Source organism: Sphingomonas sp. CROZ-RG-20F-R02-07 (genome assembly GCF_022662335.1).
Lineage (GTDB): Bacteria > Pseudomonadota > Alphaproteobacteria > Sphingomonadales > Sphingomonadaceae > Sphingomonas.
Window position 1 is genome coordinate 1 of the sequence record NZ_JAKNQJ010000006.1, and the last position, 111812, is coordinate 111812.

Genomic DNA, 111812 nt, shown 5'->3' on the forward strand with positions numbered 1-111812 from the left:
CTGGAGCGGGCGAAGGGATTCGAACCCTCGACCCCAACCTTGGCAAGGTTGTGCTCTACCCCTGAGCTACGCCCGCTCTGGCGTCACGAACCGGCGGACCGGCTGGGTGAGGCGCGCTCTTAGCGTGGGGGTTCGGGGACGGCAACCCCTTGTCGTCACAATTCGCGCTTGGCGAATCCAGCATAAGAACATTACAAGAACATCGATGCGCGACTCGTCCGCCCTGATCGCCCGGTTGCGGCGTGTTGCCGCTGGCACCGGGCCCGCGCAAGCCGATCCGCGGCCGATGGATGCGTGGCTGGCGGGCGGGCTGCATCCAGCGCAGCTTCACGAGATCCATGCCGCCGAGGCGAACGACGGCGCGGCGGTGGCGGGGTTCGCGGTGGCGCTGGCGCTCGCCGCGGGCGCAACGCCCTTGTTGTGGCTGCGCACGCGCGCCGCTGAACGCCAGGGCGGCCGGCTGCACGCGACCGGCTTGTTCGAAATGGGCCTGTCGCCCCATGCGCTGGTGCTGGCGGTGGTGGAGGACGAGGCGGCGCTGCTGCGCGCCGCCGCCGATGGCGCGCGCTGCGCCGGGCTTGGCACGCTGCTGGTGGAGGCATGGGGTCCCGCGCCGGGCCTCGACCTGACCGCGACGCGGCGGCTGATGCTGGCGGCGGAGGCCTCGGGCGTGGCGGTGCTGGTGCTGCGCGTGGGCGCCGGAGGGGGCGCGAGTGCGGCGGCGAGTCGCTGGTCGGTGTCGGCCAGCCCCTCGGCGGCGCTGGAGGCCGATGCGCCGGGCCGGCCGGCCTTCGACGTGGAATGTGTGCGCCGGCGCGGCGGCCCGGCCGGGCAGCGCTGGTGCGTGGAGTGGAACCGTGACGACCGATGCTTCGATCCCGCGCCGCTATCTGGCGCTCGTCTTCCCCTGGCTCCCCGTGGAGCGGCTGCGCAACACCCGCGCGCACCTGTTCGCCGGACGGGATGAGGCGCCGCTGGCCTTCACCCATGCCGTCTCCGGCGGGATCCGGCTGGCCGCGCTCGATCGCAGCGCGGTGCAGGCGGGGCTGACCGTGGGGCTGACGCTGGCCGACGCGCGCGCGCGCGTCCCCGAGCTGGAGGTGTTCCCGCACGATCCGCATGCCGATCTCGACTGGCTGGAACGGCTGGCGGACGGGTGCATCCGCTACACCCCGCTGGTGGCGCTCGATCCGCCCGACGCGCTGGTGCTCGACATCGCCGGTTGCATCCACGCCTTCGATGGCGAGCGGCGGCTGGCGGCGGATGCGGAGGCGCGCATGGCGCGGCGCGGGGTGGCCGTGCGCCATGCGTTCGGCGACGGCCCCGCCGCCGCGCTGGCGCTTGCCCGCCATGCCGGCGCGCCCGCGCCCGACGAGCGCGGCGCGATCCGGCGGCTGCCGGTGGTGGCGCTGGGGCTGGATGACGAGGCCACCACCGCGCTGGTGCGCGCCGGGCTGAAGACGGTGGGCGACGTGATGGCGCGGCCGATGGCGGGGCTGGCCGCGCGATTCGGCGCCGAGGCGGCGACCGCGGTGCGCCGGCTGAGCGGCGAGGCGAAGATGGCGATCAGCCCGCGCCGCGTCGCGCCGCCGATCGGGGTGGAGCGCCGGTTCGCCGAGCCGATCGGCCGCACGGATTATGCGCTGGACGTGCTGGGCGAACTGGTCGGCGAGGCCGCGGTGCTGCTCGAACGGCGCCGCCAGGGCGGTCGCCGCTGGGAAGCGCGGCTCTACCGCGCCGATGGCCAGGTGCAGCGGCTGCGAATCGAGACGGGCGCGCCGACGCGGGACGCCGCGGTGCTGCTGCGGCTGTTCCGCGAGCGGATCGACGGGCTGGCCGATCCGCTCGATCCGGGCTTCGGCTACGACCTCATCCGCCTCGACGTCGCCCTGGCCGAGGCGCTCGACGCGAGCCAGTTGAAGCTGGAGGGCGGCACCGCGGAGGGGGGCGAGCGGGGCGACAAGGGCGCCCGGGGCGAGCGCGGCGACGTCACCGCGCTGGTCGACCGCCTCACCACCCGGCTCGGGCGCGGCCAGGTGCGCCGTTTCGCGCCGCGCGCCAGCCATATTCCCGAACAGGCCGAGCTGATGCTGCCCGCCGCCGATCCGGTCGCGAGTGGCGCGGCGCCCACCGCCTGGCCCGAGCCGCAGGCGGGCGAGCCCCCGCTGCGGCCGATCTACCTCTTCGATCCGCCGCAGCCGATCGAGGCGGTGATGGCCGAGGTGCCCGACGGGCCGCCGCACCGCTTCCGCTGGCGGCGCAACCTGCACGAGGTGGCGCGCGCCGAGGGGCCCGAGCGGATCGCGGGGGAATGGTGGCGCGTCCATGATCGCGCCATCCCGACGCGCGATTATTTCCGCATCGAGGATCAGCGCGGCCGCCGCTTCTGGATCTTCCGCCACGGCCTTTACAGCGAGGCGGAACATCCGCGCTGGTATGTCCACGGGCTGTTCGCGTGATTCGCGGTGACCGGTCTCACGAGACGCGAAGACGGGATGCTCGCGCGGAGGCGCGAAGGACGTCGAGAGGCTGCGAACGGGGCGGCCTTCCGGCACGATCATCGGCAGTCCATCAGAGTTCGATGATGGGGCCACGACGGGGCTGCGGGCGCAACGCCTCCGCGTCCTCCGCCTCTCCGCGCGCGCATCTCTTTGCGGCTTCGCGTGAACCCCGATGACCGACGAACCCGCCTTTGCCGAGCTGGTGGCGGCGACGAACTTCTCGTTCCTGGATGGCGCGTCGCACGCCACCGACATGGTGGCGCGCGCCGTCGAACTGGGTCTGGCCGGGATCGGGATCGCCGACCGCAACACCGTCGCCGGCGTGGTGCGCGCGCATCAGGCGCTCAAGAAGGCGCGCGCCGGGCTGCTGGGCGCCAGGCTGCCGCCGCTCGCCTTCCGGCTGGCAGTGGGCGCGCGCCTCGTCTTCGCCGACGGCACCCCCGACATCGTCGCCTATCCGGCGACGCGCTTCGGCTGGGGCCGGCTCACCCGGCTGCTCACGCTCGGCAACCGGCGCGCGGAAAAGGGCGATTGTATCCTCGGCTTTGCGGATTTGTTTCGCCACGCCGAGGATCTGCTGCTGGTGGCGATGCCCGAGAGCACCGATCGAGGGGCGCGCGTCCGCGCGGTCGCCGCCAACGACGGCGCCGGCCCCCCGCCCCTGCCCCCGCTTCGCGACGGCACCCCGGCCACGCGCCTGGCGGAAACGCTCGCGCGGCTGCGGCAAGCCGCGCCCGGCCGCGTGTGGCTGGCCGCGACCATGCCGCATGCGGGGGGCGATCGGCGCCGCCTCGCCCGGCTGGGTGCGGTGGCGGACGAGGCCGGGGTGCCGCTGCTCGCGACGGTCGACGCGCTTTACGCCTATGCCGAGGACCGGCCGCTCCACGACATCGTCACCTGCATCCGCGAGGGCACGACGATCCAGGGCGCGGGGCGCCGGCTGGCCGCGAACGGCGAGCGGCACTTGAAGGACGCCGCCGAAATCGCGCGGCTGTTCCGCGACCGGCCCGATGCCGTCGCGCAAAGCACCGGGCTGGCCGCGCGCATCGGCTTCGATCTCGATCAATTGCGCTACGAATATCCGCACGAGCCCGTGCCGTCCGGCTGGGATCCGCAGGACTGGCTCGAACATATCGTCTGGCAGACCGCGCTGGAGCGCTTCGACGACATGGTGCCCGAAAAGATGCGCGCGCTGCTGTTCGAGGAGTTCCACCTCATCCGTGATCGCAAGTACGCCTATTATTTCCTCACCGTCCATGACGTGGTGCGGTTCGCGCGCGCGCAGAAGCCCCCGATCCTGTGCCAGGGGCGCGGGTCGGCGGCCAATTCGGTGGTGTGTTTCCTGCTGGGCGTCACCTCGGTCGATCCGATGAAATACGATCTGCTCTTCTCGCGCTTCGTATCGGCGGAGCGCGACGAGCCGCCCGATATCGACGTGGATTTCGAACATGAGCGGCGCGAGGAGGTGATGCAGTATATCTATCGCCGCTATGGCCGCCACCGCGCGGCGATCGCGGCGACCGTGATCCATTATCGCGCGCGCAGCACCGTGCGCGAGGTCGGCCACGCGCTGGGGCTGACCGACGACGTGACGCAGCGGCTGACGAGCACCGTATGGGGCAGCTTCTCGCGCCGGTTCGAGGAACAACGCTTCGCGCAGGCGGGCTATGACGTCGCCAATCCCGAGATCGCGCGGCTGCGGATGCTGGTCGATCGGCTGATCGAATTTCCGCGCCATCTCTCCCAGCATGTCGGCGGGTTCGTCCTCACCCAGAACCGGCTCGACGAGACCGTGCCGATCCACAACGGCGCGATGAAGGACCGGACGTTCATCGAATGGGACAAGGACGATATCGACGCGCTCGGCCTGATGAAGGTCGATATCCTCGCGCTCGGCATGCTGACGTGCATCCGCAAGAGCTTCGACCTGATGCGTCAGCACGGGCTCGGCGATCACGCGCTCGACACGATCGCCGTCGCCGAACATCCCGCCGTGTACGACATGCTATGCAAGGGCGACAGTATCGGCGTGTTCCAGGTGGAGAGCCGTGCGCAGATCAACATGCTGCCGCGCCTCAAGCCCCGCAAGCTCTACGATCTGGTGGTGCAGGTCGCGATCGTGCGGCCGGGGCCGATCGAGGGCGACATGGTCCATCCCTATCTGCGCCGCCGTTCGGGCAAGGAGCCGGTGGAGTTCCCCTCGCCCGATCCGCGCTTCGGGCCGCCCGACGAGCTGCGCCAATTGCTGCGCTTCACCTATGGCGTGCCGCTGTTCCAGGAACAGGCGATGAAGCTGGCGATCGTCGCCGCCGGCTTTACGCCGGACGAGGCCAACCAGCTCCGCAAGGCGATGGCGACGTTTCGCCATGTCGGCGGGATGGAGAACTTCCAGGCCAAGCTCGTCGGCGGCATGGTCCGGCGCGGCTACACCGCCGAATTCGCCGAACGCTGCTTCAAGCAGATCGAGGGCTTCGGCTCCTATGGCTTTCCCGAAAGCCATGCGCTGAGCTTCGCGCGGCTCGTCTATGTCTCCGCCTGGATCAAATGCTTCCACCCCGCGGTGTTCGGCTGTGCGATCCTCAATTCGCAGCCGATGGGCTTCTACGCGCCCGCGCAACTGGTGCGCGATGCGCGCGAGCACGGCGTGGAGGTGCGGCCGGTGGACGTGAACGCAAGCCGGTGGGACAACCTCTTGGAGGACGATCCGCTCGCCATCAGGCTCGGCTTTCGCCAGGTCGAGGGCTTCCGCACGGACTGGGCGACCGCGATCGTCGCCCATGCGCCCTATGCCACGATCGAACAGCTCGCCGTGCACGTGCCCGAACGCGCGCTGCGGCTGCTGGCGGATGCGGATTCGTTCCGCTCGATCGGGCAGGATCGGCGCCAGGCCTTGTGGGAGGTGCGGCGCACCCCGCCGCGGCAACTCGCGCTGTTCGCCGCGGCGCAAGCGCCCGAACTCGCGCACGAAGCCGATCCGCCCCTGCCGCCGATGCCGCTCAGCGAACAGGTCGCCACCGATTACCAGACGACACGACTGTCGCTGAAGGAACATCCCATGACGTTCCTGCGCCCGCTCTTCGCCGCCGAGGGGATCCTGTCGAGTGCGCAGGCGAACGAAACGAAGGACGGTTGCCGGGCGCGAGTCGCCGGGATCGTCCTCGTCCGCCAGCGGCCGGGCAAGGGCAACGCGATCTTCGTGACGATCGAGGACGAGACCGGGATCACCAACGGCCTGATCTGGGCGCGCGATTTCGAGGCGAACCGGCGCGCGGTGATGGCCTCGCGCCTCATGGTGCTGGAGGGCACGATCCAGCGCAGCGACGAGGGCGTCACGCATCTGATGACCGTCCGCGTGCAGGATCGCAGCGCCGAGCTGGCGCGGCTGTCGAACGACCGTGCGCTGGAGCCGCCGATCGCGCCCGCCGATGCGGTGCTCAAGCCCGTCCCTACGCGCTCGCGCGACCCGCGCCACGGTCATCCGCGCGACGTGCGCGTCCTGCCCAGATCACGGGACTTCCATTAACCGTGCCGCCGCCCCAGATAGGGCGCGCCGAACAACGGGAGCATCACTTGGCCACGCTTGGAATGTCACCTGCCCAGAAGGACGCGGTCGAGGCGTTTCGCCGCGACGTCGTCGAACCGTCGATGGCCGCGCTGGTCGTCATCGATTTCTGGGCGGAATGGTGCGGGCCGTGCAAGGCGCTGACGCCGCTCCTCGAAAAGGTCTGCGCCGATTATGCCGACAAGGGCGTCGTGCTGGCGAAGGTCGATACCGATAAGAACCAGTTCATCGCCGCGCAATTCCAGATCAAGTCGATCCCGACGGTCTATGCGATGTTCCAGGGGCAGCTCGTCGCCGATCTGACGAGCGCGCGGACCGAATCACAGCTCCGCACGATGCTCGACCAGATCCTGAAGCAATTGCCGATCCCCTCTGCAGCAGCCGACACCGCCGCCGAGATCGAGCCGCTGATCGCGATGGGCGAAGAGGTGCTCGCGGGCGGCGATTTCGAGCGCGCGCTGTCGATCTTCCGCCAGGTTGCTGAAATCGCGCCCGACAGCCCGCAGGTCCATTCGGGCTTCGTCCGCGCGCTCGTCGCGGGCGGCGAGCTGGACGAGGCGGAGGCCTGGCTCGGCGAGCTCGATCCCGCCATCGCCGCCGATCCGGCGATCGAACGCGCGCGCGCCGCGCTCGATCTGGCGAAGAGCGCCGCACCGGTGGACGACCTGTCGGGCCTCGCCGCCGAAGTCGCGGCCCATCCCGACGATCTCGATGCGCGCTTCCGTCTGGCGGGCGGGCAGATGGCCGCAGGCGACCGCGACGCGGCGGCCGATTCGCTGCTCGTGATCATCGCCCGGGATCGCGACTGGAACGACGGCGCGGCGCGCGCGCAACTGCTGAAACTGTTCGACGTCGTGGGGCTGATGGACCCCTGGGTGTCGGCGCAGCGCCGCCGCCTCTCCGCGATCCTCTTTGGATGACCACGCGGCTGTCGATCTTTCCGCTGCCGGGCGCGCTGCTGTTTCCCGGCATGCACCTGCCGCTGCACATCTTCGAGCCGCGCTACCGCGCCATGATCTCGGATGCGATGGCGCGCGACCGGCGGATCGGCATGGTCCAACCGCGGCCCACCGCGGTGGCCAAGGGCTCGGTCCCGCCGCTGTTCGACCTGGGCTGTGTCGGGCGGATCGCCGAGGTGGAGGCGATGGACGATGGCCGCTACAATGTGATCCTGGAGGGCGTCGCGCTGTTCCGCATCGTCCGCGAGCTCGATGTGACCACCGCCTTTCGGCAGGTGGAGGCCGACTTGCTGCCGGTCGGCGCCGACGAGACGCTGTCGCTCGGCATGCGCGCCTCGCTGGAAATGGAATCGCGCCGGTTCGCCGAGGCGCAGGGCTATGCGGTCGATTGGGATTCGGTCGCGCGGCTGGACGACGAGGCGCTGGTCAACGGCATCGCGCAGATCGCGCCGTTCGATTCGGCAGCCAAACAGGCGCTGCTCGAGGCCGAGGGGATCGAGGCGCGCGCCGAGCTGATCGTCCAGCTCATGCAGTTCTTCGGCCGCCACGACGGCGAAGATCGGGTGACGCTGCAATGATCGACGCGTGGCTGCTCGAACGCCTCGTCTGCCCGGTGACGCGCACGCCTTTGCGCTATGACGAAGCGGCGCAGGAACTGGTGTCGGACGCCGCGGGGCTCGCCTATCCGGTGCGCGACGGCGTTCCCGTCATGCTGGTCGAGGAAGCGCGGCGCCTCTGATCGCTGGCCGGTGCGCGGTTCGAAGGAGAGGTTTACGCGGAGGCGCAAAGGGCGCGGAGCGAAAGACGGTCGCGGGAGCAGCTCTTGAAGCTTGACCCATCCGTTCGTGCCGAGCTTGTCGAAGCACGCTTTCCGCAATCGAAATCCGCACGCGGAACAGGCCCTTCGACAAGCTCAGGGCGAACGGTGGCGAGCGGGATCCTCATGATTTCCGTCGCCAGGCGTAAAACACGCCTGCGCTGCCACACGCGAATCATCTCTGCGCCCTCCGCGCCTCCGCGTGAACTCCCCCTTAGATCGCCAGCCCCTGCAGCAGCCGCGGCAGATCGCCGCTTTCGCCGCGCGCCTCGGCCATGAAGCGGTTCTTGAGCGGCGGGATCGCGTTCACTGCCGAGATGCCGAACCGCCGCACCGCGCTCGCCGTCCGCCCGCGCACACCGAACAGCCGGGTGAGCGTGTCGGTCGCCGCCGCCACCATGAAGGTATCGAGCCCGCGCCAGCGCTGGTAGCGCGCGAGCAAGGCCGCATCGCCCAGGTCGAGCCCGGTGCGCTTGCCCTCGACCAGCACTTCGGCGAGCGTCGCCACGTCGCGAAAGCCAAGGTTAAGCCCCTGCCCCGCGATCGGATGGATGCCGTGCGCCGCGTCGCCCACCAGAGCGAGTCGTTCGTCCACGATCCGTGCCGCATGATGGAAGCCGAGCGGATAGCTCGCGCGCGGGCTCGCCCCCGACAGAGCGCCGAGAAAGCCGCCCATCCGCTTTTCCGCCTCGGCCAGGAAGCCGCGATCCCCGAGCTTCATCATGCCGGCCGCGTCCCTCGCATCCACCGTCCACACGATCGCGGAGCGGTGCCCTGCGGCATCGTCGGGCAGCGGCAGCAGCGCGAAGGGGCCGGCGGGATAGAAGATCTCGAACGCGGTCTCTTCATGGGGGTGCTCGTGATGGAACGCGCCGACGATCGCGGCGTGGTCGTAGGACCAGCGCGCGACCGCGATCCCCGCCGCCTCGCGCGTGGGCGAATGGCGCCCCTCGGCCGCGATCAGCAACGGCGCACGCACGACATCGCCCGAATCGAGCGTGGCCGTTACGCCCGCGGCGCCGCGATCGACCGCCACCGCGCGCGTCGTCATCCGCAGGTCGATCCCCGGCGCCGCGGCCGCGGCCTCGTGCAGCGTGCGCCGCAACAGCCGATTCTCGTACATCACCCCCAGCGCGCCATCGCCCGCATCGGGTTCGAAATCGAGCGCACCGGGCTCCAGCCCGTCACTCACCCGGATTGCGCGGATCGGGCAGCCTTTCCCCTCCAGCCGCGCGCCGACCCCGATCGCCTCCAGCATTCGCCCGCTGGCGCTCGCCACCGCCGACGCACGGCCGTCGAAGCCCGGCGCCAGCGTGACCTCGGGATCGGCGGGATCGATCACGGTCGCAGTCAGGCCGCTCGCATCGAGCGCCAGAGCGAGCGTCGCGCCGACCAGGCCGCCGCCGAGGATGATGACATCTGTGTCCATCCGGCCGCTCTACGCGCGCAATGCCGCGCTGCCAACGCTCGCCGCCTTGACGCCGGGCGGATGGCCGGCGATGATCGTAGCTCATAGCAGGAACGGGATCAGGATCATGGCCAGCCGCGCGCAGCCAGCCTTGTGGCGCGAGACGGTGAAGGCGGGTGCGGTGCGCAGCGGCGCGCTCATCACCGCCTGCGCGCTGTTCGCCGGCGTGCTGGCGATGGTGGCCGCGCTTGCCAGCTATCATGCGAGCGATCCGGCGATCAACACCGCGGCGGGCGGTCCCTTTGCCAACTGGCTGGGCGCGCCCGGCGCCTGGTTCGCCGATCTGGCGCTGACATTGTTCGGCCCCGCGGTCGCGCTGATCCTGCCGGTGGCGCCGATCATCGGCATGCGGCTGTGGCGCGAACAGCCCGCCGGCCATTGGGGCCGCATGCTGGGCGGCGCGGCGATCGGCGTGGCGCTGATGGGCTGCACGCTCGCCTTCGTCTCGAACGGCGCGGTGCTGGCGCTGCCCGCGGGCTGGGGCGGTGCGATCGGGCTGGCCGCGGTGAGCGGCGTCGACGCGGCGCTCGCGCTCACCAACCGGCCCGAGGTGGCGCTCTGGGGCGCACGCGCCGCCGGGCTGCTGGCGGGGATCGCCGGGGTGGTCGTCTGGGCGCGCAGCCTAGAGATCGATTTCGCCGAACATGGCCGCCGCCTGCGCCGGTCGCGCGGCGGATCGGGTGGCGGCGAAGTGGCGCCGATCGACGATTTCGACGCGCCGCTCGAACTGCAGCGCAAGCCGGTGACGCCGCGCGCCGTGGCCGAGCCCGATCCGCGCCCCGCCCCGGTGATCGCCGACCGCCAGCTGGCGCCCTCCGCCGCGCGGCCCAGGGCGCAGAGCCAGCTCGACCTGCGCGACAATTTCACGCTGCCCCCGCTCGACCTGCTGACCCCCGCACCGCCCTCGCCCAAGGGCACGATCGACAAGGCGTCGCTGGAACGCAACGCCCGCCTGCTCGAGAACGTGCTCGACGATTTCAAGGTGCACGGCGCGATCACCGAGGTGCGCCCCGGCCCCGTCGTCACGATGTACGAGCTGGAGCCCGCGCCCGGCATCAAGGCGAGCCGCGTGATCGCGCTGGCCGACGACATCGCGCGCAACATGTCCGCCATCTCGGCGCGGGTCGCGGTGATCCCCGGGCGCAACGTCATCGGCATCGAACTGCCCAATCTGAAGCGCGAGGCGGTGTCGCTGCACGAACTCGTCGGCAGCGAGGCGTTCGACGACCAGCAGGCGCAACTGCCGATCATCCTGGGCAAGAACATCGCGGGCGATTCGGTGATCGCCGATCTGGCGCCGATGCCGCATCTGCTCGTCGCGGGCACGACCGGATCGGGCAAGTCGGTCGGCCTCAACAGCATGATCCTGTCGCTGCTCTACAAGCTGACGCCCGCGCAGTGCCGGATGATCATGATCGATCCCAAGATGCTCGAACTGAGCATGTATGACGACATCCCGCACCTGCTCAGCCCCGTCGTCACCGATCCGGCCAAGGCGGTGCGCGCGCTGAAATGGGCGGTCGAGCAGATGGAGGACCGCTACCGGCAGATGTCGTCGGTCGGCGTGCGCAGCCTCGCCAGCTTCAACGACAAGGTGCGCGGCGCCAAGGCCAAGGGCCAGCCGCTCGGTCGCAAGGTGCAGACCGGCTACCATCCCGATACCGGCCAGCCGGTCTATGAGGAGGAAAAGCTCGAATATGACGTGCTGCCGCAGATCGTGGTGATCGTCGACGAGTTGGCCGACCTGATGATGACCGCGGGCAAGGAGGTGGAATTCCTGATCCAGCGGCTGGCGCAAAAGGCGCGCGCGGCGGGCATCCACCTCATCATGGCGACGCAGCGCCCATCGGTCGACGTCATTACCGGCGTCATCAAGGCCAATCTGCCGACGCGGATCAGCTTCCACGTCACCTCCAAGATCGATTCGCGCACGATCTTGGGCGAACAGGGCGCCGAACAGCTCCTCGGCAAGGGCGACATGCTCTACATGCCGGGCGGCAAGGGCATCGTGCGCGTCCACGGCCCCTTCGTCAGCGACGACGAGGTGCGCGCCGTCGCAGATCACTGGCGCGCGCAGGGCCAGCCCGACTATATCTCGTCGGTCACCGAGGAGCCCGAGGAAAGCTTCGCGCTCGACGGCGCGCCCACCGGCGAGGATTCGGCGGAGGACCAGCAATATCGCAGCGCGATCCAGCTCGTCTGCGAATCGCAAAAGGCCTCCACCTCCTGGCTCCAGCGCCAGCTTCGCATCGGCTACAACTCCGCCGCGCGGCTGATCGAGCGAATGGAAAAGGACGGCATAGTCGGCCGTCCCGATCATGTCGGCCGCCGCGAGGTGCTGCGCGATACCGAAGGCCATGCGATCTGACGGGGTGGGCAGGATGACGATCTCCCGATACGGGTGGGGTGCCGCGCTTCTCGCGCTGATGCTGGGGGCGAGCCCCGCGATCGCCGCCGATCCCGATGCCGCACCGCAGGCCGCCACGCCCGGCAAGGTTGCCACCACACAGGGCGATACCCAGCACCGTGCGCCGACCGGGGCCGGGCGCGCCGACAGCGACCTGTCACCGAGTGCGCTGACCGCCGATACGCGCCGCACCCCACCGCCGGGGCTGATCGGCGACTGGCACGCAATCCGCACCGCGTTGGCGAAGCGCGGCATCGGCGTCACCGCACGCTATGCGTCCGAAAGCGCGTATAATGTGAGCGGGGGCGACAAGCACCAGCTCGACGAGACCGGCCAGTTCGACGCGGGCGTGCTGCTCGATCTGGACAAGGTGGCGGGGCTGAAGGGCGGCGCGTTCCAGGGCACCGTGACCTGGCGGCGCGGACGCGATCTGGGCGCCGATGCCGGTCTGGGCGTGCTGCAGCAGGTGCAGGAGGTCTATGGCCGCGGCCAGACCGTGCGCGTGACTCAATTATGGTACGAGCAGCGGCTCGGCCGGCAGGTCGAGGTGAAGATCGGCCGCACCAATCCGGGCGAGGATTTCGCCGCCTTTTCCTGCCATTTCGAAAATCTGAGCTTCTGCGGCGCGCAGCCGGGCAACCTCGTCGGCGATTATTGGTACAATTGGCCCGTGAGCCAATGGGGCGCGCGGCTGCGCGTCGATCTGGGCGATCACGCCTATGTCCAGGGCGCGGCCTATGAGGTCAATCCGCGGAACCTCGATCGCGCCTTCGTGATCGGCTATTTTCACGGCGCGACGGGCGTGCTGCTGCCGCTGGAATTCGGCACGACGCGCGAACGCGGCGGCCATGTCGGCACCTACAAGATCGGCGGCTGGGTGAGCACCGCGCGCGGCGCCGACGTGTATCTCGACGTGAATCGCCAGCCGCTGGCGGTCACCGGGCTGGAGCCGCTCCAGCACAGCGCCCGTTACGGCATCTATCTGAACGTGCAGCAGCAGATCACCGGCACCGTGAAGGACGGCAAGGCATTCAAGGGGCTGAGCGCGTTCCTCAACGTCACCCAGGCCGATCGCGCCACCAGCGTGACCGACAATCAGGTGGCGCTGGGGCTCTTCTACAAGGGGCTGGTGCCCTGGGTGCCGGGCGACGTCCTGGGGCTCGCGCTCGCGCGGACCAACGTCAACGGGCGCGTGGCGGACGGCGAGCGGATCGATCCGACGCGGCCTGCGGTGCAGGGCGCCGAATATGCGGCCGAGGTCTATTACAGCCTTCATCCGCTCGACTGGCTCGAGCTGCGCCCCAATCTCCAGCTCGTCCACAATCCCGGCGGGGTGAGCCGCCGCACCGATGTCGGCATCCTCGGCATGAAGGCGGCGGTGACTCTGTAACGGTTCACCCGTGGCGTGGGCTCGCCGGTTCACTCCCTATTCAATCCGCCGGTGACAATTCCGGCGCCAAGGAGAAATCGCATGTTCCGCCCGTCGCTCGTCCCCATGGCGCTCGCCCCCCTGGTGCTCGTCGCCGCGCCGCTCGCCGCGCAGGCGACGGGCGATCTGGCGACTGTCCAGCGCCACCTCCAGGGCATCGCCAGCATGACCGCGGACTTCAGCCAGACCGATCGCGACGGCAAGGTGCTGACGGGCCAGTTGACGCTGAAGACGCCGGGCAAATTGCGCTTCCAATATGAAAAGGGCGTGCCGCTGCTGATCGTGGCGGAGGGCGGCGCGCTCACCTTCATCGATTATTCGGTGAAGCAGGTGCAGCGCTGGCCGATCAAGAATTCGCCGCTGGGCGTGCTGCTCGACCCCAGCCGCGACATCACGCGCTATGCCAAAATCGTGCCCGGCTATGATCCGCGCGTGCTGTCGGTCGAGGCGAACGATCCCAAACATCCCGAATATGGCCGCATCACCCTGGTCTTCGCGCAGAATAGCACCGGCCCGGCCGGGCTGACGCTTCAGGGCTGGGTGGCGCTCGACAGCCAGGGCAATCGCACCACGATTCGGCTGACGAATCAGCATTATGGCGTGCCGGTGAGCGACGGGACGTTCCGCTGGAACGACCCGCGGAAAACGGGCGGGCGAAACTGAACGATTTGCCGCACGCCATTCATCGCGGCGACAGGTTGCGGGGCCTAGACGGGCGTTGCGGATGTGAGGCGGATCGGGATTTCCCCCCTGTTACCCGGTCGGTGCACATCTCGCCTGCGTGACGAACGCTGAGTCGGCCCTCGTTCCATGCCCCCGGAACGAGGGCCTTTCTGCGCAGGGCGCATGCGCAAGCAGCCCGAGCCCGGCCGGCCTCGCCAACGGCGAGGTCCGAAGACGCGGCTTCGCCGCAGTGCTACCGCTCTCTCAACCGGGATGACGAACCCCATGATTCGTCCTACATCGCCGGCGACATGAAGATCGTATCCTGGAACATCAATTCGGTGCGTTTTCGCATCGGTATCGTCGAACAGTTTCTGCGCGCCGCCGATCCCGACATCCTGTGCCTGCAGGAGACCAAGGTGATCGACGGTGATTTCCCGATCGAGGCGTTTCGCGCGCTCGGCTATCGCCACGTCATGCTGCACGGCCAGCGGATGCACCACGGCGTCGCGATCGTCTCGCGCGTGCCCATCGTCGCGGACGACCGGCTCGACTGGCAGGCCAACAGCGAGGCGCGGCACATCGGCGTGCGGCTGCCGAACGGCGTGCGACTGGAAAACGTCTATGTGCCAGCCGGCGGCGACGTGCCCGACCGCGAGGCCAATCCGAAATTCGGCCAGAAGCTCGATTTCCTGGAACGCATGACGCGCTGGTCCGAATCGCTCGACGGGCCCACCATCCTGACGGGCGATTTCAACGTCGCGCCCCTCGAATCCGACGTGTGGAGCCACCGCCAGTTGCTCGATGTCGTCAGCCACACGCCGATCGAGGTGGACGCGCTCGGGCGGTTGCAGGCGGCGGGCGACTGGGTAGATCTGGGCCGCCATTTCCACCCCGCGCCGGCCCGGCTGCACACTTGGTGGAGCTACCGCGCGAAGGACTGGGCGGCGTCGGACCGGGGGCGCCGGCTCGATCATATGTGGGCGCGCGGTACCGCCGCGACGCAGGCGCGCGCGCACAGCGTGTTCGAGGATTGCCGCAACTGGCTGAAGCCCTCCGACCATATCCCGATCATGACCGAGTTCGCCTTTTGAGCGCCCCCCGCGCCGCCGCCCGCGCGGTGGATGCGCTGCGGCGCGGCTGGCCGGTGGGCGTGGGGCCGCTCGTGCTGCTCGCGGTGGAGACGGCGGATCCCGATCGCCTGGCCGCGTTCGATCCCGAAGCCGCCGCCGATCTGCTGATCTCGGCCGGACGCGCGACCACGCTGGGGCTCGCCAACCAGCGCGCCGCTGCCGATCCCGACTCGCCGGTGCAGGTGGAGCGCGCGCCGTGGATCGACCTTGCCGCCGCCACCGCGGTCGCCGATCCGCAATTCGATCTCTCGATGCCGATGAAGGGGCCGTTCCGCGCGGTTCCGCTCGCCGACCGGACGGCGGCGGCCGCCGCGCTCCGCCTCGCGCGGATCGCCGGCCTGCTGCCCGCCTTTTTCGTCGGCGGGCGCGATCCCGAAGTCGCGATCGCGCCCGCCGATATCGACGCGCACGAGGATGCCGGCCGCCTGCGGATCGCGACGCGCGCGCGCCTACCCGTGGCGGGCGCCGAGGATACCGAGATCGTCGCGTTTCGCGGCGATGGCGGCGCGGACGAGCATATCGCGCTGCTGATCGGGCGGCCCGACGGCCAACCGCCGCTGGTGCGGCTGCACAGCGAATGCCTGACGGGTGACGTGCTCGGCAGCCTCAAATGCGATTGCGGCCCGCAGCTTCATGCCGCCATCCGCGCGATCGAGGCGAGCGGCTGGGGCATCCTGCTCTATCTGCGCCAGGAAGGACGCGGGATCGGCCTGGTCAACAAATTGCGCGCCTATTACCTCCAGGATCAAGGGTTCGACACGGTGGATGCCAACACCCGGCTGGGCTTCGCGATCGATTCGCGCGATTTCGGCGTGGCGGCGCGCATGCTCCTGCTGCTCGCCCAGCCGCGCGTGCGGCTGATGACCAACAACCCCGCTAAGGTGGAGGGGCTGGAGGCAGCCGGCGTCCGCGTGATCGAGCGCGTGCCGCACCGGCTGCCGCCCAATCCGCACAACGAGCGTTATCTCGCCACCAAACGCGACCGGACGGGCCATCAGCTCTAGCCCGCTAATCGTCGTGTTCGGCGCCGCGGTGCGCCGCGACGGCACCCCCAGCCCGGCGCTGCGCCGCCGCATCGCCTTTGCCGCAGGTGCCGCTGCGCAGGATCCGCAGGCGCTGCTGTTCTGCTCGGGCGCCAAGGGCCGGTTTGGCCCGTCCGAAGCCCGCGTCATGGCGGATATGCTGTCGGCGAGCGTCGCGCCCGAACGGCTGTATCGGGACGAAGCGAGCGTGGACACGCTCCAGACCGTCGCCGCGGCCACCGATTTCGCACGCGCCCGCGGGATCGACCAGTGCATCGCCTGCACCGATCGTTATCATCAGCCGCGCGTCGTGATGCTGTTCGCGCTGTTCGGCATGCGCGCGACGCCGATCCTGTTCCCGCGCACCGAGACGCCCGGCAACCGCCCATGGCTGCGCATGCATCTGCGCGAGGCGGCGGCCATCCCCTATGATCTCGTCGCCGGCGGCTGGGCGGCGTGGCGGATCAGGCGATCGCGGCGGCGACCGCGCTGAAATCGTTGGCGATGACGTCGGCGCCGAGCGCCTTCAGCCGAGCGCCATGGCCTGCACCGCAATGCGTGCCCGCGCACAGCCCGATCACGAACGCGCCGGAGGCCACCGCGCCGGTAACGCCCACCGGCGAATCCTCGATGATCGCGCAATCCGCGATATCGGCGCCCAGCATCCGCGCGCCATAATGATAGAGATCGGGCGCGGGTTTGCCCCGCGCGACATGCTCGCGCCCGCTATAGATGTGCGGGCCGAACGCGCCGTGCAGGCCGAGATGATCGAGATGGTGCGCGATCCAACGGGTGGTGCTCGACGACACGATCGCGCGCGGCAGCGACGGCGGCAGCGATTCGACGAAGGCGATCGCGCCCTTCACCGCATCCAGCCCTTCGGCCATCACCCGTGCATCCTCCGCTGCGCGCGCCTCGGCGAAGCCCGGGGGCAGCGGCGCGTCGATCCAAGCCTCGATCGCGCCGGTGAAGGCCATGCCTGAGAGCCCCATGAAATTCGCCATCGACTGTTCGGGCGTGGTCGGATGACCCGCCGCGGTGAGCCATTCGGCGATCTGGCGGTTGCCCGCATATTCGCTTTCGATCAGCACGCCGTCGAAATCGAAGAGCAGGGCGGCGAAGCGCACCGGGATGGTCATGCCTCCCGCACCCCGAAGAGCGCGCTACCGACTCGGACGTGAGTCGCGCCGATCGTCACCGCGGTCGGATAATCGCCCGACATGCCCATGCTGAGCTGCGCCAGGCCATGGTCTCGCGCCAACTTGGCGAGCAGCGCGAAATAGGGCGCTGGCTCGACATCGGCGGGCGGCAGGCACATCAGCCCTGCCACCGGCAGCCCCACCTCCCGCGCCTGGGCGAGCAGGGCGGGCAGATCGGCGATCGCGCAGCCGCCCTTTTGCGGTTCCTCGCCGATATTCACCTGGACGAAACAGTCCGGCCGCCGGCCTGCAGCGTCCATCGCGCGGCCGAGTGCGGCGACGAGCGACGGACGATCGACCGCGTGGATGGCGTCGAACAGCGCGACCGCCTCGTCCGCCTTGTTCGACTGGAGCTGCCCGATCAGATGGAGCGTCACGCCCGCATAACGCGCGCGCAGCGCCGGCCATTTCGCCGCCGCCTCCGCCACGCGATTTTCGCCGAACGCGCGCTGCCCGGCGTCGAGCAGCGGCACGATCGCCTCCGCCGGGTGAGTCTTGGAGACCGCGATCAGCGTGACCGAAGCGGCGGGGCGGTCGGCCAGGGCGGCGGCGTGCGCTATGGCGGCGCGCACGTCCTCCAGGCGTTGGATGGTGTCGTCGGAGATCATCGCCGCGCTATAGGAGGCGCCGTGCGCGATCGATACCCTTGGCTGATGACCGACGAGCGGATGGGGAATCGGCTCTGGGCCGCGCTCCGCGCGTTGCCGCCCGGATCGGGCGTCGTGTTCCGCCACCATGGGACGCCCGCCGCCGAACGCCGCCGACTTCATGCCCGCGTCCGCCGAATCGCGCTGGCGCGGCGGCTGGTGCTCGTGGTCGCCGGATCGGTGCCGCTGGCGGGCGACGGCATCCATGGCGCGCGTGTCGGGCGCGGCCTGCGCACATGGCCCGCGCATGACCGGCGTGAGGCGATCGCGGGGGTTCGCGCGGGCGCCGACCTGCTCTTCGTCTCGCCCGTCCATGCGACCCGCTCGCATCCCGGCGCGCGGGCGATCGGGCCGATGCGCGCGGCGCGGATCGGCGCTGGGCTCGGCATACCCGTGATCGCGCTGGGCGGCATGGACGCGCAGCGCTGGGGGCGAATCGCGGCGCTGGGATTTCAGGGCTGGGCGGCGATCGACGCGCTGCACCCTAGGCCGGATCAGAAGCGGAAGGCGGTGCCCAGATAGACGGCTTGGCTGTCACGCCGATCGTCGGTCACCTGCGCCAGCCGCTCGCGATTGGTGCGATAGCGCACGCCCGCCGTCACCGCGAGATTGCGGGTCAGCGCGTAGGAGCTGCTGAGATCGACCGAATAGCTCGGCATGTCGGTCAGGAGCTGCGGCGTTCCGGCGATCGGCCGATCGGCCGCCGCCTTCACCCGGCTGCTGAAGCGCGAGGCGGTGTAGCTGAGCGCCAGATCGGCGCTGTCGCGGCTGCCGGGCGTGCTCGCCAGGTCGACATGCGCGACGTCGCCGGTGACCGCGAACCGCTTCCAGCCGACCGCCGCGCCCAGATTATAGGCGACCGGCGCGAGCCCGACCGTCGGCGCCGCCGCGGTCGCGGCCAGGCGCGTGCCGTCGAACGCGCGACTGCTGTTGCGCGCGCGCACCGCCACAGTCACCGCACGGCCGCCACGCCTTGTATCGGCGGGGGTGAACCGGAAGTCGCTCGTATCGAGGCCGCCCCGCGCGAACACCGCCGCGAGCCGCGGATCGGCGGCGGCGGGCGTGAACCCCGCGATGCTGAGCGCGGGCATCGCCGGGCGGCGAACCGGGCGCGCCATCTGTTCGGATGCGCCGAAGGCCGGCGCGACGAGAGCGCCCATGGCGACGAGCGCCACGGCAGCAATTCCCGACATCACGCGCCTGTTCTTCACGTCGACCCCCGGCGGTGTATTCCGCCCTATGTGCCGAACGCGCCTATCACGCTTTGATCCCCTGCAACCAGCATCGGTAATGGATTCTGTCGGAGTGTTGCAAAAGCCCCACAGGCTCGAGCCCTGCTCGTCTTGCTCTCGTCTTTGCCCCGTCCGGCACGTCCGCCCTCGTGCTTGCGGGCGCGCGGCCCCGGCTGTAGAGCCGGAACGATCCCTCTTCATGCCAGGATGATGCCCATGTTCCGCCCGTTGCGTATCGCGTTGATGGCGCTCACCGCCCTGCCGCTCGTCGCCTGTTCGCACCATGTGCGCCCCAAGACCGAGATGTCGCCGTCCAAGATCACGACGATCGGCGTGAACAGCTATCTGTGGCGCGCGAGCCTCGACACGCTGAAGTTCATGCCGCTGGTTCAGACCGATTCCAATGGTGGCGTGATCGTCACCGATTGGTACGTCAACCCGCAGGCGCCGGCCGAGCGCATCAAGCTGACCGTCTCGATCCTCGATCAGGATCTGCGCGCCGATGCGCTGTCGGTCGCGGCGCTGCGCCAGGTGAACCAGAACGGCCAGTGGGTCGCGGCGCCCGTGCGCGCCGCCACGGTGCAGAAGCTGGAAGACATCATCCTGACGCACGCCCGCGATCTGCGCCGCGCCTCGATCCAGGGCTGAGGATTTGCCCATGGCGTCGCGCTTCAACGCGCTGAAGGCGGACGCGGCCTGGCAGAGGGTCTGGGACGAGCGCCAGACCTTCGCCGCGGACGATTCGTCCGCAAAGCCGCGCAGCTATGTGCTCGAGATGTTCCCCTATCCCTCGGGGAAGATCCATATGGGGCACGTCCGCAACTACACGATGGGCGACGTGCTGGCGCGCTATCGGCGGATGCGCGGCATGGAGGTGCTTCATCCCATGGGATGGGACGCGTTCGGCATGCCCGCCGAAAACGCCGCCATGGAAAAGGGCGTCCATCCCGGCAACTGGACGCGCGCCAACATCGCGGCGATGAAGGCGCAGTTGAAGCGGCTCGGCTTCGCGCTCGACTGGAGCCGTGAACTCGCCACCTGCGAGCCCGATTATTACGGCCACGAACAGGCGCTGTTCCTCGACCTGTTCGCGGCGGGCCTGGTCTATCGCAAGGAATCGGCGGTCAATTGGGACCCGGTCGACATGACCGTGCTCGCCAACGAACAGGTGATCGACGGCCGCGGCTGGCGATCGGGTGCGCTCGTCGAGCGGCGCAAGCTGTCGCAATGGTTCCTGAAGATCACCGACTTCGCGGACGAACTGCTCGACGGCCTGGGCGCGCTCGAACATTGGCCCGACAAGGTCAAGCTGATGCAGGAAAACTGGATCGGCCGGAGCCAGGGCCTGCAATTCCGCTTCGCGCTGTCGGACGGCGGCACCGTCGAGGTGTTTACCACCCGGCCCGACACGATGTTCGGTTCGAGCTTCGTCGCGGTCGCCGCCGATCACCCGATCGCGCGCCATCTGGCCGAAACCAATGCCGAGGCAGCCGACTTCATCGCCTTGTGCAAGCGCGGCGGCACCACCGCGGCCGAGATGGACACGCAGGAAAAGCTCGGCTTCGACACCGGGCTCACCGCCACGCATCCGCTCGATCCGAACTGGCGCCTGCCCGTCTACATCGCCAATTTCGTGCTGATGGAGTATGGCACCGGCGCGGTGTTCGGCGTGCCCGCGCACGACCAGCGCGATCTGGATTTCGCGCGCAAATATAGCCTGCCAGTCAAGCGCGTCGTGTCCGAGGGTGCCGACGACGCGCCCGTGTTCGTGGGCGACGCCGCCTATACCGGCCCCGGCCGCCTCGTGAACTCGCATTTCCTCGACGGCATGGACATCGCCGACGCCAAGCGCGCGGTGATCGCGCGGGCGGAGGGCGAAGGCTGGGGCACGGGCACTACCGTCTATCGTTTGCGCGACTGGGGGGTGAGCCGCCAGCGTTACTGGGGCACGCCGATCCCGATCATCCACTGCGCCGCCTGCGGTGCGCTGCCGGTGCCGAAGGACCAGTTGCCGATTGTCCTGCCCGAGGATGTGAGCTTCGCGGTCCCCGGCAACCCGCTCGATCGTCACCCGAGCTGGAAGCACGTCGCCTGCCCGTCCTGCGGCGGCGCGGCGGTGCGCGAGACCGACACGCTCGATACGTTCGTCGATTCGTCCTGGTATTTCATCCGCTTTGCCAGCCAGCCCGACGCCCGGCCGTTTGATCGCGCCGGTGCCGAGCGATGGCTGCCGGTGAACCAGTATATCGGCGGCGTCGAGCATGCGATCCTCCACCTGCTCTACGCTCGTTTCTGGACGCGCGCGCTGAAGCATATCGGGCTGCTCGACATTGCCGAGCCGTTCGCCGGCCTGTTCACGCAGGGGATGGTGACACACGAGACGTACAAATCGGCGGACGGCCGCTGGCTCGCCCCCGAACAGGTTCGCGACGGCACCGAGATCGAGACGGGCGCGCCGATCATGGTGGGCCGCGTCGAGAAGATGTCGAAATCCAAGAAGAACACGGTCGATCCCGAACCGATCGTCGATCAATATGGCGCGGACGCGGTGCGCTGGTTCATGCTCTCCGATTCCCCGCCCGAGCGCGATCTTCCTTGGAGCGAGGCGGGGATCGAGGGCGCGTGGCGCTTCGTCCAACGGCTGTGGCGGCTGGTGGCGCAGGAGGCGGAACCCACAGGGGGCGAGGATATCGCGCTGCGCAAGCTCGCGCACCGCACGACCAACGATATTGGCAACGATATCGATGCGCTGCAGTTCAACAAGGCGGTCGCGCGGCTCTACACGCTGGCCACCGCGATCGAGAAGGCCCCGCCCTCGCGCGACCGCACCGATGCGGCGCACACGCTGCTGCTGCTGGTCGCGCCGATGACGCCGCATGTCGCCGAAGAGGCCTGGGCTACCATGGGCCATGCCGGGCTGATCGCCGACGCCGTCTGGCCGGTGGTCGATCCGGCGATGCTGGTCGATGACGAAGTGACGATTGCGGTGCAGATGAACGGCAAGCTTCGCGACACGCTTGTCTTTCCCAAGGGCGCCCCGCGTACCGAGATCGAAGCCGCCGCGCTTGCCTCGGACAAGATCATACGCCTGCTCGAAGGCCGTGCTCCCAAAAAGGTGATCGTCGTGCCCGATCGACTCGTGAACATCGTCGCATGAGGCGGCTGGCGATCCTGCTCGCGCTGGCGCTGCCCGGCTGTGGGCTTCATCCGCTTTATGCGGGCGGCGGTTCGGGCTCGGTCGCGACCGCGCTCGATGCCGTGCAGGTCGCGCCGATCGAGGGCAAGTCGGGCTATCTCATGTCCAACGCGCTGCGCGATCGGCTGCCGGAGAACGGTACGCCGCGTTATCGGCTCGACGTGCGCCTGAATGACGAGATCAAGGGACTGGGCGTTCGCCAGGACGACAGCGTGACGCGAGAACGGCGGACGCTCCGTGCGCGCTTCCAGCTCGTGAACCTGGCGGACGGCACCGTGCTGCTCGACGCGACCGCCGGGTCGGATGCTGGGATCGACGTGGTGGGTTCGGAATATGCCACCATCGCCGCGGAAAACACCGCGCTGGAGCGGCTCGCGGGGATCGTCGCCGATCAGATCGTCTCGCGCGTGGCGCTCTATGCGCAGCGGCGGACGGCCAAACCGACGCCGTGAAGGCGAACGCCAGCCAGATCCGAGCCGCGCTCGACCGCCCCCGCGCCGAGATCCGCCTTTATCTGCTTCACGGGCCCGACGATGCAGGCGCCGCCGATCTCGCCGCGCGATTGAGCAAGGCGATGGGGGCCGGGGCCGAGCGGATCGACTTGGACGGGCCAATGCTGCGCGCCGACCCCGCCCGGCTGGCGGACGAAGCCGCGGCGTTGTCGCTCTTCGGCGATGCCCGGTTCGTGCGCGTGACGCCGGTGGGAGAAGAGGCGTTCGATGCGTTTGCCGCGCTGCTGACCGCCGATCGGGCGGGCAACCCGGTCGTCGCGATCGCGCCCGCGATCAAAGCGAGCGGCAAGCTGGTGAAGCTGGCGATCGACTCGCCGTATGCGCTCGCCTTCGCCTGTTACGCGCCGAGCGCGATGGAAGCCGAGCAGATCGTCGTCGCGCTCGCCCGCGAGCATGGTCTGCGGATCGCCAGCGGCACTGCCCACAAGATCGCCGAAGCGAGCGGCGGCGACCGTGCGATCATCGCGCGCGAGATCGAGAAGTTCGCGCTCTACCTCGATGCGGCACCCGATCGCCCCGCCGATCTGGACGATGCCGCGTTCGATGCGGTCGGCGCGGACTTGGGAGATTCGGAGGCCACGCGCGCGGTCGATGCGCTGATCGACGGACGCGCCGCCGATCTCGGGCATGAACTGGTGCTGCTGGGCGATGCCGGCACCTCGCCCATTCCCTGGTTGCGGCAGATCGGCCGTCGCCTGATCGCGCTCGCCGAGATGCGCGCCGCGATCGATCGCGGCGAAAACGCCGACGCGGTGATGAAGCGGCACCGGGTGTTCTACAAGGAGGAAGCCAGCACCGCGCGCGCGCTGCGCCGCTGGTCCGCCCCCTTGCTGGCCCGCGCCCTGGCCCGCGTGCGCGAGGCCGAACGCGCGGTAATGGCGCCCGGCAATGCCGGCACCGTGCTCGCGGAATCGGTGATTGTGGAGATCGCGCGCGCCATGGGCCGACGCGGCTAGATCGTGTCTCCGGTCAGCCGCTGGCAGACCATGTCGAGCTGATCCAGCGTCGAATAGCCGAGCGTCAGCGTGCCGCCCTTGTCCGAATGGCTGATGCGCACGTTCAATCCCAGTAGATCGGCGAGCTGGTGTTCGAGCGCCTGGATATCGGCATCGGGCCCCGCCGGCCGACTTGCGCCGCCCTTCCCTTCGTCCGCGGCCCTCGGGCCCCGCGACGGCTTGGCTGCCCGCGTAAGCTTCTCGGTTTCTCGCACCGACAATTGCCGCGCAATGACCTGATCGGCCAAGCCTTCCACATCGCGCGCGCCGAGCAATGCGCGCGCATGCCCCATCGACAACGCGCCATCGACGACATGCGTCTGCACGGCGGCGGGCAGTTCGAGCAGACGAAGCAGATTGGCGACATGGCTGCGCGACTTGTGGACGATCTTGGCCAGCGCCTCTTGCGTATGGCCGTAATCACCCGCCAGCCGCTGATAGGCCTGTGCCTCTTCGATCGCGTTCAGATCCTGGCGCTGGATGTTCTCGATCAGTGCGATCTCGAGCGTTTCGGCGTCGTTGAACTCGCGGATGACGACGGGCACTTCGTGCAAATGCGCACGCTGCGCCGCACGCCAACGCCGCTCGCCCGCCACGATCTGATAGTCATGGCCGTGCGGCCGGACGACGATCGGCTGGATCAGCCCGCGCGACGCGATCGAAGCGGCGAGTTCGTCGAGCAACGCCTCGTCAAATTTGCGGCGCGGCTGATCGGGATGTGGCGACAGCGAACTGACGGGCAGCATCCTCACGCCGGGCATCGGCGCGGCGCCCGGCTCGACCGGCTGTTCACGCGCGATCTCACCCAGCAGCGCGTTGAGGCCCCTGCCGAGCCCCGCCGGTCGCCCGCGACGATCGCTCATGCCGCTTCCGCCGATTCGGGCAGCCGCGCGATCAGCTCCCGGGCGAGCGCGATATAGGCTTCCGATCCCGAACAGCGATGATCGTAGATCAATGCGGGCAACCCATGGCTCGGTGCCTCCGACAGGCGGACGTTGCGCGGGATCACGGTTTCGAACACGACGCGGCCGAGCACCGCGCGCACATCGGTGGACACCTGTTCGGTGAGCCGGTTGCGCCGATCATACATCGTCAACGCGACGCCCAGAATTGACAACCCGGGATTGAACCGCGCGCGAATCCGCTCGACGGTCGACAGGAGTTGCGACAGGCCTTCAAGCGCGAAGAACTCGCACTGGAGCGGCACGAGCAGCGAATCTGCCGCGACCATCGCGTTGATCGTGAGCAAGCCGAGCGATGGCGGGCAGTCGACCAGGATGATGTCCCAACGGCGGCTCGATCCCTTTACCGCGCGATCGAGCCGGTGGGTGCGCGCATCGAACTCCACCAGCTCGATTTCGGCGCCGGACAGATCGACCGTGGCCGGCACCAGATCGAGTCGCGGCACGCGCGTCGCGATCACCGTGTCGTCGAGCGTGACGTTGCCGACCAGCAGGTCATAGCTGGAACGCGTCCGCTGCGACTGACCGATGCCGAGGCCGGTGGATGCGTTGCCCTGCGGATCGAGATCGATCAGCAGCACATGCATCCCCGTTGCGGACAAAGCGGTGGCGAGGTTGATCGCGCTGGTGGTCTTGCCCACACCGCCTTTCTGATTGGCCACGGCGATGCAGGTCGTCATGCGCCCGCTCCGTCGATGACAAGGATGCGCGATTCAGGATCGGTGATGCTGTGTTCCACGTGAAACATGGTGCCCCTGTTCTGCAAGCTGGCGAGCTCGGCGGGATCGATCCGGCCGCGCGGCAGCAGCCACCGCGTCGCCGGTGTGACGCACCGCTTCGCCGCGTGCAAAAGATTTTCGACGGATGCCACCGCCCGCGCCGAAATGATCGCGGCCGGCCGATCTGTGACGGTCTCCACCTTGGCGGCAACGACCGTGACGTGCTTCAAGCCCAGCGCTGCGGCGCAGGATTCAAGGAACTCCGCACGCCGCCGTCGGGGTTCGACCAGCAGGATAGGCGCTGAACGGACGAGCGCGACGATCATGCCGGGAAATCCACCGCCGGTGCCGATGTCGATCCACAGCCCCGAACGCTCCTCGGCATGTGGCAGCAACTGGAGCGAATCGACGACGTGCCGGCTCCAGATCGTCTCGATCGTCGATGGCGCGATCAGGTTCTGCGCCGCGTTTTCCGTCACCACCATCGCCGCGAATTCAGCAACCCGAGCCGCCGCATTGTTACCGATCATGGTGACGGCCAGGCCGCGCGCTTCGGCCTCGGTCATGCAGCAGCTCGCCGGCTGTGCAGTAGAACGGCAGATAGGGCCGCCGGGGTCACGCCACGCACCCGCGACGCTTCCGCAAGCGAGGCCGGACGCGCGGCCGATAGACGCGCGATCATCTCGGTGGACAATCCGGCGATCGCCTCAAACCGGAGATCGGCCGGCAAAGCGATTCGTTCATCGCTCCGCAGCCGCGCGATCTCGTCCGCCTGGCGGTCGAGATACGGCGCATAGCGTGCGTCTTCGATCATCTCTGCGACGACGGCATCGCCCAAAGCCGGCGGACAATCGAGCAATTGATCGAGCCGTACGCCTTCGAAGCGGAGCCAGTCGAAGATGCTACGCCGCGCGCCGTCCTGCCCGACAGACGCTCCGCGTGCGGAGACCTCAGAGGCCGTCATCGGAGTATCGAGCAATTGCCGAAGCGCGGCACGCTCCTGCGCACACTCGCCTTGATGACGCCGCCGGGCTTCGGAGAGGCAGCCGGCATCGCTCGCGATCGGTCCCAGCCGGGTCTCTGCGTTGTCGGCACGCAATGCCAGCCGATATTCGGCGCGCGCCGTCAACATGCGGTAGGGCTCGGTCACGCCTTGCAGGACCAGATCGTCGATCATCACCCCGATATAGCTGGATGCGCGATCGAGTTGGACGGGCGCCAGATCGCACGCATGGGCGGCGGCGTTCAAACCGGCGACGAGCCCCTGCCCCGCCGCTTCCTCATAGCCTGTCGTCCCATTGATCTGCCCCGCGCAGAACACCCCTGGCAGCACGGCAAGGGCCAGCCGGCGATCGAGTGCGCGCGGATCGACATAATCATATTCCACGGCATAACCCGGCATGGTGATCGCGGCACACCCCAGTCCCGCGATGCTGGCGAGCATCGCCTGCTGCACGTCCGTGGGAAGGGATGTCGAAAGCCCGTTCGGATAGACGGTCGTATCATCGAGCCCCTCAGGCTCGAGGAAGATCTGGTGGCCGTCGCGATCGCCGAACCGGTGCACCTTATCCTCGATCGAGGGGCAATAGCGCGGACCCTGCGCATCAATCGCGCCGGTGAAGAGCGGCGACCTGTCCAGGGCCTCCCGGATGATCGCGTGGGTTTCGGGCGTTGTACGCGCGATCGCGCACGCGATCTGCGGCAGAGGACGCCTCTGCGTCATGGGCGACATGGTCCAGGGGTCGGCGTCCGAGGGCTGTTCCGCGAGCCGCCCCCAGTCGATCGTCCGTCCATCAAGCCGCGGCGGGGTGCCGGTCTTCAGCCGCCCCATCGGCAGATTCAGTTCGCGCAACTGCGCGGCGAGCCGGGTGGCAGCGCGTTCCCCGATCCGTCCGCCGACATCGCGCTCGTGGCCGCGGAACAGCCGGCCGCAAAGGAAGGTGCCGGTCGCCAAGATGACGGCACGTGCTTCAATGTCAGGACCATCGGCAAGCCGGACGCCAGCCACATTGCCATGGCGAAGCAGCAGCGCGATGACATCGGCGGCGATGATCGTCAGCTTTGGCTCGCACGCGAGCGCCTGTTGGATCGCTTGGGCATAGCGGCGACGGTCTGCCTGGATGCGCGGCCCCTGAACCGCCGCGCCCTTGCTCCGATTGAGCATGCGGTAGTGAATCGCGGCTTGGTCCGCCGCGCGCCCGATGAGGCCGTCGAATGCATCCACCTCGCGGACGATGTGCCCCTTACCAAGGCCGCCGATTGCCGGGTTGCACGACATAGCGCCGATCTGCGCGACGTCGAACGACAGCAAAGCCGTACGTGCGCCCCGCCGCGCAGCGGCCGCAGCCGCTTCGGTACCGGCATGGCCACCGCCGATGACGATCACGTCGAACGAAGTTTGGGTCATTCCACAGCCCTACGACCCGCGCCGGAGATCGTCAAAATTGTTCCACGTGGAACGTCGTCACTTCCCGATACAGAAGCGTCCGAACAGCGCGTCGAGCATCGTTTCCGTGGCATCGTCGCCTACCAAGCCTGCCAAAGGCACCCGCGCACGCCGCAGATGCTCCGCCACGATCAACGGATCGCGCGTGGTGATGGTCTCGAGCTCCGCTGCCGCCGCTTGGCATAATTGCTGCTGGTGACGCTTGAGCGGCAATGCATCAAGAGCCGGCAACACATGTCGGGCGCGATCCTCGATCGCCTCCCACAATGTCGTGAGCGATTGTGGATCATGCTCAGACACGACCAGATGCTGTCCTGTTTGCGGCACACCCCGCCCCGGCAGATCGGCCCGCGCATGCAGCCACAACGCATCCGCGCGCGGTGGCGGATCGTCGGCGAGCCACAGGAGGATGTCCGCAGCACCGATCGCTTCTCCGGCGCGCACCACACCGATCTGCTCGACCACGTCTTCGGTCCGGTCGGTAAGCCCGGCAGTGTCGGTCACCAGATACGCTATCCCCTGCCGTACCACGGGCGCATCGATCCGGTCGCGGGTGGTGCCCGAGATGGATGAGACGATCGCCGCGTCGCGTTCGATCAGCCGGTTGAGCAAGGTCGATTTGCCGCTGTTGGGCGGCCCGCCGATGACGACGCTAATTCCGTCACGCAACCGGTCCACAGCGGGGGCCGCAGCGACCACGGCGATCGTCGCTGCAAGCGCATGCGCCTCCGCTACGATGTCCGCCAAGGCGTCGGCATCATCCCCGACATCCGCTTCATCCGCAAAATCCAGCGACGCCTCGACCCGTGCCGCCAGACCCGACAGGTCAGCCATCCAGCCACGTATGGCGCGGCTCACCTGCCCTTCCGCGGCCATCAATGCCGATCGCCGCTGCGTCTCGGTTTCGGCCTCGAGCAGATCGGCCAAACCCTCTGCCTCCGCCAGATCGATCCGGCCGTGAACCAGTGCACGGCGGGTGAACTCGCCTGGCTCGGCCCGCCGCAGGCCGGGCATCGCTGCCAGCGCCGTCTCCACCGCTGCGATCACCGCCCGTCCGCCATGGCAGTGAAGCTCGACCAGATCCTCGCCGGTGACGCTGCCCCCCGCCCCGAACGCCAGCACGAGGCCGTGGTCGAGCGTGCCGCCCGATGCGTCGCGCAGCCGCCGCATGCCGGCCCGGCGATCCACCGGCAGCGTGCCCGCGATCGCACGTCCGGCGTCCATCGCGCGCGCGCCGCTGATCCGGATGACGGCGATCGCCGCCGGGGGACGGCCGCTCGAAACCGCGAAGATCGTATCCACGGGGTCAGCCGCCCGCCTGACCCTCGAACATACGCCGCCACATCGCCATGCCGGCATCGCCCATCGGCGCCCAGCCGCGCATCATCGCTTCGATTGCCTCGGGCTTGATCCCGGATTGCATCGCGTCGCCGATCATCGCGATATAGCGTTCGTGAAGCGGCGTGAGATCGGGCAGCCCCATCGCGCGGCGTGCCTCTTCCGGGGTGCAGTCGAGGTCGATCGTGATCTTCATCGCGCGGTCTCCGGCAGCTCAGAACAGGGTCAGGATGCCGACATGCGGGTCGGTCATACCGTCATAAATCATCTTGCCCGCGACATAGAGGATCACGGCCAGCCCGATATAGGCGATCCAGCGATAGCGTTCGATATAGCGCGCGATCAGATTGGCCGCGATCCCCATCAGCGCGACCGACAGCAGCAGCCCGACGATCAGAATGCCCGGATGCGCCCGAGCCGCGCCTGCCACCGCCAGCACATTGTCGAGGCTCATCGACACGTCGGCAATCGCCACGGACCACGCGGCGGCGATGAAGCTCTTGGCGGGGCGGACGTCGGCGGTGGTTTCGGGATGCGCCTGGGCGTGGCGCAATTCGCGCCACATCTTCCACGCCACCCACAGCAGCAGGATGCCGCCGGCGAAGATCAGCCCGATCATCCCCAGCAACCAGCTCACCCCGAGTGCAAAGACGATGCGCAGCACGAGCGCGGCGAGGATGCCGATCAGGATCACACGCTTGCGCTCCGCGACCGGCAGTCCCGCGGCGAGCGCGCCCACGACGATCGCATTGTCGCCCGCCAGGACGACGTCGATCATCAGCACCTGCACGAAAGCGGCCAGCGCGGACGGGCTGCCGATGTTCGCAAAATCGGCGACAATGTGCTGCCAGATCAGCGCGGGCGAGCCCGGCCCGGTGGCGGCAGCAGCGAGAAGGGAGATGACCATGGCCGCCATGTAGCCGTTCGGCGGCTTGCCGCAAAGACTATGACGGTTTCGTCATGTTGCGGGTGGTGAGGCGTGGCAGGGTGCAGACCAAGCCTGCACCGGTGGGTCGGGTCTGAAGACCGCCGGCCGCATGCGGCTATTGATTCATGCTGTCGAAGAAATCCTCGTTGGTCTTGGAATTCTTCATCTTGTCGAGGAGGAACTCCATGGAGTCGATCGTGCCCATTTGCATGAGGATGCGGCGCAGTACCCACATCTTGGACAGCTTCTCCTTGGGCACCAGCAGCTCTTCCTTGCGCGTGCCCGATTTGCCCACGTCGAGCGCGGGGAAGATACGCTTGTCGGCCACCTTGCGGTCGAGCACGATCTCGGAATTGCCCGTGCCCTTGAACTCCTCGAAGATTACCTCGTCCATCCGGCTGCCCGTGTCGATCAGCGCGGTGGCGATGATCGAGAGCGAGCCGCCCTCCTCGATGTTGCGCGCCGCGCCGAAGAAGCGCTTGGGCCGCTGGAGCGCGTTGGCATCGACGCCGCCGGTCAGCACCTTGCCGGACGACGGCACCACGGTGTTGTAGGCACGACCGAGGCGGGTGATGCTGTCGAGCAGGATCACGACGTCCTTCTTGTGCTCGACCAGGCGCTTGGCCTTTTCGATCACCATTTCGGCCACCTGGACGTGGCGCTGCGCGGGTTCGTCGAAGGTGGAGCTGACCACCTCGCCCTTCACGCTGCGCTGCATGTCGGTCACTTCCTCGGGCCGCTCGTCGATGAGCAGCACGATGAGGAAGACTTCGGGATGGTTGTCGGTGATCGCCTTGGCGATGTTCTGCAGCATCACCGTCTTGCCGACGCGCGGGGGTGCCACGATCAGCGTGCGCTGGCCCTTGCCCTGCGGCGAGACGATGTCGATCACGCGTGCCGACTTGTCCTTCACGGTAGGGTCGGCGGGATCGAGCGTCAGCTTGGATTCGGGATAGAGCGGCGTCAGATTGTCGAAGTTGACGCGGTGGCGCACCGCATCGGGATCGTCGAAATTGACGCTGGTGAGCTTGGTCAGCGCGAAATAGCGTTCGCCGTCCTTGGGCCCGCGGATCTCGCCCTCAACCGTGTCGCCGGTGCGGAGCCCGTGCTTACGCACCTGGTTGGGCGAGATGTAGATGTCGTCCGGTCCGGCGAGGTAATTCGCCTCGGGGCTGCGCAGGAAGCCGAAGCCGTCCTGCATGACCTCGATCGTGCCAAGGCCCATGATCTGGTCGCCATTCTCGGCCTGCACCTTCAGGATCGCGAACAGCAGGTCCTGCTTGCGGAGCGTGGACGCACTCTCGACGCCCAACTCCTCGGCCATGCTCACCAGTTCGGCGGGCTTCTTCTTCTTCAGGTCTTTGAGATGCATGGGGAGTGTCCGCGAAAGGTCGGCAGAAAGGTGCGTCGTTCGGCGAAATCTTCGCGGCGAGGACGATGCTGGAGATCACGCATGGAAAGCACGGCAGGACGCCGGTTTTTACGCCGAACGGGAATTAGGCCCGGCCCACCTCCAAGTCAAGCGGCCCTCAAAAGGGGCGGACGATCACCAGGATGACGATCAGCGTTACCGCGAGCGCGGGCACCTCGTTCATCATCCGCAGCGCCTTGCCCGTCATCGTCGGGCGGCCGCCCGCGAGCTTGCGCGCATAGCCCACCGCCCAGCCATGATAGCCCGACAGCAGCAGCACGATCAGCAGCTTGGCGTGAAGCCAGCCGAGCCCGGGCTGCCCGGCGAACAGGCCGAGATTGGCGGCGAGCATCAACCCCAGCACCCACACCGCGATCAGCGCGGGCGTCAGGATGATGTGGCGGATCTTTCCCTCGCGCTCGACCCAGGCCGCGGCCTCGGCCGCGTCGCCGCGGGCCAGCGCCTCCTGATGATAGACGAGATAGCGCGGCATCATGAACAGCCCCGCCATCCAGAAGATCACGAAGATCAGATGCGCCGCCTTCACCCAGTCATAGGAAGCGCCCAGCCAGCCGATCATGCCGTCCTCCGTATCCGTGCGAGCGCCTGCTCGACATGCGCGATCGGCGTATCCTGCTGGATGCCGTGGCCCAAGTTGAAAACATGGGGCCGCTCCGCAAAAGCGCCCAGCACGCGGTCGATCGCTGCGTCGAGCGTCGCGCCGCCGGCGATCAGCGCCAGCGGATCGAGATTGCCCTGCACCGGCAATCCCGGCGGCAGCGCGGCATGTGCCCAGGCGGGATCGACCGTCTCGTCCAGCCCGATCGCCGTCGCGGCCGTCTCGCGCGCATAGGCCGGCAGCTTGCCCCCCGCGCCTTTCGGAAAGGCGATCACCGGTATGCCGGGGCACCGCGCCGCCAGCGCCGCCACGATCCGCCCGGTGGGCGCGATCACCCAGCGTTCGAACTGCATCGGCGAGAGGCTGCCAGCCCAACTGTCGAACAGCTGGACCGCCTCGACGCCGGCTTCGATCTGGCGGGCGAGATATTCGATGGTCAGATCGGCAATGGCATCGATGATCGCGCCGAACGCCGCCGGATCGCGATGCGCGAACCGCCGCGTCTCGGCCTGGTCGCGGCTGCCATGCCCCGCCACCATATAGGTGGCGACCGTCCAGGGGGAGCCGGCAAAGCCCAGGAAGGCGGTCTGTAAGGGCAGCAGCGCCGCGACCCGCGCCACCGTCGCATAGACCGGCTCGAGCCGGTCGGCATGGCTCTGGAGCGCCGCCAGCGCATGATCGACCAGCGGGGGCTCCAGCCGGGGACCCTCGCCCACCCCAAAGCTCAGATCCTGCCCCAGCGCCCATGGCACCATCAGGATGTCGGAGAACAGGATCGCGCCGTCGAAGCCGAAGCGCCGGATCGGCTGCATGGTCACTTCGGCAGCGGCCTCGGGATCGGTGGCAAGCGCGAGAAAGCCGCCCTTCTCCGCCCGTAGTGCACGATATTCGGGAAGATAGCGCCCCGCCTGACGCATGAACCATACCGGCGGCACCAAAGGCTTGTCACCCTTCAGCGTGGCGAGCAGCGGTTTGTCGAAAGCCCGATCGGTCAGCGCGAAAGCCCTTCTATCACTATAAGAGATTCTAAAAAGAGGATGTTGCAGTAGTTGCACAGTGGGTAGCGGGGGTTAGGCGTTCGTCCCCGAAATGCCAACAGCTTGACCGTGGCGCGCCCGCGCGAACGCGCCGATTCGGATCGCACCGTCCCCGTTATCCACAGGCTGTGCGCCAAAGCGGCGCCTGTGCGCGGCGATGTGGATAAGCCCGCGGTTTTCCACGGCATCCCGGTGGCTTGGACGATCGTGCGAGTTGCGCTAGCGTTCGTCCCCATGTTGTCCACAGTTCCGTTCCGGCGCCCGTGACGGTCCGGCTCCATCTTCACCTGCTCTCCGATTCCACCGGCGAGACGCTGGAGAACATCGCCAAAGCCGCGCTGGCGCAATATGACGATGTCGAGACGGTGCGGCATTTCTGGCCGATGGTGCGCACCGAGACGCATCTGGAGCGCATCTTGGAAGAGATCGCGCAGAATCCGGGGCTGGTGATCTTCACGCTGGTGAACGCGGGGAGCCGGCGGATCCTGGAACAGCGCTGTGCGAGCCTCGGCCTTCCGGTGGTCGCCCCGCTCGATCCTGTGAACGATGCGCTGTCGGGGCTGCTGGGGCAGCAAGCCAAGGCGCGGCCGGGGCGCCAGCACGTCCTGGATGCCGCCTATTTCGCCCGCGTCGACGCCATCCAGTTCACGATCGCGCATGACGACGGCATCGCGCACGAGGATTGGGAAGAGGCCGATATCGTGCTTGCGGGCGTGTCGCGCTCGTCCAAGACGCCCACGTCCATCTATCTGGCGAACCGCGGCTATAAAACGGCCAACATCCCGGTCGTGGTCGAAAGCCCGCCGCCCGCCGCGCTCTATACGCTCAGGAACCCGCTGGTCGTGGGGCTTACCACCAGCGCGGACCGGCTGATCCAGGTCCGGCGCAACCGGCTGCTCTCGCTCAACCAGGCACCCGAAACGGCCTATGTGAACGAGGATGCGGTGCAGAAGGAGCTGATGTTCGCGCGGCGCCTGTTCGCCGACCATGGCTGGCCGGTGATCGACGTGACGCGCCGTTCGATCGAGGAGACCGCCGCGGCGATCATCGCGCTGTGCAACGAACGCCGTGGCACGCCGGGCATCGTCGCGGAATGACCGAAACGCTGATCCTCGCCTCGCAAAGCGCGTCGCGGCGCGCGATGCTGACGGCGGCGGGCGTATCGTTCGAGGCGGTCGCAGCGGGCGTCGACGAGGACGCGGCCAAGGCGGCGCTCGCGCATCTCTCGCCACGCGACCTGGCGGATGCGCTCGCCGAGCTGAAGGCGGTGAAGATCTCGCAGCGTCACCCGCAGCCGCTGGTGCTCGGCAGCGATTCAGTGGTGGCGCTCGCCGACGGCAGCCTGCTCGACAAGCCCGAAAGCCGCGAACAGGCCGCCGAGCATCTCCGCCGTATGAGCGGCGCGCGCCACGAATTGTGGAGCGGTGCCGTGATCGCGCAAGGGGGCCGCGCCGTCTGGCGTCACGTGGAGGCGGCGCGGATGCACGTCCGCCCCTTGAGCGACGCGTTCATCGCCGCCTATCTTGACCGGGAATGGCCCGCGATCGCCGGATGCGTGGGTTGCTACCGGATCGAGGGTCCGGGCGCGCAGCTCTTCGACCGGATCGAGGGCAGCCAGTTCACCGTGCTCGGCCTGCCGCTGCTGCCCGTGCTCGGCTATCTGCGCGTCCGCGGGATGATGCCGGCGTGAACCGGATGGTCCGATACCGTGCGCCGCCGGTCGATCCCGTTGCGACGTCCCTTTCCCCAAGCGGAACCCGTTCATGAGCCAGCCTTATGCCGAGGTGATCGGCGATCCCGTCGCGCACAGCAAATCGCCGATGATCCACGGTTTCTGGCTGAAGGCGCTGGGGATCGACGCTGATTACCGCGCGACTCGCGTGGCGCCCGAGGATCTGGGCGCGTGGCTGGCCGCTCGGCGCGCCGATCCGGCATGGCGCGGGTGCAACGTCACCGTGCCGCACAAGCTGGCCGCGCTCGATCATGTCGGCGATCCGGGCGACGTGCGCGGCACGATCGGGGCGATCAACACCGTATTCCGCGGACAGGACGGCGCGCTGATCGGCACCAACACCGATGCCGGCGGCTTCTACGCGCCGATCGCCGATCGCGATCTGGCGGGTAAGGCGGTCACGGTGATCGGCGCCGGTGGTGCGGCGCGCGCGATCCTGTTCGCGCTGTCGCGGATTGGCGTGGGCCGCGTGACCCTGCTCAACCGCAATCCGCTGAAGGGCGCGGCACTGCTGGCCGCCTTCGGGTTGAAGGGGCAGGCGCTGCCGCTCACCGCCGCGCTTCCGCCATGTGCCTTGCTCGTCAACGCGACGACGCTGGGCATGACGGGCCAGCCGCCGCTCGCGATCGACCTGACCCCCCTGCCCGACGATGCGCTGGTCTATGACATCGTCTATGCGCCGCTCGAGACGCCGTTGCTGGCCGCCGCGCATGCGCGCGGGCTGGAGACGGTCGACGGGCTGGAGATGCTGGTGGGCCAGGCCTCGCTCGCCTTCGAGATCCTGTTCGGTGCGGCGCCCCCGCGCGAGCGCGACGACGCGTTGCGCGCGCTGCTGGTCGCATGATCGCGCTGGGCCTCACCGGTTCGATCGGAATGGGCAAATCGACTGTCGCCGCGATGTTCGCCGACGAGGGCGTGCCGGTATTCGATGCGGACGCCACGGTGCGCCGGTTGCAGCGTCCGCGCGGCCGGCTGTTGCCCGCGATCGAGGCGCGCTTTCCCGGATCGACCGGGCGCCGCGGCGTCGATCGCGACGCACTCGGCGCGCTGGTGTTCGGCAACGAGATGGCGATCCGCGCGCTGGAGGCGATCGTCCATCCCGCCGTGGCAGAGGAGCGGGCGCTGTTCCGCACCACGCATCGCGGCGCGCCGCTGCTGCTGTTCGACGTGCCGCTGCTCTACGAAACCGGCGGCGATTCGGCGATGGACGTGGTGGCGGTCGTGACGGCGGCGCCGTCGGTGCAGCGCCAGCGCGTGCTCGCGCGTCCCGGCATGACGCCCGCCAAGCTCCACGCGATTCTGGCACGCCAGCTTCCCGATGCCGAAAAACAGGCGCGCGCCCGTTTCGTGATCCGCACCGACGTGCCGCTCAACCACACGCGCGACGCCGTGCGCGACGTCATCGCTTGCCTCGTCGGCAAGGCGGCGCGATAACCGCCCGATGCGCGAGATCGTCTTCGATACCGAAACCACGGGTCTGAGCTTTCCCGGTGGCGACCGGATGGTGGAGATCGGCTGCGTCGAGCTCGTCCACCGCGTGGAGACCGGCGTCACCTTCCACGCTTATTATCACCCCGAGCGCGACATGCCGCAGGAGGCATTCGCGGTCCACGGCCTGTCGGCGGCATTCCTGGCGGACAAGCCGCGCTTCCACGAGGCGGTGGACGACCTGATCGCCTTTCTGGGCGATGCGCCGCTGATCGCGCACAATGCGGGGTTCGATTTCGCCTTTCTCAACGGCGAGCTGACGCGGTGTCGGCGCGATCCGGTCTGCCACCGGACGCGGATGGTCGATACGCTGCAGATCGCGCGGCAACGGCATCCGGGCGCCAAGCACACGCTCGACGCGCTATGCTCGCGCTATGGGATCGATCGCAGCCACCGCGTGCTGCACGGCGCGCTGCTCGATGCGCAGCTTCTGGCGCAGGTCTATGTCGAGTTGCTCGGCGGGCGGCAGATCGGGCTGGGCCTCGTCTCGGACGCACCCGCCGCGGCGGCGGGCCCGGTCGCGTCCACGACGCCCCGGGTGGTGCGCCCGCCACGGATTTTCGCCGCGTCCGAGGGAGAACTTGCCGCCCATGCGGCGTTCATGAAACGGATCGACGATCCGATATGGGGGGCCGCGGCGTCCGGATGACGCCTTCTGCGGACTCAACAGGGCCGCGGACATCGAATGGAGAAGAGAATGGATATCCGGATTTCTGGTCATCAGGTCGCCATTGGCGATGCGCTCAAGAGCCATGTCGAGGACCGACTTCAGGGTATCGCCGACAAATATTTCGCCCGGGCCATCTCGGCGGAGGTCACCTTCGGCAAGGGGCCGCACGATAACGGTTTTACCTGCGATATCGTCGCGCATGTGATGAAGGGCCTGGTGCTGAAAGGCCGGCACGACGCACAGGAAGCGCATCCCGCCTTCGAGGGCGTCGCCGACAAGATCGAGAAGCAGTTGCGCCGCTACATGCGCCGCCTGAAGGATCGTCACGCGGGCGAAGCGGTCGAGATGGCCGAGGCCAACGGCTATGACAATGCCGGCTACACGCTGTTCCAGGAGCCGGCCGGCGAGGAGGATGTCGGCGATGCGCCGCTGATCGTCGCCGAGACGCGGGTCGACGTGCCCGATGCAAGCGTCTCCGACGCGGTGATGATGCTCGATCTGCGCAACACCGCCGCACTGCTGTTCAAGAATGCCGGAACGGGCGCGTACAACATGGTCTATCGCCGCGGCGACGGCACCATCGGCTGGGTGGAGCCGCAGCGCGCCGCCTGACCTGGGATCCCCGGCAACATGGGATAGGGAGCTGCGGCTTTCGTCGGCACGCGGTTGGCGCTATGGCGCCCACCGCGTGCCACCGCATGCCGGAAACCACGATGCTCGATTTCAGCGATCTGCTTCGCCCCGAGGCGATCCTCACCGGCGTGTCGGTCGCCAACAAGAAAGCGCTGTTCCAGCAGCTGGGCGGGGCGGCGGCGGGGATCGTCGCTTGCGATGCGAAGACGATCGCGGACCGGCTGGGCGAGCGCGAGAAGCTGGGCTCGACGGGCTTCGGCGGCGGCGTGGCGATCCCGCATGCCAAGCTTCCCGGATTGCCCGCGGTGACCGGCGTCTTCGCGCGCCTGGCGCAGGGCATCGAGTTCCAGGCGGTGGATGCGCTGCCCGTCGATCTCGTCTTCATGCTGCTGTCGCCGACCGAGGCGGGGGCCGATCATCTGAAGGCGCTCGCGCGGATCTCGCGACGAATGCGCGACCGGGCGTTCCTTGCCAAGCTGCGCGGCGCCGGATCGCGCGATGCGCTCTACGCGCTGTTCACCGCGGACGAGGCGCGCGACGCTGCCTGATCCCTTGCCATCCGGCGCGGGCGAGGACGCGCATTTCCGCGCGCTCGAACGGCTCTATGCCGCCGCGCCGATCAACCGCCTGTTCGAATCGATCCTGGAAATTCCGGCGCGGGGCGTGGCGCGGATCCGCTTCACGATCGACGAGCGCCATTTCCACGCCGGCGGCGCCGCGCACGGCACCAGCTATTTCAAGATGCTCGACGATGCCGCCTTCTATGCGGCCAACAGCCTGGTGACCGACCGGTTCCTGCTGACCACCGCGTTCAATCTCCATTTCACCCGTCCGCTGCGCGCCGGGCCGGTGGTCGCCGAGGGGCGCTGGATCAGCGGCCAGCGCCGCGTGTTCGTGGCGGATGCCCGGCTGATCGACGCCACCGGCGAAGAGGCGGCGCGCGGCACCGGCACCTTCATGAAGTCGCGGATCGCGCTCGCCGGGCTCAGCGGCTATGGCAGCCGGTGAACGATCGGCTGCCCACCGGTCTGGTCGTCGGCGCCCTGCTGCGCCGGGCCAACGACGCCGGCGGGATCGGCGTCGTGCTGGCCAGGGGCGATGCGCAGGCGGGCGGGCTGCTCGTGTGCATCGTCGATCGGGCGGGCGCGACGCGCGTGCTGGAACGGGGGGCAGGACCAGCCGGCGAGCCCGCGCTGATCGAGTCGAACCGGTCGGAGGATCCCCAATCCTATTGGCAGCGGCGGCGCGGGCGCGACCCCGATCTGTGGGTGATCGAACTGGACGTCCCGTCGGCAGAACGGTTCGCCGCTGAAACGATGCTGTAACATTGACTCGAAAAGTTCCCCCGGCAAAGTCGGCTCATCGCAAATGGCGTTGTGCCGCTTCGGGTGCGATCCGGAACGGTTACGCAGTCGGGGGGATGCCCGGACGACCATCCTGATGGTCGGGTCCGTGGTCCAACCGCATAACAATTCGAGTGAATGACGATTTTGCAGCGCGCCGCGACCTTCGCGGTGATGACCTTTTCGCTTGCCGGGCTCGTGATGAGCACCCCCGGTAAAGCCACCGAGATCGATCGTGGCGCCATGGGCACCGCCATCATGGGCTCCACTGCCCTGATCGATTCGACGACCCAGGCGCTGTTCCGCGTCACGCCGCCCGCCCCGGCCGCGATCCCCGTTCTTCCCGCTGCCCCCGCCCAGGCCGATCCGGTTCAGCCCGTCGATGCGCCCAAGCCGCAGCCCGCCACCTTCGACAGCCTCGATGCCGCGGTCGCCGCGCAGGACACCAGCAGCGACGACGATGCCCGCTGCCTCGCCGGCGCGGTCTATTTCGAATCCAAGGGCGAGCCGCTCTCGGGCCAGCTCGCCGTCGCGCAGGTCATCATCAACCGCGCCAAGTCGGGCCGCTTCCCCACCTCCGTATGCTCGGTCGTGACGCAGCGCGGCCAGTTCTCGTTCGTGCACGCCGGGATCATCCCGTCGATCGACTCGTCGCGCGCCGCCTATCGCACCGCGCTAGCGGTCGCCAAGGTGGCGTTGCGCGCGGCTTGGGACAGCCCCGCGCCCGACGCGCTGTTCTTCCACGCGCGCAGCGTCTCGGCATCGGCCCGGATGACCAAGGTCGCCGCGATCGGCAACCACATCTTCTATCGCTGATCGTCCGGCGGGATCGCCGGTCGGATGGAGCCGTCGACGCGGTCGGCCCCTTGGCGGCGTTCGCATGATGTTCTAATCGGGCGGACATGATCGCGCCCTCCGCCGCCTGTCTGGACCATCCCGAGTCTTCGCTCTGCGCCGCGGATGTATGCCGCGGCGTGACGCGGATGCTGTTCCGCCACGATCTGATCGCCATTCCCGAAGTGCCGCTGGAAGGGGGGCGCCGTGCCGATCTGATGGCGATCGACGCGCGCGGGCAATTGGTGATCGTCGAGATCAAGGTCTCCCGCGCCGACCTGCTCGGCGACGGCAAATGGCCCGATTACCTCGCGCATTGCGACCGTTATTATTGGGCGGTGCCGGCCGGCTTCGATGCCACGCCGCTCGACGGCGCCGCGTTCCTGCCCGAGCGGACCGGCGTGATCGTCGCCGACCGCTATGACGCGGCAATCGTCCGCGAGGCGCACACGCTGCCGCTCGCCGCGCATGCCCGCAAACGGGGCACCCTGGCCTTTGCCCGTCGCGCGGCGCGACGGTTGGTGACGCTGGCCGATCCCGAGGCGGCGGTGCTGCCGCTCGCCTAGGATGTCATGGTATTCCATGCTCCGTTCGCCCTGAGCCTGTCGAAGGGCCTGTCACGGATGCGATGGCTCCGTCGCGGAACGCGTGCTTCGACAAGCTCAGCGCGAACGGATGAAAAACCGGATCGACCGATATGCATCCCGCTTCGGCGGTCAGAATTTCGGCCCGGCCACCGCGCGTTTGGCGGTCTTCGGCGTTTCGGCGAAGATCTTGGCGATCGGCAGGTTGCGCTGATCCTGCGTGGCATAATCGCGCGCGGACAGCCCGGCGAGCGAGTCGCGCTGGTCGGGATCGCCCCCGGCCGCCAGCAGCGCGCGCACCATCGCCAGGTCGCGGCGCTGCACCGCGCGGATCAGCGGCGTCTCGCCACCGGCATTGCCGAGGTTCGGATTGGCCTTGGCCTTGGCGAGCACCGGGATCATGTCCGTCTCGCCCTCGGTCACCGCCAGCAGCAGCGGCGTGTTGCCCTTGCCGTCGCGCAGATTGGGGTCCGCGCCCATCTGCAGCAGATAATTGAGATACGCCATGTCGCCGCGCTTGATGACGATGGCCAGCGCGCCGTCGCCGCTCGTCACGTCGCGCGCGTTGACGATCGTGCTGCCGGGCTTGGACAAGGCCTGGATCACCTCGTCGTTCTTGCCGTCCTTCACCGCCTGGAGGAATTTATAGCCCTGCGACTGCGAAAGCTGCGCAGACGCCGGAACGGCGGCGGCGAACAGGGCGGGCGCGATCAGCAGGGCGGCGGTGAGCGATGGACGCGGCATGGTGGCTTCCTGGCGAGAACGGACGGGATGACTTGCGCCGTGGTTGCTATCAGATCAAGGCTGCCTACGTCATGAACATGTCCCGAATGTATCCGCTGATGGCGCTTGCACTGGCAGGTTGCGGTTCGCGCGCGGCCGAGCCTCCGGCGCATGCACCGCTGGCCGGCGCCGCGATCGGCGGCCCGTTCGCGCTCACCGACCAGAATGGCCGCACCGTCACCGACCGGGACTTCGCCGGGCGCTACCGGATCATGTATTTCGGCTACACCTTCTGCCCCGATGTCTGCCCCGTCGACATGCAGCATATCGGCGCGGCGATGCGCCTGCTGGAGACGAGCGATCCGAAGCTCGCGGCGCGGATCGTACCCGTCTTCGTCAGCGTGGATCCGGCGCGCGATACGCCGGCGGTGCTGAAGGCGTTCGTCGGCGCCTTCTCGCCGCGCATCGTCGGCTTGACCGGCAGCGCGCCGGCGATCGCCAAGGTGGCGAAGGAATATGGCGTCTATTATGCCAAGGGCGATCCCGCGCCCGGCGGCGGTTACATGGTCAATCACAGCCGCGTCGCCTTTCTGATGGATCCTTCCGGCAAACCGCTGGTGCTCCTGCCCAGCGAACAGGATCCCCAGGCGATCGTCGCCGAGATCGAGCGTTGGGCGCACTGATGGACCGGTTCTGGGAACGCCCGATCGAGACGCTGGACCGCGGCCAGTGGGAGGCCCTGTGCGACGGATGCGGCAAATGCTGCATCCACAAGCTGGAGGACGAGGAGACGGGCGAGCTCGTGCCCACCAATGTCGCATGCCGGCTGCTCGATCGGCGCAGCGGCCAATGTTCCGATTACCGCAACCGGCGTGCCTATGTGCCCGAATGCGTGCGGCTGACGATGGGCAATGTGCGCGGGATCGACTGGTTGCCCTCGACCTGCGCCTATCGGCTGCGTGCGGCAGGCGATCCGCTGCCGGGCTGGCATTATCTCGTGTGCGGCGACCGCGAGGCGGTGCACCGCGCCGGGCAGTCGGTGCGCGGCTGGACGGTCAGCGAGGACGATGTCGGCGAGGATCTGGAGGATTTCGTCGTCGACCGCATCCTGTGAGCGGCGGATCGGCGGTGATCGAGGGGCTAGAGGTCGTTCGCCACGCGCGCGCACGGCGGACACGGCTGTCGATCGATCCGGCCAGTGGGCGCGTGCGGCTGACGCTGCCGCCGCGTGCCGCGCTAAAGCCCGCGCTCGCCTGGGCGGAGGGCAAGGTGGAATGGGTGGCGGAGCAGCGCGCGCGGCTGCCGCCCGCGCAGCCGATCGTGCCGGGCATGACGATGACGGTGGCGGACGCGCCGATCCGGCTCGACTGGCAGGACGGCGCGCGCCGCACCTTGTTGCGTGACGGCGACCGGCTCTGCGCGCAGGGGCCGGTGGAGACGCTGCCGCGACGCGTCCATGCGTGGCTCGCCCGGATCGCGCTCGACCTGCTAACGCGCGAAACCGCCGAATATGCGGCCAAGGCGGGCGTCACCGTAGCGAAGGTCGCGGTGGGCGATGCGCGCGGGCGGTGGGGCAGTTGCGCGTCGAGCGGCACGATCCGCTATAGCTGGCGGCTGATCCTGGCGCCCGGCTGGGTCCGCCGCGCCACCGTCGCGCACGAGGTCGCGCACCGGGTACACATGAACCACGGCGCGGCGTTCCACGCGCTCGTCGCCGATCTCTATGGCGAGGATCCGACGCCTGCACGCGCATGGCTGCGCGCGCATGGCGCCGCGCTTCACGGGTTCGGCCGGTCGTCCTGAGGCGCCCGCTCGCGCGGGGCGGGCGGCGCGGTGCGGCGGGGATCGCGGCCGGTCACGCGGTCGATCCAGTCCTGGTTGAGCTCCTGGCGCGGCGGCGCGGAATCGGCATCGTCGCTGGGCGCCGGCGCGCGCGGGTCGGGTGCGGGGCCGTCGTCGGCGGGCTGGGCGGGTGCGGTCTGCACGGGGTTGCCGTCGGCATCCACTGCCATGCCGTTGTCGGGCTGGCCGAAATAGGCGTCTTCCTCGTTGCCGAGCTGCCATTCGGGCATCGTCACCTGAGTCTCGAACTGTTCGATCGGCCGGTTGGCGGTGGCGGGCTTCATGAAGGCGGCGAACGCGTGGGCGGGCGCGGTGCCGCCGTGTAACCCCGCGATCGGCCGGGCATCGTCGCGGCCCATCCAGACGCCGGTGGTCAGGCCGCTGGAGAATCCCAGGAACCAGCCGTCCTTGTTCGACGTGGTCGTGCCCGTCTTTCCCGCGACCGGGCGGCCGATCTGCGCCTGGCGGCCGGTGCCGGTGTTCACCGCGGTCTGCAGCAGGTCGGTCATCTCGGCGGCGACATAGGGCGCGACGAGCACATGGCTGCGATCCACTTCGTGCGTGTAGATCGTCTGGCCGTTCGCAGTCACGCGGGTGATGCCATAGGGCGTCACCGCGATCCCGTTCGACGCCACGCTGGCGAACGCGCGCGTCATGTCGATCAGCCGCACGTCCGAGGTGCCGAGTACCATCGAGGGATGCGTGTTGACGGGCGTGGTGATGCCGAACCGGCGCGCCATGTCGGCCACGGTCGAAAAGCCCACCTCCTGCCCGAGCTTCGCCGCGACGGTGTTGAGCGAATAGGCAAAGGCGGTGCGTAGCGAGACCGGGCCGCTATTGTGCCGCGAATCGTTGCGCGGACTCCACCCGTCGATCGTGACGGGTTCGTCGACGATCGTGTCGGCGGGCTTGTGCCCCGCCTCCAGCGCGGCGAGATAGACGAACAGCTTGAACGCCGATCCCGGCTGGCGGACGGCCTGAGTCGCGCGGTTGTAGATCGACGACACATAGTCGGTGCCGCCGACCATCGCGCGCACCGCGCCGTCGCGATCGAGGCTGACGAGCGCGCCCTGCGCGCCAGCGGGCACGTTCTGCTGGACGGCGGCATCGCCCATCCGCTGCATCGCAGGGTCGAGCGTCGTCCACACCTCCAGCGGCGCGGTCGTTTCATCGATCAGCGTGTCGAGCTGCGGCAGCGCCCAATCGGTGAAATAGCGCACGCTGTTCTGCTTGGCCTCGGGCGCGAGCTTCAGGCCCTGCGGATCGGCGGCCTCTGCCTCGCTCGCGCTGATATAGCCGTTGCGCTCCATCTGCGCGATCACGACGCCCGCGCGGCCGACCGCCGCGGTAGCATCCGCAGTGGGCGAATAATTGGAGGGCGCCTTCACCAGCCCGGCGATCACCGCGGCCTCGGCCAGGCTTAGCTGGTCGGCGCCATGGCCGAAGAATTTGCGGCTCGCGGCGTCGATGCCGTACGCGCCGCCGCCATAATAGACCTTGTTCAGATAGAGTTCGAGGATCTGGTCCTTGCTGAACTTGCGTTCGAGCGCGAGCGCCAGGATCCATTCGCGGAACTTGCGGCCGAACTTCTTCTGGCTGGAGAGGAACACGTTGCGCGCGAGCTGCTGCGTGATCGTCGAGCCGCCCTGCACCCAATGGCCGCGCTGGAACCGCACCTCGACCGAACGGGCCACGCCGATCGGATCGACGCCGATATGCGAACGGAAGCGGCGATCCTCGACCGCCACCGTCGCGTCGCGCATCACCTGCGGGATCCGGTCATAGGGAATCCACTCGCCGAAGCTCGGGCCGAGCGACACGAGCACGCTGCCATCGGCGGCATGGACGCGGATCATCTGGCCGTTGGGCGAGGATTTCAGCTCGTCGAAGCTCGGCAATTGCTCGCGCGCGACATACACCGCGATGGCGAGGCCGATCGCGGCCATGACCGCCAGACCGACAACGACCTGCACCAGCCGGACGAAGCGGCGGCGCCAGGGGGAACGAGGGGTACGCGCACGGGCCATTTGCCATGCGCGGTTACGCGTTAAGCGCGGCGCCTACAAGCGGTCACGCAGTGGCGGTGCCCGGCGCCCGCGCGCGAAATTCGAGCGCGATCGAATTCATGCAATAGCGAAGCCCGGTAGGCGGCGGCCCGTCGGGAAAGACATGGCCGAGATGGCTGTCGCAGCGCGCGCAGCGCGTTTCGGTGCGAGTCATGCCGTGGCTGGTGTCGCTATGGTCGCTCACCGCATCGGGGCGGATCGGCCGGGTGAAGCTCGGCCAGCCCGAGCCCGAATCGAACTTGTCCGCGCTCTCGAACAGATCGTTCGCGCAGGCCGCACACCGATAGAGGCCGGGCAGCTTGTTGTCGGTCAGCACGCCGGCGAAGGCCCGCTCCGTGCCCGCCTCGCGCAGCACATGATATTGGGCGGGCGTCAGTTTCCTGCGCCACTCGGCTTCAGAGAGATTGAGCTGGTCCATGACGCCCATGTTCGTGCGTGGGCCGGATCGGGTCAAGCCGCTACGGCGCGATCCGGGTCAGCTTTGCCATGATCTGGATCAGGTCCGGCCCCGCCAGGCCCGTCGCCAGCGGCGCGAACCGGCTTTCCATGACGCGGCGGACGAGGCCGGCCACGCCGATCGGCCGCGCGAGCCGCCGCGCAAACCCATGTTGCCACGCCGCCGCCCCGGCGGCCCCGCCGTCGCGATAGGCGGCGGCGGCGGCGATGCCGCTGGCGATCGCGATCCCCATGCCCTCGCCCGCGAGCGACGGGATCACCCCCGCCTGATCGCCCAGCCGGAACAGCCCCGCCGAGCCGCCGCGTTCGCGCCAACCATAGGGGACGTTGGCGATCGCATCGATCCGCGCGCCATCGTCCGCGAACGCGATCCGCTCGCCCAGCGCGGGATGCGCGCGCGAGAGTTCGGCGAGCAGCCCCCGCGGATCGCCCGCCGCGCGCAACCGCGAGCGGTGGACGGCCATGCACAGATTGGCGGCGCCATCCTCCTGAAGCGCGATGCCGGCATAGCCGCGGTCGAACAGGTGAAGCTCGACCGCATCGCCCACCATCCGTGCCAGGGCCGGATGCGGCGCGAGCCGGATGCGTAGCCCGAGCGTGGGATCGTCGCCGCGCGCCGTCTCGGGGCGGGCCAGCCCGCGGACATCGTGTTTGCCGCTGGCGAGGAACAGCGCGTCGGCGGCGATCGTGGCGCCGTCCGCGGTGCGCGTGCCATCGGCGTCGATCGCGCGCACCTCCACGCCGCGTTCCACTGCCGCCCCCTCGGCGACGGCGGCGGCGAGCATCACGGTATCGAGGCGGCGGCGCGACACCGAGAGCCCGGGTTGCGGCAGCGCGGCTTCGCGGACGCGCGATCCGGCGAACAGCCGCACCCGGCCGACGCGCACCGGGTTGAGTGTATCGGCCGCGATCCCGAGCCGTTCGAGCGATTCCAGCGTCCGCCAACTGAGAAAGCCGCCGCACAGCGCATCGCCCGTCTCGCGCGCCCGCTCGACGAGCAGATGCGGCAGGCGCGCGCGCGCCAGGCCGATCGCGGTCGCCGCGCCCGCGGGCCCGCCGCCGACGATCAGCGCCGGCGTTCGACGCACAGCCGGAACGGAAAGGCGCGGAACACGCGGGCGTCGGCAATCCCCGCCTCGGCTAGGATCGGCGCCCATTCGGCGGGCCGATAGGAGCGCGCGATCGACAGCGTGCCGTCGTGGCGGACGATCGGGTGCCAGCGCGCGAGCGTCGCCAGCAGGGGAAAGCCGCGATGCGCGAAGCCATGGCGGTGGAGATCGTTGACGAACCATCCGGCCGTCGCATGCGCCTCCATGAAGCGGAGGAACGCGACGAGCTGCGCATGGCTCATATGATGCGCGACGAGGCTGCTGACGATCGCATCCCAACGCTCGCCGCCCAGCGCGGCATAATCGCCGGTCAGGTAGCGGATCGGCAGATCGGCCGGGGTATGCGCGCGCGCCGCGGCCTCGCTGCGCGGATTGAGGTCGATGCCGACCAGCTCCGCCGCGATCCCGCGCCGCTGCGCCCAATGCGCGATCCGCCGCAGCATGTCGCCGTCGCCAAACCCCACGTCCAGCAGGCGCAGCCGCTTCGTCCGGATCGCGCGCGCCAGGAACGCGAGCGTCGGCCGCGCGGCCAGCGTCGCACGGTTCACCTTCGCCAGATCGCCGACCACCGCGGCATAGGTGCCGGCGTCGAGATCGTCGGCGTCCATCAGCTCTTCGGCCTCGGCCCGCACGCGCAGGCTCATGCGGCGCTCTGGAAGGCGAAGCCCTCGGCCGCGAGCCCGGGACCGAAGGCGAGCGCCACGCCGTTTTCCACGCGCGGCCCGGCCAGCAGCCGCTCGAGCACGAACATCAGCGTCGCCGACGACATGTTGCCGTTCGCCGCCAGCACCGCGCGCGAGTCGTCGAGCGCGTCGGGGGCCAGATGAAGCGCATTCTCCACCGCATCAAGGATCGAGCGCCCGCCGGCATGGACCGCCCAGCCGTCGATCGTCGCGGGTGCGCGGCCCCCCGTCGCGGCGGCGGCGAATTCCGGCTCGGCGAGTGCTTCGGCGATCCGGCCCGGCACCGCGCCCGAGAGGTGCATGGCGAAGCCGGTATCGGTGATCGCCCAGCGGATCAGCTCCGCCGAATCGGGCAGGGTGGTCGCGAACGGCGTGTCGAGCGCGAAGCCGGCGGGATCGGCGGTGACGAGCCCGGCCGCGGCGCCGTCGCCGAACTGGAGCATCGCCAGCAGCGGCTCGATCGCGTGCGCATCCTGGAGGTGGAGCGTCGACAACTCGACCGTCAGCACGAGAACGCGCGCATCCGGATCGGAGCGGACGATGTGCCGCGCGCTGCGCAGCGCGGCGACCGCGGCATAACAGCCCATGAAGCCGATCAGCAGCCGCTCGACCTGCGGGGGCAGGCCGATCGCCTGCGCCACGATCTGGTCGATCCCGGGCGCCACGAAACCCGTGCAGCTCGCGACCACGAGATGCGTGATCCCGTCGAGCGCGATACGGTCCGCAAGGGCGGCAATGGCGGCGATCGCCAGTCGCGGCGCTTCCTCGGCATAGATCGCCATGCGGCTGGCGGTGCCGGGCATGCCCTCGGCATAGAAGCCGCCCGGGCCGACGGGCGATCCCGCATCCCCGATTCGTGGCAGTACGGACCAGCGATGGCCGATCCCGGCGCGCGCCGCCATCCGGTCGAACAGCCGCAGCGTGTCCGGCGCGACCCGCGTGCGCGCCCAGCCGATGAAGGCGGCATGGATGTCGTGATCGGGCACCGCGCTGGCGACGGCATTGAGATAGGCGGTCACGAAATCCTTTCCGGTGCGAGATGCGCCAACGTTCGGGGAGCGGAGTTCGTGCCCTGAACGGTGCGGGTGGCCGGCTCTTTCTGGGCTGTGGTCACGCGTTATCCCTTATCGGAGTTACGGCCATGCCGATAATGCATATCCTTCTGGATGCGGTTTTGAGGAAAATACGGATTTCCAATTGCTTCGGCCATAGCCAGCGTCGGCGCATCGCGTTACGTTTGCATAGACGCACAAGGATACTGACCGGATAAATACCATTTCGGTGCGAAATCTTGGGCGAGGGGGCGAGCGAAAGGTGACGCTTTGGAACAGGAAGCGGTAGTCGCGCTTATCAAGGATCTGACGACCCGCCTGCACGCGGTCGCGGCGGAATTCAGCGGCCGGGCCGAGCAGGCCGTGGTCGTACGCGGATCCGATGAAGCTGGAGCGGCAAACATCGATCATCGCGCGCGGGCGGTACGTCTGCTCGACGAGCGCCGCGCCCGGCGCGATTTCCTGCCCGACGAACTGTTCCACGAACCGGCATGGGACATGCTGCTCGCGCTCTATGTCGCGCATGTCGATCGGCGGACGCTGAACGTGAAGACGCTCGTCGCCTGCGCGGATGCGCCCGTCACCACGTCGCAGCGGTGGATCGATCACCTTGCCAAGCTGAAGCTGCTCGATCGGGTAGCCGATCCGCTCGACCGGCGCCGGATCGAAGTGTCGCTGAGCGATACCGGCGTGGCGGCAGTCAGCCGCTATCTGGAGCATGCCGTCCGCTGAGCGCGCGCTATGCCGGCCTTGAGGTCCGCCGCTGATCCACGCCGATCGACATAATTCAAAATATTCGAACAAGATGGAACCGACGTCGCCCCGATGGGTTTGGCAGTCGTTCCAGGCAGCGATAATAAAACCACGGTGGTTCTTCAGTAGAACCACTTTCACTATCGTTGTCAAAACGATTTAAAAGTCTTTAATTAACAACGGTCAGCCATTTTTGTTTGCGACATCGAGTCGGAGGCAAAGATGGCGGCATCGCACAAGCATGGCAGGATGAGCGGAGGTGCCACGGCGCTTTCGGTCGCCATGGCCGTGCTTGCGGCTTCGCCCGCCTGGGCTACCGATGCGGGCAGCCGGATCACCAACATCGCCACGGCGCGCTACGGTTCGGCGGGCGCGATCCAGGCGGTCGACTCGAACAGCGTCGCGCTGATCGTCGCCGAACGGCTCGACGTCACGCTCGCGCGCGCCGCCACCGCTCCGCTGCCCCAGGGCGCCGGCACGCCAGTCGCCGTGCTGCTCGCGAATGGCGGCAACGGCCATGAGGCGTTCGCCATCCAGGTTTCCGGCGTTGCCGGCGGCGCGGCGACGGTCGCGATCGATCGCGACGGCGATGGCCGCTACGATCCTGCGGTCGATACGGCGCTGACCGGCGGCCACACTCCCGAGATCGCCCCCGGCGCCACGCTGGCGCTCGTCATCGTCGCCGATACCGGCGCGGTCGCGCCCGGCGGCGTGGTGACGATCGGCGCCGTGGCGCTCACCGGTTCGGGAACGCCCGGCACCGTCATCGCCGATCGCGGCGACGGCGGCGGCGACGCGGTGGTCGGCGTAACCGGCGCCGCGGCCACGCTCGCCATCCCCGTCGCCGCGGCCGCGCCGCCCACGCTCGTCAAGTCGCAGAGCGTGCTCGCCCCCGACGGCAGCAGCCGCCCGGTGCGCGGCGCGATCGTTACCTATGTGCTCGACGCCGGGTTCGCGGTGGCGGCCGACGATGCGCGGATCGACGATCCGGTGCCCGCCGGCACCCGTTATGTCGCGGGCTCGCTGCGCCTCGACGGCGTCGCGCTCGCCGATGCCGGGGACGGCAGCGCCGTCCATGTCGCGCTCGGCCCGGTGCCGCGCCCGGTCACCCGCCGCATCCAGTTTCAGGTTCAGATCCAATGAGGAGTTCATCCATGCCCGTGCATCCCCTGATCGCCCTTGCCGTCGCGACCCTGAGCGCCGCACCCGCGCTCGCCGGCCCGTTGCAGGTCACCAGCACCGTGCTGGTCGAGACGCGCACCGCCGCGGCGGACGGCACCACGCGGGTCGCGCTGGCCAAGCCCGCGCGCGTCGTGCCCGGCGACCGCGTCGTCTTCGTGCTCGGCTATCGCAACACCGGCCGCGAGCCGATCGCGAACCTGGTGCTCGCCAACCCGCTGCCGCCTGCGATCGCCTATCGCGCGCCGCGCGCCGGCTCGCCCGCCCCCGAACTGTCCGTCGACGGGCGCACCTACGGGACGCTCGCCGCCCTGACGGTCGCGCTGCCCGGCGGCGGCAGTCGCCCCGCCCGCCCCGACGACGTGACCGCGGTGCGCTGGCGGCTTTCCACCCCGCTCGCGGCCGGCGGGCAAGGCGAACTCGCCTTCCAGGCCGCGCTGAAGTGACCGTGTAACCCGCTCGCATAACAGGAGGATCCCATCATGACCGCAACCAGGCTCCGGTGCCTGCTGCTCGCCGGCAGTGCGCTGGCATGCGCCGGCACCGCGCATGCGCAATCCACGTCCGGCACCGCCGCCGGCACGCTCGTCAGCAACACCGCGCAGGCGAGTTTCACCGTCAACGGCACCGCGCAGACCGCAACGTCGAACACCGCGACCTTCGTGGTCGACCGCAAGGTGAACCTGACGGTCGTCGCGAGCCCCGCCACCAACACCCAGGTCAATCTGGGCCAGACCGGCGCGGTGCTGACGTTCAAGGTGACGAACAACACCAACGGCACGCAGGATTTCATCCTGTCGGCCGATCAGATCGTCTCGCTCGGCGTCCTTCCGGGCACCGACAATTTCGATGCGACGAACCTCAAGGTATTCGTCGATTCGAACGGCAACGGCACCTATGACCCAGGCACCGACACCGCCACGTTCATCGACGAACTGCCCGAGGACGGCACCGCGACCGTCTTCGTCGTCGGCGACATTCCCAATACGGCGGGCGAAAACCTCGCCTTCGTCTCGCTCCGCGCGACGGTGGCGACCGGCGGCACGTCGGGCACGCTGGGGGCAGCGCTGGTGCCGACCGACCTCAACATCCTGAACCAGGACAACACGGTCGATGTCGTCTTTGCCGACAATGATTCGGATGGCATCGGCCCGGATATCGCGCGCAACGGCCAGGCGCGGGCCTATCTCGCCTATGAAGTCGGCGTGCGCTCGGTGAACCTCACGGTCGTCAAGACCGCGCAGGTTCTCTCGGACGGCGTCAACGCGATCAATCCCAAGGCGCTGCCGGGTGCCGTCGTGCAATATTGCCTGACCGTCACCAACAGCACGTTGCTGGTGCCGGCCAACGGCGTCGCGCTGACCGACGTGATCCCCGCCAACACCAGCTATGTGCCCGGATCGATCACGGTTGGCGGCATCGGCGCTGGCGGCGCGTGCCTCGTCAGCGGCCTGCCGGTCGCCGACGATGGATCGACCACCGGCCTCTATGGCGGATCGTACAACACCAGCACCAAGACGGTGACGGCCACGATCCCGACGCTGGCCGGCGGCACGTCCGTCGCCGCCAGCTTCCGCGTGACGATCAACTAACACCCCCTTTCCCAAGAGGAACCGATCTTCCCGGCGCGCTCCCCCCCGCGCGCCGGGAAACCCTTCGCCATGCCCTTGTCCCATCGCCTCTTGCGCGCGCTCGCGCTGCTGCTCGGGCTCTGCTCCGCGTTTGCCGCGGCGGCCGATGCGCAGACGCATATCGAGAACACCGCCACGCTCACGGTGCGCAACGGCGCCGCCGAACAGCTGGTACGGTCGAACACCGTCGGCTTCGACGTGGCGATCGCCAAGCGCCCCACGGTGCTGAGCTTCCACCTGCCGCCCCCCGGCTATGCCTTTACCGGCATGGCGTGCGACACCGGCGGCAGCGTCCCGCAATTCACCCCCGCGCCGATCGATGCCGCCACCTATGCCGCCTCGCCGCTGGCCAAGGCGGTGGACATCTACACCGACATGATCCTGGTGCTCGACAATCAGGCCGGCAACCATGATCCGCTGACGCGCGAGACGGCGACGATCGCGGTTCAGGTCGGCACGATCCACACCACGCTGGTGCTGATCGAGACCGGGGCCGACACCGGCATCTTCGCCGGCGGCATCCCCGCGACCGCGACCGGCCGCTACCCCGCGCTCGATCCCTGCGAGATCCGCAACCAGCGCGGTGCCGCGATCACCCTGTCGTTCACCGAGGATGATTACAGCCTGGCCTCGACGATCCAGCTGCTGATCGATCCCGCCGGCCTGGTGTTCGATTCGGCCAACGGCCAGCTCGTCGACGGCGCGACCGTCACACTGCTCGACGCACAGGGCCAGCCCGCCAGCGTCTATGGCGACGACGGCGTCAGCCGCTATCCCTCCACCGTGGTCAGCGGCGCGAGCGTCACCGATGCGCGCGGCCGTATCTATCCCGCCGAGACCGGCCGTTACCGCTTCCCCCTCGTGCCGCCGGGCCAATATACGCTGAAGGTCGTACCGCCCGAAGGCTATGCCGCGCCGTCCAAGGTCGCGCACGCGACGCTCGCCGCGTTCAAGGATCCGTCCGGCCATCCCTTCGTGCTGAACGACGCGAGCTATGGCGGGTTGCTGACGCTCGAGACGCCCGATCCCTTTTATGCCGATATCCCGATCGATCGCAGCGGCGATGCGCCGCTGCTGCTGACCAAGACGGCGTCGGTGCGCGATGCCTCGCCCGGCGACGTGATCCAGTATCGCCTGCAACTCGCCAATCGCGGCAAATCGCCCTCCGGCGCGCTCCATATCGCGGACACGCTGCCAATCGGGCTGCATTATACGCGCGGATCCACGCGCGGCGGTGCGGAGCCCGGCGTCACCCCCAATGGCCGCGATCTCGATTTCGCGGTGCCCGCGCTCGCGCCCGGTGCATCGGTCGAGCTCCGCTATCTGGTGACGGTCGCGCCCGGCGCGCCGGTCGGCGAGGCGCGCAACCGCGCCCAGGTCTCGGGCGGCGCCAGCAACGAAGCGATCGCGTCGGTGCGGCTGGGGGCGCTGCTCTTCACCGACGCGATGACGCTGATCGGCCGCGTAACCGAGGGCGCGTGCGGCGATCCCGTCGATCACCGGCGCGGCGTGCCCGGCATCCGGCTGCTGCTGGAGGACGGCACCTTCACCGTCACCGATCGCGACGGCCTCTACCATTTCGAGGGCGTCCGCCCCGGTACGCACGTCGTCCAGCTCGACACGCAGAGCGTGCCTGCCACGCATGCGCCGGTCGCCTGCGACCGCGATACGCGCAGCGCCGGCAGCGCGATCGCGCGCTATGTCGAGGCCAGTGGCGGCCTGATGAAGCGGGTCGATTTCCAGCTCGCGCCCACCGGCAAGGCCGCCGCGGCGGTGCAGCCTCTGCCGATCGCCGTCGCAGACGACGCCGTGGCCGCGGGCAACCGCGACTGGCTGGCGGGGCAGACGCCTGGCACCGGCTGGCTGTTCCCGGGTGAGGATTACAACCCGCGCGCGCCGGTGCTGCGCGTCGCGATCAAGCACGCCCCCGATCAGCGGGTCGCGCTTACCGTCAACGGCGCCCAGGTCGATCCGCTGAGCTTCGATGCCACCGACACCGATGGCCACGGCGTCGCGGTGTCGAAATGGAGCGGCCTGCCGCTGCTGGCGGGCGACAACCGTCTGGTCGCGCGGGTGCTCGATTCGCGGGGGGCGACCGTCGCCACGCTCGAGCGCGGCGTGCATGTCTCGGGCGCGGGCCGCACCGCGGTGTTCGATCCCGCGCACAGCCGGCTTGTCGCCGACGGTCTCACCCGCCCGCTGATCGCGGTGCGCGTGACCGACAAGGCCGGGCGTCCGGTGCAGGCGGGCACGCTGGTGCCGTTCCGCGTCGATGCGCCCTACACCGCCGCGATCGAGGCCGCGCTGGAACAGGGCCGCCAGCTCGCCGGCCGCGAGCGCAGCGCCACCACCGCGCGCGTCGTGGGCGACGACGGACTGGCGTTCGTCGCGCTCCAGCCGACCACGCAGGCGGGCGCCGCGCACGTCACCGTGACGCTCACCGACGACAAAGTGGAGCGCAAGACCGAGATCCGCGCCTGGCTGGCGGCGAGCGCGCGCGACTGGACATTGGTCGGCTTCGGCAAGGGAACGCTCGGCTACAACGTGCTGCGCGCGCATGACGAGGCGCTGCCCCGCGCCGACCGCGACCGCGTCACTACAGATGGTCAGCTTGCGCTCTATGCCAAGGGTCGCGTGAAGGGATCGTGGCTGCTGACGATCGCCTATGACAGCAAGCGCGCCTATGATCCGACGCGCGGGCTGCTCGGTACGATCGATCCGAACCGCTATTACACCGTCTATGGCGATGGCGCGCTCCAGGGCTATGACGCGCCGACGCGCCGCAAGATCTATGTCCGTCTGGAACGCCGCGAGGCCTATGCGCTGTTCGGCGATTTCGAGACCGGCTTCACCGACACGCAGCTGCTGCGCTACGATCGCACGCTGAACGGCGTGAAGGCCGCCTATGAGGGCCGCCGGGTCCGCGCCACCGGTTTCGCCGCGCACACCGACCAGCGTTACGCGCGCGACGAGATCCAGGGCAGCGGCCTGTCCGGCCCCTATCGCCTGGCAGCGCGCGGCATCGTGCCCAACAGCGACAAGATCACGATCGAGGTGCGCGACCGTTTCCGTTCCGAGGTGATCGTCTCCAGCACAAGCCTCACGCGGCACATCGATTACGACATCGATCCCGACATGGGCACGATCCGCTTCCGCGAACCCGTGCTCGGCCGCGACGCCGCGCTCAACCCCGTCTTCATCGTCGTCGACTACGAGGTCGAGAGCGGCCAGTCCGCCAAGCTCGCCGCCGCCGCCCGCGTCGCGACGCGGCTGGCGGGCGACCGGGTCGAGCTGGGCCTGGGCGCGATCCGCGACGAGACGATCGGCCGCGCGACCGTGCTGGGCGCGGACGTAAAGGCGCACCTCACCCGGACGACCGAGATCCGCGCCGAATTCGCCGATGGCGGCAAGGGCGGGCTCGCCGCGGGCCATGCCTATCTGGCCGAGGTGGATCACCATGGCGGCCGGCTCGACATGCTCGGCTATGTCCGCCGGCAGGATAGCGGCTTCGGCGTCGGCCAGCAGAATTTCGTCGAGGCGGGCACGCGCAAGATCGGCTTCGACGCGCATTGGCGGTGGAGCAATGCGCTCAGCGTCACCGCGGTGGCGTGGAATCAGGCGCAACTGGTGGGCGATGGCCAGCGCACCGCGGGCGAGGCGCGGATCGACTGGCGGCACGGCACCGACACGCTGTTCGCCGGCGTGCAGATCGCCGAGGACCGCGCGCTGGACGGCAAGGACCGCGATTCGCGCCTGCTGACGCTCGGCGGCAGCCGCGCGCTGTTCGACGGCGCGCTGGTGGTGGGCGGCCAGACGCAGTTCGCGCCGGGCGGCGACAAGGACAGCGTCGATTTCCCCATCCGCCACCAGCTCACCGCCTCGTACCGCGTCACGCCCGGCATCCGGCTGATCGGCGGCTATGAGATCGCCGACGGCGCCGATTTCGTCGCGCACACCGCGCGGCTGGGCTTCGACGTCGCACCGTGGACGGGTGCCAAGCTGATGAGCACGCTCAACCAGCAGGCGGTCGGCGAGAACGGCCAGCGCACCTATGCCCAATATGGCCTGTCGCAATCCCTGCCGCTCGGGCGGCGCTGGACGATCGACGCCACGCTCGATGCGAGCAGCACGATCAGCGGCCATATCGATCCGGGTGCGCAGGTGAACGCCTTCCAGCCGGCCGCCTCGGGCGGGTTCGTCGGGCAGGATCAGACCAATGGCCGCTATGCCGCCGCGACGCTCGGCGCCACCTATCGCGCGGCGCGCTGGTCGTGGAACGGCCGGCTCGAGCATCGCAGCTCGGATGCCAATGATCGCTGGGGGATCACCACCAACATGTTGCGCACGCTGGGCGAGGGGCGCACGCTCGCCTCCAGCATCAAGGCCTATACGCTGCGCGACGCGGCGGGCGCGCAGGGCACCTATGCCTCGGCCGACATCGCGCTGGCGCTGCGCCCGCTCGACAGCCGCTGGTCGCTGCTGGAACGGCTCGAACTGCGCCACGAACGCGCCGATGCGGGGCTGACCGACACCAATCTGCTGGGCGTGAGCGCCGGCGGCGTGGGCGATCAGGTGACGACGCGCGCGATCAACAATCTCGCGATCGATTATCGCAGCGGCGCCGAAGGCGCGCGCCATGCGCTGGAGGTGACCGTCTATTATGGCGCCAAATATATCGCCGGGCGCTTCGCCGACGACGCCTATACCGGTTTCGTCGACGTGACCGGGTTCGAACTGCGCCGCGACATCGGCCGCCGCTTCGACCTAGGTGTCGCCGGCTCGGTTCAGCATGGCTGGAGCGCGGGCGCCTTTTCCTTCAGCGGCGGCCCCTCGGCGGGGGTGTCGCCGGCGCCTAATGTCTGGATCAGCGCGGGCTATAACGTCGCGGGCTATCGCGACCGCGATTTCGAGGCGGATCGCTACACCCGGGCGGGCCCCTATGTGACGATGCGGCTGAAGTTCGATCAGGCCAGCCTCGGCCATGCCGCGCGGGCGTTGACGGGGCGCGGCTCGTGAAGCGCCTCCTGGCGCCTTTGCTCGCCGCCTTCGCCGCAGCCGTTGCGCCGGCCGCACCGCTCACGCTCGTCAAGTCGAGCAGCGTCGTCGCCGATTCGGTCAGCACCGCCAATCCCAAGGCGCTGCCGGGGGCGACGGTGGATTACGCGCTGATGGTCACCAATCCGGTCGCCAACGGAATCGCGCCCGTGGGGTCGATCGCAATCACCGAGACGATCCCCGCCACGGTGAAGCTGCGGATCGCCGATTATGGCGCGAGCGGCAGCGGCCCGGTGGAATTCGGGGACGGCAGCCTGCTCGGCACCGGCTTGCTCGCGACGGGGCTTGCCTATCGCTTCACGTCGCTGGCCAGCGCGAGCGACGGGCTGGAATTCTCTGACGGATCGAGCTGGGCCTATGTTCCCGTGGCCGACGCCGCGGGTTGCGATGCCCATGTGCGCGCGATCCGCGTGACGATGACAGGCACCCATGCCGCCGGCACCAGCTTTCGACTTCGCTACCGCGTACAGGTGAACTGACGATGCTTCTCCCTCTGCCTTCGCTTTCCGCCCCGCACCGAATCACCGACCGCGCCGATCTGGAGCGGCTCGCCGTGGAATTTGCCGCGATGACTCCCGGCGCGGCCGAGGAACTGATCGATTCGCTCGCCGCGCAGGCGATCGCGCGCTGGCGGCTGGACGACGCAACCATGTGGCAACGCGTGAAATTTCGCGCGCGCATGATCCGGGCGACGGCGCGGTCGCTTCCGGGTGAGCCGGCGCGGGCGCGACCGGCGCCGGCGGCGAGGGAAAATTAACCTGGATCGGGTACATGGGAATGATGGTCGGGATCGATGATGCGAACGCCGACGACGGCAATGCCGTACGGTCGGATCAGCGCCGCGAGGGCAAGCGCCACGCGCTGGTGCTGCTGGTCGGCAAGGTGATGCAGCGCGGCGAGATCTCCGCCTGCCTCGTCCACGACATCTCGCCGACCGGGCTGATGGCGCGCTTCACCGCCATGCCCGCGGTCGGCGACCGGATCGACGTCGAGGTGCGTGGCCTGCCGCCGATCGCCGCCACCGTCCGCTGGGTACGCGGACCAAAGGCCGGCTGCGAATTCGACGAACGGCAGGACGTCGATGCGGTGTTCCGGATCAAGCGCGACGACGGGCTGGTGGCGCGCACGCCGCGCTTTCCCCTGGTCACCGCGGCGTCGCTGCGGTTGGGGGGCGAGCGGCTCAAGGCGCATGTGCTCGATATTTCGCCCGGCGGCGTGAAGCTGGAAAGCGCAGCGCCCGTCCAGCGCGGCCAGGCCGGGCAGGTGACGCTCACCGACAGCGCGACCGCGTTGTTCGGCACGGTGTGCTGGGCCTATGACGGGCGCTTCGGCTTCCGCTTCGTGGCGCCGCTGCCGCTCGCCTCGCTCGCGCAGATCCTGGATGGATCGGGCGGCTGAGCCCCGGCTTTGCAGATGGGTGGTGCGGTCGAGAAGACTCGAACTTCCACGTCCTTTCGGACACAACGACCTCAACGTTGCGCGTCTACCAATTCCGCCACGACCGCACATGAACTCTGCCGGACCGGGCCGGCAGCAGGTAGGCGAGCGCCCCTAGCAGGGTGAAACCGGCGCTGCAACGCCCTTTCGTCGTCGGCGCCTCAGCGGCGCGTCTCGCCCGCGAAGCTCAGTTCCAGCCGCTTCGAATTTGAGGGCACGTCGAGCTTGGCCGAATTGAAGTCGATCGCGCCACCGGGCGCCAGCGTGCGCTGCTGCGGGGCGATCGTCCAGCTATACACCATCCGGCCCTGCGCATCGCGCAGCTCGGCGCGGATATCGGGCACCCGCTGGCGGCTGGCGGAGGGGTTGGTCACCTGGCCGCTCACCGCGAACAGCTCGGATCCGTTCTCCAACTGGCGGCGCTCGATCGGATTGTCCTTCAGGCGCAGCGCGGTTTCCTCGCTGCCGATGCCGAGCTTGCCGGCCAGGCCCGGCGTGCCCGAGAGCAGGATCGCGGCGACCGCGGCCAGCATCAGTAGCGCGCCGATCGTCGCGGCGATCGTCCACCGCCGCGTCATGTTGGCGCTGGCGCGGAACGGCGGTCGATGCGCGAAGGCATTGTAATCGGGGACGATCACCTCGGGCGCGGATGCGAACGCCGGCATCGCGATCGGCGAAGACGGGGGCGTGGCGGCGGACGGGAATGCGGGCGCCGCGACGGGCGAGGCGGCCGACGGCGCCGAGATGGGCGACGCGCCCGCGAATACCGGCTCCCCGCCCACCGGCGGCAGCGGCATCGCCGGCGGCTGGGGGCGCTCGGGCAGCGGCGCCGCCGGCTGGAACCAGCTGTGGCGGCAATTGGCGCAGCGCACCGTGCGTCCATCGACGCCGATCGCGCTGTCGGGCACCAGATAACGGGTGCTGCACTCGGGACATTCCAGAATCATGCGGACGCTTCACTCGAGGCCCACGGACGCGTGGCCTTCCCCCGGTCGGGAGCTTGCCACGCCGCGCGCGCGGCTGGCAAGCTTGAAGCGGCGCGGGCGGCGTGCGAAGGCGAATGGATCTTCTTGAGGCTCCGGCAGAAAGCGGCAAGCGGCTCCCGTCATGGCGAACATCGTCCAGTTCGAGAATGTCGGGTTGCGCTACGGCACGGGCCAGGAGACGCTGTCCGACATCAGCTTCACGCTCGGCAGCGGCGCCTTTTATTTCCTCACCGGCGCCAGCGGCGCGGGCAAGACCTCGCTGCTGAAGCTGCTCTATCTGGCGCAGCGCCCCAGCCGCGGCGTGATCCGGCTGTTCGGCGAGGATGCGGTGCTGCTCTCGCGCGGCCGGCTGCCGGGGTTTCGCCGGCGGATCGGCGTGGTGTTCCAGGATTTTCGGCTCGTGCCGCACCTGTCCGCGCACGACAATATCGCGCTTCCGCTGCGCGTGGCGGGCGTGCCCGAGGCGGACATCGTCCAGCCGGTGCGCGAGATGCTGGCTTGGGTGGGGCTATCGGCCCGCGCCGACGCGCTGCCGTCCACGCTGTCCGGCGGCGAGCAGCAGCGCGTCGCGATCGCACGCGCGGTGATCGGCCGGCCTGAGATCCTGGTCGCCGACGAACCGACCGGCAATGTCGATCCCGACATGGCCGAGCGCCTGCTCCACCTGTTCGATTCGCTCAACCGGCTCGGCACCACCGTGGTGGTGGCGACGCATGATTTCCAGTTGCTCAGCCGCATCCCCGGCGCGCAGATGATGCGGCTGGACGGCGGCCGGCTGCTCGATCCGACCGGCGCGCTGCGCTATCCGCCGCCGCCGCGCGACCGATGAGGGCGTGGCGATGAACCGGGGCCACCGCGAACGCCGGGTGCTCGACACCGCGGGCGATTTTCGCGCGATGACGGGGGTGATGGCGATCATGCTGTTCCTCACTTTGCTCGCCGCCGCCATGGGGCTCGCCACCGCGGGCGCGTCGCGGCTGCTCGATCGGCAATTGGCCGGGCGGCTGACGGTGCAGGTGGTGGATGGTGATTCGATGCGACGCGACGTGACCGCGGCGCGCGCGGCGGCGATCCTGCGGCAGGTGGCCGGCGTCACCCGCGTGCAGCCGGTCGATCATGCCGCACTCGCCCGGCTGCTGGCGCCGTGGCTCGGCAGCGACGGCGCGGACCCTGAATTGCCCGTGCCCGCGATGATCGACGTCGATCTGGCCGCGGGCGGCGATCCCGGCCGCGTCCGCGCCGCGCTCGCGCCGCTGGCGGGGGTGCGCGTCGATGCGCATGAAAGCTGGATGAGCCCCGTTAGCGGCGTGCTCCACACCATGGTGCTGCTCGCCATCGCGCTGGTGGCGCTGATGACGGCGGCCACGGCGGCGGTGATCGTGCTGGCCGCGCGCGCGGGGCTCGAGACTCACCGCGCGACGATCGAGGTGATGCACATGCTGGGCTCGACGGACGTGCAGGTCGCGCGGCTGTTCCAGCGCCGGCTCGCGCGCGACGCCGCGATCGGCGGCGCGATCGGCGGGATCGCGGCGGTGGCGGTGATCCTGCTGGTGGGCACGCGGCTGGCCGCGCTCGGATCGGAGCTGCTGGGCAGCGTGACGCTCGCGACCGGCGACTGGGTGGTGCTCGCGCTGCTGCCGCCGGCCTATGTGCTGCTGGCGACGATCGTCGCGCGAGTGGCGGTCGTCACGCGTCTGCGGCGCACGCTGTGATCGTGCGCGCGCTCTCGGTGCTGGGCATCCTCTGGGCGCTGGGCTTCGCGGTCTTCATGCTCACGCTCCCCGGGCCGCTGGACGAGGGGACGACCGACGGCATCGTGGTGCCGACGGGCGGGGCGGGGCGGATCGATCGCGGGCTGGCGCTGCTGCGCGATCACCGGGCGAAGCGGATGCTCGTTACCGGGGTAGGCGCCGGGGTGCGCCCGCGCGATCTGGCGCGCGAATATCGCGCTTCGCCCGCGCTCTTCGCCTGCTGCATCGATCTGGGGCGCGAGGCGGTCGACACGCGGTCCAACGCCGAGGAGACGACGCGCTGGATGCTGGAACACCATTATCGCACGATCCGGCTCGTCACCTCGGACTGGCATGTCGCGCGCGCGACGATGGAATTGCGCGCCGCCGCGCCGCGCGGCACCGTGGTGCTGGGCGACGGCGTGCCGAGCAACCCGCGGCTGATGACGACGATCAACGAATATGACAAATTGCTGCTGCGCCGCGTGGCGCTCTGGTCGGGGATGGGATCGTGATCGCCTGGATCCGCACTTTGGTGTTCCGCACGATCTTCTATGGCCTGTCGGTGCCGATCGTGGCGACGGTGCCGGTCAGCGCACTCTTCGGGCAAAAGGCGGTGATCGCGCACGCCACGGTGTGGACGCGGTTCCACGCCTGGGCGACGCGCGTGCTGCTCGGCATCCATGTCCGGATCGAGGGCGTGTTGCCCGAGGGGCCGGCGCTTTATGCCGCCAAGCACCAGGCGATGTTCGAGACGATGGAGTTGCAGCGCATGCTCGACGGCCCCGCCATGGCGCTGAAGCAGGAGCTGGCGGACATTCCGGTCTGGGGCTGGGCGACGCGGCGCTACGGCGCGCTGGTGGTCGATCGCGACGCCTCGTCCACCGCGCTGCGCAAGATGATGCGCGAGGCGGCGCTGGCGAAAGGGCAGGGGCGATCGATCCTGATCTTCCCCGAAGGCACGCGCGTGCTGCCCGGCGAACAGCCGCCGCTGAAATCGGGCTTTGCCGGCCTCTATCGCCTGCTCGCGCTGCCAACGGTGCCGGTCGCGTGCGACAGCGGCGTGCTGTGGCCCAAGAAGGGCGCAAAGCGGGCAGGCACGATCACCTTCCGCTTCGGCGAGGTCATCCCGCCGGGTCTGAGCCGAGAGGAGATCGAGGCGCGGGTGCACGCCGCGATGAACGCGCTGGACCGGCCGTAGTCGGACGCTCTGAAAAGCAGGTATTCACGCGGAGGCGCGGAGGAGGTCAGCACCCCCGGCGCCAGCGGCTTTCATCACTCGCGTATTGGATAGGCCGCGCTGCCGCGCGGAAACCATCTCTGCGCCTCCGCGCCTCCGCGTGAATCCTGCGCGTCGTCATCGAACGCCAACCCGTCTACCCGTGGGTGCGCCCGAAATCGGGGGCGGCGTCGTCCTGGCCTTGCTCGACGATCGATCGCCGCACCGCGCGGGTGCGGGTGAACAGGTCGAACAGCTCGTCGCCCTTGCCCCAGCGGATCGCGCGTTGCAGCTGGCTCAGATCCTCGCTGAAACGCTGGAGCATTTCCAGCACCGCCTCGCGGTTGGTGAGGAACACGTCGCGCCACATCGTCGGGTCCGAGGCGGCGATGCGCGTGAAGTCGCGAAACCCGCCCGCCGAATATTTGATGACCTCCGACTGCGTCACCGCCTCCAGGTCGCTCGCAGTGCCGACGATCGTATAGGCGATCAGGTGCGGCAAGTGGCTGGTGATCGCGAGCACGCGGTCGTGATGCTCGGGCGTCATCGTCTCCACCTCCGCGCCCAGCCGTTCCCAGAACGCGCGCACACGCTCGACTGCGCCCTCGGGCGCGTCGGGGGTGGGGGTGACGATGCACCAGCGGCCCTGGAACAGGCTGGCGAACCCCGCCTCGGGCCCGCTGCGCTCGGTGCCCGCCACCGGGTGTGCGGGCACAATCACCGCACCCGGAAGCGCCTCGTGCAGCGCGCGCGCCACCTCCGCCTTGCAGCTGCCGACGTCGCTGACGATCGCCTCGGCCGGCAGATCGTCGGCGAACGCCGCCGCCAGCGCGCCCATCGCACCGACCGGCACGCACAGGATGACGAGATCGGCATCGATCACCGCCGCGCCCGCGCTCTCCGCGATGTCGTCGCAGAGCTGCAGCCGGTCGGCGGTCGCGCGTACGTCGGGATCGGCGTCATGGCCGGTGAGCCGCACCGTCGGCATGCGCGCACGCACGCTGCGCGCGATCGACGATCCGATCAGCCCGAGTCCCAGGATGGACACGCGGGCGAAGGGCAGCATCAGCCCGCCCGCTCGACCAGCCGGCGCAAGGCATCCGTCACGCCGCGCGTCTCCGCCTCGGTGCCGATCGAGATGCGCAGCGCCTGGGGCAGGCCCTGATTGGGCAACCAGCGCACGATGTAACCCGCGTCCATCAGCCCGTGATAGGCCGCCTCCGCGGTCAACGCGCCCTCGAACAGCACGAGCACGAAATTGGCCTTGGACGGCACCGCGTGCAGGCCCATCGCGCCGATCTCGCCGGCGAACCAGTCGCGCCAGCGCGTGTTGTGCGCGCGCGTCGCCTCGACGAAGCCCGCATCGCCGATCGCGGCGATCGCGGCGGCCTGGCCGGCGGTCGTCACGTTGAACGGCGCGCGGATGCGGTGCATCGCGTCGATCACCTGCGTGGCCGCATAGCCCCAGCCGATCCGTTCGGCGGCAAGGCCGTGGATCTTGGAAAAGGTGCGCGTGACCAGCACGTTCGCTTCGGTCATCGCGAGCGCCAGCCCGGCATCGTCCTCCTCGGGCGTCAGATATTCGGCATAGGCCTGGTCGAGCACTAGCAGCACGTCTTTGCGCAGCCCCGCGTGCAGCCGCGCGATCTCGGCGCGCGGCGTGAACGTGCCGGTCGGGTTGTTCGGATTGGCGACGAACACGATGCGCGTGCGCGGTGTCACGGCGGCCAAAATCGCATCGACGTCGGTGGCGTAATCCGCGTCCGCCGCGATCACCGGCTCGGCGCCCACGCGCCGCGTCGCGATCTCGTAGACCGCAAAGCCATAGCGCACGAAGACCACCTCGTCGCCCGCGCCCGCATAGGCGCCCGCGGCCAGATGCAGGATCTCGTCCGATCCGGTGCCGTAGATCACGCGCGCGGGGTCGAGGCCGTACGCCCCCGCCAGCGCCTCGCGCATCGCGCCCGCGCCCGCATCGGGATAGCGTTCCAGCGTGCGGTCGGCGGCGTCGAACGCGGCCTTCGCGGCGGGGCTGGTGCCGAGCGGGTTCTCGTTGGACGAGAGCTTGGCGACGGTGCGGCCGTCGTCGGTGGTCGATCGGCCGGGAACATAGGGCGCGATGCCCAGGATCCAGGGCTTGGGGGCGGGGGCTGTCATGGCCGTGCCATAGCGGCGCGCGGCTTGCGTTGCAAAGCGCCGCGCCCTAGCCAGCCGGCATGTCCGACGATCCGCGCTTCGGCCTCTCGCGCCGCGTGACCCTGGCCCAGCCGCTGCGGCTCGACGGCGGCGGCGTCCTGCCCGCGGTCGACATCGCGTACGAGACCTATGGCACGCTCGATGCCGATGCCGCGAACGCCGTCCTGATCTGCCATGCGCTGACCGGTGACCAGCATGTCGCCTCGGCGCACCCGCGCACCGGCAAGCCCGGATGGTGGACGCGCATGGTGGGGCCGGGGCGGCCGATCGATCCGGCGCGCCATTTCGTGATCTGCGCCAACGTGCTCGGCAGTTGCATGGGGTCGTCCGGGCCGGCCAGCATCGATCCCGCGACGGGCGTGCCCTGGGGGATGCGCTTTCCCGTCATCACCATCCGCGACATGGTGCGCGCGCAGGCGATGCTGCTCGATCATCTGGGCGTGCGCGTGCTGGCGGCGGTGGTCGGCGGGTCGATGGGCGGCATGCAGGCGCTGTCCTGGGCGGCGAGCCAGCCCGATCGGCTGCGCGCCTGCGTCGTGATCGCCGCGACCGCGCGCCACACCGCGCAGAACATCGCCTTTCACGAGGTCGGGCGGCAGGCGATCATGGCCGATCCCGACTGGCGCGGCGGCGCCTATTACGCCGATGGCGAGCCACCCGCGGCGGGCCTCGCGGTCGCCCGGATGGCGGCGCACATCACCTATCTGTCGGAAGCCGGCCTCACCGAGAAATTCGGTCGCAAGCTGCAGGACCGCGAGGCCAAGAGCTTCGGCTTCGACGCCGATTTCCAGGTGGAAAGCTATCTGCGGCACCAGGGGATCAGCTTCGTCGATCGGTTCGACGCCAATTCCTATCTCTACATCACGCGGGCGATGGATTATTTCGATCTGGCCGAGGAGCATGGCGGGCTGCTCGCCAACGCCTTTCGCGCGTCGCGCGCGCGCTTCTGCCTCGTCAGCTTCGATACCGACTGGCTCTACCCCACCGCGCAATCCCGCACGATCGTCCACGCGCTGAACGCGGCGGGAGCGCCGACCAGCTTCGTCGAGCTGTCGAGCCCGTACGGCCACGACGCGTTCCTGCTCGAATCGCCCGAGCTCAACCGCGTCGTCGACGGTTTTCTGAGGGCATCGGCATGAGCGCCATCCTCCTGTCCGACGATCCCGCCCAGCTCGATATGGACCGGATCCATGCGTGGCTCGCCTCCAGCTACTGGTCGCCCGGGATCGCACGCGCCCTGGTGGAACGGGCGATCGCCGGTTCGCATCCGCTGGGTGCGTATCGAAATGGCGAACAGATCGGTTTCGCGCGGGTGATTACCGATCACGCGACCTTTGCCTGGATCGCCGACGTCTGGGTCGAGGAAACGGCGCGCGGGCAGGGGCTCGGGCGGGACATGGTGCGCTGGTTCGTCGACCATCCGCGCTTTGTCGGCGTTCGCCGCTTCGCCCTCGTCACGGCGGACGCGCACGGCGTGTATGAAGCGGTCGGCTTTCGTTCGCCGATCCGCCCGGAGCGTTTCATGGAGCGGCTCGATCCGGCGTTCATGGCCGCGCTGAAGGCCGCGCCATGAGCCTGCGCCCCGACCTGGCGGTGATCGCCGACCATGTCGCGCCGGGATCGCGCGTGCTCGATATCGGGTGCGGCGACGGCCAGTTGATGGCGGCGCTGCGCGACCGACGCGGCGTCGACGCGCGCGGGCTGGAGATCGATCCCGGCAACGTCGCCACCGCGGTCGCGCGCGGCCTGTCGGTGATCCAGGGCGACGCCGATATCGAGCTTGCCGCCTATCCCGATCGCAGCTTCGACTATGCGATCCTCAGCCAGACCCTCCAGACCGCCCGCGCGCCCGATATCGTGCTCGATCATCTGTTGCGGATCGGCGTGCGGGCGTTCGTCTCCTTCCCCAATTTCGCGCATTGGCGCGTTCGGCTGTCGCTGCTGTGGGGCGGGCGGATGCCGGTGACGCGGCTATTGCCCGAACGCTGGTACGACACGCCCAACATCCATCACGTGACGATCGACGATTTCCGCCATTTCCTGAACGGCCGCGGGATCGTGGTGGAGGGCGCCTGGTTCCTGTCGCGCGGCAAGCGGACCACCGCGGCGGGGGCCAATCTGATGGCGGAACATGCGGTGTTTCTGCTCAGCCGAAATGGTTGCGCGGAACTTGCGGCGCGTGCAAAGGTTCCAACGCGGACCCTTTAGGAAATGCCGTGAGCAAGACTGCCCTTATCGTCGAAGACGAGATCTTCGTCGCCCTCGATCTCGAACGCATCCTCACCGATGCGGGCTATGCGGTGGGCGGGATCGCGGCCGACCGGGCGAGCGCGCTCGAAGCCGCGCCGGGGTGCAGCTTCGCCTTTGTCGACGTCAATCTGCGCGACGGGCCGACGGGCCCCGCGATCGCGGAGGCCATCGCGCGCGATTATGGCATCAAAGTAGTCTTCGTGACCGCCAATCCCGCGCAGATCGGGCAGGGGGGCCAGGCATTGGGCTATATCCGCAAGCCGTTCAGCGAAGCCGATATCCTCGCCGCCGCCGCGCTGGCGGGCGAAGGCCAGGCACCCGGCACCGCGCTTCTACCGATCGGCGGCTGATCGCCGGCCCGGTCTCGCAGTGAGGGCAGCGGAACGGACGCGCGCTTCAGTTCCGCCGTAGCGCTTCGATCGGCACCAGGACAGTCATCGCCAGCCCCTCGGGCCGCCAGTCGCGCGTGACCGCCCCGCCCAGCTGACGGACAGCGCTCATTTCGATGAGTTGGCTGCCGAACCCATGTTGCTCGGGCGTTTCGAGGATGCGCGGGCCGCCCGTCTCGCGCCAGACGAGCCGCACCGTGTCGCCGCGCTGTTCGATCGAGACCGCGACGCGACCGCCCTCGATGGCCAGCGCGCCATATTTGGTCGCGTTGGTGGCGAGCTCGTGAAACAGGAGTGCGAGCGGCGTGGCGGATTGGTCGTCGATGGCGATGTCCGCGCCTTGCACCGTGAGATGGCGCCCATCCTCGGGCTGATAGGGCGCGAACAGCTCGTCGAGCAGGCCGATGAGGCTGTCCTGCCTAACGCTCGGCCGCGACCGCGCGCTGTGCGGCCGCACGAAGTCGTGCGCGCGGCCGAGCGCCGTGATCCGGTGGCGCAGATCGGTCGCGATCGGGGCGAATGCTGGGGTTCGCCGCGCGGCGAAGCTGATGAGCCCGGCCACCACCGCGAAGATGTTCTTGATCCGGTGGCTCAGCTCCTGGCTGATGACCTCGCGCTCTTCGAAGGCGAGCTTCTGTTCGTGGATGTCGGTGCACGTCCCGAACCATCGCACGATGGCGCCGCCCTCGTCGCGCATCGGCAGCGCCCGGCCGAGCACCCAGCGATAGGTGCCGTCGAAATGGCGCAGGCGGTATTCGATCGAATAGGGCTCGCCCGTCTCCAGGCTGTGGCGCCAGGTCGTCCAGGCGCGGTCCTGGTCGTCGGCGTGGAACATGCCGTTCCAGCCCTCGCCATCGGTGGTGCCGGGCGGCGCGCCGGTGAATTCGTACCAGCGCGCGTTGTAATAGTCGTGATAGCCGTCCGGCAGCGTCGACCAGACCATCTGCGGCATGGTGTCGGCCAGCGTGCGGAACTTCAGTTCGCTCGCCTCCAACGCGCGCGCGGCGGCCGCCTGATCGACCGTCCGCGCGATCGCGCCGCGGCGATCGTCGAGCCGCGCCATCACCAGGCTGGCGAGCATCGTCAGGCCCTCGCGCTGCAGCGGCGTCAGCCCCTCCGGGCGCGGCGTCGTGTCGAGCACGCACACGCTGCCCAGTGCCACGCCGTCCGACGTGACGAGCGGCATGCCCGCGTAGAAGCGCACCTGCGTCTCGCCGGTAACGAGGGGATTGTTCACGAAGCGCGGGTCGCGCGTGGCGTCGCGCACCTCCATCAGCCCGTCCTGGCCGATCGCGTGCGTGCAGAACGAGATGTCGCGCGGCGTGCCCGTCATGGCCAAGCCGGTGCGCGCAAGGAAAAGCTGCTCGGTCTCGCCCACCACCGTGACGAGCGCAACGGGCGCCTCGCACAGCCGCGACACGAAAGCAGTCACGTCGTCGAGGGCGCCCTCGTGGCGCACCGCTTCGACATCGTAAGCCGAAATTACGCGCGTGCGTTCGGCTTCCGACGAAGGATCGACGGCATCGGCCATGGTCAAGCGGGTCGTGGCCCGGGCCTAGAACGGCACGTCGTCGTCGAGATCGTCCGAGAAGCCGCCACCGCCGCCGCCTTGGCCGAACCCGCCACGCGAACCGCCGCCCGAGGAGGCGCCGCCACGACCGCCCGAAGGGCCGCCGCCGAAATCGTTGCCGCCGCCACCGCCGGCCCAGTCGTCACCGCCGCCGCGGCTCCCACCGCCGCCGCCGCCGCCGCCACCCTGGCCGCCATTCGGGCCGTCGAGCATCGTCAGCACGCTGTTGAAGCCCTGAAGCACGATCTCGGTGCTGTACTTGTCCTGGCCCTGCGCATCCTGCCATTTGCGGGTCTGCAGCGCGCCTTCGATATACACCTTCGATCCCTTGCGCAGGAACCGCTCGGCGACGTTGGCCAGCCCTTCGTTGAAGATCGCGACCGAATGCCATTCGGTCTTTTCCTTCCGCTCGCCGGACATCTTGTCCTTCCACGATTCGGACGTGGCGATGCGCAGATTGACGACCTTGCCGCCGTTCTGGAACGACTTGCTTTCGGGATCGCGGCCCAGATTGCCGACGATGATGACCTTGTTGACGCTGCCCGCCATATGACGCCCCTTCAGAAGCCGGCGAGCACCGCCAGCCAATATGTGATTCCGGCCATGATGTAGGCGGCAAAGAACAGATAGCCAACCATGAAGGCGGGCCATTTCCACCCGTTCGTCTCGCGCCGGGTCACCGCGATGGTCGATATGCATTGCGGCGCGAAGACGAACCACATCAGGAAGGCGAGCGCCGTCGGCAGGCTCCAATGGCCGCGCAGATCGGCGACCATCGCCTCACCCCCCGCATCGCTTTCGGGATGATCGACCGCATAGACCGTGCCGATCGCCGCCACCGCCACCTCGCGTGCCGCCATCGCCGGGATCAGCGCGAGCACGATATCGCGGTTGAAGCCGATCGGGCGGAAAGCGGGCTCGATCGCGTTGGCGATCCGCCCCGCCACCGAATAATTGACGCTCGACACCGGGCTGCCGATCGGCGGGCGGGGAAAGCTGAGCAGCGCCCACAGCACGATCGTCGTCGTCGCGATGATGGTGCCGGCGCGCTTCAGGAAGATCTCGGTGCGGCTCCACAATCCCAGCCCCACGTCGCGCAGCCGCGGCATCTGGTATTTGGGCATTTCCATCATGAAGCCCGACGACGCGCCCTTGGTCACGGTGTTGCGCAGGATCAGCGCCACCACGAACGCGCCGACCACGCCCATGACGTAGAGCGCGAGCATCACCAGCCCCTGCAGCCCGACGAGCGGCAGCACCTGCCGGTTCGGGATGAACGCGCCGATCACCAGCGTGTAGACGGGCAGGCGGGCGGAGCAGGTCATCAGCGGCGCGATCAGGATGGTGGTCAGCCGGTCCTTCTCGTCCTCGATAGTGCGCGTCGCCATGATGCCGGGCACCGCGCAGGCGAAGGAGGAGAGCAGCGGGATGAACGCCCGGCCCGACAGGCCCACCGCGGCCATCATCCGGTCCATGAGGAAGGCCGCGCGCACCATATAGCCGCTCGCCTCCAGCACCAGGATGAAGAGGAACAGGATCAGGATTTGCGGCAGGAACTTCACCACCGCGCCGATCCCGGCGATCACGCCGTCGGTGAGGAGCGAGCGCAGCACGGTGTTGGGCATGATGCCCTTGATCGCCTGCCCCACCGAATCGAACGCGGCGGCGATCGTATCGGCCGGTCCGGCACCCGCGGTGAACACCGCCTGGAACATCACGAACATGATCGCGACGAGCAGCAGCGGCCCGGCGACCGGATGAAGCGCCACCGCGTCGAACGCGTTCGTCCACCGGCGTACGGGCGATTCGGCCACGGTGGCGGCGCGCGCGATGACGCGGGCGCGGCGTTGCAGCGTCACGATATCCTGCTGCACGCTGCCGTCGGAGGCGCGCAGCCGCGCCGGCCCGGCGCCGACCATGCCGCCCAGCTTTGCCTTCAGCTCGTCGATCCCGCGCCGCCGGACGGCGACGGTGGGGACGACCGGCACGCCCAGCTCGCGCGCGAGCAGCGCGGCGTCGAGCGTCAGCCCGTCGCGTTCGGCCAGATCGACCATGTTGAGCGCGACGACGATCGGCAGCCCGAGCGCGATGAGCTGGAGCGTGAAGCGCAGGTGATTGTCGAGATTGGCGGCGTCGACCACCACGACGAGCGCATCGGGCAGCCGCTCGCCCGCCTGCGTGCCGGTCACGAAATCGCGCGTCACCCGCTCGTCGGGGGAGGAGGGATCGAGGCTGTAGGCGCCGGGCAGGTCGACCAGCTCGACCGGACGGCCATCCTCGAGGATCAGCCGTCCCGAATGCCGCTCGACGGTGACGCCGGGATAATTGCCCACCTTCTGCCGCGCGCCGGTCAGCGCGTTGAACAGCGCGCTTTTGCCGGCATTCGGATTGCCGACCAGCGCCACCAGGGGCGCGGCATGCATGTCAGTGGGCGAGGGGCGCGACGTGGATCGAGGCGGCGACCGCACGGCGCAGCGCAACCGTCATGCGGCCGATACGGCACGCGATCGGGCCCTGGCCAAGCGTGGCCCGGTGCAGCACCTCCACCCCGACGCCCTCGTCGAAGCCGAGTTCGCGCAGGCGGCGCGCTTCGGGCGCACCGAGGCGGGTCCATTCGATCGTCTCGACCGTCGCCTGGCACCGGCGCGGCAGAGTTTCGAGGCTGATGTGCGAGGCCATGAACTTCATATAGCGTTGATGCGAGTGAGTATCAATTGCTTTCCTTGGCCGTGGCCGGACGACCGCGAGGGGCTTCAGAAGTCGCTGCCGATCGTGAAGGCTGGCCCCGAACCGGGATGGGCCGCACCTGCCAGCCGTTGGCGCCAGTCGAGCGCCAGCCGCAGGTTGCGCCCGGCCACCGGCAGCGCGAGCCCGGCGGTGGGCCCGAGATCGAACCGCGCGGCGCCGCGTTGCGCGCTGCCCCAGGCGCCGAGGCCCAGATCGAGCTGGGCATGGCCGATCCGCGTGGTGGGGTGGGTGAGGCGCGCGGCGGTGTCGATGAACCCCTCCACCCCGTCGCGGGCGATCGCGCCCGCCTGGCCATAGGCCTCGATGCGGACGCCGGGCAGGATCTCGGCCGGGCCATAGCCACCGATCACTCCGATCGTCGGTCCTCCGCGCCCGCCGTCGAGCACGAAGCGCTGCTCCGCGATCAGGCGGAACGGCAACCGGGTCGGCTTCCATTCCAGTCCGATCGCGGCCTCCTTGCCCGTACCGCTCAGCGGCGTGGCGAGCCGCGCGGCGATCGCCACGCGCCGGCCATGGCCCAGCGCGTAGGTGAGCCGGACGCCGGCCTGCGAGGCGCCGAGCTGCCCGCCCGACACGGTGCCGCCCGCGCCGCCGCGCGCCAGCAGCCACGCGCTGCCGGCGAGCCTTCCCGGCCCCGCGGCGATCGGCGTCGGTCGAAGCGGCGCCGTCAGGATGCCGGGCATCGATCGTGGCGCGGCGACGGCAACCGGGCCTCCGGTCATGGCCGGCGACTCGGGCGGGCTCTCGGGTGGCGCCACTGGCGCCTCGGCGTGCGGCACGCGGGTGAGCGGAGCGACGTGCAAGAATGGCGTCGGGCGTGCGAACGCCACCGCTTCAGGCAGGAATATCTGCGCGACGAGCGGCGGCGCCAACGCGCGCATCAGCGGCGCCAGGGGTTCCGCGCCCGGCACGAGCATCGCCGCGCGCAAGCCCACCCAACCGACGATCGTGACAGCGAGGAAGCGAAGCGGTCGCCCGTCTCTCACCGACCCTCTGCGACCAGTTCTGCGGGAAAGGCGTGGACCGTCTTGTCCCACACGGTCGGCGCGCCTCGCAGCATCGCCACATAGCGGAACAGCGCGCGCCGCGCCGCCAGCAGCGCGATATAGTTGCCGACGACGAAGCGCGGTGCCGCCCAGAGCGCCTCCCGCCAGCCATAGGCGGCGCCGGTGAACGCCATCCGCGATCCGATCCGCCAGATCAGCAACGCCGTGTTGACCGCGATCAGCCAGGACGGATGCATCGCCACCCCGGGCTCGCCGAGCCCCCAGCGCAGCGCGCCGTCCGCGCCCCAGCAGACCAGCGCGCCATAGGCGATCGCGAGCACCAGCATCGCGAGCGGCGCGCGCCGGTCGCGCATTCGCATCCAGTGATCGCCGATCGCCGCCGCGCGCGACCAGCCCGTCCGGTCCCATCCCGCGAGCGCGATCCCGGTCAGCCACCGCGCCTTCTGGCGAACCGCGGCATCGATCGTGGCGGGGAAGAAGGCACGCACCGCGACGAGCGCGCCATCCTCGTCGCGAACCCTGGCGAACGTCGCCCGGCCGCCCAGTTCGGCGATGCGCAGGCCGAGTTCGTAATCTTCGGTCAGACTGTCCGCATCGAAGGGATCGCCGCTGCGCTGGCCCGCAATCGACTCCAGCATCGGCACCGAAATGGCGCAGCCCGTGCCCGCGAGCGGCATGCCCGCACCGAGCGCGGTGCGGACGACGATCGTCTTGGCATGCGCTTCGGAAAATTCATCGGCATAATGGCCCGACACGAGCGGCGACCCCCGGGCGACGAGCGGCAGCACCGGAATCTGCACCACCGCATGCGTCCGCAGCAGCGCGTCGAACACGCGCAGCTCGCCGCCATGCACCAGATCTTCGGCGTCGTGCAGCACGATCGCATCGGTGGGGCGGCCCCGCGCTGCATCCTCGCGCTGCATCGCGTGCCACACGGTGTTGAGGCAATCCGCCTTCGTGGTGGGACCGTCGCGCGTGCCGATCACCAGCCGGATGCGCGGATCGCGCGTGGCGACCGCCGCGGCGGCGTCGATTGTCGCGCGGTCGTTGGGATAGACGCCCACATAGATCCGGTAATCGTCATGGTCGAACCGGGCGACCGCGTTGGCGAGCATCGCGCCGATCACCGCCGATTCGTCCCACGCGCCGACGAAAACGGCCAGACGCAGCCGCGCGGGCGAGATCGGGAGCGTCGCAAGCGTCGGCCGCGCCGCTGGGCCGCGACACAGCCGCTGCACGATGAAGATCAGATCCACGACGAGATCGTCGATCCCGCCGAGCAACAGCCCGACACCGGCGCACAGCATCGTCTCATGCGTGATGAAATCCATCACGCGAATCGGCTGGAACATCCCGCTGCCCCCAACGTGGAGGCCAAAGGCTAGATCGGAACCATTATGGAGCAATCGGAGATGGATCGAGAATGAGCGCTATCGCCAAGCGCGATCTTCGCCGACTTGCAAAAACTCTGCCGGATCAGCGTGATGAACCCGTCAGGGCGTGTCGCGACCGCCGCCGGCGCCGCCACCGGGATTGCCGGTGCCGCCCGCCGCGCCGACCGTGCCGATATTGCCGAACAGGTCCTCGAAGAAGCCGCGCTTCTTGCCGAGCGTCGGCGTCGTCTTGCCGTAGGGATGCACGGAGGCGACCTGTTCCAGTCCGCTGCGGCGGATCGTCTGCACGTTGCCGGCCGGATCGAACGTCAGCTGGATCGCGATCTGGTCGCGCGCATGCGGGTTGGTGAAGCCGTAGTTGCGGCTGTCGCGCGCGATATAATACCAGTCGCCGGCATCGAACTGCGCCGCGAAGGTCGGCTTGCCGAGCGTCGCCAACACCGATTGCCGGTTGTCGACGCCCGGCTGGACCGAATTGACGAGATCGGTATCGACGACATAGCCCTGGTGCGAGCGCAACTGGGTGCAGCCGGACGCGCCGATTCCCGCCATCAGCGCGATGGTCACCAGCCCGGTGCGGGCGGAACGAAGCTTCACTCGAAATCTCCCGGACGGGCTACGCGACACACGGGCGGCGATTGCATCGGCCGCCGATCGCCTCGATATGCGAGGAGCGCCGGGTGCACAAGCCGCGCGTGGCGTGACAGGGTTTCGGACGGGAGCGGCGGTTGGGCTGGTTGGGACGATTGCTGGGCGAACGCGGCGACGAGGCGCTTCTCGCCTACAATGCCGTGGTGCTGCGCGCCCGCGCGCCGCACTGGTATGTGGAAGGGCAGGTGCCCGATACGGTGGACGGCCGGTTCGACATGATCGCGGCCGTGCTCGCGATCCTGTTGATCCGGCTGGAGGCGACGCCCGACGGGGCCGAACCCGGTGCGCGGCTCGCCGAGCGCTTCGTTGACGACATGGACGGGCAGTTGCGCGAACTCGGCATCGGCGACGTGGTGGTCGGCAAGCATATCGGCCGGATGATGGCGATGCTGGGCGGCCGGCTCGGAGCATACCGCGACGGCCTCGCCGCGGGCGATCTCGGCCCCGCCTTGGTGCGCAACCTGTACCGCGGTGAGGCGCCCGACGCCGCCGCGCTGGCGCATGTCGCCGATTCGCTGACCGCCTGGTCCGTCGCGCTGGCGCCGATGCCCGTGGCCCTGCTCATGACCGGAGACCTGCCGTGACGCCCGAATTCAGCCGCCCCGAGCGTGTCGACACGATCGGCGAGGGCGAGCGCGTCGTCGCGATCGAGGCGCGCCCTGAGGAACGGGCCGCCCTCGCGCGCCGGTTCGGCCTGGTCGCGGTCGAGCGGCTCGAGGCGACCTATCGCGTGCGGCGCGAGGCGGCGGGGATCCTCGCCCGGGGGCAGGTGACCGCATCCGTGGTGCAGGCTTGTTCGGTCACCGACGAGCCGCTGACGGTCGGCGTGGACGAGGCGGTCGACTTGCGCTTCGTCGAATCGCTGGGCGACGCCGAAGAGGTGGAGCTGGACGAGACGGCGCTCGATACGATCCCGATCGAAGGCGGCGCGGTCGATCTGGGCGAAGCCGCCGCGGAGACGATGGCGCTGGCGCTCGACCCGTTCCCGCGCGGGCCCAATGCCGCCGCCGCGCTCCGGGCGGCGGGGGTCGTCAGCGAGGACGAGGTGGAGATGGGCCCGTTCGCGGGGCTGAAGGCGCGGCTCGAAGGGCGCTAGTGCGCGTCGGGCCCCAGCGTCGGATCGAGGTCGCGGGGCCGCACGAAGCGGGTGAGGCGGGCGCCGCGCGCCGCGACGCGCGCCCAGTCGTCCACGTCGAGCGTCATCTCGGCGAGCGTCGCGGTCGGGTATTTTTCCTCGACCGAGTCGCGCAGCGGTTCGGGGGCATCGGGCACCAACGTCAGCACGAGATCCTCAAGGCCCGGATTATGCCCGACGAGCAGCACGCGCGCGGCGTCGGCGGGCAGTTCGTGCACGATGTCGAGCAAGGTCGTCGCCGAGGCGAGATAGACCCGGCGGTCCCATGACGGTGCCGGCATGAGGCCGTAACCCCGCGCCACCTCGTCCAGCGTCTCGGTGACGCGCAGCGCGGGCGAGGCGACGACGTGATCGAATTCGAGGTTCGCGCCGCGCATATGGCGCCCGACCAGCGCCGCCGCGCGCTTGCCCTTGGCGTTCAGCGGCCGATCGAAATCGCGCGCCACGGCATCGTCCCATCCCGATTTGGCATGTCGCAGCAGCGTCAGCGTCTTCAAGAAGCCCCTCCCACCGGTTCACGCCGCCCATGCCCCAGCGCGGCGCGCGAGGAAAGCCGCGATGCGACACGCGCCACCGCCTCGTCGAGCGTCACGCGCGCGATCGTCACGCCGGGGGGGAAGGCAGTGAGCAATCGCGAGGGCATTGCCGCCGACAGCATCACGAACGCGCCGCGATCGTCGGCGCGGCGGATCAGCCGGCCGAACGCCTGGGCGAGCCGCGCCCGCACGATGCGGTCGTCATAGGCCGCGCCGCCCCCCGCGAGCCGTCGCGCGGCGTGGAGCACGGTGGGCTTGGGCCAGGGCACCCCCTCCATCACGACGAGACGCAGCGATTCGCCCGGCACGTCGACGCCGTCGCGCAAGGCGTCGGTGCCGAGCAGCGAGGCGTGCGGATCGTCGCGGAAGATGTCGACCAGCGTGCCCGTGTCGATCGGATCGACATGCTGCGCGTGGAGCGGCAGCCCCTCCTGCGCAAGCCGGTCGGCCAGCCGCGCGTGCACCGCGCGCAGCCGGCGGATCGCGGTGAACAGCCCGAGCGTCCCGCCGCCGCTCGCCACGATCAGCCGCGAATAGGCGTTGGCGAGCGCCGCGACGTCGCCGCGCTTCACATCCGTCACGACCAGCACCTCGGACTGGTTGATATAGTCGAAGGGGCTCGCCGCTTCGAACCGCGCGGGGCCGCGCAGCAGGTGCGGCGCGCCGACCCGTGCCTCCGCCGTTTCCCAATCGCCGCCGCCGGTCAGCGTCGCCGAGGTGACGAGCGCGCCATGCGCCGGCTTCAGCACGATCTCGGCGAAGGGGCGCGTGGGATCGAGCCAGTGGCGGTGAAGGCCGATGTCATATTCGCGCCCCTCGATCCGATCGACGGCGAGCCAGTCGACGAAATCGGGGTCGGCCGGGCCGCCGACGCGCGCGAGCAGCGCGAGCCATCCCGCGACCGTTTCGGCGCGCCAGCCGGTCGAGGCGATCGCGCCTTCGATCCGCGCGCGCGCCGCCGCGTCCATCCAGTCGGGCGCCTCGGCCAGCACCGCCTCCAGCCGCCGCCCGAGCGTGACCAGCGGCCGCACCAGCGCATCGAGCGCGGCGGCGGCGGGGGCGGCGGCCTCGATCAGTTCGGCCGATGGCTCGGCGAGTTCGGTCTCCAGGCCATAGCCCGCGCCCTGCCCGTCGGGGCCGGACTGTTCGGCGCGCGCATAGGCGAGGCCGCGCACCGCCGCGAGCAGCGTCTCGATCGCGCCGAAGGGCTGGCCCTCGTTCAGCCGCTGGAGCCATCCGTCCGAGGCGAGCGCGCGTGCGGCATCGACCGCGTCGGCGATCGCCCGGCCGCCCTGTTCGTCATAGCTCGCCACGTCGGACAGCCGCGCGGCGAGCCCGCGCCGGCGTCCGCGCCCGCCCGCCTCGGGTCCGGTGATCCAGCGGCGCAGCTCGATCGTCTCGCCCCCGGTCAGCGCGGTGGCGAACATCGAATCGGCGGCATCGAACAGGTGATGCCCCTCGTCGAACACATAGCGCGTGGGGCGGGTGGCCAGTTCGCGGCCCCGCGCGGCGTTGACCATCACCAGCGCGTGGTTGGCGATCACGATATCGGCCTCGGCACTCGCGCGCGCGGCGCGTTCGATGAAGCATTTCCGGTAATGCGGGCAGCCCGCATAGACGCATTCGCCGCGCCGGTCGGTCAACGCCGCCGGGCCGTTGCGGCGAAACAATGTCGGCAGCCAGCCGGGCAGGTCGCCGCCCACCATGTCGCCGTCCGCGCTATAGGCCGCCCAGCGCGCGACGAGGTGCGCCAGGATCGCCGCGCGGCCCTGAAAGCCGCCCTGCAGCGCATCCTCCAGGTTCAGCAGGCAGAGATAGTTTTCGCGGCCCTTGCGCGTCACGACCTTGGCCTTGCGCACGGTTTCGTCGGGATAGAGCCGCGCGGTCTCTTGGCCCAATTGGCGTTGCAGCGCCTTGGTATAGGTCGAGATCCACACCGCCCCGCCGGCGCGCTCCGACCAGAGGCTGGCGGGTGCCAGATAGCCGAGCGTCTTGCCGATCCCGGTTCCCGCTTCGGCGAGCACCAGATTGGGCGAGTCGCGCATGGCCCGCGGTGCGAAGGCGGCCGCCGCCGCCCCGGCATAGGCGCGCTGGCCCGGCCGTTCCTCGGCGCCATCGCCGGTCAGCGCATCGAGCCGCGCCTCCGCGGCGCCGGGCTCGATCATGACGGTGCGCGGGGCGGGGCGGGGGGCGGCCTCCTCCCATTCGGGAAGCCGGGCGAACAGCCAGCGTTCGTTCTCGGCCGGTCGCGCGAGCCGCTCGTTCACCAGCGGCCCCCAGGGCCAGCGCATCCGCAGCAGCGACTGCGCCGCGGTCCATGCGCCCTCACGCTCGGGCCAATCGCCGGCCGGCACCGCGAGCATCGCCTCGGCCGCCTCGCAAAGGAACGCGGCGACGTCTTCGTCGCGCGCGGGCATCGCCAGCCCGGTGGCCGCGGCGACGCCCTTGGCGGTCGGCACCATGAAGCGCGCGGGACGCAGAAAGGCGTAGAGTTCGAGCAGGTCGAGCCCCGACAGCTCCGCATAGCCGAGCCGCTGCCCGACCAGCGGCGCGTTCAGCAGGATCACCGGCGTGTCCGCCACGATCCGGATCGCCTCGCCCCGCCCCACCGGCCGCGTCACCCCGTCGTCGGCGATCCAGATGCCGGCATGGCTCGCGTGGAGAGCGGGATAGGGCAACGCCATCGCCTTCAGATACGCCGCCGGAACAGAATGGCAACCCTGCGATCCGGCGATCCGCCCTCTTGCCCGATGACGCCGCGGGGTTGTGCAGGGCGACGCCCATGCACTAGCAGCTTCGGATGACCGACGCCCTCCGCTCCGCCGCTCTCGAATCCAAGGCCTGGCCTTACGAAGAGGCGCGCAAGCTGCTGAAGCGCTGGCCGGACGGCAAGCCCGCCAAGGACGGGCAGCCCGCGCCCATCCTGTTCGAGACGGGCTATGGCCCCTCGGGCCTGCCGCATATCGGCACCTTCAACGAGGTGCTGCGTACGACGATGGTGCGCAACGCCTTCCATGCGCTGTCCGACCAGCCGACCCGGCTGATCGCGTTCAGCGACGATATGGACGGGCTGCGCAAGGTGCCCGACAATGTGCCGAACGGCGCGATGCTCGCCGAACATCTTGGCAAGCCGCTGACGCGCATCCCCGATCCGTTCGGCACGCATGACAGCTTCGCGGCGCACAACAATGCGATGCTGCGCGCGTTTCTCGATCGGTTCGGCTTCGACTATGAGTTCGTCTCCGCGACCGACTATTATGCCGCGGGCCGGTTCGACGCGGCGCTCAAGGGCGTGCTGCGCCACTTCCAGGGCATTCAGGACGTGATGCTGCCGACGCTGCGTGCCGAGCGGCGCGAGACCTATTCGCCGGTGCTGCCGATCAGCCCCAGCAGCGGGATCGTGCTTCAGGTGCCCGTCACCGTCGTCGATGCGGAGGCCGGGATCATCGGCTTTCAGGATGGCGGGGAATGGATCGAGCAGTCCGTCCTCGGCGGCCGGGCGAAGCTTCAGTGGAAGGTCGACTGGGCAATGCGCTGGGTGGCGCTCGGCGTCGATTACGAGATGGCGGGCAAGGATCTGATCGATTCGGTCACCCAATCCTCCAAGATCGCGCGCGTGCTCGGCGGCCGCCCGCCCGAAGGCTTCAACTACGAGATGTTCCTCGACGAGAATGGCGAGAAGATCTCGAAATCGAAGGGCAACGGGCTGAGCCTCGACCAGTGGCTGACCTATGGCCCCGAAGAGAGTCTCGCTTTCTTCGCCTATCGCGAGCCGAAAAAGGCCAAGTCGCTTCATATGGGCGTAATCCCCCGCGCGGTGGACGAATATTGGCAGTTCCGCGGCAATTACGCAGTCCAGGACGTCAAGCAGAAGCTCGGCAACCCGGTGCACCATATTCATGACGGCGCCGTGCCGACGGGCGCGCTGCCGGTGACGTTCGGCCTGTTGCTCAATCTGGTCGGCGTGATGGGCGATGCGAACCGCGAGCAGGTGTGGGGCTATCTAGCCAATTACGTGCCCGATGCCTCGCCCGCGGCCTATCCCGAACTCGACCGGCTGATCGACCATGCGCTGGCCTATGCGCGCGATTTCGTCGCGCCGACGTTGCAGCGCCGCGCGCCCGAGGGCGTCGAGGTCGCCGCCCTCCGGCGGCTCGATGCCGAACTCGCCGCGATGCCCGAGGGCGCGAGCGCGGAGGAGATCCAGAACAGCGTGTACGAGATCGGCAAGACGGGCGGTTTCGCCGAGCTGCGCGATTGGTTTCGCGCGCTCTACGAAACCTTGCTCGGATCGAGCCAGGGACCGCGCATGGGCAGTTTCATCGCGCTCTACGGCATCGCCAATTCGCGCGCGCTGATCGCGGAGGCGCTCGCGCGTTGAGCAACCGCGCGGGCGTTCGCGGCGTTTGACGCGGATGCGCCTGTTCTTTTCCCCCGATCAGCGACGGCACGCGCCGGCGCTGGAGCTGCACAACGGCGCGTTCGTGCCCTATGCCGAGACGCCGGCGCGGGTGGATGCGATCCTCGCCGCGATCGGGCCCACCGAACTGCCGGGCGATGCGGGCGAGGCGGCTATCAGGGCCGTGCACGATGCGGGCTATATCGATTTCCTCAAAACCGCGGCCAGGCGCTGGCAGGCGGCCGGTCGCTCGGGCGATGCGATCCCCTATGCCTTTCCTGTCGTGCGCCGGCGCGATGTGCCGCTCGACCGGATCGATGCGGCGATGGGGCGTTACGCCATGGACGCCACGACGCCGATCACCGCGGAGAGCTGGAAAGCAAGCTATGCCAGCGCGCAGTCCGCACTCGCCGCGACCCAGGCGGTGCTCGCGGGCGATCGCGCGGCCTTCGCCCTGTGTCGTCCGCCCGGCCACCATGCGGGTGCGGATTATTGCGGCGGCTATTGCCACCTCAATACCGCGGCGATCGCCGCGCAGGCGGCGCGCGATGCCGGCGTTCAGCGCGTCGCGATCCTCGACATCGATTATCACCACGGCAACGGCACGCAGGACATCTTCTGGGAACGCGGCGACGTCTTCTATGCCAGCATCCATGCCGATCCGGCCACCGACTTCCCCTTTTACTGGGGGCATCTGGACGAGACCGGCGCGGGCGAAGGCGCGGGCGCGACGCTCAACCGGCCGCTGCCGCACGGCACGTCGCTCGACGCGTTCCGGCGGGCGCAGGGCGAGGCGCTGACCGCGATCGCGGCGTTCGCGCCGGGGCTGCTGGTGGTCAGCTTCGGCGCCGATACGTGGGAGGGCGATCCGATCAGCCATTTCGCGCTGCGCACCCCCGATTACGCGGTGCTCGCGCGCGAGATCGCCGGCTGTGGCTGGCCGACCGTCGTGATGATGGAGGGCGGCTATGCGGTGGACTCGCTCGGCGCCAACGTGGCAAGCTTTCTTGGCGGCGTCTGACGCGCCGGTCGCGAGCGGGGCGCATGCGCGGGGCAGCGCGGGCTATCGCCGGCTGACGCTCGCGATGCTCTTTGCCGGCTTTTCGACCTTTTCGCTGCTCTATGCGGTGCAGCCGCTCCTGCCGCTCTTCGCGCAGGATTATCGCCTGAGTGCGGAAGGGGCGAGCCTGGCGGTATCGCTCGCCACCGGCCCCCTCGCGATCGGCATCCTGTTCGCCGGCGTGCTCTCCGACCGGATCGGGCGCCGGCCGATGATGGTGGGGGCGATGTTCGCCGCCGGGGCGCTGACGCTTGCCGCGGCACTGGCACCCGGTTGGAGCGCCTTGCTCGTCGCACGCCTGCTGACCGGCGTCGCGCTGGCCGGAGTCCCCGCGGTGGCGATGGCCTATGTCGCCGAGGAGGTGGATGCCGGCTCGGTCGGGGCAGCGATGGGCCTGTACATCGCGGGGTCGGCACTGGGCGGAATGGGCGGCCGGCTCGTCGCCAGCCTCGTCGCGGACGCTGCCGACTGGCGTTGGGCGCTCGGCAGCGTCGGGATAAGCGGGCTCGCCATGGCGGAGGGGTTCCGCCGCCTCGCGCCGCCCTCGCGCCACTTCGCTGCGGTCGCGGGGCGCCCCGGCGATCTCGCCCGCAGCGCCGCACGGCTGTTTCGCGATGGCGCGCTGCCATGGCTCTATGCCGAGGCGTTCCTGCTGATGGGCGTCTTCGTCACCATCTACAATTATGCAGGCTTTCGGTTGCTCGCACCGCCTTATAGCCTCGGGCAGGCGGCGGTGGGCGCGGTGTTCCTGCTCTATATCCTTGGCTCGATCAGCTCGGCCTGGTTCGGGGCGCTCGCCGGGCGGGTAGGGCGGCGGCGGGTGTTCTGGGTGCCGGTGGCGGTGACGATCGCGGGCGTCGCCCTCACCACCGCCGCGCCGCTCGCATGGGTGGTGATCGGGATCGCGGTGGTGACGGTCGGCTTCTTCGGTGGTCATTCGATCGCCAGCGCCTGGGTAGGCCGCCGCGCGACGGGTGCGCGAGGCCAGGCGGCGGCGCTGTATCTGTTCTTCTATTATGCCGGATCGAGCGTGCTCGGATCGCTGGGCGGCATCGCCTGGAGCCGCGCGGGCTGGCCGGGCGTCGCGGGGTTCTGCGGCGTGTTGGGTCTTGCGGCGCTGGGCATCGCGATCCGGTTGCGCAGCGTACCGCCGGTCGCGAGCGCTGGCTGAACCGACGCCGCTCTGGCCGCGATCGGGCAAGCGGCGGCCGCCATCTCAACAGGCGACGTGGGAAGCCCTCCCACGTCGCCTTTTCTTCAAAGCTTCTCGGTCAGTTCCGGCACGATCTTGAACAGGTCGCCCACCAGGCCGATGTCCGCCACCTGGAAGATCGGTGCGTCCTCGTCCTTGTTGATCGCGATGATCGTCTTGCTGTCCTTCATGCCGGCCAAATGCTGGATCGCACCCGAGATGCCGACCGCGACATAGACTTCGGGGGCGACGATCTTGCCGGTCTGTCCCACCTGATAGTCGTTCGGCGCATAGCCCGCATCGACTGCGGCGCGGCTGGCGCCGACGCCCGCACCCAGCTTGTCGGCGAGCGGATCGATCAGCTCGTGGAACTTGTCGCCCGATCCGAGTGCGCGTCCGCCCGAGACGATGATCTTGGCCGAGGTCAGCTCGGGACGCTCGTTCTTCGCGATCTCCGCGCCCGCGAAGGTCGACAGGCCGGCATCGCCGGTCGACGCGACCGCCGCGATCTCGCCCGATCCGCCTTCGGTCGCGGCCTTGTCGAACGCGGTGCCGCGCACGGTGATGACCTTTTTCGCGTCCGACGACTGCACGGTCGCGATCGCGTTGCCGGCATAGATCGGCCGCGTGAACGTGTCTTCGCTCTCCACCGACAGGATGTCGCTGATCTGCATGACGTCGAGCAACGCGGCGACGCGTGGCGCGATGTTCTTGCCGTTGGTGGTGGACGGCGCGACGAACGCGTCGTGATGCCCCATCAGTTCGGCGACCAGCGGTGCGACATTTTCGGCCAGCGCATGCGCAAAGGCCGCGTCGTCGGCGACATGCACCTTGCCCACACCGGCGATCTTCGCGGCCTCCGCGGCGACAGCGTCGACGCCCTGCCCGGCGACGAGCAGATGAACCTCGCCCAGCTTCGATGCAGCGGTCACCGCCGACAGCGTGGCGTCCTTGACGGCGGTGCCGTCATGTTCGACCCAAACCAGAGTCTTCACTTCGCAACTCCCATGGACTTGAGCTTGTCAACGAGCGCGTCCACGTCGGCGATCTTGATCCCCGCGGTGCGCTTGGCGGGCTCGACCACCTTCAGCGTGGTAAGACGCGGGGTGACATCGACGCCGAAATCGGCCGGCGTCTTCTGCGCCAGCGGCTTGGACTTGGCCTTCATGATGTTGGGCAGGCTGGCATAGCGCGGCTCGTTGAGGCGCAGATCGGTGGTGATGATCGCAGGCAGCTTCAGCGTGTCCGTCTCGGCACCGCCATCCACTTCGCGCGTGACGTTCACCGAGCCGTCGGCGATCTCCACCTTGGACGCGAACGTGCCCTGGCCCCAGCCGAGCAGCCCCGCGAGCATCTGGCCGGTCTGGTTGTTGTCGTCGTCGATCGCCTGCTTGCCGAGGATCACGAGGTCGGGCTTTTCCTCCTCCACGATCTTGGCGAGGATCTTGGCGACGCCCAGCGGCTCGACCTTGGTCTCGCTGGTGACGAGGATCGCGCGGTCGGCGCCCATCGCAAGCGCGGTGCGCAGCGTTTCCTGGCTCTTGGGCTCGCCGATCGAGACGACGACGATCTCGGTGACGCCCTTTTCCTTGAGGCGGATCGCCTCTTCGACGGCGATCTCGTCGAAGGGGTTCATGCTCATCTTGACGTTGGCGAGGTCGATCCCCGTCCCGTCCGCCTTCACGCGAGGCTTTACGTTATAGTCAAGCACGCGCTTGACGGGGACCAGTACCTTCATTCCATCCGCTCCTGTAACCCAAACTGCTCCCGGGGAGGATGTTCACCCGCCAAGGCAGGTGCCCAGTCTGGGTCCCCGCCTCGACGGGGACACATGTTGGTTCAAGCCGCCTTCTGCACCTCGGCGACGATCTTCTTGGCGGCATCGCCCAGGTCGTTTGCCGGAACGATGGCGAGGCCGGAGTTCGCGAGGATCTCCTTGCCCTTTTCGACATTGGTGCCCTCGAGCCGCACGACAAGGGGAACGCTCAGATTCACTTCCTTGGCCGCCGCGACGATGCCGTCGGCGATGATGTCGCAGCGCATGATGCCGCCGAAGATGTTGACGAGGATGCCCTTCACGTTCGGATCGCCGAGGATGATCTTGAACGCCGCAGTCACCTTCTCCTTGTTGGCGCCGCCGCCCACGTCGAGGAAGTTGGCCGGGAACATGCCGTTCAGCTTGATGATGTCCATCGTCGCCATGGCGAGGCCCGCGCCGTTGACCATGCAGCCGATATCGCCGTCCAGCTTGATATAGGCGAGGTCGTATTTGGAGGCTTCCAGCTCGGCGGGATCCTCCTCGGTCTCGTCGCGCAACTCCATCAGGTCCTTGTGGCGGAACATCGCGTTCCCGTCGAACCCGACCTTGGCATCGAGCACCATCAGCTTGCCGTCCTCGGTCACGGCGAGCGGGTTGATCTCGATCTGCTCGGCATCGGTGCCGAGGAAGGTGGCATAGAGCTTCGACGCGACATGGGCGGCCTGCTTGGCCAGATCGCCCTTCAGCTCGAGCGCGGCGGCCACGGCGCGGCCGTGATGCGGCATGAAGCCGGTGGCGGTGTCGATGTCGATGCTGTGGATCTTCTCGGGCGTGTCGTGCGCCACCGTCTCGATGTCCATGCCGCCTTCGGTCGAGGCGACCATCGACACGCGACCGGTCGCGCGGTTGACGAGGAGCGCGAGGTAGAATTCCTTGGCGATGTCGACGCCGTCGGTCACGTACAGGCGGTTGACCTGCTTGCCCGCGTCGCCCGTCTGGATCGTCACCAGCGTGTTGCCGAGCATGTCGGTGGCGGCCGCGCGGACTTCGTCCTCGGTCTTGGCGAGGCGCACGCCGCCCTTGGCATCGGGGCCGAGTTCCTTGAACTTCCCCTTGCCGCGGCCGCCCGCATGGATCTGTGCCTTCACGACATAGAGCGGCCCGGGCAGCTTCTTCGACGCCTCGACGGCTTCCTCTACGGAAAGCGCCGCAAAGCCCGCGGGAACGGGGACGCCGAACTTGGCCAGCAATTCCTTGGCCTGGTATTCGTGGATGTTCATGGGGGCCGCGCGCCTTTTTCGAGGATCGGGAATGCACGCGCCTAAAGCACGTCGCGGCTCGCCTTTGCAAGCGCCCAGACCTATATCGCGGCTATGTCCTGGCCGATCGGTATCCTGCTTTTCCTCGCGACCGTGCTCGGCATGGAGGCGTTCGCCTATGCCGCGCACCGCTGGATCATGCATGGTCCGGGCTGGTTCCTGCACGAGAGCCACCACCGGCCGCGTTCGGGGAATTGGGAGCTGAACGACCTGTATGCGGCGATCTTCGCGGTGCCGTCGTTCGTGCTGCTGCTCGGCGGCGTGCAGCTCGGTTGGTGGCCGGGTTTCGCGTGGATCGGTGCGGGGATCGCGGCCTATGGGGCGATCTATTTCGGTTTCCACGACGTGATCGTCCACCGGCGCATCCCCACGCGCTATCTGCCGAAATCGGCCTATATGAAGCGGATCGTCCAGGCGCACCGGCTCCACCATGTGGTCGAAACCAAGGGTGGAACGGTGAGCTTCGGCTTCCTCGTCGCGCCCGATCCGGTGGCGCTGAAGGCCGAGCTGAAGCGGCGACGCAACCGTGGCGTCCGCGCGCCGGCGTTTGGGGAAAAGTAACGATCTTGGCGTAGGAATCGGGGAATGAACCAGCCCGCCTCCATCCCCGATCCCGTCATGGGTGACGAAAATCGCCAGGCACTGCGCAAATCGGTGAAGATGCGCGCGCATCTGCGCGACCGCGGGCAGACCCGGTTCGAGATCGAAGTGACCGATCTTTCCATGTCGGGCTTTCGCGCGGAGACGAGCTTCACGCTCTGGCCCGGCACCGCGGTGTGGCTGACGATCCCCGGCCTCGCCCCGCTCGAGGCGGTGGTCGCCTGGCGCGACAAGTTCAAATATGGCTGCGCCTTCGCCAAGCCGCTGCACCCCGCCGTGTTCGACCACATCATCGCGCTCAGCCAGCGCTGAGCCGCAGGCGCGGCCACGCCCGCCGCGTGGCACAAAGCGCCGCGACCAGCGCGGCCGACGGGTCGCCCGGCGAACCCGATCGACGGCGGCTTTGCCGGCGTCCCGTTCCAGACACCATGCCGCCCCTCGGGCCGTGCCAGGCGCCGCGCCCGTCTTCAGTCGAAGAGGCTGCTCACGCTCGTCTCGTCCGCGATCCGCTTGATCGCCTCGCCCAGCAGCGGCGCGATCGGCAGGTGGCGGATCTTGCCCGATTTGCCGATCGTCTCGTGATTGCCGAGCGAATCGGTAATGACGAGTTCGCGCAGCACCGAACCCTCGACGCGCGCGACCGCACCGCCCGACAGCACGCCGTGCGTGACATAGGCGACGACGTCCTCCGCGCCCGCTTCGCGGAGTGCGGCGGCGGCGTTGCACAGCGTGCCTGCCGAATCGACGATGTCGTCCACCAGGATGCAGAACCGGCCCTCGACTTCGCCGATGATGTTCATCACCTCCGATTCGCCCGCGCGCTCGCGGCGCTTGTCGACGATGGCGAGCGGGGCGTTGTCGAGCCGCTTGGCCAGCACGCGCGCGCGCACCACGCCGCCCACGTCGGGCGAGACGACCATCAGGTTGCGCCCCTTGAAGCGCGCCTGGATGTCGGCGGACATCACCGGCGCGGCATAGAGATTGTCCGTCGGGATGTCGAAAAAGCCCTGGATCTGCCCGGCATGGAGATCGACCGACAGCACGCGATCCGCGCCCGCCACCGTGATGAGATTGGCGACGAGCTTGGCCGAGATGGGCGTGCGCGGCCCTGGTTTGCGGTCCTGCCGCGCATAGCCGAAATAGGGGATGACCGCGGTGATCCGGCGGGCCGACGCGCGCTTGAGCGCATCGATGCAGATCAATAGCTCCATCAGATTGTCGTTGGCGGGAAAGCCGGTCGACTGGACGACGAACACGTCTTCGCCGCGCACATTCTCACGGATCTCGACGAAGATCTCCTCGTCGGCGAAGCGGCGCACCAGCGCATCGGTCAGCGGGATCTCGAGATAGGCGGCGATCGCCTGCGCAAGGGGCAGGTTCGAATTGCCGGTCATCAGTTTCATGGCTTCGTCTCCCGCTGGTGCGCGCGCCTTAGCGGGGGGGGGGCGGGAGGGAAAGGGAGCGTTGCGGCGGGCGGGACGACCACCTAGGCGATGGCGCATGATCGTCACCCGCTTCGCGCCGTCGCCCACCGGGCTGCTCCATGTCGGCAACATCCGCGCCGCGCTGCACAACTGGTTGTGGGCAAAGAAGAATGGCGGGCGGTTTCTGCTGCGGCTCGACGATACCGATGCCGAGCGCAGCGAGGAGCGGTTCGCCGAGGCGATCCATGCCGATCTCGCCTGGCTGGGTCTCGTGCCTGATGCGGTGGTGCGCCAGTCGGAACGCTTCGCGCTCTACGAAACGCGCTTTGCCGCATTGGTGGCGAGCGGCCGGATCTATCCCGCCTATGAGACCGCGCAGGAACTGGATCTGAAGCGCAAGATCGCGCGCGGCCGCGGCCTGCCGCCGGTCTATGACCGCGCCGCGCTGGCGCTGGACGACGACGACCGCGCGGTGCTCGAGGCGCAGGGCATCCGCCCGCACTGGCGCTTCCGGCTGGATCACGACGCGCCGATCGCGTGGGACGACCGGATCCGCGGGCCCCAGCATTTCGACGCCGCCACGATGAGCGATCCGGTGATCCGCCGCGCCGACGGATCGTGGCTCTACATGCTGCCCTCCGCGATCGACGATGTCGACATGGGCATCACGCATGTGGTGCGCGGCGAGGATCATGTGTCCAACACCGCGCTCCAGCTCCAGATGTTCGATGCGATGGGTGCGACGCCGCCCGCCTTCGCGCACGAGGCGCTGCTGACGGGGGCGGAGGGCAAGCTGTCGAAGCGGCTGGGATCGGTGGGCGTCGCGCAGTTCCGCGACGAGGGGATCGAGCCGCAGGCGGTGCGCGCGCTGCTCGCGCGGATCGGCACCAGCGATCCGGTCGAGCCGCTGGCCGATATGGATCCGCTGATCGCCGGCTTCGATTTCGCGCATTTCGGCCGCGCGCCCGCGCGCTTCGACGAGGACGAACTGGCGCAACTGAGCGCGCGGATCGTCCACGCGCTGCGCTATGCCGAAGTGGCCGACCGGCTGCCGGCGGGGATGGGCGAGGCCGAGTGGCTGGCGGTGCGGCCCAATCTCGCCACGGTCGGCGAGGCGGCGGACTGGTGGCGGGTGATCGAGGGGCCGATCGACGCGCCCGCGCCCGCGCCCGACGCCGACGACCGCGCCTATCTGGCGCAGGCGCAGGCGCTCGCGGCGACGATCGAATGGGGCGCCGATCCCTGGCATGCGCTGACGTCTGCGCTGAAGATGGAGACGGGGCGCAAGGGCAAGGCCTTGTTCCTGCCGCTGCGCCGGGCGCTGACGGGGCGCGACCATGGCCCCGACATGGCGGCGCTGCTGCCGCTGATCGGTCGCGCGCGGACGCTGGTGCGGCTCGCCGCCTGATCCCCATTTTGCGCTTTGCAGCGGCGTACAAAGGCGTAGCATCCGCCTTGCGGCCATTCGACCGCAAGGAGAGACAGGAGACGGCCCGATGTACGCGGATCGACGCAATCCCGAAGGATTCAAACCCGGCAGCCTGGCGATAGCGCTGGCGGTGAACGGTGTGGCACTGGGCGCGCTCTGGCTGGCCGCACCGCATGTGCTGAAGGTGCCGGTCGACCCGCCGCTGAAGACCTATAGCGTCCCGACCGATCCGCCACCGCCCGAGTTGCGGACGCCGCCGGAGCCGCACCCGTCGACCGCTTCCGCACATCCGGTCGAGGCGCCGATCCCGATCGTGACGCTGCCGCTCCAATCCGCGCCGGTGGCGACCACGCCCGATCCCGCGCCGATCCCGAGCGCAGGGGCCGGGATCGGCGGCGTCTCGGTGGACCCTGCGCCCACCGCCAGCCCCGCCCCGGTGCTGGTCGAGGCGATGGTCGATCCGCGGTACGCCGCCGATCTCCAGCCCGCCTATCCGGCGGACGAGCGCCGGGCGGGGCGCGAAGGGCGTGTCGTCGTGCGCGTGCTCGTCGGCGTGGACGGGCGCGTGAAGCAGGTGGAGCGCGTCAGCGCGACATCCGACGCGTTCTTCCGCGCCACGCAGGAGCGCGCGACCAGCCGCTGGCGGTTCCGACCGGCTACGCGCGACGGCATTCCGGTCGAAACGTGGCGGACGATGGCGCTCCGCTTCGTGCTGCAGGAATAGCATCCGTTCGATCGGCACGCGGGGCTGGCAGCCGCCGCCCCGTGCGCCTATCTTTCGCCCATGCCGTTCTTCAGCCGCCTGTCGCCGATCCGCGCCTATAAGGACCTTCGGGGGTTTCTCCTTCAGCGCGAGCCGTATGAACTGGGCTTTCTCGCGCTGGCGGTGGTCGTGACGGGCGTGTTCGTCTACGCGTTCCTGCGCGACGGCAACGACGTGAAGCCGGTCTATCGGCCGCAGATCCAATATGTGCAGCAATGGACACTGGACCGCACCGACGCGCAGATCCGCGCGCAGCAGGTGATCGACCAGGCGGCGAAGGACAAGCGCCTCAAGGCCGAGGCCGAAAAGCGCGCGGCGCTCCAGGCGCAGTTCAAGCGGCTGGACGATCGGCTGAAGGCGTACGGAATCTGACCACGGTCCGCGGCGAGGACGGGGTGGCCTGGATGGGCGCGGCGCTGGCGCTCGCGTCGCGCACGCAGGGCCGCACCGCGCCCAACCCCAATGTCGGCTGCATGATCGTCAATCAGGGCCGCGTCGTCGGCCGCGGCTGGACGCAGCCGGGCGGCCGCCCGCATGCCGAGGCGATGGCTCTGGCGCAGGCGGGCGCCGCCGCGCGCGGAGCCACCGCCTATGTGACGCTGGAGCCGTGCGCGCACGTGTCGCCGCGCGGGCCCGCCTGTTCGGATCTGCTGGCGGCCGCCGGCGTCGCGCGTGTCGTCGCCGCGCTGGAGGATCCCGATCCGCGCACCGCGGGTGCCGGCTTCGCGCGGCTGCGCTCGGCGGGCATCGCCGTCGAGACGGGCGTGCGCGAGGCCGAGGCGCGGGCGTCGATGGCGGGATTCCTGACGCGGCGGGTAATGGGGCGACCGTTCGTGACGCTGAAGCTCGCCACTTCGCTCGATGGCTGCATCGCGCTGGCGGACGGGCGCAGCCGGTGGATCACCGGCCCCGGGGCGCGCGCGCACGCGCATTTGGAGCGCAGCCGGCACGAAGCGATCCTCGTCGGGCGGGGCACGTACCAGGCCGACGCGCCGGTGCTCGACGTACGGTTGCCGGGGCTGAAGGAACGGGCCCCGCAAAGGGTGATGCTGTCGAGGACGTGCGCCGAGGGCGGGTTGGACGGCTGGACGGTCATCCCAACGCCCGCCGCCGTCGCGACGCTGGCGGGCGATCACCTGCTGGTCGAGGGCGGCGCGCGGGTGGCGGCCGCGTTCCTCGCCGCGGATCTGGTCGATCGGTTGCTGCTCTACCGCGCGCCGATCCTGATCGGCACGGGGCGGCAGGCGCTGCGCGACATCGGTCTGGCCGATCTGGCCGCGGCGCATGGCCGCTGGCGGCTGGAGGACCGGCGGCGCTTCGGTCCCGATGCCCTCGAAATCCATCGACGGACGCGCTAGGAGCAGCCCATGTTCACCGGGATCATCACCGATATCGGCCGCATCGCGCGCGTCACCCGCACCGGCGACACGCGAGTCGTGATCGAAACCGCCTATGACACCGCCGGCATCGATCTGGGCGCGTCGATCGCGTGCTCGGGCGTGTGCCTCACCGTGGTCGACAAGGCACCGGGCGCGTTCGCGGTCGACGTGTCGGGCGAATCGATCGCGCGCACCGCGCCGGCGATGTGGGTGGAAGGCGCCGCGCTCAACCTCGAACGCGCGATGCGGCTGGGGGATGAATTGGGCGGCCATATCGTCACCGGCCATGTCGACGGCATCGCGACCATCGCGTCCGTCACGCCCGACGGCGATTCGAAGCGGATCGCCTTTGCGTTGCCGCTCGATCTCGCGCCGTTCGTCGCGGCCAAGGGTTCGGTCACGATCGACGGCGTGTCGCTCACCGTGAACACGGTGGAGGATGCCGAGGATGGCGCCACCTTCGCCGTGAACGTGATCCCGCATACCCAGGGCGCGACGACACTGGGGCGGCTGCGCCAGGGCGACGCCGTCAATGTCGAGATCGACGTCCTCGCCCGCTATCTCCGACGGATGGAGCATTACCGTGCCAAAGCCTGAACTCGCGCGCCTGCGCCACGGCTTCCTCTCCACGCCGGAGGAGATCGTGGACGAAGCCCGGAACGGCCGGATGTTCATCCTGGTGGACGACGAGGATCGCGAGAACGAGGGCGATCTCGTCATTCCCGCCCAGATGGCCACGCCCGAGAAGATCAACTTCATGGCGCGCCACGGCCGCGGCCTGATCTGTCTTGCTCTGACGAAGCGGCGCGTGGAGGAACTCGGCCTGGGGCTGATGAGCCGCAACAACGGCACCCGGCACGAAACCGCGTTCACCACCTCGATCGAGGCGCGCGACGGCGTCACGACGGGCATCTCCGCGGCGGACCGTGCGCGGACGGTCGCGGTGGCGATCGATTCGGGCAAGGGCCGCGACGAGATCGTGACGCCCGGCCATGTCTTCCCGCTGGTGGCGCGCGACGGCGGCGTGCTGGTACGCGCCGGCCATACCGAGGCGGCGGTGGACGTGGCGCGGCTCGCGGGTCTCAATCCCTCGGGCGTGATCTGCGAGATCATGAACGACGACGGCACGATGAGCCGGATGGACGATCTGGTCGCCTTCGCGCAGCTCCACAATCTCCGGATCGGCACGATCCGCGACCTGATCGCCTATCGCCGCCGCCACGACCATCTCGTCGAGAAACGCGCCGAGATGAGCTTCGACTCGCGCTGGGGCGGCCAGTGGCAGGCGATGACCTTCCACAACAAGGCCACCGGCGACGAGACGATCGCGCTGGTGAAGGGGCGGATCGATCCGGCCAGGCCCACGCTCGTGCGGATGCACACCGCCTCCTTCTTCGTCGACATGTTCGGCGAGGCGTCCGAGCGTTCGGGCCTGCTGTCGCGTTCGATGGAGGCGATCGCGGCGGAGGGCACCGGGGTGATCGTCGTCATCAACCGGCCGATGAAGGATTCGGTCTCGCGCTTCATCCGGCTGCGCGGCGAGGGCAAGGGCGCGGGTGCGCCCGAGGTCGAAGAGCTGCGCGATTACGGCGTGGGCGCGCAGATCCTGGCCGAATTGGGCGTCGAGGAAATGGTGCTGCTCACCAACACGCACCACACGCTGGTGGCGTTGGAAGGCTATGGCCTCTCGATCGTCGGCGAGCGGCCCATTCCCGGCACCGGAGGCGAATAGACATGGCCGATATCCTGATCGTCGAAGCGCGATTCTACGACCATCTGAACGACATGCTGCTGGCCGGCGCGCGTACCGCGATCGAGGCCGCGGGACACACGCACAGCACGATCACCGTGCCCGGCGCGCTGGAGGTGCCAGGTGCGATCGCGCTCGCCGCCGAGACCGAATTGTACGACGCCTATGTCGCGCTGGGCGTCGTGATCCGGGGCGAGACCTATCATTTCGAGATCGTCGCGGGTGAAAGCGCGCGCGGGCTGATGGCGCTGTCGATGGACGGCCTTGCGATCGGCAACGGCATCCTGACGACCGAGGACGAGGCGCAGGCGATCGTTCGCGCCGATCGCGCGCAGCTCGACAAGGGCGGCGCGGCGGCCAAGGCGGCACTCGCGATGCTGGCGCTCAAGGATCGCTTCACCCGGTGAACCCGGCGCCGCCTTCGCGCTACCGCGTGGTCGAGCGCGGACGGCGGCTGGAGGTGATCGACACGCGTGCCGGTGTTCCGGCAGTGCAACGGCCCGCAAATGCCGAGCCCGCCGCGCCGCGGCCAGCGACGGGCCTTTCGCGCCATTGGCCGCACCGCACGCGGTTCGACGGCACCGCCGAGGTGATGACCCACCGTCTTTACGACACGAAGGCGCCGCGCACGATCGCGCTCGATCCCGTGCTCGCCGGGCGGTTCGAATGGATGAAATGGGCCACGCTCGTCGCCGTGATCGTCTTCGCCACGGGCGTCGCGGCATTCCCGTGGCTGTTCGCGGCGCCGGTGATGATCCATCTGCTCGGCGCGGGCACCCAGGGGCGCAAATGGGCGACGCGGCGGATCGACGCGATCGTCGCGCGAGGGTGAGGCGGATCCTCCCCCGCCACCGGCGAGGGAGGATGGCAGCGACGTTACGCCGTCGCCGTCTCGAGCGCCGGATAGTCGATATAGCCCTCGGGACCCTGGCTGTACCACGTCTTCATGTCGTCCGGCGCAAGCGGTGCGTCGTTGCGCAGGCGCTCGGGCAGGTCGGGGTTGGAGATGAACGGGCGGCCGAACGCGATCGCATCGGCGCGGCCGTCTTCGATCGCGGCGTTCGCGTCGTCCTTGTGATAATCCGAGTTGAGCACCAGCACGCCGTCATAGGCCTGACGGATCTCGGGCGAGAGCTTGGGAACGTCGGTGCGGCCGAAGGTGCCGTCGGGGCCGGGCTCACGCAACTCGAGAAAGGCGATGCCGATCTCGGACAGCGCCTTGGCGGCGGGCACGAACACCGACTTCGGATCGCTGTCGTCGACGCCTTGCGAATCGCCGTTGGGCGACAGGCGCACGCCGGTGCGATCCGCACCGATCGTCGCGGCGACCCGCTCGGTCACCTCACGAAGCAGGCGAATGCGGTTCTCCGGGCTGCCGCCATAGCGATCGTCGCGGAAATTGGCGTTGTCGCGCAGGAACTGGTCGATCAGATAGCCATTCGCGCCGTGGATCTGCACGCCGTCGAAGCCCGCGGCGATCGCGTTCCGCGTGGCATTTTCGTAATCCTCCAGCAGCCGCGGGATCTCGTCGATGTCGAGCGGGCGCGCCGTCTCGAAATCCTGCTTGCCGTCATAGGTATGCGCCTGCCCCTTGGTCGCGGTGGCGGACGACGACACCGGCTGGCCGCCGATCACCGACGAATGGACCTGACGGCCCATATGCCACAATTGCGCGACGATCCGGCCGCCGGCGGCATGGACCGCGCCCACGACGGGCTTCCACGCCTCGGTCTGTTCGTCGGTCCACAGGCCCGGCGCGAACGGCCAGCCCAGTCCTTCGCGGCTGATGCCGGTGGCTTCGGTGATGATGATGCCGGCGCCGGCGCGCTGCGCATAATAGTCCGCCATCATCGCGGTGGGGACCGCTTGCCGATCGGCACGGCCGCGCGTGAGCGGCGCCATGAAGATTCGGTTGGGCGCATCGATCGCGCCGACGCGGATGGCATCGAAAAGGTTGGGCATGGGGGCTCCTTATGGACCTGACGCGCGTCAGATAGGGCGTTACAGCGCGCCATGCATCGCCGGGCCCCGCAAAGATTTTCTACCCCCGTGGCAAAGCCGCCCGCGCGGGCCTTCGCGGCGGTGATCGCGGCCAATGCCGCGCTGGCGTTCGGGCCGTGGTTCGTGCGGATGGCCGATACCGGGCCGGTGGCGGCGGCGTTCTGGCGGATATTGCTCGCCGCGCCGCTCCTGTGCGTCGCCGCGTTCGCCAGCGGGGCGAGGCCGGGGCGGCTGACGGGCAGCCTGTGGGCGCTGCTGGCGATATCGGGCGTGGCGTTCGCGGCGGATCTCGGCTTCTGGCATCTCGGCATCGTGCGCACCACGCTCGCCAACGCGACGCTGTTCGGCAATTCGGCCACGCTGATCTTTCCGGTCTATGGCTTCCTCGTGGCGCGTGCCTGGCCCGGCCGTGCGCAGGGTGCGGCCTTGCTGCTCGCGCTGTCGGGCGGCGCCTTGTTGCTGGGGCGATCCTACCAGCTCGATCCGCGGCATCTGGGCGGGGACCTGCTCTGCCTGCTCGCCGGGATCCTCTATGCGCTGTATTTCATCCTGATGCTGCGGGTGCGCGCGACGATGGCGTCGCTTCCGGCGCTCGCGCTTGCGACGCTGGCCAGCATCCTGCCGCTGCTGGCCTTTGCCATGCTGCTCGGCGAGCGGATCGTGCCGCATGCCTGGGGGTCGCTGATCGGGCTCGCGCTCGTCAGCCAGGTGGTGGGGCAGGGGCTGATGATTTATGCGCTCGGCCAATTGAGCCCGCTCGTCATCGGCATCGCGCTGCTGACCCAGCCGATCGTGGCGGGGGCGATCGGCTGGGTGGTCTATGACGAGCGGCTGGGCGCACCCGATCTCGTCGGCGTGGCGTTGGTGGCGGCGGCGCTGGTGCTCGTGCGCCGCACGCCGCGGCTTGCGCCCGCGGTGCCGCCGATGGCAGAGGACGCGTGATGACCGACTGGACCCTGGACGAGATCCGCGAGCGGCTGGCCCCCGAGATCGCCGCGAATGCCGCGTTCGACGGCTGGGGTGACGCCGCCCGCGACATGGCGGCCGAAGCCCAGGGGATCGATCCCGACGTGGCGCGGCTCGCTTTCCCGCAAGGCGCGGCGGACATGATCGACGCCTGGTTCGAAACTATCGATGCGGCGATGGCGGCGCAGGTTCCGGTGGACCGGCTGGATGCGATGAAGGTCCGCGACCGGATCGCCACGCAGATCGGGGCGCGGCTGGACACGATGCTGCCCAACCGCGAGGCGCTGCGCCGCGCGCTGGCGATCCTCGCGATGCCGCAGAACGTCGCGCACGCCGCGCGGCTCGGCTGGCGGACGGTCGACCGGATCTGGCGCCGTGCCGGCGACACCGCGACCGATTACAACCATTATACCAAGCGCACGATCCTGCTGGGCGTCTATGGCGCCACCGTTACCGTGTTCCTCGATGACGACAGCGAGAACGCCGCCGACACCCGCGCCTTTCTCGATCGCCGGATTGGCGGGATCATGCGCTTCGAAAAGGCCAAGGCGGGCATCCTCAAGCGCGCCGCGCACCGGCCGAGCCTTTCGCGGTTCGTCGGGCGGCTGCGCTACCCGGTGGCCTGAACGGCGAGCGGCCGCGGTGCCGCCGCTGGCGGGCGCGGGCGAAGACGGCTAACGGTTCGGGCGTGGACGTCTATCTTCCCATCGCCAATCTGTCGGTCAACGCGCTGCTCGTGGTGCTGCTCGGCGGTGGGGTGGGGCTGTTGTCGGGCATGTTCGGGATCGGCGGCGGGTTTCTCACCACGCCGCTGCTCATCGTCTATGGCATTCCCCCTACGGTCGCGGCCGCGTCGTCGGCCAGCCAGGTGACGGGCGCCAGCATCTCGGGCGTGTTCGCGCATGTCCGCCGCGGCGGGGTCGACATGAAGATGGGCTGCGTGCTCGTGGCCGGCGGCATCGTCGGCGCGTTCTGCGGCGTGTGGCTGTTCCGCCTGCTCCAGGAAAGCGGCCAGATCGATACGGTGATCGCGCTCGTCTATGTCGTGATGCTCGGCTGGATCGGGCAATTGATGACGCGCGAATCGCTGCGCACGATCCTCGCCGCGCGGGGCCATGTGCGGCCGCGCGCCGCCAAGCGGCGGCACCATCCGATGGTGGCGGCGCTTCCGCTGCGCACGCGTTTCTACAAATCAGGGCTTTACATATCACCGCTGGCGCCGCTGCTGCTGGGGTTCGGCACGGGCATTCTGACGATCCTGCTGGGCGTCGGCGGCGGGTTCATCCTGGTGCCGGCGATGATCTATCTGCTCGGCATGGCGACGCAGGTGGTGGTCGGTACCTCGCTGTTCCAGACGCTGTTCGTCACCGCCTTCGCCACGATGATGCACGCGCTGACGACCAAGGCGGTGGACATCGTGCTGGCGGGATTGCTGCTCGTCGGATCCGTGGTGGGCGCGCAGCTCGGTGCGCGGTTCGCGACGAAGGTGAAGCCCGAATATCTGCGGCTCGTGCTCGGTTTGGTCGTGCTGGCGCTGGCGGTGCGGATCGTGCTCGGCCTCGTGCGCACCCCGGCGGAATTGTACACGGTCGGCGCGTGGTGAAGCGCCGGGCGCTCGCGCTCGTGCTGGTCCCGCTGCTGACGGGCGCGGCGGTGCCCCTGTCCAAGCCCGTCCTCGTGCCCGACGTGTCGCAGCGCGACATCGAGATCGCGTACAGCTTCACCGGTGCCGAGCTGCTGTTGTTCGGCGCGATCCTCTATCCCGGCGGCCGCCTGCCCGATGGCGATCGGCCGACCGACGTGGTGGTGGTGGTGAAGGGGCCGACCCAGGCGATCCTGGTGCGCGAGAAGGAGCGCGTGGCGGGCATCTGGGTGAATGCGTCGCGGCTGCGCTATCGGTCCGCGCCGTCCTTCTATGCGATCGCGTCGTCGCGGCCGATCGGTACGCTGATCGACGATCGGACGCGCGCGATCTACGAATTGGGGCTCGACAGCCTCCAGCTCTCCCCGGTCTCCAACGCCCCGCCCGCGGTGCAGGACCGGTTCGCGCGTGGGCTGGTGGGGCTGAAACGGCGCGCGGGCCTGTATGTCGAGGCGCCCCATGCCGTCGAAATCAGCGAAGGCGTGCTGTACCGCGCGCGCGTCACGATCCCGGCACGCGTGCCGGTCGGGCGCTTCACCGCGGAGACATTCCTGATCCGCGACGGCCATGTGCTGGCGGCGGCGGTGCGGACGATCGATATCCGCAAATCGGGGTTCGAGCGATTCGTGGCGCGCGCGGCGGACCGCTCGGCGTTCCTCTATGGCCTGGCTGCGGTTGCGCTGTCGGTGGTGCTGGGCTGGGGCGCCGGCTGGATCGCCGGCCGTCGATAACGCCCGCCGCTGGAGTGACTTACGCAATATTTACGCCTGTGTCGCATAGCCGAATCGATATGCGTTTACAGGATGACGCCATGACGCTGATGCCCGGCCGCGACTCTTTCGAAGGGGCGACCGTTCTCGCCACGCCAATCGCCATGGCGGCGACGCTGCCGATCGGCCATGTGCTGTCGGTCGCCGGCTCCAGCAGCCGGGTGCTGCTCGATCCCGTCGCTGTCGAGTCGCTGTCGGGTAACCCCGATCCGGTGATTGCTGCCGCGGGTACGCTCGGCAGCCAGATCAAGATGCGCGTCGGCGGAAGCTGGCTCGCCGCCAACGTGCGCGCGTTGACGCTCGACGCCGCGAGCGGCGGCGTGCTGGCCGATATCGATTTCCTCGGCGAAGGCGACGAGGAGCGGCTGACGGGCAAGCTCTACAATTTTCGCCGCGGCGTGACGCGCTATCCGATCCCCGGCTGCCCGGTCCATGCGGTCGCGACCGCCGACCTGAAGCAGATCTATGCCGCGGACGACCGCGCGCATATCGTCGTCGGATCGGTCTATCCGACGCGCGACGTGCGCGCCGCGCTGTATGTCGATGCGATGCTCGGCAAGCATTTCGCGCTCGTCGGATCGACCGGCACGGGCAAATCGACCGCCGCCGCGCTGATCCTCCACCGGATCTGCGAGCTGGCGCCCGAGGGCCATATCGTGATGATCGATCCGCACGGCGAATATGCTGCGGCGTTCACGGGCAATGGCGCGATCTACGACGTCAACAATCTCCAGATGCCCTATTGGCTGATGAACTTCGAGGAGCATTGCGAGGTCTTCCTCACCACCACGGGCAGCGAGCGGCAGATCGATGGCGACATCCTCGCCAAATGCCTGCTCGCCGCGCGCGCCAAGGGGCGGATCGGGCAGGAGATCGGCAAGCTGACGGTGGATGCGCCGGTGCCGTATCTGCTGAGCGATCTCACCAGCCTCATCAGCCTGGAAATGGGCAAGATGGACCGCGCCGGCGACACCGCGCCCTATCTGCGGCTGAAGACCAAGATCGACGAGATCAAGGCCGATCCGCGCTACGGCTTCATGTTCTCAGGCATGCTCGTCGCCGATGCGATGGCGAGCTTCCTCCAGCGCATCTTCCGCCTGCCGGGCGACGGCAAGCCGATCTCGATCGTCGACGTGTCGGGCGTGCCGTCGGACATCACCGCGGTGGTGGTGGCGGTGCTCGCGCGGATGACGTTCGACTTCGCGCTCTGGTCGCGCAACGAGCCGAAGCGGCCGGTGCTGCTCGTCTGCGAGGAGGCGCACCGCTACGTGCCGAGCGCGACCGCGGGACAGACGTCGTCGGTCGGCCGCATCCTCGGCCGGATCGCCAAGGAGGGGCGCAAATATGGCGTCAGCCTGGGGCTCATCACGCAGCGACCCTCCGATCTGGAGGAGGGCGTGCTGTCGCAGTGCGGCACGATCGTCGCGATGCGCCTCAACAACGAGCGCGACCAGGCGTTCGTCCGCGCGGCGATGCCCGAGGGCGCGCGCGGGTTCCTCGATTCGATCCCGGCGCTCAGGAACCGCGAGTGCATCATCTGCGGCGAGGGTGTCGCGGTGCCGATCCGGGTGCGGTTCGACGACCTGCCCGAGACGAAGCGGCCGGCATCGGACGATCCGGTGTTCTCGCAATTGTGGCGCGACGTGGGCGGCGAGGACGGCATCATCAGCCGCACCATCGGGCGCTGGCGGGCGCAGGGCAAATAAGCCGGGACGCCGCCGGCCCGAAGTTGCCGAAGTGGGCACGCATCGGACCGTTCGGGCATGCCGCATGTCCGCACGTCGATCGGCGCCGATTCGAGTCTGGCACGGATCGCGCGTGTAGGGCAGCCGGTGCCGCCCAAAGTCTAATGACGTTCTCTTGATCCGTTCGCCCTGAGCTTGTCGAAGAGCCTGTTCAGAACGCGACGGTGCGAGCGCGGGGAGCGTGCTTCGACACGCTCAGCACGAACGGATTTGTGATCCGATCACGCTAACGTCTCAAGCCTCAGCCGCCGACCTTCACCGCGAGCAGGTCCGCCACCCGCGCCTTGAACGCGCGCAGCCGTTCGCCCGACAGGCGCGAGATCTGCGAGAAGGCGATCGTCGCGGGGTTGATCGCGACCCCGCCGCGCCAGACCTCCCAGTGGAGATGCGGGCCGGTCGACATGCCGGTCGACCCGACATAGCCGATCACCTGCCCGCGCACGACGCGCGATCCCGGTGCCACCGCGATCCGGCTGAGATGGCCATAGCCGGTGGCGAGACCGCCGCCATGGGCCAGCTTGATGAAATTGCCGTAACCCGCGGTGCGCCCGGCGAACTGCACCTGCCCGTCGACCACGGCATAGATCGGCGTGCCCCAGGGCGCGCCGATGTCGATCCCCTTGTGCATCCGCGTGAAGCCGAGGATCGGATGGAAGCGCATTCCGAAGCCCGAGGTGACATGGCCGGCGACGGGCATGCCCATCTGCCCCTCCGTCTCGCTCTGGCCGTTCGCGTCGTACCAGGGGGTGTTCGCGTCGTCGCCGAAGCGGACGAGCCGCACCGCATGCGCCCCCTGGTCGATCCCGGCAAAGAGCAGCTGGCCGATCCGCGTCTCGCCGGTGGCGGCGCGCTCGCGCTCCACGATCAGGTCGAACCGGTCCGACGCGCCGATGTCGCGACCGACCGACATCTTGGTCGCCAGCGCCCTGATGAAGGATTCGACGACCTTGGCCGGCGCGCCCGCCGCGCGCGCGGCGCGGTACAGGCTGGCGCCGACCAGCCCCTGGAGGCGCAGCGGCGTGGCGTCCACCGCGATCGGCTGGCGCTGCATCGCGAGCGTGCCGCCCGTGCGCGCCAGGCCGAGCGCCAGATCGAAGCGCGCGCGCAGTTCGAGTCGGTCGAGCGGGCGCGGCACCGTGCGGCTGGATCGGCGCCCGAGCGTGAGCGCGATCCGCGTGCCCGAGGGGATGTCGGCCAGCGGCACCGCCTGCGCGATCAGCGCGGCGGCGGCCTGCGCATCGGCGCGCCCGACGCCGGCGCGGACCAGCGCGTGATCGAACGTGTCGCCTTCGCCCAGGGTCGCGGCGAGATCGACGCTCGGTCGTTCGGGCGCTTCGGCGAGCGGGCGGACGAGGTCGTTGGCGGCCATGTGCCGCCCGGTGTCGCCGCCCCAGGCGAGCGGGGCGATGCCCTGCGCGCGGCCCTCTTCCCAGGCGGCGCCGGAGAGCGGCGCGGGAACGAGGCCGGGCAGCGGCCGGTCGAAGCCGGGGGAGAGCGCCCAGGTGGCGGCGCACAGTGCGGTGCAGGTGGCGAGGCCGCGCCACCAGGTCCGCGTGCCGACCTGCATGCCCAGATCCGGCACCCAGTCGATCTGCGCGGCCCAGCCATGGAAGCGCGCGGACGTGGTGGGCGCGGTCGGCACCGCCAGCGCACGGCCGAAGCCGCGCGCGTTCGTGCCGCCCGCCAGCTCCACCCCGGTCTCGTCACGCAGGAACACGCCGCACCACCCCAGATCGTGCCGATTGCCCGGCGCAGGAACGGTCGTTGTGGCGCGCACATGCTAAAGTCAAATTAACCGCCGAGCCCGGTGCGACCGGACGTGACATCGCCGCGCCTAACGGTTTCGGGCGCGAAACCAACGGGATCGCCCATTGCGCCCAGGCGCCCGATCCCCGATGTTAGACGCCATGAACGCCAGGTCCTCCGGCGCCGTCACGGCCGTGCTCGGGCCCACCAACACGGGGAAGACGCATCTCGCGGTCGAGCGGATGTGCGCGCATTCGAGCGGGATGATCGGCTTTCCGCTCCGGCTGCTGGCGCGCGAGATCTATGATCGGGTGGTGGCGATCAAGGGGCCCGAGCGCGTCGCGCTGGTAACCGGCGAGGAGCGCATCGTGCCCAAGGACGCGCGCTGGTTCCTGTGCACTGCCGAATCGATGCCCGATCGCGACGTGGCGTTCGTCGGGCTGGACGAGGCGCAACTGGGCGCCGATCCCGAACGCGGCCATGTCTTCACCGATCGCCTGCTGCGCAAGCGCGGGCGCGAGGAGACGATGATCCTCGGCTCCGAAGCGTTGCGCCCGATGGTCAAGGCGCTGGTGCCCGATGTCGAGATCGTCAACCGCCCGCGTTTCTCGACGCTCACCTATGCCGGCGCGCGCAAGATCAGCCGGCTGCCCAAGCGCTCCGCCATCGTCGCCTTCTCGGCGGAGGAGGTGTACGCGGTGGCCGAGATGCTGCGGCGGCTGCGCGGCGGCGCGGCGGTGGTGATGGGCGCGCTCTCCCCGCGCACGCGCAACGCGCAGGTCGCGATGTTCCAGGCGGGCGAGGTGGATTATCTGGTCGCCACCGACGCGATCGGCATGGGGCTCAACATGGACGTGGCGCATGTCGCGTTTGCCAGCCTCGACAAGTTCGACGGTCGTCGCCAGCGCCGCCTGACCGTCGCCGAGATGGCGCAGATCGCGGGCCGCGCGGGCCGTCACCAGCGCGACGGCACGTTCGGCGCGCTGGTGGACGAGGGGCCGGGCGCGTTCCTGCCCGAAGAGGTGCTCGCGATCGAGGAGCATCGCTTCCCGCGGCTGGAGACGCTCTACTGGCGCGACGGCGAGCCCGACATGCGCTCGATCGACGCGCTGGTCGCCAGCCTGGAGGCCAAGCCGCCCGCGGGCGTGCTGCGCGCCGCACCGCAGGCGATCGATCTGGGCGTGCTGAAGCGGCTGGCCGAGGAACATTGGGTGCGCGACCGGGCGCGCGGGCCGAACATGGTCGCGCGGCTGTGGGCGGCGGCGAGCGTGCCCGATTTCCGCAAGGTGGGTCTCGATCCGCATGCGCGCTTCGTCTCGCGGCTGTTCGGCCATTTGAGCGAGGGCAACGGCTATCTGCCGCACCAATGGTTCGCCGACGAGATCGCCCGGCTCGATACGGTGGCGGGTGATGTCGAGGTGCTGGCGGGTCGCATCGCCTCGGTGCGGACGTGGGCGTATATCGCGCAGCGCGGCGACTGGCTGGCCGATCCCGCACTTTGGGCCGAACGCACCCGCGCGCTGGAGGAGCGATTGTCGGACGCGCTCCACGCCGGTCTGACGCAGCGTTTCGTCGACAAGCGCACCACCGCGCTGATGCGCCAGATCGGCGCCGATTCGGGCGTGCTGCCCGTCGTGATCGGGCCCGAGGGCGAGGTGATGGTCGAGGATCATGCGATCGGCCGCCTCGACGGGTTTCGCTTCACGGTGGCGAGCGATGCGCGCGCGGGCGACAAGCGGCTGTTGCTGGCGGCGGCGGAAAAGCGGCTGGTGGGCGAGCGCGCCCGGCGTGCGCAGGCGCTGGTCGCCGCCGAGGATGCGGCGTTCGGGCTCGAAGCGTTGTTGGACACGAACGGAGAGAATGGGCGAGGCCGGCCCGTGGTGTTGTGGAACGGCCACCGCGTCGCGACGCTCGCGCTCGGCGCTTCGCTGGCGCGGCCGAAGCTTGTTCTCGAACGCGATCTCGACTGCCTCGACAAGGGCGTGCGTGCAAAGATCGCCGAGCGGATCGAGCGCTGGCTCGCTGCGATGCTCGCGCGCCACGCGCCCGTGCTCGGCCGGCTGGCGGAGGCGGCGCGCGATCCCGCCGCGTCGCCGGCGCTGCGGATCGTCGCGGGCGGGCTGGAGGCGGCGGGCGGGATCGCCGCGCGCGTGCCGCTACGCGGTTCGATCGACGCGCTGTCGCCCGACGAGCGCAAGCGGCTGCGGCAGATGGGCGTGACGATCGGGGCGCTCGACCTGTTCGATCCCAGACTCCTCAAACCCGCCGCCGCGGCGTGGCGCGTCGCACTGCTCGGCGTGCGCGGCGAGTCGGTCGCGGGCGCCCCCACCGGCGCGACGGTGATCCCGCGCGGCGGCGCCGGTGCGACGCTGGCCGCCGGCTTTCGCCCCCTGGGCAACCAGGCGGTGCGGATCGATCTGGTCGAGCGGATCGCGCGCGCCGCGCATGACGCGCGTGCCGGGCGCGCGCCGTTCGCGCCCGATCCCGCGCTGTCGGTGTCGATCGGCCTCGAACCCGCCAGCCTCGATCGGCTGATGGCCGAGCTGGGGTTTCGCAGCGTCAAGGGCGATCAGGCGCGCTGGGTGTGGCGCGGGCGACCGCCGGTGCGCGCCGTCGCGCCGCCGCCGCCCGCGGCGGGCAACGCCTTTGCCGCGCTCGCGGTGCTGGCGCGCCATGGCTGAGGGCGCGGGGATGCGGCTCGACCGGTTCCTCTGGTTCGCGCGGCTGGCGAAGACGCGGACGGTCGCGCAGGCGCTGGCGGAGGACGGCCATCTGCGGCTCGACGGCCGCGCGATCGACCGGGCGCATTGCCCGGTGCGCGTCGGCAACGTGCTGACCTTCGCCGCGCAGGGCCGAGTGCGCGCGATCCGCGTCGTCGCGCTGCCGCTGCGCCGGGGGCCGGCGGCGGAGGCGCAGGGCTGTTACGAGGATCTCGCGGGCCGTGCGAACGTCTCGCAGGAGCACGGCCAAGATTGACGCAATCGGGAACCGCGCATAGCAGACGGCCGTTCGTCCGGCCCGTTGTCGGACAGGGAGCGAGACCAATGACCTACGTCGTCACCGATGCCTGCATCCGCTGCAAGTACATGGACTGTGTCGAGGTGTGTCCGGTCGATTGCTTCTACGAGGGCGAGAACATGCTCGTCATCAACCCCAGCGAGTGCATCGACTGCGGCGTGTGCGAGCCCGAATGCCCGGCCGAGGCGATCCTGCCCGATACCGAATCCGGGCTGGAACAGTGGCTGGAGCTGAACACCATCTTCTCCGCGCAATGGCCCAACGTCACGCGCAACGCGAACCAGACGCCGGCCGATGCGGATGCGTACAAGGGCGTCGAGGGCAAGTTCGACAAGTTCTTCTCGCCGGAGCCGGGCGCGGGCGACTGAGTCGCGCTGCGGGCGCGCTCGGGCGCGCGACCGATTCGAATTGCTGGTAATTTTGTTGCGAGCGTGCTATGGCATTCGCGACGGGCGCGCTGGCATGCGCCGCCCGCTCCGGAGTGTGTTCGAACCTATCGTCCCCGTCGGTCTCCTGTCCGCGGCGTTCGCGCCGCGGTCTTTGCGTCGATCGGGCACGTGATCCACGGAAAGGCCCTACATGGCTGTCAAGGCTCTGTCCTTCGATGTCGGTGACTATGTCGTCTACCCCAAGCACGGCGTCGGCCGGGTGATCGAGCTGCAACGCTCGGAAATCGCGGGCATGACCCTCGAACTCTATGTGCTGCGGTTCGAAAAGGAGCGGATGACGCTCCGCGTGCCGACCAACAAGGCCGAAAGCGTCGGCATGCGCAAGCTGTCGTCCGAAAAGACGATGCGCGAGGCGATGGACACGCTGAAGGGCAAGCCCAAGGTGAAGCGCACCATGTGGTCCAGGCGCGCGCAGGAATATGAGGCGAAGATCAACTCGGGCGACCTGGTGTCGATCGCCGAAGTGGTCCGCGATCTGTTCCGCGCCGACGACCAGCCCGAGCAGAGCTATTCCGAGCGCCAGATCTTCGAGGCCGCCACCAGCCGCCTCGCGCGCGAACTGGCCGCGATGGAAGAGGTCGACGAGCCCAAGGCGCAGGAGAAGATCCTCGAGATCCTCCGCGCCGCTGCGGCGATCTACAACAAGGACAAGCTGCCCGCCTGACCGGGCGGCAGCGCGGTCGCGCAAAAGGGGCGGTCCTGCGGGGCCGCCCTTTTTCGTTTGCAGGCGCGCGCGGTGGGTGTATTGCTGTGGCAACACACGAAGGAGATCCACCATGCGTCGCCTGACCCTCGCCCTGCTCGTTCCCGCCGCAGCCCTCGCCCCGCTCGCCGCCTGTTCGGCGCACTGGAACGACGACGGCAAGCCCGGCATCGCGCCGAGCGGCAGCGGGGGCGAGCGGCATTATGCCGCCGACGGTTTCGACACGGTCGCGCTCGGAGCGGCGGCGGACGTGGCGGTGCATGTCGGCGGCGGCTGGTCGGTGGTGGCGACGGGCACGCCCGCCGCGCTCGACAAGCTCAAGGTCATGCGCGACGGCCGGGGGCTGCGCATCGAGGCGCGGCGCAACATCCTGTGGACGACGGGCGACCATGTCCGCGTGGTCGTGACGATGCCGCGGATCAGCGGGGCCGATATCGGCGGATCGGGCTCGATCACGGTCGATCGCGCCGAAGGGCCGGTCTTTACCGGCAATATCGGCGGCTCGGGCGCGCTCGACGTCCGCGCGCTGCGCGTCCAGAAGGCGCGGTTCGCGATCGGCGGATCGGGCGACGTGAAGGCGGCGGGCAGCGCGAACCAGCTCGACGTCTCGATCGGCGGATCGGGCAATGTCGATGCCAGGCCGCTCGTCGCCGAGACGGCGAACGTGTCGGTCGCGGGATCGGGCGGCCTGCGCGCGACGGTTCGGCGCAGCGCCAGCGTCTCGATAGTCGGATCGGGCGACGTGTCGATCGGCGGCGGCGCGAAATGCAGCGTGTCGAAGATGGGCTCGGGCGACGTGCGCTGCGGGTGACTCCATAACGGGTGACGGCTTGGCAGCGCGCGCGATCGGTGCGAGGCAGGCGGCATGATCCGCGCGCTTCTCGCCCTCGCCCTGCTCGCGTCCTCGTCGCTGGCCCTCGCGGCGCAGCGCAGCGTCGGCATCGGCAGCTTCGATCGGCTGCGGATCACCGGGCCGATCCAGGTGAGCGTGGCGACCGGCCGGTCGCCGGCCGCCACCATCGTGGCCGATCCGCGCACGATCGACGATGTCGAGCTTCACACCGATGGGGCCACGCTCGTCGTGCGGATGCGCCCGGGCGTGGCGGGCGCACCGCCGCGTGGCGGTTCCGCATCGCCCATCCAGGTGACGCTGGCCACGCCGTCGCTGTCCATGGTGGCGGTGATCGGCGGCGCGAAGGTGACGGTGGGGGCGATGAAGGGCGACCGGATCGACGCCTCGATCGCGGGTTCGGGCGGCCTGACGATCGCCAGCGCCGACGCCGCGCAGGTCGACGCCACGCTGATCGGCGCAGGCGTGATGGCGATCGGCGGCGGCCATGCGGCGCGGGTGCGGCTGATCGTGAACGGGCCCGGCGGGATCGATGCGGGCGCGCTCGATGCGGGGGACCTGGTCGTACGGGTGGAGGGGCTCGGCGACACCAAGGCACGCGCCCGCTACACCGCCGACGTGACGAGCGCGGGGCAGGGCAGCGTGACCGTTACCGGCAATCCCAAATGCACGATCCGCGGCGTGCCGGGCGGCACGGTCACCTGCGGGCGCTGACGCGTTGCGGGACTTGGAGCGGATCGGGTAAGCTTGATCCAGTCTCTCGGTCCGTTCGTGCCGAGCCTGTCGAAGCACGCTCTCCGCAGGCGTGGCTTCGCGTTCCGAACAGACCCTTCGACAAGGTCAGGGCGAACGGATCCCGTAGCGTCATCAAACGCTGCCCGGCGCCTCAGATCAGCGCCAGCTCCGCAAGCTTGCCCACCAGCGCCGCGGGCATCAGCGCCAGCCCGTCGGCATCGCCGCCCAGATCGGCGGGCGCGTCCGCGCCCTCGAGATACCGCCAGCCCTGGTGCGCGCGCTTGGGCCGCGCTTGGACGAGGATCACCGCGGGATTGATATGGATCGCGACGCGGCCGCCCTCCGCCTCGCCAAACGCCAGGATCGGCGAGCGCGCGACGAGCTGGTGCTTGACGATCCAGAACAGCGAGCCGCCCCCGCCCGTGGCGCCGGCGACCTCCTCGTGCCGCTTGGGCAGATAGCGCGTGGTGAGGAACACGGGGCCGTCCAGCGCCCGGCCGGCGAGCCGCTCGACGAGCTGATCGATCTGGGTGATCCCGAACGCGACTTTGGTGAGGTGAAGCGGCACGCGCTGCAGATGTGGCGTCGGGCCGCCGCGATCAAGCGTGAAGGTGGAACAGCGTCGCAAGGCCGAGGAACACGCCGAAGCCCAGGCAATCGGTCATCATCGTCACGAACACCGCCGACGACACCGCCGGATCAAGCCGCCAGCGATCGAGCGCGACCGGGATCAGCACGCCCGACAGCCCCGCGACGAGGTTGTTGATGAGGATCGACGCGCCGAAGACCAGCGCCAGCGGCGCGTTGTGATAGATGACGAACGCACCGCCGCCGATCATCAGCCCGAGCATGAGCCCGTTGGCCAGCGCGATGCGGAATTCGCGGAAGATCATCCACCAGGTGTTCGAATCGGTGAGCTGGTTGGTCGCGATCGCGCGCACGACGACGGCGAGCGTCTGCGTGCCCGCATTGCCGCCCATGCCCGACACGATCGTCATCAGCGCCGAGAGCAATGCGAAGCCGGCGATTACCGAATCGAACAGGTCGATGACCGCGGCGGCGACCATCGCGGTGAAGAAGTTGATGACCAGCCACAGCACGCGCGTGCGCACCGTCAGCGCGATCGGCTCGTTGATGTCGCCGTCGCCCGCGCCCGACAGGCGCAGCACGTCCTCGCCCGCCTCCTGCTGGATGATGTGGACGATGTCGTCGACGGTTATCATGCCGACGAGGCGGCCGGCCTGATCCACCACCGCGGCCGAGATCAGCGCGTATTTCTGGAAGCGCAGCGCTACCTCTTCCTGATCCATGTCGACTGGGATCAGCGTCTGTTCGCGCTTCATCACGTCGCCGATCGCGATCCCGCGCGGGGTGCGCAGGATCCAAGAGAGCGCGACCGTGCCGACCGGCTTGTGCGCGGGATCGACGACGAAGATTTCCCAGAAATCGGTCGTCAGTTCTTCATGGCCGCGCAGATAGTCGATCGCGTCGCCGACGGTCCAATGTTCGGGCACCGCGATCAGCTCGCGCTGCATCAGGCGGCCGGCGGTCTCCTCGGGATAGGAGAGCGCCTCCTCAATGGCGGCGCGGTCGTCGGGCTCCATCGCACGGAGCACCTCGCGCTGCTCGGCGGGCTCCATGTCCTCGATGATCGCCACCGCATCGTCGGTGTCGAGCTCGGCGGCGAGGTCGGCCACCTCGTGCGGTTCGAGCGCGTCGATCAGGTCCTCGCGGACATAATCGTTCATCTCGGCGAACACGTCGCCGTCGAGCAGATCGGCGACCGCGTGGGCAAGATCGGCGCGATCCTCGCGCGGGGTCAGCTCGAACAGATCGGCGATGTCGGCGGGGTGGAGCGGCTCGACCAGCGCGCGCGCGCCCTCGGTGTCGCCCGCCTCGACCGCGTCGTTCACCGCGCGGACGAATTCGGGTCTCAGCCGATCGTCGCGATCGAGCTGGGTCTCGCTTTCCACCTGGCCAGGGGCCGGGGCAAGCTCGGTGTCGGTCATGGCGCGCCTCCCGTCCGGATGCCGCTGCCTAGCCGCGAAGTCGCGCGTTTGCCAGCGGCGCTCGCGCTCCCTATCTGATCGCCAACACTTTTTTAGGAGACCCTTTCATGGCCGATACCCCCGAGACGCTGACGATGACTCTGGATGCCAATGCCGGCGGCGGCGGCGACGTGACGATCAAGCTGCGCCCCGATCTGGCGCCCGAGCATGTCAAGCGTATCGCCGAACTGGCGAACGAGGGCTTTTACGACGGCGTCGTGTTTCACCGTGTGATCCCGGGCTTCATGGCGCAGGGCGGCGATCCCACCGGCACCGGCATGCACGGCAGCGACAAGCCGAACCTGAAGGCCGAATTCTCGGCCGAGCCGCATGTGCGCGGCGTGTGCTCGATGGCGCGCACCAACGATCCGAACTCGGCCAATTCGCAGTTCTTCATCGTGTTCGACGATGCCCGCTTCCTCGACAAGCAATATACCGTGTGGGGCGAAGTGACCGACGGCATGGCGCTGATCGACGCGCTGCCCAAGGGCGAGCCGCCGCGCGAGCCGGGCAAGATCGTCAAGATGCGCGCGGCCTGATCCGCGGGCGGGCGAGCGGGTTCAGGCCTTCTCGTCCGCCAGCGTTTCGATCAGCCAGTCGCGGAACAGGCGCACGGGTTTCTGCAGCAGCGCGCGCGGGCGGCAGACGAACCAATAGCTGTACGGGCTTTCGACCGAGATATCGAACAATTGCACCAGCCGCGGATCGGCGGCGTCGGCGAAATGGCTCTGGTGCATGAACGCGACGCCCAGCCCCTGCGCGGCGGCCTCCAGCATCAGCGGCCCCGAATCGAACAGGTCGATCGCCAGCGGCTCGATTCCTTCCAGCCCGGCCTGGGTGCGCCAGGCGGTGAAATTCTCCGACATCTCGCGGTGTACCAGCGCAGTCAGCCCGGAAATTTGTTCGGGGCGGGTGATCGGATCGGGGCCGTCGAGCAGCGTCTTCGCGCCGATCAGATATACCGAATTGCGATCGAGCCGCTTGGCATAGAGCGCGGGATCGATCTCGCGCGCCAGCGCGATCACCGCATCCAGCCCCTCGCCCAGCCGGGCGATGCCGTGCGCGGCGGTGTCGATGTCGAGATGCAGCTCGGGATGCGCGAGGCGCAGCGAGCCCAGACGCGGGAACAGCCGCTGCGAGGCGAAGAGCGGCAGCACGCCCAGCCGCAGCCGCAGCACGTCGCCACCGCTCGTCATCGCCTCCACCGCGTCGGAGAGCTGATCGAGCACGGGCGCGATCTGCCCGAGCAGCCGCTCGCCATCCGCATTGGGCGACATCGCCTGGTGGCGCCGATCGAACAGCGGCTTGCCGATGAAGCGTTCGAGGCTCTGCACCCGCCGGCTGAGCGCGGGGGCGGACAGCGCCAGTTCCTGCGCGGCGGCCTTGATCGAGCCGAGCCGCGCGACCTGCACGAACGCCTCGATCGCGCCGAGTGGCGGCAGCCTGCGCATCCTTCCCCCTCTCCCTATGCCGGTAGCGCTAACGTACGATTGCAACAATTGCAATCATAGCATTGCCCTTCGCACTTGCAACATGATCGTCCGCGCGGCATTCGGAACAGGCCTTTCAGGCATCCTCTCCTAAAAACTTTCACGGGTCGGCCTTCGGGTCGGCCCTTTTTTTGTCCCTCGCAACCGCGGACCTGCGTTCCCATCTCACGCCCTTGGGTGCGTTACGGGACGGAAGAACGGATATGGCGGACGGGGACGCGGCGATGCGCAAGATACAGGTGGCGAACAGCCGGCCCGAGGATAGCGGGCGGGGTCTCGCGCATCTGCCGCG

116 protein-coding genes and 2 tRNA genes (1 of these 118 running past the window's edge) are annotated in these 111812 nt (G+C 69.3%); 75 read left to right on the forward strand and 43 right to left on the reverse strand.

Annotated elements, in window-relative coordinates; translation table 11 throughout:
* Position 1: 1 nt before the first annotated feature.
* Positions 2-76, reverse strand: a tRNA-Gly gene (locus L8H00_RS10555).
* 129 nt (positions 77-205) lie between these two features.
* Between L8H00_RS10555 and L8H00_RS10560 the strand changes: the two genes are divergently transcribed.
* The 6 genes from L8H00_RS10560 to L8H00_RS10585 all read left to right on the forward strand — a co-directional run bounded on the left by L8H00_RS10560 (position 206) and on the right by L8H00_RS10585 (position 7761).
* A complete protein-coding gene (locus tag L8H00_RS10560; RefSeq protein ID WP_242097277.1) occupies positions 206-967 on the forward strand; it encodes a hypothetical protein in 762 nt (253 codons plus the stop codon).
* Entirely contained in the window at positions 876-2459 is a 1584-nt protein-coding gene (locus L8H00_RS10565; protein WP_242097496.1) for a DNA polymerase Y family protein, read from the forward strand. The genes L8H00_RS10560 and L8H00_RS10565 overlap by 92 nt, the downstream gene beginning before the upstream one ends.
* A gap of 214 nt (positions 2460-2673) precedes the next feature.
* On the forward strand, positions 2674-6024 hold the full coding sequence (locus L8H00_RS10570; RefSeq protein WP_242097278.1) for an error-prone DNA polymerase: 3351 nt from the start codon (positions 2674-2676) through the stop codon (positions 6022-6024).
* A 62-nt stretch (positions 6025-6086) separates the two neighbouring features.
* On the forward strand, positions 6087-6983 hold the full coding sequence (locus L8H00_RS10575) for a tetratricopeptide repeat protein (RefSeq protein ID WP_242097497.1): 897 nt from the start codon (positions 6087-6089) through the stop codon (positions 6981-6983).
* Entirely contained in the window at positions 6980-7600 is a 621-nt protein-coding gene (locus tag L8H00_RS10580; protein WP_242097279.1) for an LON peptidase substrate-binding domain-containing protein, read from the forward strand. Before L8H00_RS10575 ends, L8H00_RS10580 begins: the two co-directional genes overlap by 4 nt.
* Positions 7597-7761, forward strand: coding sequence for a Trm112 family protein (locus L8H00_RS10585; RefSeq protein WP_242097280.1), 165 nt, complete (start codon positions 7597-7599; stop codon positions 7759-7761). The genes L8H00_RS10580 and L8H00_RS10585 overlap by 4 nt, the downstream gene beginning before the upstream one ends.
* Positions 7762-8053: 292 nt before the next feature.
* Here the strand turns inward: L8H00_RS10585 and L8H00_RS10590 are convergent, their stop codons facing one another.
* Positions 8054-9268 (reverse strand): UbiH/UbiF/VisC/COQ6 family ubiquinone biosynthesis hydroxylase, encoded by a 1215-nt coding sequence (locus L8H00_RS10590; RefSeq protein WP_242097281.1) that lies wholly within the window; start codon positions 9266-9268, stop codon positions 8054-8056.
* 106 nt (positions 9269-9374) lie between these two features.
* Here L8H00_RS10590 and L8H00_RS10595 point away from each other — a divergent pair, with 106 nt between their 5' ends.
* From L8H00_RS10595 to L8H00_RS10620, 6 genes are all read left to right on the forward strand, one after another.
* Entirely contained in the window at positions 9375-11675 is a 2301-nt protein-coding gene (locus L8H00_RS10595; protein WP_242097498.1) for a DNA translocase FtsK 4TM domain-containing protein, read from the forward strand.
* A gap of 13 nt (positions 11676-11688) precedes the next feature.
* Positions 11689-13104 (forward strand): carbohydrate porin, encoded by a 1416-nt coding sequence (locus tag L8H00_RS10600; RefSeq protein WP_242097282.1) that lies wholly within the window; start codon positions 11689-11691, stop codon positions 13102-13104.
* An 81-nt stretch (positions 13105-13185) separates the two neighbouring features.
* The gene (locus tag L8H00_RS10605; RefSeq protein WP_242097283.1) at positions 13186-13806 is read left to right on the forward strand and encodes an outer membrane lipoprotein carrier protein LolA; all 621 of its coding nucleotides are present in this window, start codon (positions 13186-13188) and stop codon (positions 13804-13806) included.
* Between the two features lie 311 nt (positions 13807-14117).
* Positions 14118-14900: an exodeoxyribonuclease III gene (locus L8H00_RS10610; protein WP_242097284.1), complete on the forward strand. Its 783-nt coding sequence runs from the start codon at positions 14118-14120 to the stop codon at positions 14898-14900.
* Positions 14897-15943, forward strand: a complete 1047-nt coding sequence (gene ribA / locus L8H00_RS10615; protein WP_242097285.1) for a GTP cyclohydrolase II — start codon at positions 14897-14899, stop codon at positions 15941-15943. The genes L8H00_RS10610 and ribA overlap by 4 nt, the downstream gene beginning before the upstream one ends.
* A gap of 13 nt (positions 15944-15956) precedes the next feature.
* The gene (locus L8H00_RS10620; protein ID WP_242097286.1) at positions 15957-16454 is read left to right on the forward strand and encodes a YdcF family protein; all 498 of its coding nucleotides are present in this window, start codon (positions 15957-15959) and stop codon (positions 16452-16454) included.
* Here the strand turns inward: L8H00_RS10620 and L8H00_RS10625 are convergent.
* Together L8H00_RS10625 and L8H00_RS10630 are read right to left on the reverse strand one after the other, a co-directional pair.
* The gene (locus L8H00_RS10625; RefSeq protein WP_242097287.1) at positions 16426-17100 is read right to left on the reverse strand and encodes an HAD family phosphatase; all 675 of its coding nucleotides are present in this window, start codon (positions 17098-17100) and stop codon (positions 16426-16428) included. The two genes, L8H00_RS10620 and L8H00_RS10625, sit on opposite strands and share 29 nt — an antisense overlap.
* Positions 17097-17768, reverse strand: a complete 672-nt coding sequence (locus L8H00_RS10630; RefSeq protein WP_242097288.1) for a YggS family pyridoxal phosphate-dependent enzyme — start codon at positions 17766-17768, stop codon at positions 17097-17099. The genes L8H00_RS10625 and L8H00_RS10630 overlap by 4 nt, the downstream gene beginning before the upstream one ends.
* A 21-nt stretch (positions 17769-17789) precedes the next feature.
* Between L8H00_RS10630 and L8H00_RS10635 the strand changes: the two genes are divergently transcribed.
* Positions 17790-18329 (forward strand): thiamine phosphate synthase, encoded by a 540-nt coding sequence (locus L8H00_RS10635; RefSeq protein WP_347340725.1) that lies wholly within the window; start codon positions 17790-17792, stop codon positions 18327-18329.
* On the opposite strand, the gene L8H00_RS10640 is transcribed toward L8H00_RS10635, so the two are convergent.
* Positions 18302-19018: a hypothetical protein gene (locus L8H00_RS10640; RefSeq protein WP_347340726.1), complete on the reverse strand. Its 717-nt coding sequence runs from the start codon at positions 19016-19018 to the stop codon at positions 18302-18304. The genes L8H00_RS10635 and L8H00_RS10640 overlap by 28 nt on opposite strands.
* A 237-nt stretch (positions 19019-19255) precedes the next feature.
* On the opposite strand from L8H00_RS10640, the gene L8H00_RS10645 reads away from it, so the two are divergent.
* The 4 genes from L8H00_RS10645 to holA are packed head-to-tail and all read left to right on the forward strand — an operon-like array spanning position 19256 to position 23703.
* Positions 19256-19687, forward strand: a complete 432-nt coding sequence (locus L8H00_RS10645) for a DUF3576 domain-containing protein (protein ID WP_242097289.1) — start codon at positions 19256-19258, stop codon at positions 19685-19687.
* Positions 19688-19697: 10 nt separating this feature from the next.
* Complete coding sequence (gene leuS, locus L8H00_RS10650) at positions 19698-22196, forward strand: leucine--tRNA ligase (RefSeq protein WP_242097290.1); 2499 nt, start codon at positions 19698-19700, stop codon at positions 22194-22196.
* Complete coding sequence (lptE, locus tag L8H00_RS10655; RefSeq protein WP_242097291.1) at positions 22193-22687, forward strand: LPS assembly lipoprotein LptE; 495 nt, start codon at positions 22193-22195, stop codon at positions 22685-22687. The genes leuS and lptE overlap by 4 nt, the downstream gene beginning before the upstream one ends.
* Positions 22684-23703 carry a DNA polymerase III subunit delta gene (gene holA / locus L8H00_RS10660; protein WP_242097292.1) on the forward strand — a complete coding sequence of 340 codons (1020 nt, stop codon included), beginning with the start codon at positions 22684-22686 and terminating at the stop codon, positions 23701-23703. The genes lptE and holA overlap by 4 nt, the downstream gene beginning before the upstream one ends.
* Here holA and L8H00_RS10665 read toward each other — a convergent pair.
* The 10 genes from L8H00_RS10665 to hemE all read right to left on the reverse strand — a co-directional run bounded on the left by L8H00_RS10665 (position 23700) and on the right by hemE (position 33160).
* Complete coding sequence (locus L8H00_RS10665) at positions 23700-24605, reverse strand: ParB/RepB/Spo0J family partition protein (protein WP_242097293.1); 906 nt, start codon at positions 24603-24605, stop codon at positions 23700-23702. The genes holA and L8H00_RS10665 overlap by 4 nt on opposite strands.
* On the reverse strand, positions 24602-25384 hold the full coding sequence (locus tag L8H00_RS10670; RefSeq protein ID WP_242097294.1) for a ParA family protein: 783 nt from the start codon (positions 25382-25384) through the stop codon (positions 24602-24604). The genes L8H00_RS10665 and L8H00_RS10670 overlap by 4 nt, the downstream gene beginning before the upstream one ends.
* Positions 25381-25989, reverse strand: a complete 609-nt coding sequence (gene rsmG, locus L8H00_RS10675) for a 16S rRNA (guanine(527)-N(7))-methyltransferase RsmG (RefSeq protein WP_242097295.1) — start codon at positions 25987-25989, stop codon at positions 25381-25383. Before rsmG ends, L8H00_RS10670 begins: the two co-directional genes overlap by 4 nt.
* Positions 25986-27830 (reverse strand): tRNA uridine-5-carboxymethylaminomethyl(34) synthesis enzyme MnmG, encoded by a 1845-nt coding sequence (gene mnmG / locus L8H00_RS10680; RefSeq protein ID WP_242097296.1) that lies wholly within the window; start codon positions 27828-27830, stop codon positions 25986-25988. Before mnmG ends, rsmG begins: the two co-directional genes overlap by 4 nt.
* A gap of 57 nt (positions 27831-27887) precedes the next feature.
* On the reverse strand, positions 27888-29171 hold the full coding sequence (mnmE, locus tag L8H00_RS10685) for a tRNA uridine-5-carboxymethylaminomethyl(34) synthesis GTPase MnmE (RefSeq protein ID WP_242097297.1): 1284 nt from the start codon (positions 29169-29171) through the stop codon (positions 27888-27890).
* 4 nt (positions 29172-29175) lie between these two features.
* The gene (locus tag L8H00_RS10690; RefSeq protein WP_242097298.1) at positions 29176-29403 is read right to left on the reverse strand and encodes a DUF6489 family protein; all 228 of its coding nucleotides are present in this window, start codon (positions 29401-29403) and stop codon (positions 29176-29178) included.
* An 18-nt stretch (positions 29404-29421) separates the two neighbouring features.
* A complete protein-coding gene (locus L8H00_RS10695; protein WP_242097501.1) occupies positions 29422-30114 on the reverse strand; it encodes a TerC family protein in 693 nt (230 codons plus the stop codon).
* Between the two features lie 136 nt (positions 30115-30250).
* A complete protein-coding gene (rho, locus tag L8H00_RS10700) occupies positions 30251-31507 on the reverse strand; it encodes a transcription termination factor Rho (RefSeq protein ID WP_242097299.1) in 1257 nt (418 codons plus the stop codon).
* Between the two features lie 157 nt (positions 31508-31664).
* A complete protein-coding gene (locus L8H00_RS10705; protein WP_242097300.1) occupies positions 31665-32126 on the reverse strand; it encodes a CopD family protein in 462 nt (153 codons plus the stop codon).
* A complete protein-coding gene (gene hemE / locus L8H00_RS10710; protein ID WP_277924395.1) occupies positions 32123-33160 on the reverse strand; it encodes a uroporphyrinogen decarboxylase in 1038 nt (345 codons plus the stop codon). The genes L8H00_RS10705 and hemE overlap by 4 nt, the downstream gene beginning before the upstream one ends.
* A 305-nt stretch (positions 33161-33465) precedes the next feature.
* Between hemE and L8H00_RS10715 the strand changes: the two genes are divergently transcribed.
* The 11 genes from L8H00_RS10715 to L8H00_RS10765 all read left to right on the forward strand — a co-directional run bounded on the left by L8H00_RS10715 (position 33466) and on the right by L8H00_RS10765 (position 40468).
* On the forward strand, positions 33466-34299 hold the full coding sequence (locus L8H00_RS10715) for a pyruvate, water dikinase regulatory protein (protein ID WP_242097302.1): 834 nt from the start codon (positions 33466-33468) through the stop codon (positions 34297-34299).
* The gene (locus L8H00_RS10720) at positions 34296-34892 is read left to right on the forward strand and encodes a nucleoside triphosphate pyrophosphatase (protein WP_242097303.1); all 597 of its coding nucleotides are present in this window, start codon (positions 34296-34298) and stop codon (positions 34890-34892) included. The genes L8H00_RS10715 and L8H00_RS10720 overlap by 4 nt, the downstream gene beginning before the upstream one ends.
* A gap of 73 nt (positions 34893-34965) precedes the next feature.
* Positions 34966-35778, forward strand: a complete 813-nt coding sequence (locus L8H00_RS10725; protein WP_242097304.1) for a shikimate dehydrogenase — start codon at positions 34966-34968, stop codon at positions 35776-35778.
* Positions 35775-36368 carry a dephospho-CoA kinase gene (gene coaE, locus L8H00_RS10730; protein WP_242097305.1) on the forward strand — a complete coding sequence of 198 codons (594 nt, stop codon included), beginning with the start codon at positions 35775-35777 and terminating at the stop codon, positions 36366-36368. The genes L8H00_RS10725 and coaE overlap by 4 nt, the downstream gene beginning before the upstream one ends.
* Before the next feature lie 7 nt (positions 36369-36375).
* On the forward strand, positions 36376-37071 hold the full coding sequence (gene dnaQ, locus L8H00_RS10735) for a DNA polymerase III subunit epsilon (protein ID WP_242097306.1): 696 nt from the start codon (positions 36376-36378) through the stop codon (positions 37069-37071).
* A gap of 48 nt (positions 37072-37119) precedes the next feature.
* The gene (gene raiA / locus L8H00_RS10740; protein WP_242097307.1) at positions 37120-37704 is read left to right on the forward strand and encodes a ribosome-associated translation inhibitor RaiA; all 585 of its coding nucleotides are present in this window, start codon (positions 37120-37122) and stop codon (positions 37702-37704) included.
* Positions 37705-37805: 101 nt separating this feature from the next.
* Positions 37806-38273, forward strand: coding sequence for a PTS sugar transporter subunit IIA (locus L8H00_RS10745; RefSeq protein WP_242097308.1), 468 nt, complete (start codon positions 37806-37808; stop codon positions 38271-38273).
* Positions 38224-38733 (forward strand): PaaI family thioesterase, encoded by a 510-nt coding sequence (locus tag L8H00_RS10750; RefSeq protein ID WP_242097309.1) that lies wholly within the window; start codon positions 38224-38226, stop codon positions 38731-38733. The genes L8H00_RS10745 and L8H00_RS10750 overlap by 50 nt, the downstream gene beginning before the upstream one ends.
* Complete coding sequence (locus L8H00_RS10755; RefSeq protein WP_242097310.1) at positions 38730-39050, forward strand: DUF1491 family protein; 321 nt, start codon at positions 38730-38732, stop codon at positions 39048-39050. Before L8H00_RS10750 ends, L8H00_RS10755 begins: the two co-directional genes overlap by 4 nt.
* A gap of 156 nt (positions 39051-39206) precedes the next feature.
* Positions 39207-39884: a cell wall hydrolase gene (locus L8H00_RS10760; protein WP_242097311.1), complete on the forward strand. Its 678-nt coding sequence runs from the start codon at positions 39207-39209 to the stop codon at positions 39882-39884.
* A gap of 86 nt (positions 39885-39970) precedes the next feature.
* Positions 39971-40468 (forward strand): MmcB family DNA repair protein, encoded by a 498-nt coding sequence (locus L8H00_RS10765; protein ID WP_242097312.1) that lies wholly within the window; start codon positions 39971-39973, stop codon positions 40466-40468.
* Between the two features lie 150 nt (positions 40469-40618).
* On the opposite strand, the gene L8H00_RS10770 is transcribed toward L8H00_RS10765, so the two are convergent.
* A complete protein-coding gene (locus tag L8H00_RS10770) occupies positions 40619-41230 on the reverse strand; it encodes an ankyrin repeat domain-containing protein (protein ID WP_242097313.1) in 612 nt (203 codons plus the stop codon).
* A 98-nt stretch (positions 41231-41328) separates the two neighbouring features.
* Between L8H00_RS10770 and L8H00_RS10775 the strand changes: the two genes are divergently transcribed.
* Genes L8H00_RS10775 through L8H00_RS10785 form a run of 3 tightly spaced genes read left to right on the forward strand, consistent with a single transcriptional unit; the run spans position 41329 to position 43012 of the window.
* Entirely contained in the window at positions 41329-41892 is a 564-nt protein-coding gene (locus tag L8H00_RS10775) for an SCO family protein (RefSeq protein ID WP_242097502.1), read from the forward strand.
* Positions 41892-42323, forward strand: a complete 432-nt coding sequence (locus L8H00_RS10780; protein ID WP_242097314.1) for a YcgN family cysteine cluster protein — start codon at positions 41892-41894, stop codon at positions 42321-42323. The genes L8H00_RS10775 and L8H00_RS10780 overlap by 1 nt, the downstream gene beginning before the upstream one ends.
* 14 nt (positions 42324-42337) lie before the next feature.
* The gene (locus tag L8H00_RS10785) at positions 42338-43012 is read left to right on the forward strand and encodes a SprT family zinc-dependent metalloprotease (protein ID WP_242097503.1); all 675 of its coding nucleotides are present in this window, start codon (positions 42338-42340) and stop codon (positions 43010-43012) included.
* Here the strand turns inward: L8H00_RS10785 and L8H00_RS10790 are convergent.
* From L8H00_RS10790 to L8H00_RS10810, 5 genes are read right to left on the reverse strand one after another with little or no spacing between them, the layout of a single operon-like run.
* Entirely contained in the window at positions 42988-45078 is a 2091-nt protein-coding gene (locus L8H00_RS10790) for a PBP1A family penicillin-binding protein (RefSeq protein ID WP_242097315.1), read from the reverse strand. The genes L8H00_RS10785 and L8H00_RS10790 overlap by 25 nt on opposite strands.
* Before the next feature lie 43 nt (positions 45079-45121).
* On the reverse strand, positions 45122-45535 hold the full coding sequence (msrB, locus tag L8H00_RS10795; protein ID WP_242097316.1) for a peptide-methionine (R)-S-oxide reductase MsrB: 414 nt from the start codon (positions 45533-45535) through the stop codon (positions 45122-45124).
* Between the two features lie 40 nt (positions 45536-45575).
* Positions 45576-46661 (reverse strand): FAD-dependent monooxygenase, encoded by a 1086-nt coding sequence (locus L8H00_RS10800; RefSeq protein ID WP_242097317.1) that lies wholly within the window; start codon positions 46659-46661, stop codon positions 45576-45578.
* Positions 46640-47326: a methyltransferase domain-containing protein gene (locus L8H00_RS10805; RefSeq protein ID WP_242097318.1), complete on the reverse strand. Its 687-nt coding sequence runs from the start codon at positions 47324-47326 to the stop codon at positions 46640-46642. Before L8H00_RS10805 ends, L8H00_RS10800 begins: the two co-directional genes overlap by 22 nt.
* Positions 47323-48384 (reverse strand): type III polyketide synthase, encoded by a 1062-nt coding sequence (locus tag L8H00_RS10810; RefSeq protein WP_242097319.1) that lies wholly within the window; start codon positions 48382-48384, stop codon positions 47323-47325. Before L8H00_RS10810 ends, L8H00_RS10805 begins: the two co-directional genes overlap by 4 nt.
* A gap of 303 nt (positions 48385-48687) precedes the next feature.
* Here L8H00_RS10810 and L8H00_RS10815 point away from each other — a divergent pair, with 303 nt between their 5' ends.
* The 8 genes from L8H00_RS10815 to L8H00_RS10850 all read left to right on the forward strand — a co-directional run bounded on the left by L8H00_RS10815 (position 48688) and on the right by L8H00_RS10850 (position 58433).
* Positions 48688-49149, forward strand: a complete 462-nt coding sequence (locus tag L8H00_RS10815) for a hypothetical protein (protein ID WP_242097320.1) — start codon at positions 48688-48690, stop codon at positions 49147-49149.
* Between the two features lie 270 nt (positions 49150-49419).
* Positions 49420-50313 (forward strand): hypothetical protein, encoded by an 894-nt coding sequence (locus tag L8H00_RS10820; RefSeq protein ID WP_242097321.1) that lies wholly within the window; start codon positions 49420-49422, stop codon positions 50311-50313.
* A gap of 11 nt (positions 50314-50324) precedes the next feature.
* A complete protein-coding gene (locus tag L8H00_RS10825) occupies positions 50325-50795 on the forward strand; it encodes a hypothetical protein (RefSeq protein ID WP_242097322.1) in 471 nt (156 codons plus the stop codon).
* A gap of 36 nt (positions 50796-50831) precedes the next feature.
* Complete coding sequence (locus L8H00_RS10830; protein WP_242097323.1) at positions 50832-51941, forward strand: hypothetical protein; 1110 nt, start codon at positions 50832-50834, stop codon at positions 51939-51941.
* 69 nt (positions 51942-52010) lie between these two features.
* Complete coding sequence (locus L8H00_RS10835; RefSeq protein WP_242097324.1) at positions 52011-56996, forward strand: hypothetical protein; 4986 nt, start codon at positions 52011-52013, stop codon at positions 56994-56996.
* Positions 56993-57514 carry a hypothetical protein gene (locus L8H00_RS10840; protein WP_242097325.1) on the forward strand — a complete coding sequence of 174 codons (522 nt, stop codon included), beginning with the start codon at positions 56993-56995 and terminating at the stop codon, positions 57512-57514. The genes L8H00_RS10835 and L8H00_RS10840 overlap by 4 nt, the downstream gene beginning before the upstream one ends.
* Positions 57515-57516: 2 nt before the next feature.
* A complete protein-coding gene (locus L8H00_RS10845) occupies positions 57517-57792 on the forward strand; it encodes a hypothetical protein (protein ID WP_242097326.1) in 276 nt (91 codons plus the stop codon).
* Positions 57793-57806: 14 nt separating this feature from the next.
* A complete protein-coding gene (locus L8H00_RS10850; RefSeq protein WP_242097327.1) occupies positions 57807-58433 on the forward strand; it encodes a PilZ domain-containing protein in 627 nt (208 codons plus the stop codon).
* A 20-nt stretch (positions 58434-58453) separates the two neighbouring features.
* On the opposite strand, the gene L8H00_RS10855 is transcribed toward L8H00_RS10850, so the two are convergent.
* A tRNA-Leu gene (locus L8H00_RS10855) sits at positions 58454-58540 on the reverse strand.
* A gap of 93 nt (positions 58541-58633) precedes the next feature.
* A complete protein-coding gene (locus L8H00_RS10860) occupies positions 58634-59419 on the reverse strand; it encodes an MJ0042-type zinc finger domain-containing protein (RefSeq protein ID WP_242097328.1) in 786 nt (261 codons plus the stop codon).
* A 160-nt stretch (positions 59420-59579) separates the two neighbouring features.
* Here L8H00_RS10860 and ftsE point away from each other — a divergent pair, with 160 nt between their 5' ends.
* From ftsE to L8H00_RS10880, 4 genes are read left to right on the forward strand one after another with little or no spacing between them, the layout of a single operon-like run.
* The gene (gene ftsE, locus L8H00_RS10865; protein WP_242097329.1) at positions 59580-60287 is read left to right on the forward strand and encodes a cell division ATP-binding protein FtsE; all 708 of its coding nucleotides are present in this window, start codon (positions 59580-59582) and stop codon (positions 60285-60287) included.
* A 10-nt stretch (positions 60288-60297) separates the two neighbouring features.
* Positions 60298-61170, forward strand: coding sequence for a permease (locus L8H00_RS10870; protein ID WP_242097504.1), 873 nt, complete (start codon positions 60298-60300; stop codon positions 61168-61170).
* On the forward strand, positions 61167-61703 hold the full coding sequence (locus tag L8H00_RS10875; RefSeq protein WP_242097330.1) for a YdcF family protein: 537 nt from the start codon (positions 61167-61169) through the stop codon (positions 61701-61703). The genes L8H00_RS10870 and L8H00_RS10875 overlap by 4 nt, the downstream gene beginning before the upstream one ends.
* Positions 61703-62389 carry a 1-acyl-sn-glycerol-3-phosphate acyltransferase gene (locus L8H00_RS10880; RefSeq protein WP_242097505.1) on the forward strand — a complete coding sequence of 229 codons (687 nt, stop codon included), beginning with the start codon at positions 61703-61705 and terminating at the stop codon, positions 62387-62389. Before L8H00_RS10875 ends, L8H00_RS10880 begins: the two co-directional genes overlap by 1 nt.
* Positions 62390-62564: 175 nt before the next feature.
* Here L8H00_RS10880 and L8H00_RS10885 read toward each other — a convergent pair whose 3' ends face one another.
* Together L8H00_RS10885 and hisC are read right to left on the reverse strand one after the other, a co-directional pair.
* Positions 62565-63473, reverse strand: coding sequence for a prephenate/arogenate dehydrogenase family protein (locus L8H00_RS10885; protein WP_242097331.1), 909 nt, complete (start codon positions 63471-63473; stop codon positions 62565-62567).
* Positions 63473-64564, reverse strand: a complete 1092-nt coding sequence (gene hisC / locus L8H00_RS10890; protein WP_242097332.1) for a histidinol-phosphate transaminase — start codon at positions 64562-64564, stop codon at positions 63473-63475. Before hisC ends, L8H00_RS10885 begins: the two co-directional genes overlap by 1 nt.
* A gap of 59 nt (positions 64565-64623) precedes the next feature.
* Between hisC and L8H00_RS10895 the strand changes: the two genes are divergently transcribed.
* Genes L8H00_RS10895 through L8H00_RS10910 form a run of 4 tightly spaced genes read left to right on the forward strand, consistent with a single transcriptional unit; the run spans position 64624 to position 67203 of the window.
* Positions 64624-65742 (forward strand): homoserine O-acetyltransferase, encoded by a 1119-nt coding sequence (locus L8H00_RS10895; protein ID WP_242097333.1) that lies wholly within the window; start codon positions 64624-64626, stop codon positions 65740-65742.
* The gene (locus L8H00_RS10900; protein WP_242097334.1) at positions 65739-66176 is read left to right on the forward strand and encodes a GNAT family N-acetyltransferase; all 438 of its coding nucleotides are present in this window, start codon (positions 65739-65741) and stop codon (positions 66174-66176) included. The genes L8H00_RS10895 and L8H00_RS10900 overlap by 4 nt, the downstream gene beginning before the upstream one ends.
* The gene (gene metW, locus L8H00_RS10905) at positions 66173-66811 is read left to right on the forward strand and encodes a methionine biosynthesis protein MetW (protein WP_242097335.1); all 639 of its coding nucleotides are present in this window, start codon (positions 66173-66175) and stop codon (positions 66809-66811) included. The genes L8H00_RS10900 and metW overlap by 4 nt, the downstream gene beginning before the upstream one ends.
* 8 nt (positions 66812-66819) lie before the next feature.
* Positions 66820-67203, forward strand: a complete 384-nt coding sequence (locus tag L8H00_RS10910) for a response regulator (RefSeq protein ID WP_242097336.1) — start codon at positions 66820-66822, stop codon at positions 67201-67203.
* A 46-nt stretch (positions 67204-67249) separates the two neighbouring features.
* Here L8H00_RS10910 and L8H00_RS10915 read toward each other — a convergent pair whose 3' ends face one another.
* From L8H00_RS10915 to bamE, 7 genes are all read right to left on the reverse strand, one after another.
* Positions 67250-68773, reverse strand: a complete 1524-nt coding sequence (locus tag L8H00_RS10915; RefSeq protein ID WP_242097337.1) for a PAS domain-containing protein — start codon at positions 68771-68773, stop codon at positions 67250-67252.
* 24 nt (positions 68774-68797) lie between these two features.
* Positions 68798-69361, reverse strand: a complete 564-nt coding sequence (gene ssb, locus L8H00_RS10920; protein WP_242097338.1) for a single-stranded DNA-binding protein — start codon at positions 69359-69361, stop codon at positions 68798-68800.
* 11 nt (positions 69362-69372) lie between these two features.
* On the reverse strand, positions 69373-71235 hold the full coding sequence (locus tag L8H00_RS10925; RefSeq protein ID WP_242097339.1) for a ferrous iron transporter B: 1863 nt from the start codon (positions 71233-71235) through the stop codon (positions 69373-69375).
* A gap of 1 nt (position 71236) precedes the next feature.
* Positions 71237-71500: a FeoA family protein gene (locus L8H00_RS10930; protein ID WP_242097340.1), complete on the reverse strand. Its 264-nt coding sequence runs from the start codon at positions 71498-71500 to the stop codon at positions 71237-71239.
* A 65-nt stretch (positions 71501-71565) separates the two neighbouring features.
* Positions 71566-72546, reverse strand: coding sequence for a hypothetical protein (locus tag L8H00_RS10935; RefSeq protein WP_242097341.1), 981 nt, complete (start codon positions 72544-72546; stop codon positions 71566-71568).
* Entirely contained in the window at positions 72543-73919 is a 1377-nt protein-coding gene (locus L8H00_RS10940) for a glycosyl transferase family protein (RefSeq protein WP_242097342.1), read from the reverse strand. The genes L8H00_RS10935 and L8H00_RS10940 overlap by 4 nt, the downstream gene beginning before the upstream one ends.
* 141 nt (positions 73920-74060) lie before the next feature.
* Positions 74061-74558 carry an outer membrane protein assembly factor BamE gene (bamE, locus tag L8H00_RS10945; RefSeq protein ID WP_242097343.1) on the reverse strand — a complete coding sequence of 166 codons (498 nt, stop codon included), beginning with the start codon at positions 74556-74558 and terminating at the stop codon, positions 74061-74063.
* Between the two features lie 131 nt (positions 74559-74689).
* On the opposite strand from bamE, the gene L8H00_RS10950 reads away from it, so the two are divergent.
* Together L8H00_RS10950 and L8H00_RS10955 are read left to right on the forward strand one after the other, a co-directional pair.
* Positions 74690-75196, forward strand: coding sequence for a ubiquinol-cytochrome C chaperone family protein (locus L8H00_RS10950; protein ID WP_242097344.1), 507 nt, complete (start codon positions 74690-74692; stop codon positions 75194-75196).
* A complete protein-coding gene (locus L8H00_RS10955) occupies positions 75193-75708 on the forward strand; it encodes a DUF177 domain-containing protein (RefSeq protein WP_242097345.1) in 516 nt (171 codons plus the stop codon). Before L8H00_RS10950 ends, L8H00_RS10955 begins: the two co-directional genes overlap by 4 nt.
* Here the strand turns inward: L8H00_RS10955 and L8H00_RS10960 are convergent.
* Positions 75705-76244, reverse strand: a complete 540-nt coding sequence (locus L8H00_RS10960) for a histidine phosphatase family protein (RefSeq protein WP_242097346.1) — start codon at positions 76242-76244, stop codon at positions 75705-75707. The two genes, L8H00_RS10955 and L8H00_RS10960, sit on opposite strands and share 4 nt — an antisense overlap.
* Positions 76241-78967 (reverse strand): ATP-dependent DNA helicase, encoded by a 2727-nt coding sequence (locus tag L8H00_RS10965; protein WP_242097347.1) that lies wholly within the window; start codon positions 78965-78967, stop codon positions 76241-76243. Before L8H00_RS10965 ends, L8H00_RS10960 begins: the two co-directional genes overlap by 4 nt.
* Positions 78968-79083: 116 nt before the next feature.
* On the opposite strand from L8H00_RS10965, the gene L8H00_RS10970 reads away from it, so the two are divergent.
* Genes L8H00_RS10970 through L8H00_RS10980 form a run of 3 tightly spaced genes read left to right on the forward strand, consistent with a single transcriptional unit; the run spans position 79084 to position 82913 of the window.
* Positions 79084-80664, forward strand: coding sequence for a lysine--tRNA ligase (locus L8H00_RS10970; protein WP_242097348.1), 1581 nt, complete (start codon positions 79084-79086; stop codon positions 80662-80664).
* Positions 80665-80698: 34 nt separating this feature from the next.
* The gene (locus L8H00_RS10975; protein WP_242097349.1) at positions 80699-81703 is read left to right on the forward strand and encodes a histone deacetylase family protein; all 1005 of its coding nucleotides are present in this window, start codon (positions 80699-80701) and stop codon (positions 81701-81703) included.
* Positions 81690-82913 carry an MFS transporter gene (locus tag L8H00_RS10980; protein WP_242097350.1) on the forward strand — a complete coding sequence of 408 codons (1224 nt, stop codon included), beginning with the start codon at positions 81690-81692 and terminating at the stop codon, positions 82911-82913. The genes L8H00_RS10975 and L8H00_RS10980 overlap by 14 nt, the downstream gene beginning before the upstream one ends.
* A gap of 86 nt (positions 82914-82999) precedes the next feature.
* On the opposite strand, the gene L8H00_RS10985 is transcribed toward L8H00_RS10980, so the two are convergent.
* From L8H00_RS10985 to sucC, 3 genes are all read right to left on the reverse strand, one after another.
* Complete coding sequence (locus tag L8H00_RS10985; RefSeq protein ID WP_242097351.1) at positions 83000-83929, reverse strand: electron transfer flavoprotein subunit alpha/FixB family protein; 930 nt, start codon at positions 83927-83929, stop codon at positions 83000-83002.
* The gene (locus L8H00_RS10990; protein ID WP_242097352.1) at positions 83926-84672 is read right to left on the reverse strand and encodes an electron transfer flavoprotein subunit beta/FixA family protein; all 747 of its coding nucleotides are present in this window, start codon (positions 84670-84672) and stop codon (positions 83926-83928) included. Before L8H00_RS10990 ends, L8H00_RS10985 begins: the two co-directional genes overlap by 4 nt.
* 101 nt (positions 84673-84773) lie before the next feature.
* Positions 84774-85973 (reverse strand): ADP-forming succinate--CoA ligase subunit beta, encoded by a 1200-nt coding sequence (gene sucC / locus L8H00_RS10995; protein ID WP_242097353.1) that lies wholly within the window; start codon positions 85971-85973, stop codon positions 84774-84776.
* A gap of 93 nt (positions 85974-86066) precedes the next feature.
* On the opposite strand from sucC, the gene L8H00_RS11000 reads away from it, so the two are divergent.
* Both L8H00_RS11000 and L8H00_RS11005 read left to right on the forward strand, forming a co-directional pair.
* Positions 86067-86573, forward strand: coding sequence for a sterol desaturase family protein (locus tag L8H00_RS11000; protein ID WP_242097354.1), 507 nt, complete (start codon positions 86067-86069; stop codon positions 86571-86573).
* A gap of 24 nt (positions 86574-86597) precedes the next feature.
* The gene (locus L8H00_RS11005; protein WP_242097355.1) at positions 86598-86924 is read left to right on the forward strand and encodes a pilus assembly protein PilZ; all 327 of its coding nucleotides are present in this window, start codon (positions 86598-86600) and stop codon (positions 86922-86924) included.
* A gap of 155 nt (positions 86925-87079) precedes the next feature.
* Here L8H00_RS11005 and L8H00_RS11010 read toward each other — a convergent pair whose 3' ends face one another.
* Positions 87080-88015 carry a ribose-phosphate pyrophosphokinase gene (locus L8H00_RS11010; protein WP_242097356.1) on the reverse strand — a complete coding sequence of 312 codons (936 nt, stop codon included), beginning with the start codon at positions 88013-88015 and terminating at the stop codon, positions 87080-87082.
* Positions 88016-88112: 97 nt separating this feature from the next.
* On the opposite strand from L8H00_RS11010, the gene gltX reads away from it, so the two are divergent.
* From gltX to L8H00_RS11050, 8 genes are all read left to right on the forward strand, one after another.
* The gene (gene gltX / locus L8H00_RS11015) at positions 88113-89444 is read left to right on the forward strand and encodes a glutamate--tRNA ligase (RefSeq protein WP_242097357.1); all 1332 of its coding nucleotides are present in this window, start codon (positions 88113-88115) and stop codon (positions 89442-89444) included.
* 88 nt (positions 89445-89532) lie between these two features.
* A complete protein-coding gene (locus tag L8H00_RS11020) occupies positions 89533-90189 on the forward strand; it encodes a TonB family protein (RefSeq protein WP_242097358.1) in 657 nt (218 codons plus the stop codon).
* A 60-nt stretch (positions 90190-90249) separates the two neighbouring features.
* On the forward strand, positions 90250-90600 hold the full coding sequence (locus L8H00_RS11025; protein WP_242097359.1) for a hypothetical protein: 351 nt from the start codon (positions 90250-90252) through the stop codon (positions 90598-90600).
* Positions 90601-90632: 32 nt separating this feature from the next.
* Complete coding sequence (gene ribD / locus L8H00_RS11030; RefSeq protein WP_242097506.1) at positions 90633-91586, forward strand: bifunctional diaminohydroxyphosphoribosylaminopyrimidine deaminase/5-amino-6-(5-phosphoribosylamino)uracil reductase RibD; 954 nt, start codon at positions 90633-90635, stop codon at positions 91584-91586.
* A 9-nt stretch (positions 91587-91595) separates the two neighbouring features.
* Positions 91596-92204: a riboflavin synthase gene (locus L8H00_RS11035; protein WP_242097360.1), complete on the forward strand. Its 609-nt coding sequence runs from the start codon at positions 91596-91598 to the stop codon at positions 92202-92204.
* Positions 92140-93339, forward strand: a complete 1200-nt coding sequence (gene ribB / locus L8H00_RS11040) for a 3,4-dihydroxy-2-butanone-4-phosphate synthase (protein WP_242097361.1) — start codon at positions 92140-92142, stop codon at positions 93337-93339. Before L8H00_RS11035 ends, ribB begins: the two co-directional genes overlap by 65 nt.
* A gap of 2 nt (positions 93340-93341) precedes the next feature.
* Positions 93342-93764: a 6,7-dimethyl-8-ribityllumazine synthase gene (gene ribH, locus L8H00_RS11045; RefSeq protein WP_242097362.1), complete on the forward strand. Its 423-nt coding sequence runs from the start codon at positions 93342-93344 to the stop codon at positions 93762-93764.
* Positions 93761-94189 carry a hypothetical protein gene (locus L8H00_RS11050; RefSeq protein WP_242097363.1) on the forward strand — a complete coding sequence of 143 codons (429 nt, stop codon included), beginning with the start codon at positions 93761-93763 and terminating at the stop codon, positions 94187-94189. Before ribH ends, L8H00_RS11050 begins: the two co-directional genes overlap by 4 nt.
* Positions 94190-94233: 44 nt before the next feature.
* On the opposite strand, the gene L8H00_RS11055 is transcribed toward L8H00_RS11050, so the two are convergent.
* A complete protein-coding gene (locus L8H00_RS11055) occupies positions 94234-95319 on the reverse strand; it encodes an alkene reductase (protein ID WP_242097365.1) in 1086 nt (361 codons plus the stop codon).
* Between the two features lie 51 nt (positions 95320-95370).
* Between L8H00_RS11055 and L8H00_RS11060 the strand changes: the two genes are divergently transcribed.
* The 5 genes from L8H00_RS11060 (at position 95371) to L8H00_RS11080 (ending at position 100442) form a co-directional block, all read left to right on the forward strand.
* Positions 95371-96300 (forward strand): DMT family transporter, encoded by a 930-nt coding sequence (locus L8H00_RS11060; protein ID WP_242097366.1) that lies wholly within the window; start codon positions 95371-95373, stop codon positions 96298-96300.
* Positions 96300-96950, forward strand: coding sequence for a COQ9 family protein (locus L8H00_RS11065; protein WP_242097368.1), 651 nt, complete (start codon positions 96300-96302; stop codon positions 96948-96950). The genes L8H00_RS11060 and L8H00_RS11065 overlap by 1 nt, the downstream gene beginning before the upstream one ends.
* 62 nt (positions 96951-97012) lie before the next feature.
* Positions 97013-97927: a sulfite exporter TauE/SafE family protein gene (locus tag L8H00_RS11070; RefSeq protein ID WP_242097369.1), complete on the forward strand. Its 915-nt coding sequence runs from the start codon at positions 97013-97015 to the stop codon at positions 97925-97927.
* A complete protein-coding gene (locus tag L8H00_RS11075) occupies positions 97924-98697 on the forward strand; it encodes a TIGR02186 family protein (protein WP_242097507.1) in 774 nt (257 codons plus the stop codon). Before L8H00_RS11070 ends, L8H00_RS11075 begins: the two co-directional genes overlap by 4 nt.
* A gap of 143 nt (positions 98698-98840) precedes the next feature.
* Positions 98841-100442: an ATP-binding protein gene (locus tag L8H00_RS11080; RefSeq protein WP_242097508.1), complete on the forward strand. Its 1602-nt coding sequence runs from the start codon at positions 98841-98843 to the stop codon at positions 100440-100442.
* 280 nt (positions 100443-100722) lie between these two features.
* Here L8H00_RS11080 and L8H00_RS11085 read toward each other — a convergent pair whose 3' ends face one another.
* A complete protein-coding gene (locus L8H00_RS11085) occupies positions 100723-102258 on the reverse strand; it encodes a M23 family metallopeptidase (protein ID WP_347340727.1) in 1536 nt (511 codons plus the stop codon).
* 130 nt (positions 102259-102388) lie between these two features.
* Here L8H00_RS11085 and L8H00_RS11090 point away from each other — a divergent pair, with 130 nt between their 5' ends.
* From L8H00_RS11090 to L8H00_RS11115, 6 genes are all read left to right on the forward strand, one after another.
* Positions 102389-104908 (forward strand): helicase-related protein, encoded by a 2520-nt coding sequence (locus tag L8H00_RS11090; protein ID WP_242097371.1) that lies wholly within the window; start codon positions 102389-102391, stop codon positions 104906-104908.
* The gene (locus tag L8H00_RS11095; protein ID WP_242097372.1) at positions 104901-105203 is read left to right on the forward strand and encodes an RNA-binding S4 domain-containing protein; all 303 of its coding nucleotides are present in this window, start codon (positions 104901-104903) and stop codon (positions 105201-105203) included. Before L8H00_RS11090 ends, L8H00_RS11095 begins: the two co-directional genes overlap by 8 nt.
* A gap of 68 nt (positions 105204-105271) precedes the next feature.
* The gene (gene fdxA, locus L8H00_RS11100) at positions 105272-105613 is read left to right on the forward strand and encodes a ferredoxin FdxA (RefSeq protein ID WP_242097374.1); all 342 of its coding nucleotides are present in this window, start codon (positions 105272-105274) and stop codon (positions 105611-105613) included.
* 211 nt (positions 105614-105824) lie between these two features.
* The gene (locus tag L8H00_RS11105) at positions 105825-106358 is read left to right on the forward strand and encodes a CarD family transcriptional regulator (protein ID WP_242097376.1); all 534 of its coding nucleotides are present in this window, start codon (positions 105825-105827) and stop codon (positions 106356-106358) included.
* A 112-nt stretch (positions 106359-106470) separates the two neighbouring features.
* Complete coding sequence (locus L8H00_RS11110) at positions 106471-107208, forward strand: head GIN domain-containing protein (protein ID WP_242097377.1); 738 nt, start codon at positions 106471-106473, stop codon at positions 107206-107208.
* A gap of 54 nt (positions 107209-107262) precedes the next feature.
* A complete protein-coding gene (locus tag L8H00_RS11115; protein WP_242097379.1) occupies positions 107263-107961 on the forward strand; it encodes a DUF2807 domain-containing protein in 699 nt (232 codons plus the stop codon).
* A 172-nt stretch (positions 107962-108133) separates the two neighbouring features.
* On the opposite strand, the gene L8H00_RS11120 is transcribed toward L8H00_RS11115, so the two are convergent.
* Complete coding sequence (locus L8H00_RS11120; RefSeq protein WP_242097510.1) at positions 108134-108550, reverse strand: DUF1489 domain-containing protein; 417 nt, start codon at positions 108548-108550, stop codon at positions 108134-108136.
* A gap of 31 nt (positions 108551-108581) precedes the next feature.
* A complete protein-coding gene (gene mgtE / locus L8H00_RS11125) occupies positions 108582-109991 on the reverse strand; it encodes a magnesium transporter (protein WP_242097381.1) in 1410 nt (469 codons plus the stop codon).
* Positions 109992-110098: 107 nt separating this feature from the next.
* Between mgtE and L8H00_RS11130 the strand changes: the two genes are divergently transcribed.
* Entirely contained in the window at positions 110099-110569 is a 471-nt protein-coding gene (locus L8H00_RS11130) for a peptidylprolyl isomerase (protein WP_242097383.1), read from the forward strand.
* Positions 110570-110590: 21 nt separating this feature from the next.
* Here the strand turns inward: L8H00_RS11130 and L8H00_RS11135 are convergent, their stop codons facing one another.
* Positions 110591-111481 carry a LysR substrate-binding domain-containing protein gene (locus tag L8H00_RS11135; protein WP_242097384.1) on the reverse strand — a complete coding sequence of 297 codons (891 nt, stop codon included), beginning with the start codon at positions 111479-111481 and terminating at the stop codon, positions 110591-110593.
* 242 nt (positions 111482-111723) lie between these two features.
* Here L8H00_RS11135 and L8H00_RS11140 point away from each other — a divergent pair, with 242 nt between their 5' ends.
* A protein-coding gene (locus tag L8H00_RS11140; RefSeq protein ID WP_242097386.1) for a CDC48 family AAA ATPase crosses the window boundary here: on the forward strand, positions 111724-111812 show its beginning. The gene runs 2179 nt beyond the window's last position; the window shows 89 of its 2268 coding nt (coding positions 1-89); its start codon is at positions 111724-111726; its stop codon lies beyond the right edge, outside the window.

Coding starts and splice junctions, on each gene's coding strand:
- L8H00_RS10610 (WP_242097284.1), top strand. CDS start 14,118: ATGAAGATCGTATCCTGGAACATCAATTCGGTGCGTTTTCGCATCGGT.
- coaE (WP_242097305.1), top strand. CDS start 35,775: ATGATCGCGCTGGGCCTCACCGGTTCGATCGGAATGGGCAAATCGACT.
- metW (WP_242097335.1), top strand. CDS start 66,173: ATGAGCCTGCGCCCCGACCTGGCGGTGATCGCCGACCATGTCGCGCCG.
- L8H00_RS11055 (WP_242097365.1), bottom strand. CDS start 95,319: ATGCCCAACCTTTTCGATGCCATCCGCGTCGGCGCGATCGATGCGCCC.
- L8H00_RS10835 (WP_242097324.1), top strand. CDS start 52,011: ATGCCCTTGTCCCATCGCCTCTTGCGCGCGCTCGCGCTGCTGCTCGGG.
- L8H00_RS10975 (WP_242097349.1), top strand. CDS start 80,699: ATGCGCCTGTTCTTTTCCCCCGATCAGCGACGGCACGCGCCGGCGCTG.
- L8H00_RS10790 (WP_242097315.1), bottom strand. CDS start 45,078: ATGGCCCGTGCGCGTACCCCTCGTTCCCCCTGGCGCCGCCGCTTCGTC.
- L8H00_RS10825 (WP_242097322.1), top strand. CDS start 50,325: ATGCCCGTGCATCCCCTGATCGCCCTTGCCGTCGCGACCCTGAGCGCC.
- L8H00_RS11090 (WP_242097371.1), top strand. CDS start 102,389: ATGAACGCCAGGTCCTCCGGCGCCGTCACGGCCGTGCTCGGGCCCACC.
- L8H00_RS10625 (WP_242097287.1), bottom strand. CDS start 17,100: ATGACCATCCCGGTGCGCTTCGCCGCCCTGCTCTTCGATTTCGACGGC.
- L8H00_RS10970 (WP_242097348.1), top strand. CDS start 79,084: ATGACCGACGCCCTCCGCTCCGCCGCTCTCGAATCCAAGGCCTGGCCT.
- L8H00_RS10830 (WP_242097323.1), top strand. CDS start 50,832: ATGACCGCAACCAGGCTCCGGTGCCTGCTGCTCGCCGGCAGTGCGCTG.
- L8H00_RS10925 (WP_242097339.1), bottom strand. CDS start 71,235: ATGCATGCCGCGCCCCTGGTGGCGCTGGTCGGCAATCCGAATGCCGGC.
- L8H00_RS10870 (WP_242097504.1), top strand. CDS start 60,298: ATGAACCGGGGCCACCGCGAACGCCGGGTGCTCGACACCGCGGGCGAT.
- L8H00_RS10770 (WP_242097313.1), bottom strand. CDS start 41,230: ATGCCGCGTCCATCGCTCACCGCCGCCCTGCTGATCGCGCCCGCCCTG.
- L8H00_RS10965 (WP_242097347.1), bottom strand. CDS start 78,967: ATGGCGTTGCCCTATCCCGCTCTCCACGCGAGCCATGCCGGCATCTGG.
- L8H00_RS10900 (WP_242097334.1), top strand. CDS start 65,739: ATGAGCGCCATCCTCCTGTCCGACGATCCCGCCCAGCTCGATATGGAC.
- L8H00_RS10605 (WP_242097283.1), top strand. CDS start 13,186: ATGTTCCGCCCGTCGCTCGTCCCCATGGCGCTCGCCCCCCTGGTGCTC.
- fdxA (WP_242097374.1), top strand. CDS start 105,272: ATGACCTACGTCGTCACCGATGCCTGCATCCGCTGCAAGTACATGGAC.
- rsmG (WP_242097295.1), bottom strand. CDS start 25,989: ATGACCGAGGCCGAAGCGCGCGGCCTGGCCGTCACCATGATCGGTAAC.
- ribD (WP_242097506.1), top strand. CDS start 90,633: ATGGGCGCGGCGCTGGCGCTCGCGTCGCGCACGCAGGGCCGCACCGCG.
- lptE (WP_242097291.1), top strand. CDS start 22,193: ATGAGGCGGCTGGCGATCCTGCTCGCGCTGGCGCTGCCCGGCTGTGGG.
- L8H00_RS11080 (WP_242097508.1), top strand. CDS start 98,841: ATGGCGGCGACGCTGCCGATCGGCCATGTGCTGTCGGTCGCCGGCTCC.
- L8H00_RS10780 (WP_242097314.1), top strand. CDS start 41,892: ATGGACCGGTTCTGGGAACGCCCGATCGAGACGCTGGACCGCGGCCAG.
- L8H00_RS10760 (WP_242097311.1), top strand. CDS start 39,207: ATGACGATTTTGCAGCGCGCCGCGACCTTCGCGGTGATGACCTTTTCG.
- L8H00_RS11065 (WP_242097368.1), top strand. CDS start 96,300: ATGACCGACTGGACCCTGGACGAGATCCGCGAGCGGCTGGCCCCCGAG.
- L8H00_RS10695 (WP_242097501.1), bottom strand. CDS start 30,114: ATGGTCATCTCCCTTCTCGCTGCTGCCGCCACCGGGCCGGGCTCGCCC.
- L8H00_RS11010 (WP_242097356.1), bottom strand. CDS start 88,015: ATGAAACTGATGACCGGCAATTCGAACCTGCCCCTTGCGCAGGCGATC.
- gltX (WP_242097357.1), top strand. CDS start 88,113: ATGATCGTCACCCGCTTCGCGCCGTCGCCCACCGGGCTGCTCCATGTC.
- ssb (WP_242097338.1), bottom strand. CDS start 69,361: ATGGCGGGCAGCGTCAACAAGGTCATCATCGTCGGCAATCTGGGCCGC.
- L8H00_RS10850 (WP_242097327.1), top strand. CDS start 57,807: ATGGGAATGATGGTCGGGATCGATGATGCGAACGCCGACGACGGCAAT.
- mgtE (WP_242097381.1), bottom strand. CDS start 109,991: ATGACCGACACCGAGCTTGCCCCGGCCCCTGGCCAGGTGGAAAGCGAG.
- L8H00_RS11105 (WP_242097376.1), top strand. CDS start 105,825: ATGGCTGTCAAGGCTCTGTCCTTCGATGTCGGTGACTATGTCGTCTAC.
- rho (WP_242097299.1), bottom strand. CDS start 31,507: ATGCATCTCAAAGACCTGAAGAAGAAGAAGCCCGCCGAACTGGTGAGC.
- raiA (WP_242097307.1), top strand. CDS start 37,120: ATGGATATCCGGATTTCTGGTCATCAGGTCGCCATTGGCGATGCGCTC.
- L8H00_RS10585 (WP_242097280.1), top strand. CDS start 7,597: ATGATCGACGCGTGGCTGCTCGAACGCCTCGTCTGCCCGGTGACGCGC.
- L8H00_RS10940 (WP_242097342.1), bottom strand. CDS start 73,919: ATGTTCCAGCCGATTCGCGTGATGGATTTCATCACGCATGAGACGATG.
- L8H00_RS11035 (WP_242097360.1), top strand. CDS start 91,596: ATGTTCACCGGGATCATCACCGATATCGGCCGCATCGCGCGCGTCACC.
- L8H00_RS10705 (WP_242097300.1), bottom strand. CDS start 32,126: ATGATCGGCTGGCTGGGCGCTTCCTATGACTGGGTGAAGGCGGCGCAT.
- L8H00_RS10570 (WP_242097278.1), top strand. CDS start 2,674: ATGACCGACGAACCCGCCTTTGCCGAGCTGGTGGCGGCGACGAACTTC.
- L8H00_RS11095 (WP_242097372.1), top strand. CDS start 104,901: ATGGCTGAGGGCGCGGGGATGCGGCTCGACCGGTTCCTCTGGTTCGCG.
- L8H00_RS10745 (WP_242097308.1), top strand. CDS start 37,806: ATGCTCGATTTCAGCGATCTGCTTCGCCCCGAGGCGATCCTCACCGGC.
- L8H00_RS10930 (WP_242097340.1), bottom strand. CDS start 71,500: ATGAAGTTCATGGCCTCGCACATCAGCCTCGAAACTCTGCCGCGCCGG.
- L8H00_RS10720 (WP_242097303.1), top strand. CDS start 34,296: ATGACCGAAACGCTGATCCTCGCCTCGCAAAGCGCGTCGCGGCGCGCG.
- L8H00_RS10575 (WP_242097497.1), top strand. CDS start 6,087: ATGTCACCTGCCCAGAAGGACGCGGTCGAGGCGTTTCGCCGCGACGTC.
- msrB (WP_242097316.1), bottom strand. CDS start 45,535: ATGGACCAGCTCAATCTCTCTGAAGCCGAGTGGCGCAGGAAACTGACG.
- L8H00_RS11130 (WP_242097383.1), top strand. CDS start 110,099: ATGGCCGATACCCCCGAGACGCTGACGATGACTCTGGATGCCAATGCC.
- L8H00_RS10590 (WP_242097281.1), bottom strand. CDS start 9,268: ATGGACACAGATGTCATCATCCTCGGCGGCGGCCTGGTCGGCGCGACG.
- L8H00_RS11020 (WP_242097358.1), top strand. CDS start 89,533: ATGTACGCGGATCGACGCAATCCCGAAGGATTCAAACCCGGCAGCCTG.
- L8H00_RS11000 (WP_242097354.1), top strand. CDS start 86,067: ATGTCCTGGCCGATCGGTATCCTGCTTTTCCTCGCGACCGTGCTCGGC.
- L8H00_RS10665 (WP_242097293.1), bottom strand. CDS start 24,605: ATGAGCGATCGTCGCGGGCGACCGGCGGGGCTCGGCAGGGGCCTCAAC.
- dnaQ (WP_242097306.1), top strand. CDS start 36,376: ATGCGCGAGATCGTCTTCGATACCGAAACCACGGGTCTGAGCTTTCCC.
- L8H00_RS10765 (WP_242097312.1), top strand. CDS start 39,971: ATGATCGCGCCCTCCGCCGCCTGTCTGGACCATCCCGAGTCTTCGCTC.
- L8H00_RS10805 (WP_242097318.1), bottom strand. CDS start 47,326: ATGAGCCTGCGCGTGCGGGCCGAGGCCGAAGAGCTGATGGACGCCGAC.
- L8H00_RS10860 (WP_242097328.1), bottom strand. CDS start 59,419: ATGATTCTGGAATGTCCCGAGTGCAGCACCCGTTATCTGGTGCCCGAC.
- L8H00_RS10895 (WP_242097333.1), top strand. CDS start 64,624: ATGTCCGACGATCCGCGCTTCGGCCTCTCGCGCCGCGTGACCCTGGCC.
- L8H00_RS11110 (WP_242097377.1), top strand. CDS start 106,471: ATGCGTCGCCTGACCCTCGCCCTGCTCGTTCCCGCCGCAGCCCTCGCC.
- sucC (WP_242097353.1), bottom strand. CDS start 85,973: ATGAACATCCACGAATACCAGGCCAAGGAATTGCTGGCCAAGTTCGGC.
- L8H00_RS10820 (WP_242097321.1), top strand. CDS start 49,420: ATGAGCGGAGGTGCCACGGCGCTTTCGGTCGCCATGGCCGTGCTTGCG.
- L8H00_RS10580 (WP_242097279.1), top strand. CDS start 6,980: ATGACCACGCGGCTGTCGATCTTTCCGCTGCCGGGCGCGCTGCTGTTT.
- L8H00_RS10600 (WP_242097282.1), top strand. CDS start 11,689: ATGACGATCTCCCGATACGGGTGGGGTGCCGCGCTTCTCGCGCTGATG.
- L8H00_RS11135 (WP_242097384.1), bottom strand. CDS start 111,481: ATGCGCAGGCTGCCGCCACTCGGCGCGATCGAGGCGTTCGTGCAGGTC.
- L8H00_RS10690 (WP_242097298.1), bottom strand. CDS start 29,403: ATGAAGATCACGATCGACCTCGACTGCACCCCGGAAGAGGCACGCCGC.
- L8H00_RS10595 (WP_242097498.1), top strand. CDS start 9,375: ATGGCCAGCCGCGCGCAGCCAGCCTTGTGGCGCGAGACGGTGAAGGCG.
- L8H00_RS11005 (WP_242097355.1), top strand. CDS start 86,598: ATGAACCAGCCCGCCTCCATCCCCGATCCCGTCATGGGTGACGAAAAT.
- ftsE (WP_242097329.1), top strand. CDS start 59,580: ATGGCGAACATCGTCCAGTTCGAGAATGTCGGGTTGCGCTACGGCACG.
- L8H00_RS10990 (WP_242097352.1), bottom strand. CDS start 84,672: ATGAAGGTACTGGTCCCCGTCAAGCGCGTGCTTGACTATAACGTAAAG.
- mnmG (WP_242097296.1), bottom strand. CDS start 27,830: ATGACCCAAACTTCGTTCGACGTGATCGTCATCGGCGGTGGCCATGCC.
- L8H00_RS11025 (WP_242097359.1), top strand. CDS start 90,250: ATGCCGTTCTTCAGCCGCCTGTCGCCGATCCGCGCCTATAAGGACCTT.
- L8H00_RS10775 (WP_242097502.1), top strand. CDS start 41,329: ATGGCGCTTGCACTGGCAGGTTGCGGTTCGCGCGCGGCCGAGCCTCCG.
- leuS (WP_242097290.1), top strand. CDS start 19,698: ATGGCGTCGCGCTTCAACGCGCTGAAGGCGGACGCGGCCTGGCAGAGG.
- ribH (WP_242097362.1), top strand. CDS start 93,342: ATGGCCGATATCCTGATCGTCGAAGCGCGATTCTACGACCATCTGAAC.
- L8H00_RS10750 (WP_242097309.1), top strand. CDS start 38,224: ATGCGCTCTACGCGCTGTTCACCGCGGACGAGGCGCGCGACGCTGCCT.
- L8H00_RS10915 (WP_242097337.1), bottom strand. CDS start 68,773: ATGGCCGATGCCGTCGATCCTTCGTCGGAAGCCGAACGCACGCGCGTA.
- L8H00_RS10560 (WP_242097277.1), top strand. CDS start 206: ATGCGCGACTCGTCCGCCCTGATCGCCCGGTTGCGGCGTGTTGCCGCT.
- L8H00_RS11060 (WP_242097366.1), top strand. CDS start 95,371: ATGCATCGCCGGGCCCCGCAAAGATTTTCTACCCCCGTGGCAAAGCCG.
- L8H00_RS10645 (WP_242097289.1), top strand. CDS start 19,256: ATGTTCCGCCCGTTGCGTATCGCGTTGATGGCGCTCACCGCCCTGCCG.
- hisC (WP_242097332.1), bottom strand. CDS start 64,564: ATGACAGCCCCCGCCCCCAAGCCCTGGATCCTGGGCATCGCGCCCTAT.
- L8H00_RS10845 (WP_242097326.1), top strand. CDS start 57,517: ATGCTTCTCCCTCTGCCTTCGCTTTCCGCCCCGCACCGAATCACCGAC.
- L8H00_RS10885 (WP_242097331.1), bottom strand. CDS start 63,473: ATGCTGCCCTTCGCCCGCGTGTCCATCCTGGGACTCGGGCTGATCGGA.
- L8H00_RS11115 (WP_242097379.1), top strand. CDS start 107,263: ATGATCCGCGCGCTTCTCGCCCTCGCCCTGCTCGCGTCCTCGTCGCTG.
- ribB (WP_242097361.1), top strand. CDS start 92,140: ATGTCGAGATCGACGTCCTCGCCCGCTATCTCCGACGGATGGAGCATT.
- L8H00_RS10630 (WP_242097288.1), bottom strand. CDS start 17,768: ATGATCTCCGACGACACCATCCAACGCCTGGAGGACGTGCGCGCCGCC.
- L8H00_RS10725 (WP_242097304.1), top strand. CDS start 34,966: ATGAGCCAGCCTTATGCCGAGGTGATCGGCGATCCCGTCGCGCACAGC.
- L8H00_RS10670 (WP_242097294.1), bottom strand. CDS start 25,384: ATGACGACCTGCATCGCCGTGGCCAATCAGAAAGGCGGTGTGGGCAAG.